The 114,105-nt window shown below is 66.2% G+C and carries 99 protein-coding genes (2 of these 99 only partly in view); 47 read left to right on the top strand and 52 right to left on the bottom strand.

All coding sequences use genetic code 11. The features are described from left to right. Positions 1–4, top strand: the final stretch of a protein-coding gene (locus AKG11_RS14375) for an ATP-binding protein (protein ID WP_050744334.1). Its footprint begins 2,099 nt before the window's first position; the window shows 4 of its 2,103 coding nt (coding positions 2,100–2,103); its start codon lies off the left edge, out of view; its stop codon occupies positions 2–4. A gap of 14 nt (positions 5–18) precedes the next feature. Here AKG11_RS14375 and AKG11_RS14370 read toward each other — a convergent pair whose 3' ends face one another. The 4 genes from AKG11_RS14370 to AKG11_RS14355 form a co-directional block, all read right to left on the bottom strand. Further along, positions 19–1,032: an acyltransferase family protein gene (locus AKG11_RS14370; RefSeq protein WP_050744423.1), complete on the bottom strand. Its 1,014-nt coding sequence runs from the start codon at positions 1,030–1,032 to the stop codon at positions 19–21. 17 nt (positions 1,033–1,049) lie between these two features. Further along, positions 1,050–2,327: an O-antigen ligase family protein gene (locus tag AKG11_RS14365; protein WP_050744333.1), complete on the bottom strand. Its 1,278-nt coding sequence runs from the start codon at positions 2,325–2,327 to the stop codon at positions 1,050–1,052. 7 nt (positions 2,328–2,334) lie between these two features. After that, the gene (locus tag AKG11_RS14360; RefSeq protein ID WP_037407048.1) at positions 2,335–3,558 is read right to left on the bottom strand and encodes a polysaccharide biosynthesis/export family protein; all 1,224 of its coding nucleotides are present in this window, start codon (positions 3,556–3,558) and stop codon (positions 2,335–2,337) included. Positions 3,559–3,661: 103 nt separating this feature from the next. After that, complete coding sequence (locus AKG11_RS14355; RefSeq protein WP_050744332.1) at positions 3,662–4,339, bottom strand: sugar transferase; 678 nt, start codon at positions 4,337–4,339, stop codon at positions 3,662–3,664. 679 nt (positions 4,340–5,018) lie between these two features. Here AKG11_RS14355 and AKG11_RS14350 point away from each other — a divergent pair. Both AKG11_RS14350 and AKG11_RS14345 read left to right on the top strand, forming a co-directional pair. Next, the gene (locus tag AKG11_RS14350; protein ID WP_024270521.1) at positions 5,019–5,345 is read left to right on the top strand and encodes an exopolysaccharide production repressor protein; all 327 of its coding nucleotides are present in this window, start codon (positions 5,019–5,021) and stop codon (positions 5,343–5,345) included. A 108-nt stretch (positions 5,346–5,453) separates the two neighbouring features. Then, positions 5,454–6,452 carry a glycosyltransferase family 2 protein gene (locus tag AKG11_RS14345; RefSeq protein WP_050744331.1) on the top strand — a complete coding sequence of 333 codons (999 nt, stop codon included), beginning with the start codon at positions 5,454–5,456 and terminating at the stop codon, positions 6,450–6,452. Positions 6,453–6,477: 25 nt separating this feature from the next. Here the strand turns inward: AKG11_RS14345 and AKG11_RS14340 are convergent, their stop codons facing one another. Further along, positions 6,478–7,425 carry a polysaccharide pyruvyl transferase family protein gene (locus AKG11_RS14340; protein WP_050744330.1) on the bottom strand — a complete coding sequence of 316 codons (948 nt, stop codon included), beginning with the start codon at positions 7,423–7,425 and terminating at the stop codon, positions 6,478–6,480. A 63-nt stretch (positions 7,426–7,488) separates the two neighbouring features. After that, positions 7,489–8,448, bottom strand: coding sequence for a glycosyltransferase family 2 protein (locus AKG11_RS14335; RefSeq protein WP_050744329.1), 960 nt, complete (start codon positions 8,446–8,448; stop codon positions 7,489–7,491). Between the two features lie 122 nt (positions 8,449–8,570). Here AKG11_RS14335 and AKG11_RS14330 point away from each other — a divergent pair, with 122 nt between their 5' ends. The 9 genes from AKG11_RS14330 (at position 8,571) to AKG11_RS14290 (ending at position 19,843) form a co-directional block, all read left to right on the top strand. After that, positions 8,571–10,043, top strand: coding sequence for a lipopolysaccharide biosynthesis protein (locus AKG11_RS14330; RefSeq protein WP_050744328.1), 1,473 nt, complete (start codon positions 8,571–8,573; stop codon positions 10,041–10,043). 404 nt (positions 10,044–10,447) lie between these two features. Next, positions 10,448–11,539 carry an acyltransferase family protein gene (locus AKG11_RS14325; protein WP_305809672.1) on the top strand — a complete coding sequence of 364 codons (1,092 nt, stop codon included), beginning with the start codon at positions 10,448–10,450 and terminating at the stop codon, positions 11,537–11,539. A 5-nt stretch (positions 11,540–11,544) separates the two neighbouring features. Next, a complete protein-coding gene (locus AKG11_RS14320; RefSeq protein ID WP_050744327.1) occupies positions 11,545–12,330 on the top strand; it encodes an endo-1,3-1,4-beta-glycanase ExoK in 786 nt (261 codons plus the stop codon). A 14-nt stretch (positions 12,331–12,344) separates the two neighbouring features. Then, positions 12,345–13,547 (top strand): glycosyltransferase family protein, encoded by a 1,203-nt coding sequence (locus tag AKG11_RS14315; protein ID WP_050744326.1) that lies wholly within the window; start codon positions 12,345–12,347, stop codon positions 13,545–13,547. Further along, positions 13,537–14,535: a glycosyltransferase family 2 protein gene (locus AKG11_RS14310; protein WP_050744325.1), complete on the top strand. Its 999-nt coding sequence runs from the start codon at positions 13,537–13,539 to the stop codon at positions 14,533–14,535. The genes AKG11_RS14315 and AKG11_RS14310 overlap by 11 nt, the downstream gene beginning before the upstream one ends. Continuing rightward, positions 14,532–15,461: a glycosyltransferase family 2 protein gene (locus tag AKG11_RS14305; RefSeq protein WP_050744324.1), complete on the top strand. Its 930-nt coding sequence runs from the start codon at positions 14,532–14,534 to the stop codon at positions 15,459–15,461. The genes AKG11_RS14310 and AKG11_RS14305 overlap by 4 nt, the downstream gene beginning before the upstream one ends. Next, positions 15,458–16,489: a glycosyltransferase family 2 protein gene (locus AKG11_RS14300; protein ID WP_050744323.1), complete on the top strand. Its 1,032-nt coding sequence runs from the start codon at positions 15,458–15,460 to the stop codon at positions 16,487–16,489. The genes AKG11_RS14305 and AKG11_RS14300 overlap by 4 nt, the downstream gene beginning before the upstream one ends. Positions 16,490–16,493: 4 nt before the next feature. Continuing rightward, complete coding sequence (locus tag AKG11_RS14295; protein WP_050744322.1) at positions 16,494–17,399, top strand: UTP--glucose-1-phosphate uridylyltransferase; 906 nt, start codon at positions 16,494–16,496, stop codon at positions 17,397–17,399. A 59-nt stretch (positions 17,400–17,458) separates the two neighbouring features. Further along, positions 17,459–19,843 carry a polysaccharide biosynthesis tyrosine autokinase gene (locus AKG11_RS14290; RefSeq protein WP_050744321.1) on the top strand — a complete coding sequence of 795 codons (2,385 nt, stop codon included), beginning with the start codon at positions 17,459–17,461 and terminating at the stop codon, positions 19,841–19,843. Between the two features lie 37 nt (positions 19,844–19,880). Here AKG11_RS14290 and AKG11_RS14285 read toward each other — a convergent pair whose 3' ends face one another. The 9 genes from AKG11_RS14285 to AKG11_RS14245 all read right to left on the bottom strand — a co-directional run bounded on the left by AKG11_RS14285 (position 19,881) and on the right by AKG11_RS14245 (position 31,764). After that, positions 19,881–21,422 carry a SpoVR family protein gene (locus tag AKG11_RS14285; protein ID WP_050744320.1) on the bottom strand — a complete coding sequence of 514 codons (1,542 nt, stop codon included), beginning with the start codon at positions 21,420–21,422 and terminating at the stop codon, positions 19,881–19,883. A gap of 13 nt (positions 21,423–21,435) precedes the next feature. Beyond that, a complete protein-coding gene (locus AKG11_RS14280) occupies positions 21,436–22,758 on the bottom strand; it encodes a YeaH/YhbH family protein (RefSeq protein WP_023513230.1) in 1,323 nt (440 codons plus the stop codon). 25 nt (positions 22,759–22,783) lie between these two features. Then, on the bottom strand, positions 22,784–24,733 hold the full coding sequence (locus AKG11_RS14275) for a PrkA family serine protein kinase (RefSeq protein WP_023513229.1): 1,950 nt from the start codon (positions 24,731–24,733) through the stop codon (positions 22,784–22,786). Positions 24,734–24,881: 148 nt separating this feature from the next. After that, complete coding sequence (locus AKG11_RS14270) at positions 24,882–26,513, bottom strand: AMP-binding protein (RefSeq protein WP_245290160.1); 1,632 nt, start codon at positions 26,511–26,513, stop codon at positions 24,882–24,884. A 2-nt stretch (positions 26,514–26,515) separates the two neighbouring features. Continuing rightward, complete coding sequence (locus AKG11_RS14265) at positions 26,516–27,265, bottom strand: enoyl-CoA hydratase/isomerase family protein (protein ID WP_050744318.1); 750 nt, start codon at positions 27,263–27,265, stop codon at positions 26,516–26,518. Positions 27,266–27,274: 9 nt separating this feature from the next. Then, entirely contained in the window at positions 27,275–28,975 is a 1,701-nt protein-coding gene (locus tag AKG11_RS14260; protein ID WP_050744317.1) for a methylmalonyl-CoA mutase family protein, read from the bottom strand. Further along, on the bottom strand, positions 28,972–29,964 hold the full coding sequence (gene meaB / locus AKG11_RS14255) for a methylmalonyl Co-A mutase-associated GTPase MeaB (RefSeq protein WP_050744316.1): 993 nt from the start codon (positions 29,962–29,964) through the stop codon (positions 28,972–28,974). The genes AKG11_RS14260 and meaB overlap by 4 nt, the downstream gene beginning before the upstream one ends. Then, positions 29,961–30,419 (bottom strand): cobalamin B12-binding domain-containing protein, encoded by a 459-nt coding sequence (locus tag AKG11_RS14250; RefSeq protein ID WP_023517487.1) that lies wholly within the window; start codon positions 30,417–30,419, stop codon positions 29,961–29,963. Before AKG11_RS14250 ends, meaB begins: the two co-directional genes overlap by 4 nt. Positions 30,420–30,432: 13 nt before the next feature. Beyond that, a complete protein-coding gene (locus tag AKG11_RS14245; RefSeq protein WP_050744315.1) occupies positions 30,433–31,764 on the bottom strand; it encodes an aspartate aminotransferase family protein in 1,332 nt (443 codons plus the stop codon). A 92-nt stretch (positions 31,765–31,856) separates the two neighbouring features. Here AKG11_RS14245 and AKG11_RS14240 point away from each other — a divergent pair, with 92 nt between their 5' ends. Then, a complete protein-coding gene (locus tag AKG11_RS14240) occupies positions 31,857–32,714 on the top strand; it encodes a LysR family transcriptional regulator (RefSeq protein ID WP_050744314.1) in 858 nt (285 codons plus the stop codon). A gap of 63 nt (positions 32,715–32,777) precedes the next feature. On the opposite strand, the gene AKG11_RS14235 is transcribed toward AKG11_RS14240, so the two are convergent. Then, positions 32,778–33,896: a branched-chain amino acid ABC transporter substrate-binding protein gene (locus AKG11_RS14235; RefSeq protein WP_050744313.1), complete on the bottom strand. Its 1,119-nt coding sequence runs from the start codon at positions 33,894–33,896 to the stop codon at positions 32,778–32,780. A 320-nt stretch (positions 33,897–34,216) separates the two neighbouring features. On the opposite strand from AKG11_RS14235, the gene AKG11_RS14230 reads away from it, so the two are divergent. Continuing rightward, on the top strand, positions 34,217–35,215 hold the full coding sequence (locus AKG11_RS14230; protein WP_024270074.1) for an AraC family transcriptional regulator: 999 nt from the start codon (positions 34,217–34,219) through the stop codon (positions 35,213–35,215). A gap of 12 nt (positions 35,216–35,227) precedes the next feature. Here the strand turns inward: AKG11_RS14230 and mce are convergent, their stop codons facing one another. The 5 genes from mce to AKG11_RS14205 are packed head-to-tail and all read right to left on the bottom strand — an operon-like array spanning position 35,228 to position 41,687. Beyond that, positions 35,228–35,629 (bottom strand): methylmalonyl-CoA epimerase, encoded by a 402-nt coding sequence (gene mce, locus AKG11_RS14225; protein ID WP_024270073.1) that lies wholly within the window; start codon positions 35,627–35,629, stop codon positions 35,228–35,230. 7 nt (positions 35,630–35,636) lie between these two features. Further along, on the bottom strand, positions 35,637–37,775 hold the full coding sequence (gene scpA / locus AKG11_RS14220) for a methylmalonyl-CoA mutase (protein WP_050744312.1): 2,139 nt from the start codon (positions 37,773–37,775) through the stop codon (positions 35,637–35,639). Between the two features lie 40 nt (positions 37,776–37,815). After that, positions 37,816–39,834, bottom strand: coding sequence for an acetyl-CoA carboxylase biotin carboxylase subunit (locus AKG11_RS14215; RefSeq protein ID WP_050744311.1), 2,019 nt, complete (start codon positions 39,832–39,834; stop codon positions 37,816–37,818). Between the two features lie 24 nt (positions 39,835–39,858). After that, positions 39,859–40,140, bottom strand: a complete 282-nt coding sequence (locus AKG11_RS14210; protein WP_245290161.1) for a hypothetical protein — start codon at positions 40,138–40,140, stop codon at positions 39,859–39,861. Between the two features lie 14 nt (positions 40,141–40,154). Further along, on the bottom strand, positions 40,155–41,687 hold the full coding sequence (locus AKG11_RS14205; protein WP_050744310.1) for an acyl-CoA carboxylase subunit beta: 1,533 nt from the start codon (positions 41,685–41,687) through the stop codon (positions 40,155–40,157). Between the two features lie 120 nt (positions 41,688–41,807). Here AKG11_RS14205 and AKG11_RS14200 point away from each other — a divergent pair, with 120 nt between their 5' ends. Then, complete coding sequence (locus AKG11_RS14200) at positions 41,808–43,217, top strand: helix-turn-helix domain-containing protein (RefSeq protein ID WP_050744309.1); 1,410 nt, start codon at positions 41,808–41,810, stop codon at positions 43,215–43,217. Positions 43,218–43,226: 9 nt separating this feature from the next. On the opposite strand, the gene AKG11_RS14195 is transcribed toward AKG11_RS14200, so the two are convergent. The 4 genes from AKG11_RS14195 to AKG11_RS14180 all read right to left on the bottom strand — a co-directional run bounded on the left by AKG11_RS14195 (position 43,227) and on the right by AKG11_RS14180 (position 48,316). Continuing rightward, entirely contained in the window at positions 43,227–43,598 is a 372-nt protein-coding gene (locus tag AKG11_RS14195) for a response regulator (protein ID WP_023517393.1), read from the bottom strand. Beyond that, complete coding sequence (locus tag AKG11_RS14190; RefSeq protein ID WP_050744308.1) at positions 43,595–46,342, bottom strand: hybrid sensor histidine kinase/response regulator; 2,748 nt, start codon at positions 46,340–46,342, stop codon at positions 43,595–43,597. The genes AKG11_RS14195 and AKG11_RS14190 overlap by 4 nt, the downstream gene beginning before the upstream one ends. Beyond that, positions 46,339–47,091, bottom strand: a complete 753-nt coding sequence (locus tag AKG11_RS14185; RefSeq protein ID WP_050744307.1) for a Tll0287-like domain-containing protein — start codon at positions 47,089–47,091, stop codon at positions 46,339–46,341. Before AKG11_RS14185 ends, AKG11_RS14190 begins: the two co-directional genes overlap by 4 nt. 301 nt (positions 47,092–47,392) lie before the next feature. Continuing rightward, positions 47,393–48,316 carry a PP2C family protein-serine/threonine phosphatase gene (locus AKG11_RS14180; RefSeq protein WP_023515361.1) on the bottom strand — a complete coding sequence of 308 codons (924 nt, stop codon included), beginning with the start codon at positions 48,314–48,316 and terminating at the stop codon, positions 47,393–47,395. Positions 48,317–48,527: 211 nt separating this feature from the next. Between AKG11_RS14180 and AKG11_RS14175 the strand changes: the two genes are divergently transcribed. The 5 genes from AKG11_RS14175 to AKG11_RS14155 are packed head-to-tail and all read left to right on the top strand — an operon-like array spanning position 48,528 to position 53,496. Further along, the gene (locus tag AKG11_RS14175; protein WP_023515362.1) at positions 48,528–49,046 is read left to right on the top strand and encodes a hypothetical protein; all 519 of its coding nucleotides are present in this window, start codon (positions 48,528–48,530) and stop codon (positions 49,044–49,046) included. Next, positions 49,043–50,221, top strand: coding sequence for a class I SAM-dependent methyltransferase (locus tag AKG11_RS14170; protein ID WP_023515363.1), 1,179 nt, complete (start codon positions 49,043–49,045; stop codon positions 50,219–50,221). The genes AKG11_RS14175 and AKG11_RS14170 overlap by 4 nt, the downstream gene beginning before the upstream one ends. After that, the gene (locus tag AKG11_RS14165; RefSeq protein ID WP_023515364.1) at positions 50,218–52,575 is read left to right on the top strand and encodes a SpoIIE family protein phosphatase; all 2,358 of its coding nucleotides are present in this window, start codon (positions 50,218–50,220) and stop codon (positions 52,573–52,575) included. The genes AKG11_RS14170 and AKG11_RS14165 overlap by 4 nt, the downstream gene beginning before the upstream one ends. Positions 52,576–52,579: 4 nt before the next feature. Then, positions 52,580–53,128: a slr1658 superfamily regulator gene (locus AKG11_RS14160; RefSeq protein WP_023515365.1), complete on the top strand. Its 549-nt coding sequence runs from the start codon at positions 52,580–52,582 to the stop codon at positions 53,126–53,128. 29 nt (positions 53,129–53,157) lie between these two features. Then, on the top strand, positions 53,158–53,496 hold the full coding sequence (locus AKG11_RS14155; RefSeq protein WP_023515366.1) for a slr1659 superfamily regulator: 339 nt from the start codon (positions 53,158–53,160) through the stop codon (positions 53,494–53,496). Between the two features lie 92 nt (positions 53,497–53,588). Here the strand turns inward: AKG11_RS14155 and AKG11_RS14150 are convergent, their stop codons facing one another. The 13 genes from AKG11_RS14150 to AKG11_RS14090 all read right to left on the bottom strand — a co-directional run bounded on the left by AKG11_RS14150 (position 53,589) and on the right by AKG11_RS14090 (position 71,041). Then, entirely contained in the window at positions 53,589–54,356 is a 768-nt protein-coding gene (locus tag AKG11_RS14150) for a protein kinase domain-containing protein (protein ID WP_050744305.1), read from the bottom strand. A gap of 4 nt (positions 54,357–54,360) precedes the next feature. Further along, the gene (locus AKG11_RS14145; RefSeq protein ID WP_050744304.1) at positions 54,361–55,899 is read right to left on the bottom strand and encodes a class I SAM-dependent methyltransferase; all 1,539 of its coding nucleotides are present in this window, start codon (positions 55,897–55,899) and stop codon (positions 54,361–54,363) included. Positions 55,900–56,017: 118 nt separating this feature from the next. After that, complete coding sequence (tssG, locus tag AKG11_RS14140; RefSeq protein WP_050744303.1) at positions 56,018–57,109, bottom strand: type VI secretion system baseplate subunit TssG; 1,092 nt, start codon at positions 57,107–57,109, stop codon at positions 56,018–56,020. After that, the gene (gene tssF, locus AKG11_RS14135) at positions 57,073–58,908 is read right to left on the bottom strand and encodes a type VI secretion system baseplate subunit TssF (RefSeq protein WP_050744420.1); all 1,836 of its coding nucleotides are present in this window, start codon (positions 58,906–58,908) and stop codon (positions 57,073–57,075) included. The genes tssG and tssF overlap by 37 nt, the downstream gene beginning before the upstream one ends. A gap of 96 nt (positions 58,909–59,004) precedes the next feature. Beyond that, on the bottom strand, positions 59,005–62,520 hold the full coding sequence (gene tssM, locus AKG11_RS14130) for a type VI secretion system membrane subunit TssM (RefSeq protein WP_157255823.1): 3,516 nt from the start codon (positions 62,518–62,520) through the stop codon (positions 59,005–59,007). Next, complete coding sequence (locus AKG11_RS14125; RefSeq protein ID WP_050744301.1) at positions 62,517–64,304, bottom strand: type VI secretion protein IcmF/TssM N-terminal domain-containing protein; 1,788 nt, start codon at positions 64,302–64,304, stop codon at positions 62,517–62,519. Before AKG11_RS14125 ends, tssM begins: the two co-directional genes overlap by 4 nt. Further along, the gene (gene icmH, locus AKG11_RS14120; RefSeq protein WP_023517466.1) at positions 64,301–65,743 is read right to left on the bottom strand and encodes a type IVB secretion system protein IcmH/DotU; all 1,443 of its coding nucleotides are present in this window, start codon (positions 65,741–65,743) and stop codon (positions 64,301–64,303) included. The genes AKG11_RS14125 and icmH overlap by 4 nt, the downstream gene beginning before the upstream one ends. A 10-nt stretch (positions 65,744–65,753) precedes the next feature. Continuing rightward, positions 65,754–67,085 (bottom strand): type VI secretion system baseplate subunit TssK, encoded by a 1,332-nt coding sequence (tssK, locus tag AKG11_RS14115; RefSeq protein WP_024270065.1) that lies wholly within the window; start codon positions 67,083–67,085, stop codon positions 65,754–65,756. A gap of 74 nt (positions 67,086–67,159) precedes the next feature. Beyond that, the gene (tssJ, locus tag AKG11_RS14110; protein WP_023517087.1) at positions 67,160–67,720 is read right to left on the bottom strand and encodes a type VI secretion system lipoprotein TssJ; all 561 of its coding nucleotides are present in this window, start codon (positions 67,718–67,720) and stop codon (positions 67,160–67,162) included. Next, positions 67,717–68,481 (bottom strand): FHA domain-containing protein, encoded by a 765-nt coding sequence (locus AKG11_RS14105; protein ID WP_157255824.1) that lies wholly within the window; start codon positions 68,479–68,481, stop codon positions 67,717–67,719. The genes tssJ and AKG11_RS14105 overlap by 4 nt, the downstream gene beginning before the upstream one ends. A gap of 73 nt (positions 68,482–68,554) precedes the next feature. Next, positions 68,555–69,634 carry a class I SAM-dependent methyltransferase gene (locus AKG11_RS14100; RefSeq protein WP_050744299.1) on the bottom strand — a complete coding sequence of 360 codons (1,080 nt, stop codon included), beginning with the start codon at positions 69,632–69,634 and terminating at the stop codon, positions 68,555–68,557. Between the two features lies 1 nt (position 69,635). Further along, positions 69,636–70,016, bottom strand: a complete 381-nt coding sequence (locus tag AKG11_RS14095) for a PAAR domain-containing protein (RefSeq protein ID WP_023517450.1) — start codon at positions 70,014–70,016, stop codon at positions 69,636–69,638. Next, positions 70,013–71,041 (bottom strand): ATP-binding protein, encoded by a 1,029-nt coding sequence (locus tag AKG11_RS14090; RefSeq protein ID WP_050744298.1) that lies wholly within the window; start codon positions 71,039–71,041, stop codon positions 70,013–70,015. Before AKG11_RS14090 ends, AKG11_RS14095 begins: the two co-directional genes overlap by 4 nt. A gap of 100 nt (positions 71,042–71,141) precedes the next feature. Between AKG11_RS14090 and AKG11_RS14085 the strand changes: the two genes are divergently transcribed. From AKG11_RS14085 to AKG11_RS14025, 13 genes are all read left to right on the top strand, one after another. Then, positions 71,142–71,504: an STAS domain-containing protein gene (locus tag AKG11_RS14085; RefSeq protein ID WP_245290162.1), complete on the top strand. Its 363-nt coding sequence runs from the start codon at positions 71,142–71,144 to the stop codon at positions 71,502–71,504. Between the two features lie 152 nt (positions 71,505–71,656). After that, positions 71,657–74,362 carry a type VI secretion system ATPase TssH gene (gene tssH / locus AKG11_RS14080; RefSeq protein ID WP_245290163.1) on the top strand — a complete coding sequence of 902 codons (2,706 nt, stop codon included), beginning with the start codon at positions 71,657–71,659 and terminating at the stop codon, positions 74,360–74,362. 74 nt (positions 74,363–74,436) lie between these two features. Next, on the top strand, positions 74,437–74,913 hold the full coding sequence (locus AKG11_RS14075; protein ID WP_023515568.1) for an Hcp family type VI secretion system effector: 477 nt from the start codon (positions 74,437–74,439) through the stop codon (positions 74,911–74,913). A gap of 149 nt (positions 74,914–75,062) precedes the next feature. Continuing rightward, positions 75,063–77,099 carry a type VI secretion system Vgr family protein gene (locus tag AKG11_RS14070; RefSeq protein ID WP_050744297.1) on the top strand — a complete coding sequence of 679 codons (2,037 nt, stop codon included), beginning with the start codon at positions 75,063–75,065 and terminating at the stop codon, positions 77,097–77,099. A gap of 62 nt (positions 77,100–77,161) precedes the next feature. Beyond that, positions 77,162–77,776, top strand: a complete 615-nt coding sequence (locus tag AKG11_RS14065; RefSeq protein ID WP_023515570.1) for a DUF6931 family protein — start codon at positions 77,162–77,164, stop codon at positions 77,774–77,776. Positions 77,777–77,985: 209 nt separating this feature from the next. Then, a complete protein-coding gene (gene tssA, locus AKG11_RS14060) occupies positions 77,986–79,125 on the top strand; it encodes a type VI secretion system protein TssA (protein WP_050744296.1) in 1,140 nt (379 codons plus the stop codon). A gap of 42 nt (positions 79,126–79,167) precedes the next feature. Beyond that, positions 79,168–79,671 (top strand): type VI secretion system contractile sheath small subunit, encoded by a 504-nt coding sequence (tssB, locus tag AKG11_RS14055; RefSeq protein ID WP_023515572.1) that lies wholly within the window; start codon positions 79,168–79,170, stop codon positions 79,669–79,671. Positions 79,672–79,675: 4 nt separating this feature from the next. Beyond that, entirely contained in the window at positions 79,676–81,169 is a 1,494-nt protein-coding gene (gene tssC, locus AKG11_RS14050; protein ID WP_023515573.1) for a type VI secretion system contractile sheath large subunit, read from the top strand. Between the two features lie 7 nt (positions 81,170–81,176). Next, positions 81,177–82,703, top strand: a complete 1,527-nt coding sequence (tssC, locus tag AKG11_RS14045; protein WP_050744295.1) for a type VI secretion system contractile sheath large subunit — start codon at positions 81,177–81,179, stop codon at positions 82,701–82,703. 15 nt (positions 82,704–82,718) lie between these two features. After that, positions 82,719–83,198, top strand: coding sequence for a type VI secretion system baseplate subunit TssE (gene tssE, locus AKG11_RS14040; protein ID WP_023515575.1), 480 nt, complete (start codon positions 82,719–82,721; stop codon positions 83,196–83,198). 110 nt (positions 83,199–83,308) lie between these two features. Continuing rightward, positions 83,309–84,475 (top strand): PP2C family protein-serine/threonine phosphatase, encoded by a 1,167-nt coding sequence (locus AKG11_RS14035; RefSeq protein WP_050744294.1) that lies wholly within the window; start codon positions 83,309–83,311, stop codon positions 84,473–84,475. A gap of 193 nt (positions 84,476–84,668) precedes the next feature. Beyond that, the gene (locus AKG11_RS14030; protein ID WP_050744293.1) at positions 84,669–85,472 is read left to right on the top strand and encodes a hypothetical protein; all 804 of its coding nucleotides are present in this window, start codon (positions 84,669–84,671) and stop codon (positions 85,470–85,472) included. A gap of 307 nt (positions 85,473–85,779) precedes the next feature. Further along, a complete protein-coding gene (locus AKG11_RS14025; protein WP_050744292.1) occupies positions 85,780–86,850 on the top strand; it encodes a threonine aldolase family protein in 1,071 nt (356 codons plus the stop codon). Here AKG11_RS14025 and AKG11_RS14020 read toward each other — a convergent pair. From AKG11_RS14020 to AKG11_RS13965, 12 genes are all read right to left on the bottom strand, one after another. Beyond that, positions 86,835–87,881: an AbrB family transcriptional regulator gene (locus AKG11_RS14020; RefSeq protein WP_050744291.1), complete on the bottom strand. Its 1,047-nt coding sequence runs from the start codon at positions 87,879–87,881 to the stop codon at positions 86,835–86,837. The genes AKG11_RS14025 and AKG11_RS14020 overlap by 16 nt on opposite strands. 10 nt (positions 87,882–87,891) lie before the next feature. Beyond that, positions 87,892–88,185 (bottom strand): antibiotic biosynthesis monooxygenase family protein, encoded by a 294-nt coding sequence (locus AKG11_RS14015; RefSeq protein ID WP_023515580.1) that lies wholly within the window; start codon positions 88,183–88,185, stop codon positions 87,892–87,894. Between the two features lie 11 nt (positions 88,186–88,196). Further along, a complete protein-coding gene (locus AKG11_RS14010) occupies positions 88,197–88,604 on the bottom strand; it encodes a cupin domain-containing protein (RefSeq protein WP_050744290.1) in 408 nt (135 codons plus the stop codon). 8 nt (positions 88,605–88,612) lie between these two features. Next, complete coding sequence (locus AKG11_RS14005; protein WP_050744289.1) at positions 88,613–89,989, bottom strand: NAD-dependent succinate-semialdehyde dehydrogenase; 1,377 nt, start codon at positions 89,987–89,989, stop codon at positions 88,613–88,615. Continuing rightward, on the bottom strand, positions 89,986–90,771 hold the full coding sequence (locus tag AKG11_RS14000) for a hydroxypyruvate isomerase family protein (RefSeq protein WP_050744288.1): 786 nt from the start codon (positions 90,769–90,771) through the stop codon (positions 89,986–89,988). The genes AKG11_RS14005 and AKG11_RS14000 overlap by 4 nt, the downstream gene beginning before the upstream one ends. Further along, positions 90,771–91,850 (bottom strand): Ldh family oxidoreductase, encoded by a 1,080-nt coding sequence (locus AKG11_RS13995; protein ID WP_050744287.1) that lies wholly within the window; start codon positions 91,848–91,850, stop codon positions 90,771–90,773. The genes AKG11_RS14000 and AKG11_RS13995 overlap by 1 nt, the downstream gene beginning before the upstream one ends. Before the next feature lie 82 nt (positions 91,851–91,932). Next, positions 91,933–93,450: a tripartite tricarboxylate transporter permease gene (locus AKG11_RS13990; RefSeq protein ID WP_023515585.1), complete on the bottom strand. Its 1,518-nt coding sequence runs from the start codon at positions 93,448–93,450 to the stop codon at positions 91,933–91,935. A 1-nt stretch (position 93,451) separates the two neighbouring features. Further along, positions 93,452–93,925 carry a tripartite tricarboxylate transporter TctB family protein gene (locus AKG11_RS13985; protein ID WP_023515586.1) on the bottom strand — a complete coding sequence of 158 codons (474 nt, stop codon included), beginning with the start codon at positions 93,923–93,925 and terminating at the stop codon, positions 93,452–93,454. Between the two features lie 30 nt (positions 93,926–93,955). Beyond that, positions 93,956–94,909 carry a tripartite tricarboxylate transporter substrate binding protein gene (locus AKG11_RS13980; protein ID WP_023515587.1) on the bottom strand — a complete coding sequence of 318 codons (954 nt, stop codon included), beginning with the start codon at positions 94,907–94,909 and terminating at the stop codon, positions 93,956–93,958. A 217-nt stretch (positions 94,910–95,126) separates the two neighbouring features. Beyond that, positions 95,127–95,429: a DUF4387 family protein gene (locus AKG11_RS13975; RefSeq protein WP_050744286.1), complete on the bottom strand. Its 303-nt coding sequence runs from the start codon at positions 95,427–95,429 to the stop codon at positions 95,127–95,129. Further along, a complete protein-coding gene (locus tag AKG11_RS13970; RefSeq protein WP_050744285.1) occupies positions 95,422–96,780 on the bottom strand; it encodes an acyclic terpene utilization AtuA family protein in 1,359 nt (452 codons plus the stop codon). The genes AKG11_RS13975 and AKG11_RS13970 overlap by 8 nt, the downstream gene beginning before the upstream one ends. Continuing rightward, complete coding sequence (locus tag AKG11_RS13965; RefSeq protein ID WP_050744284.1) at positions 96,777–97,697, bottom strand: GntR family transcriptional regulator; 921 nt, start codon at positions 97,695–97,697, stop codon at positions 96,777–96,779. The genes AKG11_RS13970 and AKG11_RS13965 overlap by 4 nt, the downstream gene beginning before the upstream one ends. Positions 97,698–97,911: 214 nt before the next feature. On the opposite strand from AKG11_RS13965, the gene AKG11_RS13960 reads away from it, so the two are divergent. Together AKG11_RS13960 and AKG11_RS13955 are read left to right on the top strand one after the other, a co-directional pair. After that, complete coding sequence (locus AKG11_RS13960; RefSeq protein ID WP_050744283.1) at positions 97,912–98,784, top strand: GntR family transcriptional regulator; 873 nt, start codon at positions 97,912–97,914, stop codon at positions 98,782–98,784. A 132-nt stretch (positions 98,785–98,916) separates the two neighbouring features. Beyond that, the gene (locus AKG11_RS13955; RefSeq protein WP_050744282.1) at positions 98,917–100,434 is read left to right on the top strand and encodes a malonate--CoA ligase; all 1,518 of its coding nucleotides are present in this window, start codon (positions 98,917–98,919) and stop codon (positions 100,432–100,434) included. 68 nt (positions 100,435–100,502) lie between these two features. On the opposite strand, the gene AKG11_RS13950 is transcribed toward AKG11_RS13955, so the two are convergent. Then, positions 100,503–101,270, bottom strand: a complete 768-nt coding sequence (locus AKG11_RS13950) for an SDR family NAD(P)-dependent oxidoreductase (protein WP_023515593.1) — start codon at positions 101,268–101,270, stop codon at positions 100,503–100,505. A 241-nt stretch (positions 101,271–101,511) separates the two neighbouring features. On the opposite strand from AKG11_RS13950, the gene AKG11_RS13945 reads away from it, so the two are divergent. From AKG11_RS13945 to AKG11_RS13900, 10 genes are all read left to right on the top strand, one after another. Continuing rightward, positions 101,512–103,851 (top strand): mechanosensitive ion channel family protein, encoded by a 2,340-nt coding sequence (locus tag AKG11_RS13945; protein WP_082342432.1) that lies wholly within the window; start codon positions 101,512–101,514, stop codon positions 103,849–103,851. Positions 103,852–103,998: 147 nt separating this feature from the next. Then, the gene (locus AKG11_RS13940; RefSeq protein WP_023517402.1) at positions 103,999–104,583 is read left to right on the top strand and encodes a tyrosine phosphatase family protein; all 585 of its coding nucleotides are present in this window, start codon (positions 103,999–104,001) and stop codon (positions 104,581–104,583) included. A gap of 214 nt (positions 104,584–104,797) precedes the next feature. Then, a complete protein-coding gene (locus tag AKG11_RS13935) occupies positions 104,798–106,183 on the top strand; it encodes a TrkH family potassium uptake protein (protein WP_371260087.1) in 1,386 nt (461 codons plus the stop codon). A gap of 246 nt (positions 106,184–106,429) precedes the next feature. Continuing rightward, positions 106,430–106,816: a hypothetical protein gene (locus AKG11_RS13930; protein WP_156031816.1), complete on the top strand. Its 387-nt coding sequence runs from the start codon at positions 106,430–106,432 to the stop codon at positions 106,814–106,816. An 88-nt stretch (positions 106,817–106,904) separates the two neighbouring features. Next, positions 106,905–107,123: a hypothetical protein gene (locus tag AKG11_RS13925; RefSeq protein ID WP_050744280.1), complete on the top strand. Its 219-nt coding sequence runs from the start codon at positions 106,905–106,907 to the stop codon at positions 107,121–107,123. After that, positions 107,123–108,583 (top strand): TolC family protein, encoded by a 1,461-nt coding sequence (locus tag AKG11_RS13920; RefSeq protein ID WP_050744418.1) that lies wholly within the window; start codon positions 107,123–107,125, stop codon positions 108,581–108,583. Before AKG11_RS13925 ends, AKG11_RS13920 begins: the two co-directional genes overlap by 1 nt. Before the next feature lie 14 nt (positions 108,584–108,597). Beyond that, positions 108,598–109,956: a multicopper oxidase family protein gene (locus tag AKG11_RS13915; protein ID WP_050744279.1), complete on the top strand. Its 1,359-nt coding sequence runs from the start codon at positions 108,598–108,600 to the stop codon at positions 109,954–109,956. A gap of 32 nt (positions 109,957–109,988) precedes the next feature. Beyond that, entirely contained in the window at positions 109,989–110,456 is a 468-nt protein-coding gene (locus tag AKG11_RS13910) for a cupredoxin domain-containing protein (protein ID WP_037405311.1), read from the top strand. A 17-nt stretch (positions 110,457–110,473) separates the two neighbouring features. Then, on the top strand, positions 110,474–110,758 hold the full coding sequence (locus AKG11_RS13905) for a copper-binding protein (RefSeq protein ID WP_023515005.1): 285 nt from the start codon (positions 110,474–110,476) through the stop codon (positions 110,756–110,758). Between the two features lie 200 nt (positions 110,759–110,958). Beyond that, complete coding sequence (locus AKG11_RS13900) at positions 110,959–111,393, top strand: GNAT family N-acetyltransferase (protein ID WP_050744278.1); 435 nt, start codon at positions 110,959–110,961, stop codon at positions 111,391–111,393. Between the two features lie 18 nt (positions 111,394–111,411). Here the strand turns inward: AKG11_RS13900 and AKG11_RS13895 are convergent, their stop codons facing one another. Further along, positions 111,412–111,759 (bottom strand): hypothetical protein, encoded by a 348-nt coding sequence (locus AKG11_RS13895; RefSeq protein WP_050744277.1) that lies wholly within the window; start codon positions 111,757–111,759, stop codon positions 111,412–111,414. Positions 111,760–112,006: 247 nt separating this feature from the next. Between AKG11_RS13895 and AKG11_RS13890 the strand changes: the two genes are divergently transcribed. Together AKG11_RS13890 and AKG11_RS13885 are read left to right on the top strand one after the other, a co-directional pair. Further along, positions 112,007–113,107 carry a TRAP transporter substrate-binding protein gene (locus AKG11_RS13890; protein WP_082342431.1) on the top strand — a complete coding sequence of 367 codons (1,101 nt, stop codon included), beginning with the start codon at positions 112,007–112,009 and terminating at the stop codon, positions 113,105–113,107. 31 nt (positions 113,108–113,138) lie between these two features. Continuing rightward, a protein-coding gene (locus AKG11_RS13885; protein WP_245290164.1) for a bifunctional diguanylate cyclase/phosphodiesterase crosses the window boundary here: on the top strand, positions 113,139–114,105 show its start. The gene runs 1,730 nt beyond the window's last position; 967 of the gene's 2,697 nt are visible here — the first part of the coding sequence; it begins with the start codon at positions 113,139–113,141; its stop codon lies beyond the right edge, outside the window.

Here is a 114,105-nt window from a genome sequence, read left to right as displayed (position 1 = left end):
CTGACGGGACACGAGAGCTTAGCCCTCGGCTGCAACCGCCCGCCGGGCAGCGTCCGTGCGGCGCTTTCCGGAAAACCCGCGCAGCAGCGGGCGCTCGATGAGCCGATAGCCGGCAAGGCCGGAAAGGACGCCGGCGAGGACCGCGGCGATGAAGATGAGCGCCGGCGCCAGGCCGAGCGTGACGCCCGCCTTCGCCACGACAGAGATGGCGAAGGTGTGCCAGAGATAGATCGAATAGGACGCATCGCCGAAAAGCGCCGGTAGTCTCAGACGCGGCACGCCGCCCTCCCGCTCCAGCGCCGCCGTGCCGTAGACCAGCATGGCCGCGAGCGGCCCACAGGTCCATTCGTCGAAGGGCAGCCGCAGGAGGCCGATCACGGCGAAGCCGGCGAGCGACAGCGTAACGAGCGCGAGGCCCAGCCCCCTGCCTCGCACGCGCCCGGTTAGCCACAGCCGGCCGATCAGCATGCCCGCGACGAATTCCAGGATGATCGGCCGCGTATAGGTGACGAAGAGCGGGTTGTCGCTTGTCACCGTGAGGCCGAGCGTGACAAGGCCGAGGAAGATCGCGGCAACGGCGGCAAGCCTCATGCGCGCCGGCAGCAACAGGCAGGCGGCGAAGACGGCATAGAAGAAGAGCTCGTAGTTGAGCGTCCAGCCCTGGACGAGCAGCGGCCAGATCTCGCCGCTGCTCGGCGAGGGCAAGGGCACGAAGAACAGCGAGGCGAGGAGGTGCTGTGCCGTCAGCGCGAGATTGGGGAAGAGGCCGAGCAGCGCGCCTGCCACCATGGCCCCGGTCGCGAGCCAATAGACGGGCACGATGCGGCGCAGGCGCTCGGCAAGGAAACGGCCGGGCGAGACCGGGCGCCGCGCGACGATCACCCACATGATGAAGCCGCTGATGACGAAGAAGACGTCGACCCCCGCCGCGCCGATCGCCAGCGCATGGCCGCTGCGCTCGCCGGCATGGAAGAAGACGACCGCGAGCGCGGCGAGCGCTCGCAAGTACTGGATGCCGTAGAGCGTTGTCACCGGCCGTGTTTCCTCCGTCATGGGCGGATGGCCCCTTCTGGGCGCAGTGGCAGCCTGACGCGATACACCGGCTGCAGCCTTCGGGCGCGGCGGGCATCGGCCAGCTTGCCGGCGGCGAAATAGAGTAGGAACGAGCCGACATGGTAGGGATTGAGGATGTCGATCTCGACGAAGGTGCGCACCGCCAAAAGCGCCGCCACGGTGAAGAGAACCAGCGCCTCCAGGTCGTGCGCGGCAGAGAGTAGCCGGTGGAGATGGCCGGCGAGTGCGACGAGCAGCACCATCGACAGGAGCAGGCAGCCGATCAGACCGGTCTCCACCGTCGCGGCGATGAAGGTGTTGTGGAAGTGGAAGCCCGAGCGGGTGCCGATGAAGAAGGCGGCCCACAGCCGCTCGGCCTCGGCAAAACCCTGCACCCAGAAGGCCTGGTAGCCGATGCCGACGAAGGGTGCGGTCGCGGCTGTCTCGATGCCCTGCTGCCAGAGATAGGTGCGCCCCGTCAGCGTCGCATCCTTGCCGAAGGCGCCGAGCACCAGCGCATAGCCCCCGCCATAGGCTCCGGCGAGGAGCACGAGCGCGGCGAAGACGGCGAGCACGAGAAACAGGATCTTGCGGTGTGCCGGCGCCAGCCATTCCAGCGCCTTCAGCCCGAGGCAGAGGCCCGCGACGGCGGCGGTCGTCAGCACGGAGGTCGCCGATTGCGAGGCTTTCAGGCAGTAGAGCGCGACCGCCACGCAGACAAGGGCGACGAGCTTCCACGCCCCGCGCTCACCCCCGAGAAAGAGCGCGGCGAAGGCGAAGAGCACGGCGAGCGAGGCATAAAAGCCAAGCTGGTTCTTGGAGGCGAAGGCGCCGACGAAGCTGTAGGTGCCGTCGAGCGGATCGAGATGGTAGACGCCGAAGACGAGCGAGTAACACAAGACGAGCGCCGTGCCGGCAAGGCCGCCGCGCACCAGCGTGCGCGTGTCGACGACGCGCATGGCGATCAGCGCGCAGACGACATGGGAGAGATATTGCACGCCCGCCCGGGTCGTGACGCCTGGCGCCTGCGACCAGAAGACGGAAAGGCAGGCGAAAATGGCGAAGGCGAAGATCCAGCCGTAGCGCGCATAGTTCCCGAGCACCCGCCGGTAGTCGACGACGACCAGTGGCAGCCACAGCGCGTAGTAGGCGAGGATCGACACCTGACCGAAGCGGAAGGAATAGGCGAAGACGAAGAAGGACAGCGCGACGGCCGTTGCGGCATAGGCCGTGTTGGCTCCCGGCTCGATCAGGCTTGCCTTGGCGATCCGCATGTCCGGCTCACTGCGTCTTCAGGCTCAGCCCCACCTTGACGATGTCGCCCGGCAGGACCGTCGTCGTCTCGGTGGCGCTGATCTCTTCGGCCTTGCCCTTCACCGTGCGCAGGATCGAATAGGCGATGTTGGCGGAGGAGAGCCCGTCCTTGAAGGCGGCCGCATCGGCCGATTGCATCAGCGCCTCCGACATCAGGCTACGGCTCGTGCCGAGTTTCAGGGCCAGCGTGTCGAGTTCCTGCTCGGTGTTCTGCAACTCCTGGGCAAGCTGCGCATCCCAGTCGTTCGTGAGGTTGGTCTCGTCCTGCGTGGCCTTGTTGATGTCCTGCTTGGCCTTCAGCGAGGCGGTGTCGATGTCGAGCAGGGCGGCTTGCAGGTCGGCCGTGCGCTGCTCCAGCGCCAGCCGCCGGGAGCTGATCGCCAGGCCCTTTTCGGCGAGTGTGTCGACCTTGTCGAGATCGGCCTGGACGAGCTCGAGCTGCCGCGTCTGGGTCTGCGATTTCTTGCCGAGCGCCTCGATCTCGGTGCTGAGCAGGGATTTTAGGTCGGCGAGCGCCGTCAATTGCAGGCGTTGGCGCTTCTCCCGCGAGACCATCAGCGCCGTCTCGCTTTCCATCAGGGCGCGCGCCTCCTCGGCCTCGCCGAGCTCCTTCGGCATGGCGATGCCCTTGGCGTTGTTCATTTCCGCCTGGATGCGGGCGCGGCGGACCAGCAGGCGGTTGCGTTCGGAAAGAAAGACGGCGGCCTCGCCTTCGGAGCGCAGGAAATCCCGCGTGAAGCGCTGGCTGGCATCGGCGCGGCGCAGGCCCCCGCCGAAGCTGACGGCCTTCAGCACCGTCAGCCCCGGTGCATAGGGATAGGCGCCGGGCGTCTGCACCTCGCCGGCGAGATAGACCGGCCGGTATTCGGCGATCTCCACCGAGGCGGACGGACGGTCGCGCAGGCCGAACAGCACCTGCATCTTCTGGCCGATCTCCTCGGCAAGCTCGCCGGTCGTGCGGCCGTCTGCCGGCAACGGGCCGATGAAGGGCACGGAAACCGCTCCGTCCGCTCCGATGCTGTAGTCGCCACTGACGGCGCTCCAGTCGCGGATCGCCCCTTCGGCGGTCTGCCATTCGGCAACGCGGATGCGCAGCTTGTCCATCACGCCGAGCCGGTATTCACCGGCCTGTGCACCCGCCGGACCGGCAAGGACGAGAAAAGCAAGGCACAGCGCCGTGCGTGCCTTCATGGGAAACGCGGCTGCGGCGAAAGCCGCGTTCGGTGTCTTCGTGTTCATGAGAACCCCTGTCTTCCGGCGCTCCGCAGCCGGGGCCGCGGGCGTTGCTGCCGGATCAATAGCTGCCGCGCGAAAGGCAGACGGCCGGGATGGTGCGGGCGACGATCATGAGATCGCTTACCAGTGACCAGTTGCACACATAGTGCGTATCGAAGGCGACGCGTGCCGCATAGGACACGTCGTTGCGCCCGCTGACCTGCCAGAGGCCCGTAAGGCCGGGGCGGGTCTGGAGATAGTAGATGGCGGAGGCCTCGTAGAGCTCCAGTTCGTCTTCCACCACCGGACGCGGCCCGACGAGGCTCATCTCGCCGCGCAGGATGTTGAAGAGCTGTGGCAGCTCGTCGAGGCTGAGCTTGCGCAGCACGGTGCCGACGACGGTCACGCGCGGATCGTGCTGCAGCTTGCGCGCGTTGCGCCACTCCTCATAGGCGGCCGGGTTGTCCTTCAGGTATTGCTGCATGATGGCGTCGCCATTTTCCGCCATCGTGCGGAACTTCAGGCAGCGGAAGGTCGTGCCGTTGTAGCCGATGCGGCGATGGCCGTAGAAGACACTGCCGCCGTCGGAAAACTTCACCAGCGCCATGATCATCAGGAAGATGGGGCTGATGAGGATGAAGGCGCCAAGCGCCACGAGGATGTCGAAGCTTCGTTTCGATATTCCTCCCACCGGCGGGGCGCCGGTTGCAAACGAACTGAAATACGGCGAACTGGCCGATCGTGTCGCGGACTTCATAGAGAGGGCTCCACTTGGATTTGCGATAGGGTCGGTCCCTTCGGACGCGCCTCGTCATCCAATGCGGACTGTGTGGTCACAGTTTGTTTTTTGAAACGTGAAGTCGGTGTTAGTTGCGGACGCTGTGAATTTAAGAAATACGTTATGTGCTAAATTGAAGTCCTTCCGCAGATGGTTCGGCCTGTTTTCGTGATGCGCCCGGATATTTCCGTTTTTTTCTGTCTCAGATATTCAGTAGGCTTCTTCACAATCACTTCTTTTGATAAAAATCATGCCAGATAAGTACGAAGCGATTCCGGTAATCGACTTTCACAGGTTGAAATTCTCTCAAAATATACACGCGGAGCGCCGTTTATTTTGCGATGCAATATTGCTTTTGCAACGCACAGTTTCCGATGAAAAGGCACTGAAACCGTAACAAAATTTGATCCATCGGCATGGCCTTCGCAACTCCGCGGATAGGCTGGAGGTGCGATAACCCGCATGCGGCGCGCAACCGGGCTTGATTGGGGCGAAAACAAGGCGGCGAATCGCAGGCGGTTTGGTTTAACGGAAGCGCAAGGTCGCCGGGCTAGGGTGGAACCGGTGCAGGCGCCTGCGGGTTCTGGCCTTTGATTGCACCTCTTGAAGCGGCACATTATAGTGCCGGGCAGCCTGCGAGGAGAAGGCGAATCCAACGATGAAACGCGTACCGGACAAAAAGTGGCGGGACAGCATGGCCTATGCGCCGCGCTTCTTCCTCAGCATGGCCATCGCGCTCGTCGCCTTCGCCGTGGTGAGCTATCTGTCCACCGGTTCGCTCGCCACAACCGCCTGGCAGACGTTCCTCTGCGCCATCCTCATCCAGATCGGCTACTTCCTCACCACGCTCTTTCTCGTCTGGCGGACGGCGCGGGAGCGCCGGCAGGGAACCGACCCCGGCACGCCGGATGCCGACAAATCCCGCGACGCGGCCAAGAGCAAGGTTCCCGTTTCGATGAACGAGCCCGGCCACTCCAAACCCTGACCCCCGCATGACCCCTGCGGGTCGTTTTTGTGCCCTTTTCCCCTTTCATGCTGCATTGCAGCGCGGGCAGGTACCGCGCCATGGTCCAACGCGTGACGGGGAGTGCTCATGGCCCGGGAAGAAACGGTCTGCGTCATCATTGCCGCGAAGAATGCAGAAAAGACGATCGGGAAGGCCGTTGGCTCGGCTCTTGCGCAGCCGGAAGTGGCCGAAGTCGTGGTGGTCGACGACGGCTCGGACGACCGCACCATGGCGGCGGCCGCCGCCGCGAACGATGCGAGCGGCCGGCTGGATATCCTGGGTTTCGTCCAAAACCGCGGACCCTCGGCGGCCCGCAACCGGGCGATTGCGGTGTCCCGCGCGCCGCTGATCGCCATTCTCGATGCGGACGACATCTTCTTTCCCGGCCGTTTCCGCCAGATGCTCGCCTGCCCGGACTGGGATTTCATCGCTGACAACATCGCCTTCATGGCCGAGACCGAGCCGCTCCGCCAGCCGGCGCAGTTCGCGCCCCGCCCGCGCCGGCTCGATCTCAAGGCCTTCGTGGAGGGCAACATCTCCCGCCGCGGCGCGCCGCGCGGAGAACTCGGTTTCCTGAAGCCGCTCATGCGCCGCGCCTTTCTCGATGCGCACGGGCTGCGCTACCGCGAAGAGATGCGGCTGGGCGAGGACTACGAGCTCTATGTGCGGGCGCTGGCAAACGGCGCGCGCTATACGGTGATCGAGAGCTGTGGCTACGGCGCGCTGGTGCGTGAGAACTCGCTCAGCGGCCGGCACCGCACGGAGGATCTGGCGGCGCTGCATGCAGCGGAGCGGTCGATCCTTGCGGCGGGCGGCGTTTCCCCGGAGGCGCTCGGCGTCATGCGCCGGCACTGCCGCCAGATCGGCGACCGTCATGCCCTGCGCCATTTCCTCGACAGCAGGCGGGAGCGGGGCGTCGGTGCGGCGCTCGCCTATGCCTTCGGCAATCCTGCCACCCTGCCGGCCATTGCCGGCGGCATCCTGCGCGACAAGGCGGAGACCGCCTACCGGCGTTTGCGTCCGCAGCCGCCGGCGCCGGCAGGCCCGCGCTACCTTTTGCCCGCCTCCCCCGCCGAGCCGGCCTGACAGGGCCGGCCCGGCATCGCCGGCTTTACAGGTAGTCGCGCCGCACGTCTTCCAGCACATCGTAGAGCTGTGCCTTGCGCGCTGCGAGGCGGGTGTCGGCGCTGAGTTGCGGCTCGGCGCGGCTCGCCTGCCAGAGCGCCAGTGTCGAGGGGGCGGCGAGCACCTGCTTGGCCGCAAGGCGAAGGCCCGCGCCGGATGCCGGCCTGGCGGCCTCGGCCACCGCGACATCCCCGGCCTGGCCGGGCGCGGGCCGCACGGCGCTGCGCCCCTCGTAATCGACGCCCCAGAAGCGGGCGCCCTTGACGATGGCCTCCGCGCGGCTGGAGATCGGCACGCGCCGCGGCCGGTGCTCGACCCCTACCGTTGCGGCCCAGTCGCGCCATTTGAAGCTGTTGATGCTGTCCGACGTGCTGACGGCCACCCAGGGCACGCGGAAGGCGTCGGCGAGGATCGCGCCATGCATGGATTCCGCGACGATCCGCTCTGACTGTGCGATTGCCCGGATCACCGCCTTCGCCTCGCCGCGCGGATCGATATAGGTGAGGCCGGCCGTGGTGCAGACGGTGGGCCACAGGCCCGCCACCGCCGATTCCCAATGGGGCACGAAGCTGCAGCCATGACGCTTCGGCAGGTTTGAAAACTCCGGCATGTCGGCCACCAGCACCGCCGGGTCGATGACGCCCAGCGCCTCCGGCACACCCACCTTTTGCGCCGTCAGCGGCCCGCGCACGCAGCGAATGTCCCAGACGCCTTCATCCCGCATGTCCGGCAGCGCGCCGTAGCCGAAGCCGCTGCCGATGACGAGCTTGCGCCCTGCCTCGGGCAGCAAGGCCCTGTTCAGCACGGTGCCGACGCCGACGAGCAGCACGTCCGGATGGACCGCGCGAAAGCCCGGCAGCAGGAAGTCCCAGAGCCAGAGATTGAGGTCGTCGCCGAAATTGCCGTGCTGCGATTTCCAGTAATAGGGCTTCATGTCCACCTCCTTGGAAAAGCGGGTCGCAAAAGGGCCGGGCGTGCTGCCCGGCGCGAAAAGGGATCAACGGGAGACCTTGCCGACGGCAAGCGCGAAGGCGCTTGTGATCAACCGCGGATCGCGCAGTGCCCAGCGGGCGAGCATGTCGAACTGGGGCAGCTTGCGCCGCTTGACGCGCCGCGCCTGCCCCCAGAGTGCCTGGCGCCGGGCTGTCTGCTTGTAGGCGCGCAGCGAGGCGACCTCCGCAGGCCGCTCGGTGAAGCGCGTCTCCAGCCGGTCGAGCGCCAGCCAGGTGTTGAACTGCTGGCGCAGGAATTGCGGGGAATCGTTGTCGACGCCGTGGAAGATGTTGATCCCCTCGCCGCGTACGGCCCCCGCCTCCGCGCCGAGCACGACGCGTCCGGCCGCCAGCACGCAATCGCAGAAGAACAGCACGTCTTCCGCAGCAAGCCGCAGCGCCGCATCGAAGCGCACCTGCTCGATCAGCGGCCGGCCGATGACCATCGAGGAGAGGTGCAGGAAGCTCCAGTTCTTCAGCATGACCTGCGTCAGGCCGGGGATTTCGAGGAGGAGCGGATCCTCCTCGAGCCGCACCACGGTCTCGCTTTCCGCAAGATCGGCGACGCCGAAATGATAGTAGAAGGCATCGCCCCCCGTGATGGAGGCGAAGTAGCAATCGGCCCCGTACCGGGTCATCGCCGCATGGGCGCGCGCGAGATGACCGGGGGCGAAGGTGTCGTCCGAATCAAGGAAGGCGACGAGCTCGGTTTCCGGGGAGACATGGTCGAGCCCGGTGTTGCGTGCCCCGCCCGGCCCGGCATTTTCCTGGCGCAGGATGCGCACGCGCGCCTGATCTTCCGGTAAAAGCGCAATGATGTCGCCATCGGCCGGATACGGCGATTCGTCGTCAACGACGATAACGTCGAAGTCGTTGAAATTCTGGGAAAAAACAGACCTGAGCGCACGCTCCAGGATGCCTGGTTCCTTCTGATAGAAGGGGATGATAACTGTCAGCTTCGCCATCTTTTCGTCCCTGTGGTTTCTCTAGAAAGAGTTTCGCATGGTCTCCTCCCACGGGGGCGCGGCCGTTTCCGGCGCAGGCATTTCGTCGTCGCCAGGGCTCCTTTTTCGAGCAGGTATCCGCCATGTCCCAGCAGGTGAACGCGAAGTCGGTGACGCGAAACGTCGGCTGGAGCGTCCTATCCAAGACAAGCACATTCGGGCTTAAATTTGTCACGGTGCCCATTCTCGCCCGGCTGCTTTCGCCCGAGGAGTTCGGCGCGGTGGCCGTCGCGCTCGCCCTCGTGCAGTTCCTGGCGATGATCGGCGGGGCGGGTCTCGCCTCGGCTCTCATCCTCGAGCCGCGGGAAGACGAGGAGACGATCCACTCGGTGTTCTGGGCCAATCTGGCATTCGCCTTCCTGATGGCGGCGGGGTTGTTTTTCTGGGCCGAGCCATTGGCCGGCTGGCTCGGTGCAGCCGATGCCGCCCCGCTCCTGCGCCTGATGAGCCTGCTCGTTCCGTTGCAGCTTGCCGGCGACGTCGCCTATGCCCTCGTCGCCCGGCGCATGCAGTTCAGCCAGGATGCGCTTTGGAGCATGGTGTCCGAATCGCTGGCGGCGATCGCCGCGGTCGTGCTGGCGCTCGCCGGCTTCGGCGTCGTCGCACTGGTCGTCCAGCTTTTCGTGGCGGGCGTTATCCGGCTTGCCGGCCTGTTCTTCGTCTCGCGCTACCTGCCGCGCCTCACCTTCCGTCTCGGCGAGGTGACGCGGCTCGCGCGCTTCAGCTTCGGGCTGATGGGCTCGGAGATCGCCAATTTCGTCACCTTCCAGTCGCCGATGGTCGTCATCTCGCGCTTCCTGGGACTGGCGGAAGCCGGGGCCTATTCCGCGGCGAACCGCTTTTCCAGCATTCCCAACCAGGTGGTGCTGTCGGCCGTCATGGGCGTGCTCTTTCCCGCCTTCAGCGCGATGATGCACGATCGCGAACGCCGTTCGCAGGCGCTGATGCTCAGCACGCAGGTGACGACCCTGCTGCTCGCGCCGATGATGTTCGGCCTGTGGGCGCTTGCCGAACCCGCCATGCTCCTGCTGTTCGGCCCGCAATGGGCAGCCGCCTGGCCGGTGCTCGGCCTGCTCGCGCTGTCAAAGGGCATCCTGACGCCTTGCAGCACGTTCATCCCCTATCTGAAAGGCGCCGGCCATGGCGGCGCGCTCTTCCGCTGGGCAGTCGGCCGGGCCGTCGTCACCACCGCCGCCGTCGCCTATGGCGCCTATGAGGGCACGTTGATCGCGGCGATGACGGCACTCTGCATCGTCAATGCGCTGGTGCTGGTCGGGTATTCCCGGCTGGTGTTCAGCGCCGATGGCACGCCGTTCCTCTCCGGCTTCTATCGCGCGGTGCGCCCGATGCTGATGGCTGCGCTGATGGCGCTTGCCGTGCGCTATGCCCTTGAGCACTACCTCGCCCAGCGGCTGCCGGCCACCCTGCAGCTTGTCGCCGGCATTGCGCTTGGCGGCGTGCTCTACGGCGGGCTGGTCCTCCTGACGGAGCGTCCCCTGCTGCGCAAGCTCATCGATCTCGCACGCCGCCCCAAGACATCGCCCGCTTTGCCCTGAGCCCGCCGCATTTCGGCCCCGGCCTGCCGCAATCGGCCTCCCGCCAGACCGATTGCGCATAGTCTTCGAAAAAAACTTCGCGAGCTCCTGCACCCCATAATTGCAGGAAGATCAGTATATTCGAATAGACTTCAAAGAATTGATGCCGCGGTGCTTGGTCTTGCCGGACGGCGGGTGGAATTCCCCTTCCGCACGCGGTGCCGAACCTGTCGCTATGTTGCAATGCAACCTTCTCATCACGCGAATTTGTTGCGCCGCCATATTTTTTTCCGTCCCGTCACCCAGACTCCGCTTCGTAGGCTCGAGTCTGCTCTTGTTTGAACGGCCGCTTGGGGGAGCGGCACACCAGAGGGGTGACGGACACCGTGGATATCGACGCGACCGTTTCACAGCGCATCAACCTGATGCGCATCGTGCTGATCAGCGGCATCATCTTCGTGCATGTGCCCTATGATCCCGCGACCAGCCCCTATGCCGGGCAGTTTGGCGGGATCGACTGGTTGCGCGTCTTCCTCGGTGACAGCCTGTTCCGGATCGGCGTCCCCTGCCTCAGCGCGATTTCCGGCTATCTGCTCTTCCAGCGCGGGTTTGCGGGTTTCGATTATCCAAGGACGTTGCGCAGCAAGGCCTCGACGATCCTTGTGCCGTTCCTCCTGTGGAACACGGCCTTCCTTCTCCTCGTGCTGGCGGCCCAGGCGCGCGGCATCGGCTTCGGCTACCTGCCGGACGTCCTGAGCGGCACGCCGCGCGAATGGATGAACCTTGCCTTCGCCATCGAGACCTGGCCGGTCAATGTCCCGCTCTATTTCCTGCGGGACCTGCTGCTCTGCCTTCTCCTCTCGCCGCTCATCGCGATCGCCGTGCTGCGTTATCCGCGTACCGTGCTGACGTTGATGCTGGCCTATGCGGTGCTGCCGCTGCCGAACGGCATCTTCCTGAAGAAATCCATCCTGTTCGGCTTCAGCTTCGGTGTCTGCGCCGCGCTGCACCGCTTCGACATCCGCCGCCTCGACCGCTTTGCCGTTCCGCTCGTCCTTGCCGTGCTCGCCATGGCCGTGGCGCTGTCGCTCGCCCTCTTTGCCTTCGGCCCGGTGTTCCCGGCCTGGCTGGACATGCTGCGCAGCCTGACGGCGATCGCCGGCATCTTCGGCGCCTGGGCACTTTCTGCGCTCCTGGTGCGCACGGCGCCGGGCGCGGCGCTGGCGAAGCTCGGCGGCCTCAGCTTCTGGATCTTCTGCGCGCACTATCCGCTGCTCATCCTGTTCTGGATGGTCTGGAACCGCTTCGGCAGCGTGGACGACTACCCGCTCTTCTACGCCGCAAGCCCCATCCTCGCGCTGGCCATCCTCGTTGTCAGCCATGCCGCGGCGCGGCGCTTTACACCATCGCTGCACGCCACCCTCACCGGCCGCCGGCTGGGCAGCCCACGGGCGTCCACGGGCCGGCGCCAACCCCCGCCGATGGAGCAGAACGGTTCCGTCGCTCAACGGAGGTAACCCGAATGACCGCTTCCTTGAACACCGTCCTTCGCACCGGCGCGTTCCTGACGGCACTCGCCGCAGCCGCCCCGCTCGCCGCCCAGGAGGGGGCCGGCGGACCCTCCTTCGTCGAGGAGTTCGATACGCTCGACACAGGCTTCTGGTACGTCTCCGACGGCTGGAACAACGGCGCGCACCAGAACTGCACCTGGTCGAAGGACCGGGTCGCGGTCCGGGACGGCAAGTTGCTGCTCTCCTTCGATGCGGCGCCGGCCGGCGAACGAAATTACGCCTGCGGCGAGGTGCAGACCCGCAAGCGCTACGGCTACGGCACCTATGAGGTGCGCATGAAGACGGCGACCGGCTCCGGCCTCAACTCGGCCTTCTTCACCTATATCGGCCCGGCCGACAAGAAACAGCACGACGAGATCGATTTCGAGGTGCTCGGCAAGGACACGTCGCGCGTGCAGCTCAACCAGTATGTCGCCGGCAAGGGCGGCAACGAGAAGCTGGTGCCACTCCCCGGCCCGGCGGATGCCGGCTTCAACGACTATGCCTTCGTCTGGCAGAAGGACCGGCTCCGCTACTATGTCAACGGCGCCCTCGTGCACGAGGTGACCGACCCGGCGGCGCTGCCGGAGAATGCCCAAAAGGTTTTCCTCTCGCTCTGGGGCAGCGACACGCTGACCGGCTGGATGGGCCGCTTCGCCTTCGCCGGCCCGACAAAGCTGGAGGTGGAGCGCGTCGCCTTCACCGCCGAGGGCGATGCCTGCCCCTTCGCCGGCTCCGTCGCCTGCCTGCTGAACTGACCGGGACACGGCCTATGCTTCGCGTGCTCTATCTCGTTCACGATCTTTCCGACCCTGCGGTGCGCCGCCGCGTGCTGATGCTGCAGGCGGGCGGGGCGGAGGTCGCGCTGGCCGGCTTCCGGCGTGGCGAGAATCGGCTGGCGGCGGTGGAGGGTGTCGTTCCCCTGGAGCTCGGCACGACCCGGGACGCCCGCTTCGCCCAGCGCCTTGCCGCCGTCGCCCGCGCCGGTGTCACGCTGCGCCGCCGGCTGGCTGGGCTGGCGCGGCCGGATGTCATCCTCGCGCGCAATCTCGAAATGCTGGCGCTGGCAGGCCGGGCGCAGGCGATCTTCGGCGGCGCTATGCCTGTCGCCTATGAATGCCTCGACATCCACCGATTGCTGACCGGCAAGGGCGTGGCGAGCCGCGGCCTGCGCGCGGCCGAGCGCCATTTCGGCCGCAAGGCGGGTCTCCTCGTCACCAGTTCCCCGGCCTTCGTGGAGCAGTATTTCCAGCCGCTTTCCGGCATCAGGGCGCCTGTCCATCTCGTTGAAAACCGCGTGCTGGAGCTGGACGGCCCGGCGGACGAGCTGTGCCTGCGGGCAGAAAGGCCGGCGGGAGAGCCCTGGCGCATCGGCTGGTTCGGCGCGATCCGCTGCCGCAAGTCGCTCGATCTGCTTGCCGCGTTCACCCGGCGCATGGAGGGCCGGTTCGAGGTGGTTCTGCGCGGCCGCCCCGCCCGGTCGGAGTTCGAGGATTTCGACGGCCTCGTGGCGCGCGAACCCTTCATCCGTTTCGAAGGCGCCTACCGCAATCCGGAGGACCTCGCCACCATCTATCGCGGGGTCGACCTTGCCTGGGCGATCGACTTCTTCGAGGAGGGGCTGAACTCCGCCTGGCTGCTGCCCAACCGGCTCTACGAAGGATGCCGCCATGGCGCCGTGCCCATCGTTCTGGGCGGAACGGAGACGGCGCGGCTTGCCGGCCGGCGCGGCATCGGCATTGCCCTGCGCGATGCGCGCCTCGAAACGCTGGTGACGCGTTTTTCCGCCTTCGACGATGACAGGTACCGGACGCTGCAGGCCGCGCTCGCCAGGCTCGGGCCGAAGCCCTGGATCCATGACCGGGCCGATTGCGCCGGGCTCGTCCAGCGCCTTGCCGCGCTTAAAGCGCCGACGGCGGAACCCACGCCTGTTCCTTCCCTTCTCGCAAGCAAGGTGGATTGCCATGACCATTGATCCCGTGACATCCGTGCGGTGCCTGATCGTGATCCCGTGCCTCAACGAGGCGCGTTACCTGGAGCCGCTGGTGCGGCAGCTCGAGCCGGCGCTCGCCGAGCTCAACGCCACGCTCGTCGTTGCCGACGGCGGCAGCACGGACGGCACGCGGGACATTGCCGCCCGGCTTGCGGCGAGCGTGCCGAACCTCACTCTCCTCGATAATCCCAAGCGTATCCAGAGCGCCGCCGTGAACCTTGCCGTCGAGACCTTCGGCATGGACCACGACTACCTGATCCGCATCGATGCGCACGGCACCTATCCCGCGGACTATTGCCGCGTGCTCCTCGAGGAAGCGCTTTCGACCGGAGCCGATTCCGTCGTGGTCGCCATGCAGACCGTCGGCTTCGGCACCTTCCAGAAAGCCACCGCCGTCGCGCAGAACTCGGTGCTCGGCAATGGCGGCGCCAAGCATCGCGCCGGTGCGGAAAGCCACTGGGCCGAGCACGGCCACCACGCGCTGATGCGCATTTCCGCCTTCCGCATGGTCGGCGGTTATGACGAGAGCTTCACCGCCAACGAGGATGCCGAATACGACTATCGCCTGCTGGCTGCCGGCTACCGGATCTGGATGACCGCACGCACCGCGATGGTCTACTATCCACGCGCCAGCGCCGGGCCGCTGTTCAGGCAATATTTCCGTTATGGCCGCGGGCGGGCACGCAATTTACTCAAGCACCGCGCCTGCCCGAGCCTGCGCCAGCTCTTGCCGCTGATGGTGGCGCCGGTGGCGGTCGGGGCGTTCCTGGCGGCCATCACCTGGATTGCTGCCGTGCCCTTCGCACTGTGGGCGGCGGCCTGCCTCGGTTATGGCGCCTGGATGGCGCTCGGCCAGCGCAACCCCTATGGTCCGCTCGCCGCCGTGTCGGCCATGATCATGCATTTCGCCTGGTCTGCCGGCTTCTGGCGCGAGCTTCTCGATTTCCGCCAGCACCGGGTGCCCGCATGACGGCCCCCGCTCCCCTCCGCGTCGATATCGCGGTCTGCACCTTCCGGCGGGCGAAAGCGCTCGGCGAGACGCTTGCCTCGCTCGTGGCGTTGACGGTGCCGTCGGGCGTTGCACTGCGTATCATCGTCGCCGACAATGATGTCGAGCCGAGCGCCCACGCACGCGTCGAGGCCGCGCGGGCAGGCTTGCCGATGGCGCTTTCCTATGTGCACTGCCCGGCCGGCAACATTTCGCTCGCCCGCAATGCCTGCCTGGACGAAGCCGATGCCGATTTCCTCGCCTTCGTCGACGATGACGAGACGGTGGAGCCGCAATGGCTTGAAAACCTGCTTGCCGCGGCGGCGACGGGCGCCGCGGATGTGGTCCTCGGCCCGGTCAGAGCGCAGTATGGGCCGGACGCCCCCGGCTGGATGCGGCGCGGCGATTTCCATTCCACTCGCCCTGTCTGGGTGAAGGGGGAGATCCGCACCGGCTATACCTGCAACGTGCTCTTGCGCCTTGCCGCCCCGGCCATCGCCGGCCGCCGGTTCGACCATGCGCTCGGCCGCAGTGGCGGCGAGGACACCGCCTTCTTCATGCAGGTGCATGCCGCCGGCGGGCGCATCGCCTTTGCCGATGAGGCCTGGGTCAACGAGCCGGTGCCGCCCGCGCGGGCGCGGTTTTCCTGGCTGGCGCAGCGCCGGCTGCGCATGGGCCAGACCCATGGCCGGCTTCTTGCCGGTCGCGGCGCGGGTCGGACCGCCGCCGCGGGGCTGGCCGCCGCGAAAGCCGCCATGTGCCTTGCGGCGGCAACGGCCTTCGTCCTCCTGCCGATACCACGCAACCGCTTCCTCCTGCGCGGCCTGCTGCATGCCGGCGTGGTCGGCGGCCTTTTTGGCGCCCGCGCCATCGAACCCTACGGGCAGCTGGAGGCCGCGGCGCGATGAACGGGACTCTTCTGTCTGATACCATCCCCGATGTCTCCGTCGTGATCGCCGCCTACAATGCGGCCGATACGATCGGCGATGCGATCGGCAGCGCCGCCGCGCAGGAGGGCGTGACGGTGGAGATCATCGTTGTCGACGATTGTTCGTCCGACGCGACCCGTGCGACCGTCGCCGCGCTCGGCACGTCGGGGCTCACACTCCTGCCGCTCGATCGCAACCGCGGTCCGGGTGGTGCGCGCAATGCGGGTTTTGCGGCCGCGCGAGGCCGCTGGATTGCGGTGCTCGACGCCGACGACACGCTGCAGCCGGATCGCCTTTGCCGCATGATCGCCATGGCCGAGGCGAAGGATGCGGCAGTCGTCGTGGACAATCTCGACGTGCTGCATGCCGATGGCCGCAGGGAGCGGATGTTCGCCCCGGCGCTGCTCGCCGCCATGCCGGCCCTGACGCTGCCCGTCTTCATCGACGCCAACCGGATTTTCCACGCCACGCACAATTTCGGCTACATGAAGCCGGTCTTCCGCCGCTCCTTCCTGGAGGACAAGGACTTGGCCTTCGACGAGGCGTTGCGCATCGGCGAGGATTATCTCCTGCTCGCCTCCGTGCTCGCCGCGGGCGGAACCTCTGCCGTCGTGCCCGAGGCGGGTTATGTCTACCGCATCCGCGAGGGTTCGATCTCGCGCGTGCTGCACCTTGACCATGTCGATGCGATGCTGGCCGGCGACCGGCGGTTTCTCGCCCGTTTCCCGCTTCGCGGCGCGGCCGCGGACGCCCAGCGCCGGCGCACGCGCAACCTCGAGGAGACCCGGTCCTTCCTCGCGCTGATCCAGCATCTGAAGAACCGTTCGCTCGGACCCGCCCTCAGGGTGGCGCTGGGCGATCCCGTCGCGCTCCGGCATCTTTCGATGCCGATCGCCGCCCGGTGGCGCCGCCTGATGGCGCCGTCGGCCCATCTGAGGACGGCCGCGCCCCGCGCGGACCTCTCCCCAACGACAGCGGAGGATCTGCCGCTTGAGAACAAAGGATAATGCCATGGAGCGAACCAAGACCGTCCGCAAGGCCGTCATCCCGGTTGCCGGCAACGGCACCCGTTTCCTGCCGGCCACCAAGGCCATGCCGAAGGAAATGCTGACCATCGTCGATCGCCCGGTCGTGCAATATGCGCTCGACGAGGCACGCGAGGCAGGCATCGAGCACGTCGTCTTCGTCACCAGCCGCAACAAGCAGGTCATCGAGGACCATTTCGACGACACGCCGGAGCTGATCTCCTCGCTGGAGCGCTCCGGCAAGGACGCCGCGGTCAGCGAACTCGGCCGGCTGCTGCCGGCGGCGGGTGCGGTGAGCTTCACCCGCCAGCAGGCCCCGCTCGGCCTTGGCCATGCGGTCTGGTGTGCGCGTGACCTCATCGGCGACGAACCCTTCGCGCTGCTCCTGCCGGACATGGTATCCTTCGGCCCGCGCGGCTGCCTTTCCGGCCTGATGGACCTTTATGGCGAGGTCGGCGGCAATGTGGTTGGCGTCGAACAATGCGCGCCCGAGGAGACCTCGCAATACGGCATCGTCGGCAGGGGCTTGGGCGTGCGCCATGGCTTTGCCGTCACCCACATGGTCGAGAAGCCGGCGCCGGGCACGGCACCGTCCAATCTCTTCCTTAACGGGCGTTACATCCTCCAGCCGGAAGTGTTCGGCCATCTCGCCCGCCAGCAGCGCGGCGCCGGCAACGAGATCCAGTTGACCGACAGCATGCTGAAGCTCTCCGCCACGCAGTCCTTCCATGCCCATCTCTACGAGGGGCGGACCTATGATTGCGGTTCGAAACAGGGCTTCATCGAGGCGAATGTCGCCTTCGCGCTGGCCCGGCCGGAGCTCGGTGGCGCGCTCGTCGCGCCCCTGCGTGATCTCGTCATGGCCCACGGCGGCGGCGTGCGCGCCGCCTGACGCGAGACCCCGGGCCGGGCTTGCCGGCCCGGGGTCCTCCCAGGGCAAAGCAGCGACCCATGAGCCGAAAGGCAGAACGGAGCCCCATGCACCACCGCACCGTGCCGTACGGCAGTCTTTTCCGCAGGGAGCCGGATACGTCCGACAGCTTCATCGATCTCAACCGCCTGATGACGATCCTCATGCGGCGGGCGCGGCTGATCGCGCTCTCCGTCGTCGTGGCGCTGGCGCTTGGCGTCCTGTATCTCGTTTTCGCGACGCCGCTCTATACGGCGATGACCCAGATCCTGCTCGACGAAGACCTGTCGCGGTATGCCGAGGAGGCCGAGACCACGCCGCAAAGCAGCCAGCAGGCGGACACGCGCCTTGCCAGCGCCATCGAGATTCTGAAATCGGGCCGGCTGGCGCTGCGCGTGGTCGATGATCTCGATCTTTCGCAGAACGAGACGATCCTCAACCCGCCGCAATCGCCTGTCTCGCTCGCCAAGGGCTGGGTCAAGTCACTTGCCTCCCTGGGCTCTGGTGGGGCCGCCCCCTCGGCAGAGGCGGAAGCAGAGGGCCGGCGGCAGAAGGCGGCAGCGATGCTGCAGCAGGGCCTCGGCGTCGAGCGTGTCGCGCGCAGCTCCGTCGTCGCGGTGTCCTTCCGCTCACCCGACCCGCAGCTTTCGGCGACCATTGCAAAAGCCTATGCCGAGGCCTTCTTTGCCGAGCAGCTCAGCGCCAATGTCCATGCCAGCGAACAGGCCAGTGCCTGGCTGCAGGAACGGCTTGCCGATATCCAGCAGCGCTCGCAGGCAGCCGCGCTGGAGGTCGAGCGCTACCGCAACGAGAACGGCCTGACCGCTGCGCGCGGAGAGCTCATGTCGGAGCAGCAGCTTGCCGACCTCAACAGCCAGCTCATCGTGGCGCAGGCGGATGCGGCAAGTGCTTCCGCCCGCTACAACCAGTTTCGCGCCATCGTCGAGCAGGGGCCGGAAAGGGCGGTCGCCAATGCGACCATCCCGGCGCGGCAGGGTGACAATTCCATCGTGCAGGACCTGCGCGGCCGCTACAACGCCGTCGTCAAGCGCGAGGGGGAGATCACCCGTTCCTTCGGCGCCGACCATCCCCAGGCGACGGCACTCCGGGCCGAGAAGGAAGATCTCGCCCGGCAGATCTACCAGGAACTACAGCAGCTGACGGCGAGCTACCGAAACGACTACGACGTCGCCCGCTCGCGGGAGATTTCGCTGCGCGAAAGCATCGAGAAGGTCGCTGGCAGCAATGCCGAAGCGAACCGTTCCTCCGTGCAGCTGCGCACACTGGAACAGAAGGCCACGGCGCTGAAGACGCTGTCGGACGCCTATCTTGCCCGCTACGAGCAGGCGACACAGCAGCAATCCTTCCCCATCGCCAAGGCACGGGTGATTTCCGACGCCGGCGTGCCGACGGCGGCCTCCAGTCCGAGCAGGACGCTGACGATAGGCCTGTCGCTGGTGCTCGGCCTGATGGGCGGCGGTGCGCTGACCTTCCTGCAGGAAATGCGCGAGCGCTCCTTCCGGGTCGGCAACGACATCCGCGCCGTGCTGGGACTGCGCCCGCTCGGATACCTGCCGCTGGTCGGCGCCCGCAAGGAGTGCGCGCAGCCCGCCCGGCCTGAGGACGGCGGTGCGGACGAAGGCGACGTCATTCCCTTCGAGCGCATGACGCGCATCGTGCTCGACGCGCCGGGCTCGGCTTTCGCCGAGACCCTGCGTCATGCCCGGCTCGCCAGCGACATGATGCTGCATGGACGGGAAAGCCGCGTGATCGGCATCGTCTCCGCCCTGCCGCAGGAGGGAAAGTCCACCGTCGCGATCAACTTCGCCGCGCTGCTCGCCGCCAGTGGCAAGCGCACGCTGCTGATCGACGCGGACCTGCGCCGGCCGAGCCTGACCGGCATGCTGAACCCTGCCCCGCAGGCGGGCCTCGTGGAGGTGCTGCTCGGGCAGGCCGCCTGGAACCAGGCCATCAAGGTCGACCGCCGCAGCAAGCTTGCCGTCCTGCCGGCCGGTGGCCGCATGCGCGGCGGCGAGGTCCACCACCCCAACGAGCTGATGGCCTCCGCCGGCATGAAGCGGCTCTTCGACGAGCTGCGCCAGACCTTCGACTACGTCATCGTCGATCTCGCGCCGCTCGCCCCTGTCGTCGACGTGAAGACCTTCGAGCCGCTGGCCGACGGCTTCCTCTTCGTGGTGGAATGGGGCAAGACCCCCTCGCCGCTGGTGCGCGACCTGCTTACCGCCGAAAGCCGCATCGAGGCCAAGATCGTCGGCGTCGTGCTCAACAAGACGGACATGACGGCGCTCTCCCGCTACAGCGATTTCGGCGCGGCGGAGAAATATCGCAGCCTCTACGATCAGTATTGCACCGATTCCGTCCCGCCGGTGCCCGCGCGGCAGAAGAGCGCGCCGACGCAAGGGTGACGCTGCGGGTCTGGCCTGACAGGTCGGGCCCGCACTGCTAGTCTCCCGTCGCCGAGCACTGGTAGAGGGAGGCCCCCGTCTGCGCATCCACACCGGACAGGCTGACATTGTAGCCCCACAGCCGGCGCACATGGGCGAGGGTCGCGTCACGGTCGGTCTCGTTAAGCAGGATGCCGCTCTTCACGCGGTGGCGCAGCCGAAGCTGCCGGTCGCCCAGGAGGTCGACATCGACCACCTGGATGTCCGGCCGGTTGACGCCGGGATCGTAGTTGCGGGCGAGTGCGGCGCGCACAGCGGAGTAGCCCCGCTCGTCGTGGATGGAGGCGACCTCGCAGAACCGTTCGTCGGCACGGTCGGTGAGGTGGAACAGGCGGAAGTGGCGCATCAGCGTCGGGCTGAGATATTGCAGGATGAAGGATTCGTCGCGGTGGTTTTCCCAGGCGTCGAGCAATGTCGCCCGCCAGTCGCCATTGCCGGCGATGGTGGGAAACCAGTCCCGGTCCTCATCGGTCGGCCGGGTGCAGATGCGTTCGATGTCCTGCATCATCGCAAAACCGAGTGCATAGGGATTGAGACCCGAAAAGCGCGGATCGTCGAAATCCGGCTGGAACACCACATTGGCGTGGCTCGCCAGCAGCTCCAGCATCGCGCCCTCGCTCATCCTGCCCTGGTCGAACAGCCGGTTGATGATGAAATAGTGCACGAAGGTGGCGCAGCCCTCGTTCATCACCTTGGTCTGGCCCTGCGGATAGAAATACTGGGCGATGACACGCACGATGCGCAGGATCTCACGCTGCCAGGGTTCGAGGATCAGGCTGTGTTTTTCCAGGAAGTAGAGCAGGTTCTCTTCCGGCAGGTTCAGCGCCTGCTTGCGCTCCAGCGCCTCCTGCTCGGCCGCCTCGATGCCGGCATGGCCGTTGGTGGTGGGCAGGGTGCGCCAGAGGTCGCTGTAGGTCTGTTCCTCGTATTCCAGCCGCTCACGCGCCCGCTCGGTCACCTTCTCCGAGGATAGCCGCGGCGGGCGGCGATAGTGGAAGACGCCCTGGTCCATCAGGGCATGCGCCGCGTCGAGAATCTCCTCCACTGCCGCCGTGCCGTGCCGCTCCTCGCATCTGGCGACGTATTTCTTGGCGAAATCCATGTAGCCGAGGATGGCGCTCGCATCCGTCCACTGGCGGAACAGGTAGTTGTTCTTGAAGAAATGGTTGTGGCCGAAGGAGGCATGGGCGGTGACGAGCGCCTGCATCGGCATGGTGTTCTCTTCCATGAGATAGGTGATGCAGGGATTGGAATTGATGACGAGTTCATAGGCGAGCCCGCGGTAGCCCTTGCGGTAGAGATGGCTTTCGAAGACGAAGCGCTTGCCGAAGGACCAGTGCTGATACATCAGCGGCATGCCGACCGAGGAATAGGCGTCCAGCATCTGCTCGGAGGAGATGACCTCGATCTGGTTCGGGTAGACGTCGAGCCCCATTTCGCCGAGGGCGATCGTCTCGATCGCGTCATAGGCCCGCGACAGGGTCGCGAAGTTCCATTCGGAACCGTTGAACAGCAGGGAAGAGGCCGGTCGCTTCGCCATCCCTATGCTCCCCTCAGACGCGCGCGGCGCGGGGTTGGTGCCGGGCGAAGAGCTTGCGGAAGACGGGGTAGATGTCGGCGGGCCGGGAAATGCGCGTCATCTGGAAGTTCGGTACCGCTCCGTCGACGGTGCGATAGGCGCGCCACAGCGACGTGCCGTTGTCGGTGGTGCCGAAGATCTCGCTTTCGCGCTCGTCGATGATCTCGACATAGGCATAATACTGGCAAAGCCGCATCAGCTCGTCGCGCAGCAGCGAGGCGCAACGCTCGGAATCGCCATTGGCATTGTCGCCGTCCGAGGCCTGTGCGGCGTAGATGTTCCAGATGTTGGAAGGATAGCGGTCCATGATGATGCGCTGCATCTCCTCCAGCGCGGTGGAGACGACCGTTCCCCCGCTCTGCTTGCTGAAGAAGAAGGTCTCCTCGTCCACCTCGTGTGCCTCGTCCGTGTGGCGGATGAAGACGATGTCGATCCGCTCGTAGCGGCGCTTGAGGAAGAGATGCAGCAGAACGAAGAAGCGTTTTGCCAGATCCTTCTCGCGTTCGCCCATCGAGGCGGAGACATCCATCAGGCAGAACATCACCGCGCTCGCATTGGGCTGCGGTTTGCGCTCGTAGCGATTGAACCGCACGTCGACCGGGTCGACATAGGCGATGCGTCGACGCCGGCGTTCCAGCACCTCCAGCTCCTGGCGCAGCTGCGTGAGCCGGTTGCGCTGCGGCAGCGACAACCGCTCCTCTGCTTCCAGTTCGGCGATCTCGTCGGCAAGCACCCGGCATTCCCGTTCGCTCGGGCGGCGCAGCGCCATGCGGCGCCCGAAGCTGTTGCGCATGGTGCGCCCGACATTGATGTTGGTGGGCGTGCCTGACGTCGTCAGCCCGGCGCGGTGCGGCTTGTAGGTGACGGTTTCCCGGAGGTTGAGCTTCACGAGGTCCGGAAGCTCCAGATCTTCGAAGAAGAGGTCCAGCACCTCTTCGCGGGACAGGATGAAGAGGAAGTCGTCCGCCGCCTCGCCGCGCCCCGGGCCGCGTCCGTTGCCCCCGCCGCCGGCGCCCGCCTCGGGCTTGCGGATCTTGTCACCCGGCGAGAAGGTCTGGTTGCCGGGCAGCACATGATGGCGTTCACCGCTGACGCCGGAGTGGCGGAAGCTCGGCTCGTCCGCGCCGCGCCGTGGGATCGGCACGCCATGGGCCGCGTCCACGTCGGCGATCTTGTCGGACTTCACCTGGTCGCGGATCGTGCGCTTCAGTTCGTCATGCACGCGCTTGAGGAAACGCTGCCGATTGCCGAGGCTCCGGTCCTTGGGATTGAGCCGGCGGTCGATGAAATGAGGCATACGCCAATCCCCCGCTTCGGCATGGTCAGCCGGCCTTGTTCACGCGCATGTACCAGTCGACGAGCCGGCGGACCTGGCGGCTCGTATAACCGCGCGCCGTCATGCGCTGGACGAATTCGGCGTGCTGCTTCTCGGTCGTGCTGTCCTTCTTCGAGCCGAAGCTGATGACGGGCAGGAGATCCTCGACCTGTCCGAACATGCGCTTCTCGATGACTTCCCGCAGTTTCTCGTAGCTCGTCCAGGCAGGGTTGCGCCCGTTGTTGCGGGCGCGGGCGCGCAAGGTGAACTTCACCACCTCGTTGCGGAAGTCCTTGGGATTGGCGATGCCGGCCGGCTTTTCGATCTGCGACAGCTCGCTGTCGAGGATCTCGCGGTTGAGGATCTGGCCCGTGTCGGGATCCTTGAAGTCCTGGTCTTCCAGCCAGGCATCGGCATAGGCGATGTAGCGGTCGAAGAGGTTCTGGCCGTATTCGCTGTAGGATTCCAGATAGGCCTTCTGGATCTCGTGGCCGATGAACTCGGCATAGCGGGCGGCAAGCTCGGAGCGGATGAAGTCGAGATAGTTTGCCTCGACCTCCTTGGGAAACTGCTCGCGCCGGATCGCCTGTTCGAGGATGTACATGAGGTGCACGGAATCGGCCGCCACCTCCTTGGTGTCGTAGTTGAAGGTTTCCGACAGCACCTTGAAGGCGAAACGCGTGCTGATGCCCGTCATGCCCTCGTCGATGCCGGCGGCATCGCGGTATTCCTGCAGCGATTTCGCCTTGGGGTCGGTGTCCTTCAGGTTCTCGCCGTCATAGACCCGCATCTTCGTGTAGGTCGGCGAGTTCTCGTGCGGGGAAAGGCGCGTGGCGACGGTGAATCGGCTGAGGTTTTCCAGCACTTCCGGCGCACAGGGGCTGTCGGCCAGCTCGCTCTCGCGCAGCAGTTTTTCGTAGATCAGCCGCTCCTCGGTAACGCGCAGGCAATAGGGTACTTTCACGACGAGGATGCGGTCGAGGAAGGCCTCGTTGTTCTTGTTGTGCTTGAACTGCAGCCATTCGGACTCGTTGGAATGGGCGAGCACGATGCCCTGATAGGGGAAGGCGCCGAAATTCTCCGTGCCGTTGTAGCTGCCCTCCTGTGTTGCGGTCAAAAGCGGATGCAGCACCTTGATCGGCGCCTTGAACATCTCGACGAATTCGAGCAGCCCCTGTGTCGTGCGGTTGAGGCCGCCGCTGTAGGAATAGGCGTCGGGATCGGCCTGGCTGAAATTCTCGAGCTGCCGGATATCCACCTTGCCGACGAGCGCGGACACGTCCTGGTTGGTCTCGTCGCCCGGCTCCGTCTTGGCGATGGCGATCTGCCGCAGCCGCGAGGGCATCAGCTTGACGACGCTGAACCTGGAGATGTCGCCGCCGATCTCGTCCAGCCGCTTGGTCGCCCAGGGCGAGATGAGGCCGGTAAGCCGGCGCTGGGCGATGCCGTATTTGTCTTCCAGCAGTTCGCCCATCCGCTCGCGGGAAAACAGGCCGAGCGGCGATTCGAAGACCGGGCTGATCTTGCCGTCGATGGCGAGCGTATAGATCGGCTGCTCTTCCATCAGCTTCTTGAGGCGCTCGGCGAGCGAGGACTTGCCGCCCCCGACCGGCCCCAGAAGGTAGAGGATCTGCTTGCGCTCCTCCAGTCCCTGGGCGGCATAGCGGAAATAGCCGACGATGCGTTCGATCGTGTCTTCCATGCCGAAGAAATCGGCAAAGGCGGGGTATATCTTGATGGTACGGTTGGCAAAAACCCGGCCGAAACGCTCGTCCGCACTGGTATCGACGAGGGTCGGCGCGCCGATCGCCGCCACCATGCGCTCCGGCGCTGTGGCGTAGAGGCTCTTGTCGTCGCGGCAGGCCAACAGGTATTCCTGAAGGCTCAATTCTTCTTGTGCTGTACTCGCGTATACCTTTGAAAACAGGTCGAAAACGTCGCTGCCAGTGGTTCCCATGGAACCCTCCCGCGGTCGTTAGCCGGGAGTGTCGAATCTCCCGCGTATAGTGTACGCCGGAACGCAATCGACTGCAATTTGTTCCCCGCATTCTTCAAGCGAATGTGTGAAATCTCCCTCTATCCGTGACCGGCCCCGTTCATGCCGCCTAGCGCGCGCCGCGGTCGAAGGTCGCCGGCCCGAGACCGCGCTGGCGCAGCACGCTGCGCGCCACTTTTTCCGTTGGCGTGCGGGGCAGCGGGGCATCGGTGATCTCGATATAGCGCGGCACCATGTGGCGTGGTGCGCTGGTCCTGAAATGCTCGAGCAGGCCGGCCGCATCGAGCATCGAGCCGGCACGGCGGAAGGCCACCACCATGATATCCTCCTCGGTGAATTCGGAAGCGATGCCGAAGGCGGCGCTTTCGACGATGTCGGGATGCTGCTCGGCCAGCATCTCCACCTCGTAGGCGGAGATGTTCTCGCCGCGGCGGCGGATCGCCTCGTTCAGCCGGTGCTTGAAGTAGAGCCAGCCGTCCGCGTCCATCACGCCGGCATCACCGGAATGATACCAGAGATTGCGCAGCGTCTCGACCGTCTTGGCCTCGGCGCGATAATAGCCGGAAAACATGCTCCAGCTCTTCTTGGGGCGTGAGACGATCTCGCCGATGCTGCCGGGCGGCAGCGGGCGGTCCTTGTCGTCGACGACGGCCACCTCCCAGTCGGGATGCGCCCGGCCGCAGGAACCGGGCCGCGTGTCGTCCACGGTGTCGAGCGTCACGAAGCTGGTCTCCGTCTGGCCGTAGCCCGTGACAAGGCGCATGCCGAAGCGGTCCTCGAACGCCGCCTGGTCCGGCACCATGGGAATGCACTGGCAGACCCGCACGGGGTTGTCGCCGTCGTGCCCTTCCTGCGGCGCGCGCATGAGGATGACGGCCATGGCGCCGAGAAGGTTCGTCGCCGTCGCACCGCTGTCGCGCACCTGCGCCCAGAAGCGCGAGGCGCTGAACCCGTCGGCGAGCGTTGTTCGCGTGCCGTAGATCAGCGGCAGATAGACGCCGAACATCTGCGCATCGGTGTGGAACAGCGGCAGGGCGGAAAAGTAGCTGTCATCCGTGTTGTAGCCCAGATTGGCGGCCATCGCCGCCGCCCAGGCGTAACAATGGTGGTGCGACATCAGCGCGCCCTTGGCCGGGCCCGTCGTACCCGACGTATAGAGGATCGCCATCGGATCGCTGTAGTGCACGGCCGAAAGGTCGAGGCCGGCGGGTGGCGCGAGGCATTCCTCGAAATGCAGGATGCGGTCGATCCGGATCCCCGCCGCGCGCGCTGCCGCGGGATCGGCGCCGACGAGGATGAGCGTGCGGAGCGCCGGCAGCCGGTCCTGCACGATGGCGAGTTCCGGCAGGACGCCCGCATCGGCGACCAGCACCTCCGCCCCGCAATTGTTGAGGTTGTGGCAGAGCAGGTCGCCCTTCAGCCCCGGATTGTTCGGCACCTCGATTGCGCCGAGGCTGGAGGCGGCGAACCAGGTGGCGACGAGTTCGAGGCAGTTCGGCAGCAGCATCGCCACCCGGTCGGCGCGGCCGACGCCCAGCCGGCGAAGACCGCCGGAAAGCCGGCAGGTGAGGGTCAGCATCTCCTCGAAGCTCGCCGTGCGGCCGCAGATATCGATGAAGGGACGGGAGCCGAAACGTTCGGCCTGCGCGACGAGGATCTTCGGCAGGACACGCTCTTCGATCGCATCGTCGTGAAGGCCCGGGATGGCCGAAAGGGAAGAGAAGGCGGGGAGGATGGACACGGTCAGAACCCTTTTGCCTTTGCCTGCGCCGCGGGAGAGAGAAAGCCGCGAACCGTGGCCGCCGTCTCCTGCGCCATCGCGTCTTCGAGGGAGGAATGAAAGCCGTCATTGATGGCGCGCTTGACATCCGCCACCGCACCCGCCGGACGGTCGGCGATCGCAAGAGCGAGGCGCCTGGCTTCGTCGAGCAGCGTATCGTCGGGCACGACCTTCCAGGCGATGCCGGTCTCCAGCGCCTTTTGCGCATCGTGGCGTTCGCCGAGGATGAGCAGTTCCTTGGTGACCTGCGGGCCGACCTGTTTCGTCAGGAGCGCGGTCACGCCGCCCGTCACGAACAGGCCGTAGCCGACTTCGGGGAAGAACCAGCGGGTGTTCTCGGCAAAGAGCCGGAAATCGCAGTTGATCGCCCATTCCAGCGCGCCGCCGACACACCAGCCATGCACGGCAGCGATCACGATCTTGCGCGAGCGCATGACATGGAGCGTGACGGCCTGGATGGCCTCCACCCAGTCCTCGGTCTCGGCCTTCGACGCGGTCTGTGCATCGAGGTCCTTGAGATCGTCGCCCGAGCAGAAGGCCCGGCCGGCGCCATTGAGGATGACCGCGCGGATATCGTCGTTCGCCTCGGCGGCGGAAAGCGCTGCGATCAGCCTGTCGACGAGCGGCCGGTTCATGGCGTTCAGCCGCTCCGGCCGGTTGAGCGTGATCCAGGCGATCGGCCCTTCGAGGGTGATGAGGACAGTGTCGTTCATCGCCCCGCCTCACACGATCATCGGTTCGGAATAGGCGCCCCAGACACCGCGCAGCGCGGTGCAGATCTCGCCGAGCGTCGCCTTCGCCTTGACCAGTTCGATGGTCTTCGGCAGCAGGTTCATGTCCTCCGACCGGGCCTGCTCGACGAGTTCCTGCATCAGGACCTTGATGCGCGCATCGTCCCGGTTGGCCCGGACGATCTTCAGGCGATCGACCTGAAGCTGCGTGCAATGATCGTCATAGGGGTGGATATGGACATCCGCCGTGCTGCTCGCCTCGTCGGCGAACTTGTTGACGCCGACGGAAATCTTCTCCCCGGAATCGATCTTCTTGAAGGTGGCATAGGCGGAATCGGCGAGCTTCTGCTGGAACCAGCCTTCTTCCACCAGTTTAACCGCGCCGCCACGCTCTTCCACCTCGTCGAGCATCTTCCAGATCTCGGTCTCCATGTCCTTGGTCAGCCGCTCGATGAAGTAGGAGCCGCCGAGCGGGTCGATCACCGAAGTGACGTTGATCTCCTCGCGGATGATCTGCTGGGTGCGGATGGCAAGTTTCATCGCCTCCTCGGTGGGGATGGCGAAGGCCTCGTCGAGGCCGTTGGTGTGCATGCTCTGGCAGCCGCCGAGCACCGCGCCAAGCGCCTGGATGGCGGTGCGCATCAGGTTGTTGTGGTGCTCGACCTTGGTGAGGCTCATCGCGGCCGTCTGCACATGGACGCGCAGGCGCATGGATTCCGGCTTCTGGGCCTTGAAACGCTCCGTCATGATCTTCGCATAGACGCGCCGCGCGGCGCGGAACTTGCAGATCTGCTCGAAGAAATCCTGGTGGCTGATGAAGAAGAACGACAGGCGCGGCGCGAAATCGTCGATATCCATGCCTGCCTTCGTCACCTCCTCGCAATAGGCGATGGTGAAAGCCATGGTGAAGGCGATCTCCTGCAGTGCATTGCCGCCGACATCGGAGAGATGGTAGCCGCTGAGGCTGACCGGATTGATCTTCGGCGTCGCCTTGGCGCTGTACATGATGAGGTCGCGCAGCAGCCGCACGGCGGGGCGGACGGGATAGATCCACTCCTTCTGGGCGACATATTCCTTCAGCGGATCGGCCTGCAGCGTGCCGGTCAGCTTGTGCAGGTCGCAGCCGCGCTGCTCCGCCACCGCGACGAACATGGCATAGACCACCCAGGCCGAGGGGTTGATCGTCAGCGAGACGGAGATCTTTTCTAGGTCGATGCCGTCGAACAGCCGGTCGATATCGTCCATCGTGTCGATGGCGACGCCGACGCGGCCGACCTCGCCGAAGGCCATCGGGTCGTCGGAATCAAGCCCCAGCAGCGTCGGCAGGTCGAAGTCGGTGGAGAGGCCGGTCTGGCCGGTCTGGATCATGTACTTGTAGCGCTGGTTCGTCGCCTCGGGATTGCCGAAGCCGGCGACCTGACGGATCGTCCAGGGGCGGCCGCGATACATCGTCGGATAGACGCCGCGGGTGAAGGGATAGGCGCCGGGAAAACCGAGCTCCTCGGCCGGAATGTCGGCAACGTCGGCGGCCGTATAGATGCGCTTCAGCGGGATGCCGCTTTCCGTCTCGTAGACGTCCTTTTCCTCCGGCCGGTTCTTCAGGAAGGCGGCAAGGGCGCCCTCCTCCCATTCCGCCTGGCTTTCGCGGACGGCGTCGATGGCGGGCGCGGAGAAGAGATGGGCGTTGTTCATGGGGTTTCCTCCCAACCCAGAAGGGCGCGGGCGACGACGGAAGGGTCCATCCGCCGTTCCGCCACCGCCCGGATCTGCCGTTCGAGCGTTTCGGGTGCTTGCTGGAATTTCTGCTGAAAGAGATGGCGGGCCGTGCCGAGGATGCGGGTGCGGCCCATGGCGCGCTGGCGCTCGGCCCGTTCGCCGCTCTCGTTGAGATGCGCCCAGTGCGCGTCGATGGCGTCCTTCAATTCGCCGACGCGTTCGCCGGAAATCGAGCTGATGGGCAGGACCGGCGATGTCCAACGGGAATCGTGGTGGTCCCCGCCGAGCGCCAGCATGCCGCGCAGCGCCGAGACCGTCGCGGCCGCCTCCGGCTTGTCGCATTTGCTGACGGCATGGATGTCGGCGATCTCGAGAATGCCGGCCTTGATCGCCTGGATGTCGTCGCCGAGGCCCGGGGCGGAGAGTACGACGACGGTATGCGCGGCCGTGACCACCTCCACCTCGTCCTGCCCGACGCCCACGGTCTCGATGATGACGGGGTCGTAGCCCGCCGCATCCAGCACGTCGACCGCCTGGAGCGTCGCGCGCGTCAGCCCGCCGAGATGGCCGCGGGTCGCCATGCTGCGCACGAAGGCGCCGCCGGCCGCCGCCGTCTCGCTCATGCGCACGCGGTCGCCGAGGATCGCCCCGCCGGAATAGGGGCTGCTCGGATCGACGGCGATGACGCCGACCTTGTGGCCTTCGGCGGCATAGGCCTTGATCAGCGCCGAAACGAGGGTCGACTTGCCCGCCCCCGGAACGCCGGTAATGCCGATGATATGGGCGTTGCCGCCAAGCCGGTAGAGTTCCGCGAGCGCCGCGGCGGCTTCGGGATAGCCCTCCTCCGCGCGCGAAATCATCCGGGCGATGGCGATGGCCCGGCCCGCCAGCACGTCCTTCACCAGGTCGGCTGACGGGACATAGGTCGCCCGCCGCGGTTTTGCGGAATGGGTGACGACCGTCATATCCGGCCACGTGCCGTGACGAGATCGGTGATCGTCGTGACGATCAGGTCAGAACGGGCCTCCTGGGGAACGATGGCATCGACGCCGCCCTCCAGCAGAGCGGGATAGTCCTGCTCGGGAATGACCCCGCCGGCGACGACGAGGATGTGCCCGGCCCCCTCCTCGCGCAGGCAGCGGCCGAGTTCCCGGAACAGCGGGACATGCGAGCCGGAGAGCAGGCTGACGCCGATGACGTCGACATCCTCCTGGATCGCCGCCTGCACGACGTCCTTCGGTGTCTTGTAGAGGCCGGTGTAAACGACCTCCATGCCCGCATCGCGCAGGATGCGCGCCACCACCTTGGCACCCCGGTCATGGCCGTCGAGGCCGAGCTTGGCGACGAGGACGCGGATGGTGTCGGGGGTCTCGTCCGGCCCGGTGGAAAGGCTTTCGCCGGCAAGGGTCGCGTCGCGCATCCGTTCTTTCTCCCTACTCGGCCGCGATGCCCGGCGCGCGGGCACCGGAAACGGAAGCGGCCTCGATAGACTGGGCGATGATGCGCAGGCCGATGTCGATCTCCTCCTCGGAAATCGTCAGCGGCGGCGCGATGCGGAACACGCCGCCCATGCCGGGCAGCTTGACGATGTTCATGCTGAGCCCGCGCCGGAAGGCTTCCGCGGCGATGCGACTGCCGAGCTCGTGGTCGGCGCTGCGGTCCGGATTGACGATCTCGACGCCGAGCATCAGACCGCGGCCGCGCACGTCGCCGACACAGTCGAAGCGCTGCTTGAGCTGCGACAGGCCCTCGAAGAGCCGCGCGCCAAGCCGGCCGGCGCGCGCGACGAGCCCTTCCTCCTCCACGATGTCGAGCACGGCGAGGCCCACGGCTGCCGGCAGCGGATCGGAGACATGGGTCGTGTAGAAGAGGTAGCCCTTCTCATGGGCGATGTCCTCGATCTCCGCCGTCGTCATGACGGCCGCCAAAGGCAGGCCGGCACCGATCGTCTTGGAGAGCGTCAGGATATCGGGCGTCACGCCGTCGCGCTGGAAGGCGAACATGGTGCCCGTGCGGCCGATGCCGGTCTGGGCCTCGTCGAGGATGAGCAGCATGCCGCGCTCGCGGCACTTTTCCTTCAGCGCGGCCAGATAGCCGAGCGGCAGTTCCAGCAAGCCGCCGCTCGACAGGATCGGCTCGGCGATGAAGGCGGCAAGGCAGCCGACCGACTGGCTGTCGATCAGCCCGAAAGCGTCGTCGAGTTCGGTCTTCCAGTCGAGGCTGCCATCCGCATGGCGGAAGCGCGGGCGGAAGGTATTCGGCGCGGGAATGGTGAGCGAGCCCACCATGGCGGGGCCGTAACCCTTGCGGCCGGCGCTGTAGGTGGCCGAGCTCGCGGCGCCCGTCATGCCGTGCCAGCTCTTGGAGAAGGCGACGATCTCGTGCCTGCCGGTGACCAGCTTGGCCATGCGGATGGCCGCTTCGTTGGATTCCGCGCCGGTCGACAGCAGCATGACCCGGTCGAGCCCCGGCGCCAGTGCCGCCAGCCGCTCGGCAAGGTTCACGACGGGCCGCGACAGCATGCCGCTGAAGAGATGCGCCACGGCACCCATCTGGCGCTGGACAGTGGCGACGATGTGCGGATGGGAATGACCGACGAGCGCGCTCATCTGGCCGGAGGTGAAATCGAGAATGGGGCGCTCGTCCGCATCGAAGACGAAGCAACCCTCGGCCCGCTCGATGATGGCGGGGTCGAAGCTGCCGCCGTAGCGGATGAGGTGCTTGCGTGCGGCCGCCCAGAAGGCGGGGTCCTGGTTGCGTGACATGTGAGCCTCCGATGCCGTTTCAAAAGCGATACCGGCTGGCAGGGTCTCTGTAAAATTGATAGTATTTGGATTCCGATATAAGGAAAACTGATATGCTGGGGCCGCTGGATCTTCGCCTGCTCATCACCTTCGTCAACGCCGCCCATTCCGGTTCGCTGAGCGCCACGGCCGTGCAGGTCGGCCGCACGCAATCGGCCGTGACGATGCAGATGCAGCGGCTGGAAGAGATGCTGGGGCAGAGCCTCCTGCACCGCAGCGGCAGCGGCGTCCGGCTGACGGGAAGCGGCGAGCGCTTCCTTGCCTATGCCGAGCGTATCCTGAAAATGCATGACGAGGCCGTGTCCGCCTTTTCCCAAAAGGGCCTGCACGGCTCCATCGTCTTCGGCAGCCCGGAAGACTACCTCCTGTCGTTCTTTCCCATGCTCCTGAAAAGCTTCGGCACGCGTTATCCGGATGTCGAGATCAAGGTGCTCTCCGCCCCGACCGCCGAGCTGCGCGCCCTTCTGCCGTCGCGCAAGGTCGACCTGGCGCTGGTCTCGACGCCCAATCTTGCCGATGTGGACAATATCGTGCGGACCGAGCCGCTGGTCTGGGTCGGCAGCAAACCGACGCTGGAGGCGCATGATTTCGGCGATACGGTGCCGCTGGCGCTGCCGGCCTCCAATGCGATGGACCACCGCGCGGCCTGCGAGGCGATGGCGCGGGCGGGGCTTCGCTACAAGATCTCCTATGCCAGCAACAGCCTTGCCGGTCTTATCGGCCTTGCCCGCTCCGGCCTTGCCATCTGCGTCATGACGCAGGAGGCCGTGCCGCCCGACCTCCATATCCTCAACGCGCCGCTGCCGCATCTGCCGCATCTCGGCATGCTGATCGCCTTTGCCGACAGCGACCCGTCGCCCGCGACGAGCGCCTTTGCCGACCATATCCGCGCGGTGTTGCCGACGCTGTGACGCGAACGGCCGCGGCAGGTCTCCCCGCCGCGGCCGCCCTGTTCCCAAGCGATGGCCTGCGACCTATTTCTCGAAATAGGTCGGTTTGCCGTCCTCGCCCTTGCGCCATTCGTAGATGACATAGTCCGGGCGGTTGATGTCGCCCTTGGCGTCGTAGCCGATCTCGCCCAGCGCCGTCGCCCAGGGTCCGCCGGACTTGATGGTCTCGGCGACCTTCTGCGCATCCTCGGCCGAGCCCGTCTTCTCGATGGCGGACGCGATGATCTGCACGGCGATGTAGGAGTAGAGCGTATAGGCTTCCGGTTCGAAGCCGGCGGTGCGGAAGGCCTCGACCACGTCCTTGGCCGCCGGGTTGCGGCGCGGGTCGGGGGCAAAGGTGTTCAGCGTGCCGACGACGGCGTCGCCCGCGATCTGCGCCAGTTCGCTGGAGACCATGCCGTCGCCGGAGAACAGCGTCGCCTTCAGCCCCTGGTCGGCCGATTGGCGCATGATCAGGCCGGCCTCGGTGTGCAGGCCGCCGAAATAGATCAGCGTGACGCCGGCCGCCTTCATTTTGGCGATCAGCGCGGAGAAATCCTTCTCGCCGCCGGTGATGCCTTCATAGAGGACCTCGGTGATGCCCGCGCCGTTCAGCTCCTGCTTTGCGACGTCGACGAGGCCCTGGCCGTAGGGTGTCTTGTCATGGACGATCGCGATCTTCGCGTCCTTGAAATTGGCCGCGATATAGGCCGCCGCCACCCTGCCCTGCTGGTCGTCGCGCCCGCAGGTGCGGAAGGTGTTCCACAGGCTGCGCTCGGTGAATTGCGGGTTGGTCGAGGCAGGCGTGATCTGCAGCACGCCGTTTTCCGCATAGACCTCCGAGGCCGGGATCGAGACGCCGGAGTTGAAATGGCCGACGACATAGTGGACGCCGTCGGCGACGAACTTGTTGGCAACCGAGATGCCCTGCTTCGGATCCGAGACGTCGTCGCCGATGACTATCTTCACCTGTTCGCCGAGCACACCGCCAGCGGCGTTGATGTTGGCGGCCGCCTGCTCGGCGCCCTTGACGAACTGCGCGCCGAAGGCGGCGTTCGGGCCGGTGATGGGGCCGGCGACGCCGATGACGATGTCGGCGAAGGCACTGCCGCCGGACAGGACCAGAGACGTCAGGACCACCGACGACAAGAAGAATTTTTTCATGGATGCGCTCCCAGTTTGGCTGCGGGCGATGGTTGAGGCTTTGCTGCGCTGCCCACGATCGGCGCAGAACGCCATCCGGCGCGTGAAGACACCCGCCAGGCATTCGGTCTTGATGATGTCGGACTGTGTCCGGCGGGTGGTTCGGGCTCCCTGCCCCGCCGGCCGCCCTGTCAGGCGGCGAAGACGCGGCGCCTCGGCCTCATGCCATCCGGCTCCCCTTCTTATGAGAGGGGATGATGCGGCGGAGAAATATGGTATGCAATGACCGAAGGTTTCAGATTTCGTGATCGCTTTTGCCATAGGGATGGAGGGCAGGCCGCATGGAACGCCGCATGATCGCGCCCTGTTTCATGGACGACACGCTCGAATGCCTGCGGCGGCAGGGGGTGGAGGCCGCGCCGCTTCTCGCCGAAGCGGGCCTTCCGCCGGTCATCACCGGCCCCATTCCGGCTGAGCGATACGGTGCCTTCTGGCACGCGGTGGCCCGCACCATGGACGACGAGTTCTTCGGCGAAGGCGCGCGGCCCATGCGTGCCGGCTCCTTCGCGCTGCTCTGTCAGGCCATCCTCTCGACGGCGACGCTGGAACATGCACTACGGCGGGCCCTGCGGTTCCTCAAGGTCGTGCTCGACGACCCCCGCGGCACGCTGGTCGTCGAGGAGGGGCTGGCGCAGATCGTGCTGAGGGATGCGGGCGGGCCGCGCTCGGCCTTCGCCTACCGTACCTTCTGGATCATCGTGCACGGGGTCAATTGCTGGCTGATCGGACGGCGGCTGCCGATCCGCTGGGTCGATTTCCGCTGCAGCGCGCCGCCGGCCGGCACCGACTACCGCCTGTTCTTCGGCGCGCCGGTGCGCTTCGACCAGCCGGAGACGCGGCTGGTCTTCGATGCGGAGTTCCTGAACCTGCCGACCATCCGCGACGAGCGCGCGCTGAGGGAATTTCTCCGCCACGCGCCGGGCAATCTCCTCGTTCGCTACCGACATGACATGGGCCTGTCGGCCGCCATCCGCCAGCGTCTCGGCGGCCTCGCGCCGCAGGCCTGGCCGGGTTTCGAGGAGCTGGCCGGACGCATGCGCATTCCCGCGCCGAGCCTGCGGCGGCGGCTGAAGCTGGAGGGGCAGACCTATCGGGAGATCAAGGATGACCTGCGCCGCGCGCTCGCCATGGAGGCGCTTGCGGACGGCCATGCCAATGTCACGCAGCTTGCCGCCGACCTCGGCTTTTCCGAGCCGAGCGCCTTCTACCGCGCCTTCCGCAAGTGGACCGGGAAATCCCCGGCCGTCTTCCGGCGCAGCGCGGGCGAGATGGAGGCGTAGGGTGGCCTCCCGTCAGTTCTCCTCGAACTCGACGAGCGTGCCCTGGAAATCCTTGGGATGGGCGAAGACGACGGGATTGCCGTGTGCGCCGATCTTCGGCTCACCGCCGCCGAGCAGACGGATGCCGTTCGCCGTCGCCGTGCCGATGGCCGCCGAAATGTCGTCCACGTCGAAGCAGACATGGTGGATGCCGCCCGCCGGCTGGCGCTCCAGAAAGGCGGCGATGGGCGAATTCGGCCCCAGCGGCTCCAGAAGCTCGATCTTGGTGTTCTCGAACTCCACGAAGACGATGCGCACGCCGTGTTCCGGCAGCTCCTGCGGCTCGGTCGTGGTGACGCCGAGATCGCGGTAGCGGCTGGCCGCCGCTGCCAGATCCGGGACGGCGATGGCGATATGGTTGACGCGCTTCAGCATGCTGACCTCACTGGTTCCTGCGGCGGCCTTCGATCAGGTCGAGCACCGTCCGGGCGGCATCGAGCACGTTGGTGCCCGGGCCGAAGACGGCGGCCACGCCGTTGTCCATCAGATAGGAGTAGTCCTGCCGCGGGATGACCCCGCCGCAGACGACGATGATGTCCTCGCCGCCCGTCGTCTTCAGGGCCTCGGCAAGCTGCGGCATCAATGTCTTGTGGCCGGCGGCGAGCGAGGAGACGCCGATGACGTCGACCTCCTTCGCGGCGGCCATGGCGGCCGCCTCCTCCGGTGTCTGGAACAACGGCCCCGCCAGAACATCGAAGCCGAGGTCGCCGAAGGCCGAGGCGATCACCTTGGCGCCGCGGTCGTGGCCGTCCTGCCCGAGTTTTGCGACCATGACGCGCGGCTTGCGCCCGAGCTTGGTGGCGACGCCGTCGAGACGTTCGGTCAGGACCGACAGTTCCGGCTCGCCCTCATAGGCCTTGCCATAGATGTTGCGCACGACCTTGGGCTCGGCGACATGGTTGCCGAAGACCGCACGCATGGCATCGGAGATCTCGCCCACGGTGGCTCTGGCGCGGGCACAGTCGACGGCCGCGTCCAGAATGTTGCCCTCGCCGGTGCGGGCGACCTCCTCAAGGCGCGCGAGCGCGGCCGTGACGGCAGCGGAATCCCGCCGGCGCCGGATCGCTTCGAGCCGCTTGATCTGCGACGAGCGGACGGCGGTGTTGTCGATCTCCAGCGTGTCGATCGGCGCCTCGTCCTCCAGGCGGAACCTGTTGACGCCGACGATCACCTCTTCGCCCTTGTCGACCGCTGCCTGCCGGCGCGTCGCCGCCTCCTCGATCAGCCGCTTCGGCAGGCCGGCATCGACGGCCTTCGTCATGCCGCCCATCGCCTCGACGTCCTCGATCAGCGCCCAGGCCTTTTCCGCCAGTTCGTTGGTGAGGCTCTCGACATAATAGGAGCCGGCGAGCGGATCGACGACCTTCGTCACGCCCGTCTCGTTCTGCAGGATGAGCTGGGTGTTGCGGGCGATGCGGGCGGAAAACTCCGTCGGCAGCGCGATCGCCTCGTCGAGCGCATTGGTGTGCAGCGACTGGGTGCCGCCGAGCGCGGCCGACAGCGCCTCATAGGCGGTGCGGATGACGTTGTTGTAGGGGTCCTGCTCCTGCAGCGAGACGCCGGAGGTCTGGCAATGGGTGCGCAGCATCAGCGAGGACGGCTTCTTTGGCTCGAATTCCTGCATGATGCGCGTCCACAGGAGACGCGCCGCGCGCAGCTTGGCAGCCTCCATGAAGAAGTTCATGCCGATGGCGAAGAAGAAGGAGAGGCGCCCGGCGAAATCGTCGACGTCGAGCCCCTTGGCAAGCGCGGCACGGACATATTCGCGCCCGTCCGCCAGCGTGAAGGCCAGTTCCTGTACCAGCGTCGCCCCGGCCTCCTGCATGTGGTAGCCGGAGATCGAGATGGAGTTGAACTTCGGCATCTGCCGCGCGGTATATTCGATGATGTCGGCGATGATCCGCATGGAGGGAGCCGGCGGGTAGATGTAGGTGTTGCGGACCATGAACTCCTTGAGGATGTCGTTCTGGATAGTCCCCGACAGCTTTTCGCGCGGGACGCCCTGCTCCTCGCCCGCCACGATGAAGCTGGCGAGGATGGGGATGACGGCGCCGTTCATCGTCATCGACACGGAGATCTTTTCCAGCGGGATACCGTCGAACAGGATCTTCATGTCCTCGACGCTGTCGATGGCGACGCCCGCCTTGCCGACATCGCCGACGACGCGCGGATGGTCGCTGTCATAGCCGCGATGGGTGGCGAGGTCGAAAGCGACCGACACGCCCTGCTGCCCGGCGGCCAGATTCTTCCGGTAGAAGGCGTTCGAGGCCTCGGCGGTGGAGAAGCCGGCATATTGCCGGATGGTCCACGGCCGCCCCGCATACATGGTCGCGCGCGGCCCGCGCACGAAGGGCGCAAAGCCGGGCAGCGAGGCGAGGTGCTCGATGCCCTCGATGTCGGCGGCGGTATAGAGCGGTTTTACGGCAATGCCCTCGGGCGTCTGCCAGGTCAGCGTTTCCGGCGAGGCCTTCAGCTCCTTCTCGGCCAGCGCCTCCCAGTCGGCGATCGTCTTTTCACTCATCGGGCGCCCTCCTGCCGGCTGCGGTCAAGCTCGTCTGCCATCATTCGAACTCCATGATCAGCTCGTCGACCGCAAGGCTCGCGCCGGGCTCGACGGCAACGCGCTTGACGATCGCGCGTTTTTCCGCGCGCAGGATGTTTTCCATCTTCATCGCCTCGACGACGGCGAGCGCCTGGCCCGCCTCGACGGTATCGCCCGCCTTGGCGCTCACGGACGTGATGACGCCCGGCATCGGGCAGAGCAGCATCTTCGAGGTGTCCGGCGGCTGCTTCTTCGGCATCAGCCGTGCCAGCGCCGCGACCCGGCCCGAGCGGACATGCGCCTTGATATCGATGCCGCGCCAGCGCAGGCGGATGGCCGGGCCGACGAGATCGACCTTCATGCCGACCGTCTCTCCGGCGATGGTGAAGGTGGCGTGCGTGGAACCCGGCACGAAGCTGCCGGCAACGGGAAGCACGGTGCCGTCGGCAAAGCGCACGCTGGCGCCCTCCACGCCGGTTTCCAGCGTCAGGGCAAGCTCGGTCTCGCCGAAGCGCACTACCCAGTCCTTGCCGAGAACGCGGCGGTGGTTGCCGATCGTGCCGGAAATCTGCACGGCGCGCGCCTGCATCACCTGGTTGACGCAGGCGGCGACGGCGGCAAGCACCCGTGCGGCCTCGCCGTCCGGCTCGACGCCGTGGAAGCCGTCCGGGAATTCCTCCGCGATATAGGCGGTCGTCAGCCGCCCCTCGCGGAACCGCGGCTGCTGCATGACGGCCGACAGGAACGGCAGATTGTGACCGACGCCCTCCACCTCGAAACCGTCGAGCGCGCGGGCCATGGCGTCCACCGCCGCAAGCCGGGCCTCGGCTCCTTCCCCTGGCGCCCAGGCGCAGAGCTTGGCGACCATCGGGTCGTAATACATCGAGATCTCGCCGCCCTCGTAGACGCCGGTATCGTTGCGCACGACGGTGCCGTCGGCCGCCTTGCCCTCGGCCGGCGGGCGGTAGCGCGTGAGGCGGCCGATCGACGGCAGGAAGTTGCGGTAAGGGTCCTCGGCATAAAGGCGGCTTTCGATCGCCCAGCCGTTCAGCTTTACGTCGTCCTGGCCGAAAGTGAGCTTTTCGCCGGCGGCGACGCGGATCATCTGCTCGACGAGGTCGATGCCGGTGATGAGCTCCGTCACGGGATGCTCGACCTGCAGGCGCGTGTTCATTTCGAGGAAGTAGAAATTGCGGTTCCCGTCGACGATGAACTCCACCGTACCCGCCGAGTGATAGCCGACGGCCTTTGCCAGCGCCACGGCTTGCTCGCCCATGGCCTTGCGCGTTGCCGCGTCGAGGAAGGGCGACGGCGCCTCCTCGATGACCTTCTGGTTGCGTCTCTGGATCGAGCATTCGCGCTCGCCGAGATAGAGTGTGCTGCCGTGTTTGTCGCCCAGCACCTGGATCTCGATATGGCGCGGCTGGGTGACGAACTTCTCGATGAAGATGCGGTCGTCGCCGAACGAGCTTTTCGCCTCGTTCCGGGAGGACTGGAAGCCCTCGCGCGCCTCCGCGTCGTTCCAGGCGATGCGCATGCCCTTGCCGCCGCCGCCGGCAGACGCCTTGATCATCACGGGGTAGCCGATGCGGGACGCGATCGTCACCGCCTCGTCGGCATCCTCGATCAGGCCCATATGGCCGGGCACCGTGCTGACGCCGGCCTCCGCCGCCAGCTTCTTCGAGGTGATCTTGTCGCCCATCGCCTGGATGGCACCGACCGGCGGGCCGATGAAGGCGACGCCCTCCTTCTCCAAGGCTTCGGCAAAGGCGGCGTTTTCTGACAGGAAGCCGTAGCCGGGATGCACGGCGTCCGCGCCGGTCTTGCGGATGGCGTCGAGGATGCGGTCAATGACGATGTAGGACTGCGCCGACGGCGACGGCCCGATATGCACGGCCTCGTCGGCCATCGTCACATGCAGCGCGTTGCGGTCGGCATCGGAATAGACCGCGACGGTGGGAATACCGAGCCTGCGGGCGGTCTTGATGACGCGGCAGGCGATTTCACCGCGATTGGCAATCAGGATTTTCTTGAACATCAGGTGTCTTCCGGTCCCGGTCTCTTAATCTTTGTATTTCTTCTCATAGGGCATCAGCAGGATGGCCGAGGCCGTCGCGGCCCCGCCGAACAGCGAGGCGAAGGGCACGACAAGCAGGAGGACCGGCATCACCGGGTCCGCCGCGCGGGCGATGCGCGTGCCGATGCCGCCGATGTCGAGGAGAATGACGGCGGCGGCCGTCGCCGCGCCGATCAGGCCGCCGACGAGCGCATGCAGCATCATGAAGCGCAGCATGTGCCAGTGATCCTTGCGCGCCTCCTCCGGCGTCAGTTCCGGCCGTTCCATCCTCTCCGTCCTCGTCAAAGGGGTATCGTGTCGTGCTTCTTCCAGCGCGTCTCCACCTGCTTGTTCTTCAGCGATGCGAAGGCCCGGGCGATGCGCCGGCGCGAGGAATGCGGCATGATCACCTCGTCGATGAAGCCGCGCTCGGCGGCGACGAAGGGATTGGCGAAGCGCTCCTCGTATTCCTTCGTGCGGGCGGCGATCTTTTCCGCATCGCCGAGTTCCGAGCGATAGAGGATTTCAGTTGCGCCCTTGGCGCCCATGACGGCGATCTCGGCGGTGGGCCAGGCATAATTGACGTCGGCGCCGATATGCTTGGAGGCCATGACGTCATAGGCCCCGCCATAGGCCTTGCGGGTGATCAGCGTCACCATCGGGACGGTCGCCTGACTGTAGGCGAAGAGCAGCTTGGCGCCGTGCTTGATGATGCCGTTATATTCCTGTGCGGTGCCGGGCAGGAAGCCGGGCACGTCGACAAGGGTCAGGAGCGGGATCGAGAAGGCATCGCAGAAGCGCACGAATTTCGCGGCCTTGCGGGCGGAATCGATGTCGAGGCAACCGGCCAGCACCATCGGCTGGTTGGCGACGACGCCGACCGTCTGGCCTTCCAGCCGGATGAAGCCGGTGATGATGTTGCGGGCGAAGGCCTCCTGCAATTCGAAGAAGTCGCCCTCGTCGGCCAGCGCCAGGATCAGCTCCTTCATGTCGTAAGGCTTGGTCGAGCTTTCGGGCACGAGGCTGTCGAGGCGCATCTCGAGGCGTGCGGGATCGTCGTGGAACGGACGGACCGGCGGCTTTTCCCGGTTGTTGAGCGGCAGGAAATCGAAGAGCAGCCGGACATTTTCCAGCGTCTCGATGTCGTTCTCATAGGCCGCGTCGGCGACCGAGGATTTCTTCGTATGGGTGCCGGCGCCGCCGAGTTCCTCGGCGGTGACGATCTCGTTCGTCACGGTCTTCACCACGTCCGGGCCGGTCACGAACATGTAGGACGTGTCGCGCACCATGAAGATGAAATCGGTCATGGCCGGCGAATAGACGGCCCCGCCCGCGCAGGGGCCCATGATGACGGAAATCTGCGGGATGACGCCGGAAGCCTCCGCATTGCGGCGGAAGACCTCGGCATAGCCGGCGAGCGAGGCGACGCCTTCCTGGATGCGCGCGCCGCCGCTGTCGTTGAGGCCGATGACCGGGGCGCCGTTGCGCACCGCCATATCCATGATCTTGCAGATCTTCTGGGCATGGGTTTCCGACAGCGAACCGCCGAGGACTGTGAAATCCTGGCTGAAGACATAGACCTGGCGGCCGTTGATCGTGCCCCAGCCGGTGACGACGCCGTCGCCCGCGAAGGTCTGTCCCGCCATGCCGAAATCGACGGCCCGGTGGGTGACGTACATGTCGTATTCCTCGAAGGAGCCCTCGTCGAGCAGCACCTCGATGCGCTCGCGCGCCGTCAGCTTGCCCTTGCCGTGTTGGGCGTCGATGCGCTTCTGGCCGCCGCCGAGCCTTGCCTCGCTGCGGCGTTGTTCGAGTTGTTCAAGGATGTCGCGCATGAAGGCTCCCACTGGTGTCGTATCGATACTCATACCGGTTTGCATGGATTTGCTGAACCCTTGATCGGGTGCAAATGTGGAATTATAAATCTGCAAACTGAAACTTGCGAAATTGCGAACATGGCGCTCGGAAAACTCTTCATCGGCCTGAAGGTGCGCGAGCTGCGCGTGGCGAGCCAGCAGACGCAGAGCCAGTTCGCCAAGCGCATCGGCATTTCTACCAGCTACCTCAACCAGATCGAGAACAACCAGCGCTCCGTCTCGGCCGCCGTGCTGCTGCAGCTCGCCGACAAGTTCAACCTTGACATCAGCGAACTGTCACGCGGGGAGACGGACCGGCTGCTCTCGGCGCTCAGCGAGGCGCTCGCCGATCCGATCTTCGAGAGTTTCAGCCCTTCCCTCCAGGAACTCAAGCTGATTTCGCAGAACGCGCCGGCGCTGGCCCATGCGCTCGTGCTCGCCCACCAGGCCTATCGCCGCAAGAGCGAACAGCTGGCGAGCCTCGACCACGACCGCGAGAACGCCCCCGGCCTCGGCGCCACACCCTATGAGGAGGTGCGCGACTTCTTCCATTTCGTCGACAACTACGTGCACACGCTCGACATTCTCGCCGAAACGCTGGCGGCCGGCCTTTACGGTGTGGGCTTCGACCGCAGGTCCGCCCTCGTGCGCCATCTTGCGGAGCAGTTCGGCGTCTCGGTCGTTTTCGCGGAGACCAATGACAGCCCGCTGCGCCACTATGACCGCGACCGGAAGACCCTGACCCTCAACCGGCTCTCGGCGAACCCGACGCAGGTCTTCCAGCTTGCCCACCAGATCTCCCAGCTCCATGCGGCGCGGGAGATCGAGGAGATCGTCCAACGGGCGAATTTTCGCACGGACGAAGCAAGGGACATCTGTCGCATCGGGCTGCACAACTATTTCGCCGGCGCCCTCGTCATGCCCTACAGCGATTTCCTTGCCGCCGCCCAGGCGCTGCGCCACGATATCGAATTGTTGTCTGCCCGTTTCGAGGCCTCGCTGGAGCAGGTCTGCCACCGGCTCTCGACACTGCAGCGGCCGGGCAACAAGGGCGTGCCGATCTTCTTCGCGAGGATCGACCGTGCCGGCAACATCACCAAGCGGCACAGCGCGACGAAGCTGCAATTCGCCCGCTTCGGCGCGGCCTGTCCGCTGTGGAACGCCCACCGGGCCTTCGAGGTGCCGCAGGGCATCATCCGCCAGCTTGCCGAGACGCCCGACGGGGTGCGCTATCTCTGTCTTGCAACGCAGACCTTCAAGGGCACCGGCGGTTTTGCCGCCACGCGCACGGGCTATGTGCTCGCCTTCGGCTGCGAGGTCTCCTATGCCGACCAGTTCGTCTATGCGGACGACCTTGATATCGGCGAGCGCTCCCGCTTCGAGCCGATCGGCATTTCCTGCCGGCTGTGCGAACGTGGCAACTGTCCGAGCCGGGCGGTCCCGCCGATCCGCGGCCGCCTGCAGGTCGATCCCGATATCCGCGAGACGATCCCCTATCGCCTCGCCTGAGCAAAAGCCCTACCCGTGTCCGGACAGCAGCCGCTCCATCTTGCCGAGCAGGCGTGGCAGGTCCACCGGCTTGGTGTCGAAGTCGTCGCAGCCGGCTTCGCGCGCCCGCGCCTCATCGACGCTCATGGCATGGGCGGTGAGCGCAATGATGGGCAGGCCCGTACCGGCCGGGCCGCTGCGGATGCGGCGCGTCGCCTCGCAGCCGTCGATGCCGGGCAGGCCGATATCCATCAGCACGAGGTCCGGCGCATCCGTTCCCGCCCGCACCACGGCCTGTTCGCCATCTTCGGCGAGGATCACCTCGTAGCCTTTCCGCTCCAGCCGGCGGGAGAGCATATCGCGGTTCATCTCGTTGTCTTCGACCAGCAGGATCTTGGTCATGGCGTCAATTCCCGATCGGTTTTTCGCGTGCGTGTGACGATGACCTCGCGCAGCGCCTGCGTGAGTTCGACATGCGCACCCTTGCCCTTGCCGATGATCTGCGTCGCCCGGGCGCTGAGCAGGTCCCGTTCGGCATTGCTGAGATGCTTGGCGGTGACGACGAGGACCGGCACCGTATCCCATTCCTCCCGCTCGCGCAGGGCGGCGAGGAATTCGAAGCCGTTCATTTCCGGCATCTGCAAATCGAGGAGGATGGCGACCGGCGGCGGGTTGGCGGCCAGCCACGCCATGCCCTGACGCCCGTTCTCCGTCAGCGCCACGCTGCGTCCGAGCCGTTCGACGGTGCGCTGCATGAGCAGACGCGTCGCCGGGTCGTCTTCCACCACCAGCACCGTGCCGCCCTGGCTGCCGCCGGTCAGACGCGCGATGAAATCGCTGAGCTCGCCGCGATCGACGGGCTTTGCCAGCATGGCGGCGGCGCCGAGCGTGAAGCCGAGTGCCTTCTCGTTGCTGATGGAGACGATGACGACGGGGATGGCGGCCAGTTCCGGATCGGATTTCAGCGCGACGAGCACGGACCAGCCATCCATCTGCGGCATCAGGATGTCGAGCGTGATGGCGGCGGGACGGTGCTTGCGCGCCATGTCCAGCGCCTGCTCGCCCGTGCCGGCGTAGAGCACCCGGTAGCCGTCGCGCTTGAGATGCGAGCCGATGATGTTCATCGACGCCTCGTCGTCGTCGACGACGAGTACGGCGGGCCGCTCTGCCTGCTCCGGCCTTGCGGCAAGGCCCGCCTCCTCGCCGAGGAGGCCTTCGCCGTCTTCCGCATCGTCCGCCGTGTTCTCCTGAGGATCGGGCAGGATGAAGGTGAAGCGCGAGCCTTCGCCCGGCCGGCTTTCCACCGTGAGGTCGCCGCCGAGCATCTGGGCGAAGCTTCGGCTGATGGCAAGGCCGAGGCCGGTGCCGCCGAACTTGCGCGAGGTCGAGCTGTCGGCCTGGGAAAACGCCTGGAAGAGGCGGCTCAGCTGTTCCTCGTTCATGCCGATGCCGGTGTCGCGGACGGTCAGCGACAGGAGCCGGCCGGCACCCTTGCCCTGCCGCGCGACAGTGAGCGTGACGGTGCCCTTTTCGGTGAATTTGCAGGCGTTGCTGAGAAGGTTGAGCAGGGTCTGCTTGACCTTGGTGACGTCGGTCTCGATCGTGCCGATATCGGCCGGGCACTCCACGGCAAAGGTATTGTCGTTCTTGGCGGCCAGCGGCCGGATCAGCGCCGCGACGTCCTGCGTCAGGGCGCCGATATCGAAGCGCTCGCGATAGACCTCCATGCGTCCCGCCTCGATCTTCGACAGGTCAAGGATGCCGTTGATGAGGCCGAGCAGGTGGTTGCCGGCACTCTCGATCTTCTTGAGGTCGGGCAGGAAATCGGTCTGGCCGGTATCCTCCGCGTCCTCCTGCAGGATCTGCGCATAGCCGATGATGGCATTCAGCGGCGTGCGCAGCTCGTGGCTCATGTTGGCGAGGAATTCGGACTTCACCTGCGTGGCGCGCTGTGCCTCGTCGCGGGCCAGCTCCAGCTCCTGCTGGCGCTGGCGCAGCTCGGTGATGTCGACATAGACGATGGTGAAGCCGCCCTCGTGGGTGCGGCGCTCGCTGATCTGCATCCAGCGCCCGTCCCGGAAGGGGGTGACGCGGGTGGCGCTGTGGTCGTGCGAGGCGAGCCGGGTGGCAAACCATTCGTCGAACGGTTTGTCGAGTTCGACGACGTGGCGCCCGCCCGCCTCGATGACATCGCGGAAGGTCGAGGTGCCGGCCACCATGGCGTCGTGCACGGGATGCATGTCGCGAAAGCGCTGGTTGACGATCAGCAGCCGCTCGTCGGGTCCATAAAGGGTGAAACCTTCCGCGATGCTCTCGATGGCATCGACGAGTGTCCGGCGTTGATGCTCGGCCTCCTGCGTCAGTCGCGCCCGCTCCGCCTGCCCTTCCTTCAGAAGCTGCAGGGCCGCGCTCACCTTGCCGAGTTCGTCGGCGGCCGCCGCAGGCACGGCGACATCCGCATCGCCCGCCGTCAGGCCGCGCACGGCTGCAACGATTTCGCCGAGCGGTTTGAGGATCGAGCCGAGGATGACGATGGTCAGCACCGCGCCGATGACGACGGCGGCGATCGAGAGCAGAGAGGCGACATTGGCTGCCCGCTCGAACTGCCGCAGGATGTTCGCCCGCGCTGCCGTGGCCTGGCGTGAAAGCACGCCCTGGAGGGCCGTCAGCTGCTCGTCCACGCTGATGCCGTAGCGCCGCGCCTCGGCGAAGTGGGTGTTGCCGATGACGCGCTGGTCGTCGGTATAGGCATCGACGGCCTGGGTTGCGAGATCGTCGAAGCGGGCGACCTCCTGACGGATCGCCTCGGCCTCGGCCGGCCGGTGTTCCGCAAGCCGGTCGAGCCGTTCGCCAAGGCGCGTGCGGGCCTCGCCGGCACGGGTCTCGGCCAGCGTCAGCAGGCTGACGGAAAGGTCGGCCTGCCAGTAGCGCAGGCTGTTGAAGGCGGCGCGCACGTCGTCCGACAGGACGATGATCTCGGCGATGCGATTGGCTTCCTCGCCCGATTCGAGGGCTTCGGAGAGTTCGCTGCGGGTAAAGAGGCTGCTGCCGATGGTCGCAAACAGCAGCACCGCCGCCAGGAGGACAAGCCGCACCCGAATCGACAGGCGCCGCAGCGAGAGGAACGACGCGGGCGAACGGCTCATTGCGGGATGAGCCCGATGCTGATCACCCCGCCGAGATCGCCCTCATGGGCGCCCTCCTTCGGATAGCCGGTCACGTCCAGTTCGCCGGCCGGATCGCCGTGACAGGTCAGACAGGAGGGCACGTAGTACTCTGGCACCATGACGCGAGCCCTCTCCTGCCCCTCCTCGAAAACCATGGCCGAATAGATCTGGCCCTTCGGCCAGTCGGCCTTTTCGAGATAGTCGCGGATCGCCGCGGCCTCGAAGGCGTCCGGCCGGGCCTTGCGGTTGCGGATCAGCACGGGGGGCGCGGTGAATTTCATGCTTGCCTCCTTGCCGGCACGCGCCTCGAAGGCCTCGTTGACGAGACGCGTGAAGGTGGCGGGTATGAACCCCTTGAAGCCCTTGCCCTTGGCGTTGATCGTCTCCTGGTTGGAGTCCATCACCTCGACCACCGCGTCCATCTGCGCCCGGATGAGCCGTCCTTCATAGGAGGCGGGATCGATGGTGTTCGGATCCCGGCCGGTGGCCTGGCGGTAGTTGGCGATGGCCTTTTCCAGTACGGCCGCGCCCGAAAGACCCTTGTCGCCCAGCGCGGGGTCGTTGATGCGCTCCTGGTTGGTGGAAATGACCGCACGCGCCGATTGCAGCATGGTGGCAAGGCTTTGGGCGATGGCAAGGTCTGCCGGGCCGGCCTCGGCAGCGAAAGCACCGCCAGCAAGGGCCGACATCAACAGCGCGGCAAGGCCGCCTTTCACGAACGCACGCATCGCCGTCCTCCCCTGCGCCCGCCGAACCGGCGTTACGATGATGGAAAGATAGCGGAATTCCGCTGACCGGCAATCGGCAAATCATGGAGCGAAGTGCGGGCGTCGCCCTCTGCCATGGCCCCTCACCCTAACCCTCTCCCCGCAAGCGGGGAGAGGGGACCTGTCCTGTGCTGGGTTGTGAATCCCGGGAAACCGGATCTGCCCATTCCCGTCGCCCCGCTTGCGGGGAGAAGGTGCCGGCAGGTAGATGAGGGGCGATCTGCGACCTTGTCGCGAACACGATCGCGTGATGGCAAGCCGCCTAGAAGCGAATCTCCAGCAGGGAGAAATCGTCCGGCAGCGGCCCGGTGCCATTGAAGGATTTCACCCAGGCGAGGATGTCCTTCGGACCGCTGGCATGGGCCTCGGCGTGTTCGGCGAGCGCCTCGACGCTCAGCATCTCCTCGTCGGGCCCATCCACCTCAAATGTTCCATCGCTGATGACGAGCAGCCTGTCGCCCGGGAAGATTTGGGTGACGTCGCTGTCATAGTCCATGTCGGGCAGCGCGCCGATCGCCACGCCGCCAACGGTGATGAGCAGTTCGCGGGAGGGTGTGCCCGCGGGGCGGCCCGGCCCGCGCAGGAGGATCGATGGCGGGTGGCCGCCGGTCGCATAGCGCAGTTCGCCGGTGCTCGCCTTGTAGACGCCGTACCAGATGGTGAAGAACATATTGTTCTGTTTTTCCATCGGAAACGTGTTGTTGAGTGCCTTAAGCACCGTTGACGGATCACGAAAATCCGCGCCCGTCAGTGCGGAAGCGCGCAGCACGTTGATGACGGTGACGGAGAGCAGCGCCGCGCCGACGCCGTGGCCGCAGACATCCAGCAGGTAGATGGCGAAATGATCGTCGTCGATGCGGTGGTAGCCGAAGGAATCGCCGCCGAGCTCGGTGGAGGGCACCAGCAGCCAGTCGGTCGCGGGCGCTTCGGTGCGCTTGTCGGGCAGGATGGAGAAGACGTAGCGGCCGGCATCGTTCAGCTCTTCGTCGAGCCGCGCCTGCGTGCGCTCCAGGAGCAGGTTCTGCTCGGCCAGTTGGTCCTCGACGGCCTCGCCATGTTCGATCATGGCCTCGTAGAGCAGCTTCAGATCGTCGTATTCTGCCTCCAGTTGTGCGAAATCGAGGCGCAGCCGGGCGAGTTCCGCAGCGTCGCCATCCGTGAAAGGTACTGAAGAAGCGGCAGACAAGTTTGACGAATCCTTCATGATTGTATGGAAAGCTCCTCACACGTTCGGAGGGGGCGGCGCAACTACCGATATCATATCGCGCGTGCCGGTCTCCGCTGGCAGCCCCCGCGCATCGCCCGCACTTCGGACATTACATAGTCTAGGAATTTCCCGAAAGATAGGTAAGCGCGCGGCCGCCGCTCCCGCTTACGACATCATGAGGCTGGGGCGAATGGATCTTCGAGCAGTGCAGACGGGAGCGGACGATCATGTCCTGCTTCTGGAGTTTGACATGGACATGGGTGGCTTTGCGTCCAACTGGGCCTATTGCGACCGGCTGTCGACCTATTTCGCCCGCATGATCAGCCACAATCGAAGCGACTCGCTGCTCTATTCCAACCTGTTCTCTTCGGCCCTCAACGAGCTTCTGGAAACGGTCTATCGCCTGCACGCGCCGACCGGCAGCTTCGTCTGCGCGGTTTCCCGCAAGGGCGCCAGCGACCGCATCATCCTGACCATCCCTGCCGATGCGCAAACGGCCGGTTTCTATCGGCAGGCCGTCGATGTCCTGAACGAAGGCGACGTCGCCGCGCGGTATCACAGTGCCCTCTTCACAGAAGGCCCCCTGCAGCCGAATATCGGCCTCCTGGAGCTGGCCGTCGACTATGCCGCCCGCTTTTCCATCGAACCCGCCGACGGAGATGCCATCCGTCTCATTGCCGAACTCACGCTGGAGGCAACTGTCGCATGATCGCCGATTCGCTTGTCCAGACCTACAAGGTCTCCTTTGACGAAAACAATCAGGAGTTCGCGCTGTCCGGCTCGATGCGCCCCGAGCGCGCTGCCGAGATGGAGGCATGCGTCCGCCTCATCGAAAAATCGATCGCGTCGATCCGCGGCACCTTCTACGTCAACGTCAAGCGCCTCGTGCGCCTCAACAACGTGGCGTTCCACGCGCTGGCCGGCGCGCTGCTGAAGGCGGCCGAGGAGCGGCCGGAGCTCAAGATCTCCATCGTCACGTCGAGCGTCATCGGCTGGTCGACGAAGAAGTTCGGCGCGCTGACGGCCAAGAACCCGCGCATCCTCGTCGAGGAATATGACAGCGAATTCTACCCGGGCCAGGCCTTCCTGGAAGAGGGCGGCTTCGTGCCGGTGCTGCGCACGCAAACCAAGCTGACCTGGAAACACGAGCGCTCCATCCTGCCGCGTCACGGCCTTGCCCCGGGCATGACCATGGCGGACATCTGCTGCGGCATCGGCGATTTCGCCGTGCTGGTCGCCAAGGAATTCTCCCCGTCGCGCATCGTGGCGCTCGACCATTCGAAGTCGAGCCTTGCCTATGCGCGCCAGGTCGCCAGCGAATTCGATATCGGCGGCATCGAATACATCTATGGCGATGCGGCCGAAATGCTGCTGGAGGACGGCCAGTTCGACTTCGTCTCCTGCCGCCATGCGCTGCAGATCTTCAACAAACCCGAGATGATCGTCGAGGAGCTGGTGCGCATCTGCAAGCCCGGCGGGCGCGTCTATGTCACCAACGAGAAGATCTCCCAGTGCCTCGGCGAACCGCGCGGCCCGTCGATCCAGTGGACCTATGACCAGCTGTCGAAGCTCTTTGCCGATTTCGACATGGATCTCGAATTCGGCCCGAAGAGCTACCAGGCCCTGCAGCGCGCCGGCCTCGAGGACATCCGCATCGAAAGCTTCATGGTGACCAACCGGGACGGTGACTCGCAGGCCTTCGCCGACATGGTCATGGCCTGGGAGGAAATGTTCGCCGGAGGCATGTGCGAGAAGCGCGGTGACGACGCGGCCTTCGTGGAGAAGTTCCGCCGTGGTTTCGAGGATCATATCGCTGCCGCCCTTCACCCCGGCGGGTATGCCGGCTGGCCCGTCTGGGTTGCGTCGGGACGCAAGCCGCAATGAGCGATTTTGCCGAAACGCCGCCCTCGCGCTGGGGCTTCTCGCTGACCTCGTTCCGCGCGAAATTCGTGCTCGTCGTCGGCGGCGCCGTGCTGGTGGACCTCCTGGTCGCCGGCGGCATTGCGCTGTGGAACGTCAACCGCCTTTCCACCAACGCCATGGACGAGGTCGGTCGCGGTCTCGAAAAGGCGAATATCGAATACCTGCAGAACTATATCGCGACGACCGTCGAGCGCACGGACCTGCTGCTCGACCGCTACCATTCCGAGGTGAGCGGCCTTGCGGGATCGATGCAGACGTTCATCGACAATCCCGCGCTTTCCGACAAGCTCGGCCAGCAGCTGCAAACCGACGGCGTGACCACCCCGCTCGCCTATAACGAGACCGGCAACTGGTGGCAGAACCAGCCGGGCGAGGCTTCCGCCGTCACCGTCTGGGGCTATCTGCTCGACGAGAACAAGCAGCCGACGCCGGATGCGATGAAGACCGTGCGCGAAAGCGCCGCCTTCAACCTCGTCGGCCCGAGCTTCCTGTCCGCCGGCCCGCCGAAGCTGCAGATGTACTATATCGGCCCGCGCGCCAACCCGATCCTGCGGTCGACGCCCTACAACGACCAGGGCTCCGTCTTCGACAAGGTCTATCCCGGCCACAACGAGACGAACTGGTGGGATTTCTATTTCCCCGGCCTCTACGAGACCTGGGAAACCTGGCTGGCGAAACCGTCGGAGCGCCCGGTCGACAGTCCCATCACCATGCTGTCTCCCTATCTCGACGGCATTACCGGAAAGATCATCGTCAGCTTCTTCCAGCCGCTGACGACGCCCGACCGCAAGGACCTCAACGGCATCGTCGGCGTCGACCTGACGCTCGACCAGCTCGCCGACATCGTCAAGAGCGTGAAGATCGCCGAGACGGGCTTCGCCTTCCTCTCGATGTCGAACGGCAACGTGCTTGCCGTCACCGAGGACGGCGAGAAGACGCTGGGTGTCAAGATCAACAACGAGAGCGGCTTCGACCGGCGGCTTGCGCACAGCAGCCAGGCGGCCATTGCCGGGCTCGCCATGCCATCCAGCCCGGAGACCGTGCTTACCACGCTGACGCTGAAGGAAAACGGCGAGGACGTGCCCTATGTCGTGCTCCTCAAGCAGCTCAACGCGGAAAACCTCTATACCGGCAAGGTGCCCGTCACCCGCGAGGTCATGTCGCTCGGCTTCATGGTGCCCGAGCGGGAGATCTATGCCTCGCTGATCGCGGCCAAGGACGGCATTTCGGCCGAGACGCGCCAGGTCGTGACCTGGCAGGTCGGGACCGTCATCCTGTCGCTGCTCGTCGTTCTCAGCGCCGTCTTCGCGATTTCCGGCCGCATTACCGCCGGTCTGCGGGCGCTGGCGGATGCCGCCCAGCGCCTCCAGAACAAGGACTATTCCGTGCGTGTCGCCATTCCCGCGCGCGACGAGGTGGCCGCCGTGGGCGTTGCCTTCAACCGCATGGCGGAGGAGATCAGCTACCACACGGAAAACCTTGAAAACCTCGTTGCCGAACGCACCAAGGCGCTCGAAACGGCCAATGGCGAGATCAACGCGCTGAACGCCAAGCTGAAGAGCGAGAACCTGCGCCTCGGCGCCGAGCTCGATGTCGCCCGGCACATCCAGATGATGGTGCTGCCGAAACGCGACGAGCTGGACGAGATCAAGGGCATCGACGTCTCCGGCTACATGGAGCCGGCCGACGAGGTGGGCGGCGACTATTTCGACGTGCTGCACGATCAGGGCCGCATGAAGGTCGGCATCGGCGACGTGACGGGCCACGGCCTCGAAAGCGGCGTGCTCATGCTGATGGTACAGTCGGTTGCGCGCGCCCTGCAGGAGCAGGGCGACGAGGATCCGCGCGAATTCCTTGAAGTGCTGAACCGCGCCGTCTTCAAGAACATCCAGCGCACCAAGACCGACAAGCACCTCTCGCTTGCCTTCCTCGACTACGAGGATCGCAAGATCACGCTGTCCGGCCAGCACGAGGAGGTGCTGGTCCTGCGCGACAACGATGAGGTCGAGCGCATCGACACGGTCGATCTCGGTTTCCCGATCGGCCTGGAAAGCGACATCGGACCCTTCGTCGACACGCATGAATTCCCGTTCGATTCCGGCGACGTCATCGTGTTGCACACGGACGGCGTGACCGAGGCGGAAAGCCCGGCGGGCGAACTCTTCGGCTTCGATCGGCTGTGCGAGAGCGCCAAGCGCCATCGCCGCAAGGACGCCGACGCGATCAAGGACGGCATCATTGCCGACCTCATGGCACATATCGGCACCCAGAAGATCCACGACGACATCACGCTCGTCGTCATGAAACACAGGTAACGTCATGGAAGCCACATTCGGACAGGTGGAATTCACCAACGGCGCCGGGGCGCTGAAGAACCGCATCCGTCTTGCCGACGGGCCGCTCGACCTTGCCTGGCAGCATTGCGGCGTTACGTCGGAATTCCTCGGCGACTTCTTCGCCCTGCGGCGGCGGGACGAGGGCGGCGATTATAACGAGGCGCGCCACAGCATCGGCTATCTCGCCAACGAACTGCTCGAGAATGCGGTGAAGTTCCGCCATGGCGACGGCATCACGCTGGAGGCCTCGCTCGACGGCAGCTGCTTCGAGATCCGCATCAGCAATCTCGTCACCCAGGAGACGGCCGGCAGGTTCCAGGCGCTCCTTGCCGAACTGACGACCCGTGACCCGGGTGAACTCCTCATCGAACGCATCGAAGAAAATGCGGAGAACATGAATTCGAGCGGCTCGGGACTTGGCCTGCTCACCCTAATGAGCGACTATGGCGCGCGTCTCGGCTGGCGTTTCCAACCAGCGGCAGTACCGGACGCGATGCGCCTCGACACCTACGCCGCCCTCGACATCGTTTGAGCAGACATACCGGGAGTTTATTGTACAAAATGGAAATCAAGACGAACGAATACCGTGTCTGGAGCGAGGGTTCTGCGATCCATTACGAGGGCACGATGCGCCTTTCCGGCACGGAGGCCTATGCCCCGATCCTGGAACTGATGCAGCAGGTGCTGACCGAGAAGCCGGAAACCATCACGCTCGATCTGTCGGGGCTGGAATTCCTCAACAGCTCCGGCATCAACCTGCTCGCCAAATTCACCATCGACGTGCGCAAGCAGCCGGGCATCGGCCTCATGGTCAAGGGCAGCACGCAGATCCCGTGGCAGTCCAAGTCCCTGCCGAACCTGAAGAAGCTGCATCCGGCAGTCAATCTGGTCATCGCCTGAGGATGGAGGGGCGAAGGGAAGATGCCGCCACCGTTTTTCCCGCTCACGACGATTTGTAGGGCAAGTCCCCTCTTCCGCTTGCCGGGAGAGGGTCAGGGTGAGGGGCAGGTGCCCTCTAGTATCCGCAGGAACTCCGCCGCCGTCGGCCGGTCCGCCGCACCGATCCCCGCCATCAGCAAGCCGAACAGAGCGGGGTCCTCCCGCTCCAGGGCCGCGGAGACGACGAAAGCCGGCGGCTCGCCCGCCCGCCGGCGGCGCAGCACCGCCTCCGCCTCGCCTTCATAGGGCTTTTCCCCCGTCAGCAGGAACAGGCCGAGCGCCGCGAGCGGCCAGATGTCGGCCGCCGGGCCGGCCGGTTCGCCGGCAAGCTGTTCCGGCGCCATCCAGGCGGGCGAACCGGACAGTTCCGCTCGCTGCAGGTCATCGCCGGGCGTACCGGCAATGCCGAAATCGATGAGCACCGGCGTTCCGCCGTCGAAGAGCACGTGCGCCGGCTTCACGTCGCGGTGGACGACGCCGCGCGCATGGGCGAAAGCGAGCGCAGCGGCAAGCCTGGCGAGCAGCAGGCGGAGGGCAGCCGGATCCGCGTAGCGCGCCGCCACATCGGGTTCGCAAAGCGCCTTCCCCAGCATCTTGAGGGCAATCCAGTCCTCGCCCTCCGCCACGAGCTGCGGCAGCGAGGGATGTACCAGCAGCCGGGCGATCCGCCGCTCGCGCTCGAAACGCCGGAGCGCCACGGCATCCCCGTCCCCGACGAGACGCTTGACGATGACGGGCGCCGCCCTGATCTGCGCGCGGTAGACCCGCACGGGACCCTGCCCGCGCAGGACGGCTTCGCTGACCGGGGGCGGTGCGCCCATCGGCCTAGATCGCGCCGATGCGTCGCCACATCGGCAGGGCGACGGTCAGGATCAGGTCGACATTTTCCCGGATGACACGCAGCGCCTCCCCCTCGTCCTCGATCGGGACGCCCTCGTTGCGCAGCCGGTCGCCGCGCGCCGCCAGCAGGGCGTGGATGGCCGCCGTCACCGCGCCGGCCTCCGCCTCGACGCCGTCGAGCAGCACTTCGTAGGCCAGCATTTCGAACAGGCGCACCGTGATGCCGGAGCCGATCCCCGCCGCCGCGAGCGCGCAGACGGCGCGGCCCTCGTCGGAGCAGATCCTGAGATGGGCGCGGTTGTAGCGCCGCACCGCTGCGACGCTCTCCTCCGTCACCGCATTCGGCAGGGCCATCGCCTGGCGGGAGCCGATCAGCATGCCCAGTACCTCACGCTCCGTGGCGGACGAGCCGTCCGCCTCCGGCAGGCTCCTGAGTCCGCCGATCGTCATGGGGCCTTCGGCGAGGGCGGCAAAGGCCGGGCCGTAGAAGCTCTCGTTCAGCGTTGCCTCGCCGACCGGCACCTTCACGGAAAGCTTGATCGCGGAGGGTGGCACGACGAGGGCGAGCCTGCGGGCTGCCAGCCGCTTTTCCAGCCGCCGGGCGGCGATCGGCCGGGGCCCGCGCATATAGATGTCGCGCCGGAAGCTGCGGGCAAGGAAGAAGTCCCGCGCGGTTTCCACATGGGCGGCGGGGAAGCCCTCGATGAGACGCCGCTGGGCGTCGGTCGTGCAGAGGTCCGGATAGTTCTCGAAGAGATTGGCTGCGGCGACGAAGGACAGCTTGGCCGCCGCCAGATCCTGCGCCACGTCGATCTGGTAGCAGGGCGACCAGTGTGCATTGAGATATTCGTGGCTGAGATAGGCGGTTCCCTCCGCCCGCTCCTTGTCCAGCCGGTCGAGCATTTCCGCGGGGATCAGGTCGGCGCCGGCCTCGGAGAAGGCGCGAGCCATGTCCAGCGCCCGCAGCACGCGCCGGTCGCTGCGCTCGCTGTCATGCGCGGCGGCGAGGCTGACGAGGCGCTGCATCGGCATGGAAGCGGTCCAGCGCGGCAGAGCATTGTAGGTGACATAGAGGAGCCCGCCGGGCTTCAGATGACGGGCGGCGAAATCGACGATATGGCGGCGGTTCTCCGCGCTGACCCAGCTCCAGACGCCATGCAGCGTGATATAGTCGAACATCGGCAGGCCCGGTTGCCGGCCATGGGCCAGATCCTCGAAGGAGGCCTCCTCCAGGCGGATATTGCCGACGGAACCGGCCGCGGCGAGCGAGCGCCCGCGTGCGATATGCGCCGGATTGAAATCGAAACCCCAGACGTCGGCCTGCGGGTTGGCCGCGGCGATCGTCAGCGCCGTTTCGCCGACCCCGCATCCCAGTTCGCAATAGGCGAAGGGCGCTCCCTCCTCCACGGGCGGTTCGATGCCGCGCAGGAGGCAGGCCACGTCCAGATGCGCCGGCGTCTGCTCGATATAGAAGCCGGGGAGATATTCGATGTCGGAAACGTAGCCGTGGGTCCAGTCATTCATGATGAAATCCTATGCTCGAGCAATATCAATAGGGATGCGCGGGCGGCGCGGGAACGACAGGTGCGCCAGTCTTCTGTTTTTCCGCAAAACCGCTGCGCAGCTCTGCCGGGAACGTCTTTCAGCGCAGATGCGGCGGCGGGCGGAACTGGACGGCGGCCGGCTGCTTGCGCGGGCACGCCGGCTGGAGCCAGGTGTTCCAGCCGAGCCTGCTCGCTTTGGCGTCCTCGCGCTGCCCGCCGAGCCGCAGCGCCGGCACGTGGTCGGGTTTCAGCTCCAGGCGGATGTTGAACATCTTGTCGGCGCCGAGCGCGCTGGCGGCAAGGTCGGTGAGAAGCCGTGCCCGGCTGCCGTCCGGCAGCAGTGAACGGAAGGCCGGATAGTCCAGCCCCTCCACGCGCAGCGTGACCGTGGACTGGATGTCGAAGGTCTTCGTACCGATCACCGCATCGTCGCCGAGGCGCGCGAAGGCGCCGCGCGGCCGGGTGCGGTCGGGCAGTTGCGTGCGGTCGGACGGGGCGATCGGATACCATTCGCCGGCGAACTGCTCGACGCGCAGCGTGTGCCCGAGCGCGCCGGCGAGCGCCTGCTCGATTGCCACTGCCGAGCGGCCCTGCCGGGCAAGAAGCCCGCCGAAGAAGACGAAGGTGTGGTCGCCCACCCGGGTGCGGTCGGTCATCGCCGGCAGGCCGAGGCCGACAAGGGATTTCAGCGCGTGGTCGATGGGGGCGGCGGTCGAAAGCTGCGCCGCCCGCTCGCGCTCGATCGCCGGGCGATACTTGGCCCAAGCATTGTAGAGCAGGCCAGAAAGCCGGTTGTTGAAGACGTCGAAGAATTCGCGCAGGGCAAAATTGCGTTCGCGCACGCTCATCTGCACGAGCTCGCTCATGGCATGCGGCAGCACGCCCGAGGGGCCGGTCAGGCCGACCAGCGTCTGCGTCATCTCGACAGGTCCGCCGCTGCGCGGCCGGCGCACGGAAAGCACCTCCGCCGAGGCGAAGCCGAGCGGCACCGACGAACGGATCTTCACGGCCGCCCGCTCGGGGTCCACCCCCTGCCCGACCGGATCGACCGGCCGGTGCGCGGTGTCGTGCCCCTCCTCCGCGCCAAGCGCTTCCAGGATGCGGATCATCTGGAAGAGTTCGAACGCCTGCGGCCCGTCGAAGGCGCGGGCGACTAGAGAAGAATTCGATCGCCTGCCCGTGCCGGCCATGTCTTCAGCTTTCCGCTTCGCCCCCGAACGAGGGCGGTGAGCCGTGAGAATGAATTGACGCTCGCATAGAGGCCGAGGAAACGCTCGATGATGCTCGCCATGAGGAATACGCCGTTACCGGAAAAATTGCCCTCCTCGAAGGTCATCGTCACGTCGACGCCGCGGCAGAAGGCGCTCTGGCCGAAGCTGCGCACCCGCGCCGTGCCGCTTTGCGAGGAGAGCGCCGTGATGCCGTCGATCAATGCCCGCGTTTCGGCCGAGTTGCGGAAATCGTAGAGCAGCAGGATTTCCTTCAGTGCTTCCACCCCGCCATCGGAAACGAGCGAAAGATGGTTGAGCGCCAGATGCGAGATGAGCCGCCAGCGCCCGCCCTGGCCGTAATGCGGGCGGATCGTCGCGGTCGGCACCGTCAGCAGCCGCATGCCCTTTACCATCGGCACCGGCTCGACCATCCGCAATTGCGGCTGGCCGCCGCCGAAGGGCAGCCGCTCCGGCCGGTTGCGGTTGAGGCAGAGCGTTTCCACCGACAGAACGTCGTCGGCAAGGCTCTTCGGGTTGAATTCGGGATCGGAGAGCGACAGGAAGACCTCGCTGCCCGGGTTCTCCTCCTCGGCCGGCCGGCGGTGCGAGAGCCACCAGGCTGCCGCCTTCTCCTCGCCGCGGATCTCGTCGGCATCGACGCCGTGGCGGATGCCGTAGAACGGCGACAGCGTCCTCGCGTCCCCCTCGGCATTCACGGTGGCAACGGCCTCGATGCTGTAGACCTCCAGCGCATTCAGCCGCCGGCTGTCCGGCACGACGCGGTATTCGGTGACCGTCCTGTCGAGCTTGACCGGCTCGGCGGTCTGGGGGAACAGGTTGACGATCGGCGTGCAGCCGAGCGCGAAGGCGGCCGCCGTCAACGAGCGCTCCAGGCTGGGCGCGGCACGGTTGAGATAGAGGAAGACGTCGAGCGTACGCCCCTTGCCGGCAAGGCGCCCGGCCTCCGGGAATTCGAGATCGACGAACAGGAATTTTTCGGGGAAGGCGAAATACTCGGTCAGAAGCCGGTAGGCCGGATGCGAGGCCTGCGGATAGGGCAGCATGCTCTCGTGCGGGCCGAAGCCGCCCGGTGAAAGAGCGTCGGCATCCAGCATTGCCGGGCTGCGGTCGTTGGCGCCTTCGGCAAAGGCGATCGCGACCACGTCGTTGAGCAGGAGTTCGTAGAGCGGATAGACGAGCTGCGGCTGGCCCCGCAGGAAGAAGCGCAGGCGTCCGGGATTGTAGGTCGAAAAACTCTGGTCCTCACCCGCCATTTCCAGCGTCAGGCGCAGGCAGCCCGCCGCATTGTGCGCCTGCGGCGTTTCCGGCGCGGTGATCGGGCGGCCGGTGAGCGTGGCCGCACGCACGACGATCGGATGCAGCGTGACATCCGAGCAGGTGCTGAACCGGCAGCGCTCGCCATCGACCGGCTCGGTGTCGAGCAGCGTGCCCGACGGGACGGGATAGGGCTCTGCCAGCTCCGCCTTCGGATCGAGCTGGAGGATCGACATGGACGGGATCGGCCGGTCGAAATGCGGATAGAGGATGCCGAGCATGGCATTGGTCAGCTCAGGGAAATCGTCGTCCATCTTCTGCCGCACGCGGGCGGTGAGATAGGCGAAAGCCTCGATGAGCCGGCCGACATGCGGATCCTCGATCGCGTCCTCGGACAGGCGCAGCCGGCCCGCGATGCGCGGGTTTTCGGCCGCAAAGGCCGCCGCAGCCCGGCGGATGCTCAGCAGTTCGCGGTTGTAGTGGACAAGCAGATCATCCGACATGGAGGCCCCTTGGCGATTGGAAACGGGCATATCGCGATGGTTGTGCGGACATTGGCGCACTCCGTTTCATGCTGTCAAGGAAAGGCGGACGGTGTCTCATAGCGTCGGGCACGCGAACGGGGAGAGGACGTCGCGCGCGAAGGGGTTGCGCGTGGCGGGGGCGGTGAGGCGCATCAGGACGGCGCGGCTGCCGAGGCGGAACTGGTAGGTGACGACGTCCGTCGGGTTCTTCTCGATCTTGCGGCCCTGGTCGAAAAGGCGGAAGAGCGCCCAGGCGCCCTGTTCCGTCAGGATGTTTCGCTGGCCGGCAACCTCGGGCGTCATGGACATGGATGCGCCCGCCACCAGGTTCTCCGGCGGCCAGAGATATTGCGTGCCTGCCGGCGGTCCGTGCGTGTAGCTCGCCACCTTGCCGCCGATATCGATGAGGAAGGCGCGGGCCGTCATGTCCAGCTTGCCGACTTCCACGGTGAAGTCGACATTTGGCTTCTCCTGCCCGGCAAAGAAGACGGTTGTGATATCGTCGGCCTTTTCGAAGGCGGCGAGGACCTCATCGGGGAAACCGAGGCCGAATTGCTGGCCGCTTTTCCAGCGCCAGGGCTTCGTCGTCCGGTCGATATAGGGCTTCAGATAGGTGTCGCGGAAACCGGCGATCGCGCCTTGCGGACCGAGCAGCCGGGAAAAGTCGTCGAGCGAGGCGTCGTTGATGCTCTCCCGGTCGAAGGGGTAGCGGCCGACAGTCGTGGCGGTGCACAGCGGCAGGATGGTCGAGGTCCAGATCTCCTTCAGCCGCTCACGCGAACTGCCGCCCGTCACCGCGCCCACCTGGGTGAGGATGCGGGCGAAGAAGGGCTGCAGGTTTGCCGGGAGCTTGCCGTTGCGGTCGGTGAGCTGGCTGAGGATCGTCTGCGGTTCGGCGCCGAGCTCCAGCACGTCGCCGCCGGCTGCCACGTGGTTCAGCTGGCGATAGAGCGGTTCGAGCGCGGCGAGCATGTCGTCGACTTGCGACTGCTGTCCCTCCGCCGCCGGCACGACCGCGAGACGGAAGGCCCTGAAATGATCGCTGACCGATTGCGGCACGTTGACGACGCGGCGCGGCGCCCGCACGGTCTTCGTCACCTGCGAAAGCCGCTCGGCCGCCAGTGCCTCGACGGCGCTTGCCGCCGTCGTCGACAGGTCCTGGAGATCCACCTCCGTGGCGATGGCGACGAAAAGCTCCTTGGCCGGCGAAGGGTTGCCGGCGACGATGGCCACCGCATCGGCAAGACGGCGTGCGTCGGTCTCGCCGGAAATGCCGAGGTCGGCGATCAGGCTGTCCCAGCGGCTCATGTAGGTGACACGGTAGAGATCGGCGAGGCCGTCACGGATGCGGCCGGTCTCGCGCTCGCGGTCGAGCGCGGTATCGGGCCGGCCCATCACCCAGAGATCGTCGGCAAGCGTGCTCGCGGCCTCTGCCGAAGCGCGCATCATCACGCCGAGGCCGTTCTTCGTGTAGATGCCCTCGATACCGTCGAAGAAGCTTGCCCCGCTCACCCGCGCCAGCGCCTCGGGACCGGAAAGCCCCATATGGTCGACCGGCCGCCACATGGCCATCGCCGCAACGTCGGGCAGCGTCAGCGCCTGGTCGTAGGCAAGCCGGGCGAGGCTGTAATTGGTGATGTCCGCCCTCGCCTTCTCGATCAGCGCGACATCGGCCGCCGGCGCCGGGATCGCAACGGACGCGAGTTCGGAGAAATGCTCGGCAATGCGCCGGTCCACCGCGTCGCTGCGGTCGTAGAGCATCCAGTTGGCGGCAAAGTCCGGGCCGAGCAGTGCTGCTGTCTCGCGGCCCGGCGGACGCTCGCCGGTCAGCATCAGGTAGAACTTCAGCTGGGTGAAGCGCAGTGCCGCGGGTGTGGCGGGGTTCTCGAGGCCCTGACGCAGATATTGCCAGACGAAGGGAAAGAACAGGTTGGCAAGCGCCTTGTCATAGGCCTTGCGCGCCTCGCCCTGCACAGGATCGGGGCTGTAGAGGCCGAAGGTCGCGCCGCGCGGTTCGGCCTCGCTGAGCGCGGCAAGCCGGTCGAGCACCGCCAGGACCGGCTCGAAGCGCATGGAGAGCGTGCCGCCCGGCACGGCCTCGGCGATCTCGCCGCGGGCCGCGGTGGTCTGGCCGGTGACGCCGGCGACATAGGCGCGCCCGTCGGAAAAGCCGAACCACCAGAAGGCGAGCGCGGCGAAGGCGGCAAGGCAGAGGACGGCGTTGATCGCCAGATCCTTGAACCGCGCCGCCGCGAGCGCCGGCCGCGTCAGCCCGCCAAGATCGGCCTCCGGCAAGATGGCCTTGCGGAAGAGCCCGTAGAGGAAGAAGGGCCGCACGCGCCGCATGCCCGGATCGGGTGCCAGCGACAGCGCCGCCGCGCTGCGCCCGAAGACCGGCGCGAGCGAGCCGGCCAGCGCATCGACATTGTCGCCGTCCTGCCGGCAGGAGACGAAGAAGACGCCGCGCATGTTCGTGGCGGTGCCGAAGCGGTGCTGGGTGGCAAGCTGCTGCACGAACGGCTGGATGCGCTCACGCAGCAGCGCGAACTGTGCGGGAAACTCGAAGGCCCGGTGGCGGCGCATCTCGTCGGGCTCTTCCTGCAGGCAGACGAACTGGCGCTGCATGATCCGCTCGACGAGGCCGGCAAACCCCTTGTCGAGGGCTTCTGCCGGTCCGCGCGCATCGCCGCCGAGATCCGGCGCGATCGGCAGGCCAAAGGCGGCCGCACGCTCTTCGGTCGTCAGGTCCTCGAAAAGCTCCTCGAAGCCGACGATCCGGTCGAGCTTCGTCACGACGATGTAGACCGGCGCGTTGGCGCGCAGGCGCTGCACCGCCTCGTCGAGCCGCTGGCGAATGGCCGTGGCATAGGCGACCGCCTCTTCCGGCAGCATGGCCAGCAGCTCGTCGACACTGATCGCAACGAGGATGCCGTTGACCGGCTGGCGCGACCGCAGGCTGCGGATGTGCTGCAGCGCCTTGAGCCAGAGCTGGCGTGCCTGCGGCTCCTCGCTGCCGGTGAGCCGGCCGGAAAACTCCACCAGCAGTGCCTGGTCGCTGATGTGGAAACGGGCGGAAGGGGTCTCCACCGTGCCGTCGCCCTCGAACGGCAGCGTCAGGCCGCTGGCGCGCACCAGCGACGTCTTGCCCGCGCCGTCGGCGCCGAGCACCATGTACCAGGGCAGTGCGTAGCGCGCGCTGACGAAGAGATCGCCATGGCCCCGCCTGAGCAGGCCCATCGCCCGGCCGGCCGCGTCGCGGAACGCGGATATCTCGGCTTCGGCCTCTGCCGTGGCCCTGTCGGATTTTGCGGTCGCTTCCTCTTCCTGCTTGCGCAGGGCCGCAAGCAGCGCGGCCTCTTCGCTGGACCGCTTGGTGCGCATCAGGAAACCGACGCCGCCCCAGACGAGCGCCAGCAGGAGGAGCATGGCAAGACGGGCGCTGGACGATCCCAGCGGGCGCATGTCGCCAAAAGCGATGAGCGGGCCGATGAACCAGACGACGAGTGCTAGAAACAGCACGACGAGCGTCAGGATGACGCCCGGGCGGCGCAGCACCCGCAAACGCTTCCTGAGTCGCGCACCCACGCTCACGTCAGGCTTTCCCGGTAGGCGATGCGTCGGCGTGCGGCCTCGACATAGGCGCGGTCGACGGCAAGGCCGCCGGCCTGGCGGATCGCCTCCAGCGCCTCGGCGACGAATTTTTCGGGATGACCGCCGGCAACCGCCGGGGCGCGGTTCTCGAGCCATGCGCGCAATGCCGGCGAGGCCGGATCGCCGGCCGTTTCAGCCAGGGCGATCAGCGCATTGAGTGCTGCCGTGTCGTTCCCGTCTTCGACGAGGTCGGCCTCGAGCCAGGCGGCGACCTGCGGCGCGAGCGCATTGACGTGCAGCGCCCGCTTCGCCTCTGCAAGGCCGTCCTTCAGCATGCCGCGCTTGTCGAGCCAGAAGGCGTAGCGCGGCACGGGCTTCTGCGCGGCCAGCACGAGGCTCACCGCATCGAGCCGCTCCAGCGCGGCAAGCGTGCGCGGCAGGTCCTCCCGGCGCGTGGGTCCGGTGAGCGGCGCGGCATCGCCGATCGCCTCCTGCACCTGGCGCCGCAGGCCGATCTCGTGGTCGAAGGTCGAGAACAGGGCGTAGCCGCCGGCCGCACAGACGAGGAGGGCAAGGGCGAGCGGCAGCCAGTAGAGGGCGGGCGCGGCCGCGCGCTGGCGCTCCTTCAGCACGAGGCCGGCTTCCGGGAGGATGGCCTTCTTCACGGCGCCGCTGATGAAATAGCCGTGGTTCAGTTCCTCGTCGCCGCCGAGATCGGGCGGCAGCATGCCGCTGCGGGGCATGGCGAAGCGGCGCGACAGTTCCGGCAGCAGGGCGTCGATGGACAGCATCTCCTGGCGCGCGCTGGTCATGAAGATGCCGCGCAGGAGAACGCCCCGCCAGGCGCCGTTGCCCATCGGCATCATCGCATCGACAACAGGCATGACGATGCGCTGGATCGCCGCGATCTGCGCGGAAAAACCGTGGATATGCACGCAGCGGATCGCATCGGCCTCCTTCGACAGGAGTTCGATATGGCGGCGGCGCATGGTCTCGACGATGTCGCCGAAGCCGGCGTCGATCTCCGCGTGCAGCGCCTCGACGGTTTTCGTCTCTTTTCTGTCATGCGCCAGGGCAAAGCCCCAGGGCTGTGCCCGGTCGGCCGGCTCGATGCGCTCGAAAATCTCCTGGAAGCCGGGCACGAGATCGGTGCGTGACAGGAGCACATAGGCCGGAAGCGTCTGGTCGAGCGTCTCGTCGGCCTGGCGGAACCAGGTGGCGATGGTTTCGGCGGTCATGCGCTGCTCGATCTGGTCGGCCAGGACAAGATCCGCCGGACTGACGACGAGGAGGATGCCGTTGACGGGCAGCTTCGGCCGCACGGCGCGCAGCAGGCGGAACAGTTCGCCGGCATCCTCGGAAACCTGCGCCTCGACGAACACGGCCTCCGGGCCGACCCACCAGTTGGCCGGGCCGATCGTCTTCGGCATGCCGAGACGCATCTCGGTGCTTTCGAGCAGGCAGGTCTTGCCGCTGCCCGCCGGGCCGACGACGAGGAAGAACGGCACCGAGTAGCGCCCGCGCGCACCCTTGAGGCCGCGATCGGCGAGGAAGGCGGAAACCTGCCGGCGCAGGTCGCGCAGCGCCGGCGTCTCGGGCGTGCCGCGCTTTAGGAAGAGGCGGGAGAAGACCACCGGCAGCAACGCCCAGACCACGACGGGCAGCAGCGGCAGCAGGAGCTTCAGGTCGGGATTGTCGACGGGCGGCTGCTTGGCCAGAAACCAGCCTGCGGCAAGCGCCGCCGCAAGTCCGAGAAACCAGGTGATGAGCAGCCATGGCCTCATGGCGTCTTTTCCGCCGGGATCTGGAATTCGACGCGCCGGTTGCGCGCGCGGTTCTCCCGCGTCGTGTTCGGCAGGATCGGGTCGTTGGCGCCGCGGCCCTCGAAGGTGACACGCGCAGCGTCATCGACATGGCGTTGCAGCATCTGCGCCGCCGAGCGCGCCCGGGCGAGCGAAACCGCCATGTTGTCGCCGAGCGGGCTTCCCGCGCCGACGGGCACGTTGTCGGTATGGCCGACGACGACGATGGCGCCGCTCTCGCCATCCAGCGCGTCGCCGATCTTGGTGATCAGCGGTTCCTCGGCCAGTGACAGGTCGGTGCCGCCGGAGGGGAAGGAGGCCTTCAGCATGCGGATCGCGACCTTGTCGCCGATGCTCGCCACCTCGATCCGGCCATCGGCGATCTCGGCGGCAAGCGCCTCCGACAGGCGCTCGATCTGCGTCTTGCGCACCGGCGGCACGGGATCCGGGATGGTCGGGATGCCGGCGCGCTCGACGAGAAGCGGAATGGCGGGAACGAGCGCGCTGATCTGCGTCGCGGTCTCCTCCATGCTGGAGCGCAGGCTGATGGACGAGAAGGCCCAGACGACGGCGAGCAGCGCCAGCAGCACGAGCGCCGCCGCCCAGGGCGCGGCCATGCTGCGCGGTGCGCGGTGCGGCGCGGCGGCACTTTGCCAGACCTGGGAGAGATTGCGCTCATAGGGGCCGCGTACCCGGCGGATGACGCGGTAGAGATCCTGCCTGAGCCGCGCGAACTGCCCCTGCCCGCCGTCCATGACGCGGTACTTGCCGCTGAAGCCGATGGACAGGCAGATCGCCATCAGCTCCAGCACGTCGATGTTCTGCTCGGGCTGCTGCAGGAGCTGCTGGAGCAGGTCGTAGAAGCGCTCGCCGCCCCAGGTCTCGTTGTAGAGGATGGAGACGAGGCTCTGGCTCGCCCAGCCGGTCGTCGCGCCCCAGCGGGTGTTGAGGATGATGTCGTCGATGACGGCGCACAGCGCATAGCGCGAGACGCGCACCAGCCGGTCGGGCGTGTCGCGCGCCATGGCGGCCGTCTCGAAATTGCGGATCTCCTCCAGCACGCGGCGGCGGAACTCGGCGATGTCGTCGGGCGCGGCGCTTTCGTTGAGCCGGCCGGCAAGCCAGAGCAGCGGTGAGGCGGCGCCGACCAGCGGGTTCACCGCGGCAAGGTCGAAGGCCTTTTCGATGGCGGGGTCGCCGCGATGGCGCGCGCGCTCGACCGGCAGGGCATCCAGCCCGAAATCGAGATCGTCCTTCTGGCCAGCGACGGGACGGGCGGCGAAGAAGCCGCCATCGCCGGAAAAACCGCCGCGCGGCAGGCTCTCCTGGCCGAAGCCGGACACCGGGCGTGCCTGAACGCCGCCCAGCGGCCTGCGGATCGTGTCGTCGGCGTTCGGGAAATCGGCAAATGGATCGTTCACGCCCGCCTCCTCAGTCCTTCACGGCCCAAAGGTCGAGCTCGAGCGCCGGGAAATCGCCGGCGACGTGGATGGCAAGCCCGGTGCCGGCCGCGATCTGCTTCCAGTTGGGGCTGGAGCGGTCGAGCTCGAAATAGGCTTTCCCCGTGTGGTAGGGGATCTGGCGCGGGGCGACCGGCAGGGCGCGCAGCATGACGCCCGGAAGCGCCGCATTGACGAGTTCGGTGATCTGCTCGGCTGCGCCGATCTTGATCTGGCCGACGAGGCGGCGCACCAGCGCATCGGCCGGCATGTCGGCCTTGGCGGCCAGGATGAAGGAATACTTGCCGTAGATCGAGCGGTCCGGCACATCCGCGACGCGGATGCCGTAGCGATGCTCGATGAGCGGGATGGTGATGGCGCTGCGCTCCAGAACGGCGTTGAGCGCCTGGCGCACCGCCGCCGCGACGGGCGCGAAGGAGAGCTGCAGGCGCTCGTGATCGTAGACCGGGAAGGGGCGCGGCCGGTGGCCGGCGGCGGTGAAGGTGGCAAGCTCGCCGGCGAGCCCGATCATCGCCACGAACAGCCGCTCGGGATGCACGAAGGCCGCCGAGGCCATATGGGTGAAGACGGGCTGCCAGCGGTTGATCGTCTGCAGCATCATCAGGTCGGTGATTTCGGCGGCCGTTCCCACATTGGTGCCGGCAAGGCGCGAGGCGATCGCCTCGCCGCGATGGTTGGTGAGGCCGACGATTTCCGTCAAAAGGCCGGAGAGGATCGGCGAGACGGAGCAGTCCATCGCCGGCGGCACGTAGCTTTCGTCGAGCACCACGGAATTGTCGCTGCGCACCTCGACGATGCGCGCGAGCCCGATGCCGACGAGGCCGCTGCGGTCGCTCGTCTCCAGCCCGTAGCGCAGGCGCAGCTTGCCGACATTGATCGGCGCGGCGGAGAGATCGGAGCTGTTGGCATCGGCCACATCGACCTCGGCGAGCGTGTAGCGCGTGGTCAGCTCGGCATCGGCGTCCGCCACCTCGCGTCCGCCCGGCTCCGTCAGCGGCAGGGTGAGGTAGATCACGGCGTTGCGGACGCTCTCGCCGAGCATAAGCGGCGGCAGGCGTACGCCGCCGTCGGGCAGGGAGAATGGCGTGCCGTCGGGAAACACGCCGGCCGCGCGCTCGACGGCGAACTGGCCGATCGACAGGAGTTCGCGGTTGAGGCGCAGCTCGGTCAAGCCCCAGCCATAGGGAACGAGCGCTTTGGTCCGGGCTCTCAGCTGGCGCTCGACATGGCGCGCTTCCTGCTGGAAGTGCTGGGCACGGATAAACATCCCCTCCGACCAGATCACCTTGTCATCGAACGACATCCACACCCTTCCTTACGCCGGCGGCGCGGGCTCTGCCCGCGTCGCACCGGCCTTGCCGCTACGCCACGACTTGCTCAGTCCTGCGGCCCCAGTTCGATGGACAACGTCTTCAGCTCCGCCTTGAGCTTGAACTTCTTGTCCCCCTGGAGCCCGACCATGGCCCGCCACTTGGCCTCCTCGAAATTGCGAAACCCGACCACCACGGCAATAATCGTGGTTCCCTCGATCAGGTTCGCCTTGACCCGCTGCACCTCACCGGGTGCGAAATAAAGTTCCGTCTTGCCCAGCATGGTGGGCCCCAGCGTTTCGGCATCCGCTTCCCAGAGCTGGCGGAAGCTGGCATTGGCGAATGCCGTCTCGCCGTTCAGCTGGTAGAGCCGCATCACCACCGGTTGCGGCAGCCCGTCCGGCCCCGGATTGACGAGGGGTGAGGCGACCGCGATGACGTCGAGGCTGGCATCGACCGGCGCCGGCTTGATCTCGATCTCCGTCGGCGGCGGCTTCTTCGCGCCGAAGGCACCACAGCCGGCGAGGGAAAAGGCCACCAGACCCAGGCACAGGAAGGCGAAAGGGCGCGCGAGCACCGCGCGCAACCCGGCCAGCCACCACCGCACCGGATAGAGTCCAGTCGTCAACCTGCCTTCTCCTTGCGAAGAAGATCCCGCAACCGCCCCTCAAACCTACGCTTTTCGTCCACAGACAAGACCGACATCGCCGCTTCAACAGCCCTCGCGAACGCCGCCGCATCCAGCCCTACGGCTGCCGCAACGAGATTCGCTTCCGCATCGGACGAGGCTACCGTCTCGCCCGCCGCATTGGTATTTGCATTCGAGGCATTGCCCATGCCCCCGGAGATATCCACAGGATTTGGCTCGCCATGCCGGCTTGCCGCATCGGGAATCCACCAATCCTGTAGGACCGCAACCTTGTCTCTAGCATTCTCCGGCGTCGCATCCGGCAAGATGGCGGACTCCACGGCCTGCTCGGCAAGGTCGTCGAAACCGAAGGGGCCTTCGGCGAAGGGATCGTCGGCGCCGGCGGAGGGAACGGCCTGGCCGGCATTGGCCGCGACGAGCGGCGCTTCCGTCTCGATCGCAATCGCGATGACGGCATCGCCGAGCGTCAGCACATCCCTGTCGACCAGCATGCGGGAGGCTTCGCGCCCCAGCGGCACGCCGTTGACCAGGACGCCGTTGGTGGACATGTCGGTGAGAAGAAAGCCGCCGGCCTGCCGTTCGATGCGGCAATGACGCTTGGAAACGATGCGTTCGGGATCGGCAAGCACCCAGTCGGCCTCGGCCGAGCGCCCGATGACGACGGCACCCGTCTCGACGGTCTTCTCCCGCAGACCGGCCATCAGCCGCTCCGGCCCCTTGAGTACGAGTCGCAATCGCATTGTCCATCCCCGCTGACGATCCGAATCTTCCGTCTGACCGAAAGAATCACGGAATCGCTGGCACGCGGGGATGTTACCCCACCGTCTTGCGCGCGACCACCAGATAAGCGGAATAATACATGCAGGAGCGATCGTGCAACCGGACGTGCCAAGGCACTTCGGCAGGGGCCCTGGTGCGTCGGAGCGTACCGGCGGCAAGCGGCCCGTCGGACAGGAGGAGGTCCAGAATGGCCTCCGGGCTGCCGGCATGGCCGGAGCGCTGCGAGTGGCCGCCCAGCCAGGCTTCCACCGGCGTCACCTGACCCGCCCAGTCGAAGGGCACGGACAGCACCGCGCTGCCGTGGTCGGCAAGCACGCGGCTGATTTCGATGAGCCCCGCCCGCGGATCGCGCATACAATCGACGACGTTCATGCCGATGGCAAGCGCGAAGGTGCCGGCGGAAAACGGCAGCGCGAGCGCATCGCAGAGCCACACGTCACCGCGCCCTTCGGCCCGGTGGCGGAGGGCGTAGGACCGCCGGTCATACACGAGGCCGACGCGGCGCAGGCCGTAGTCGATGCGGCCGCCGACCACCGCCTGTCGGCCGCAGCGCGCCAGCGGCACGGAGAGGTCGATGCCGAGCACGTCGCGGCCGAGCCGCTCCGCCGCGTCCGTCACGGTGCGGCCGGCCGCGCAGCCGATGTCGAGCACGGGGCCCTCCGGCAGGTCCCCGTCCAGCATGTCGAGGGCCTGGGCGAGGTTGCGCGACACCGCGCCGGGCACGCCGCCGCCCGGCACCGGGGTGAAGGCGGCGGGATCGTGATCTCCCCAATGGTCCCAGGCGTAGGAGGAGACGTGCTGGCGGATCGATTCGAGACCGCTGCCAGGCCCCGCGGCGTCGCCCAGCAGGCTTTCGACGGCGGGCGTCAGGTCGGTGCGGGCCATGAGGTAGAAGAGGTTGTCCTGCACGAAGCGGCGTACCTCCGGCACGATGACCGGCATGCCGTCGAGGATGGGGAATTCCGAGCCGCACAGCGCGCAGGAGAGGATGCCGCTCTGAACGTCCTCCCCGGTCTCGGCCTCGATCGTGGTGAGCTTCAGCCGGCCTTCCAGCCCGTTCAGCCGGCAAACCGGACAGACCGGCCGCAACGTCTCGAAATGGGTAATCCGCACGTCAGCCGCCGATCATCACGGTCGGGCAACCGGGCGGCAGGATCTTTCCGACGGGACTGGGGATCGGCGCGACGCAGACGGCGTGCAGCGTCAGGTCGTTGACCCTTGCGGCCGGCAGGCCGCCGATCAGAACGGTGGAGGAGCCCTTGGAGATCATGCCCGGTCCACCGGGCACGCAGCTGGGCAGCGAGCAGAGGATCGTCATGTCCGTCATCCTTGCGGCGGGCATGTTGCCGATCATCACGGTCGGCAGGCCGCCGATGATGGCAAGCGGCAGGGCGGGATGGGGCACCGGCGTCGGTACAAGCGCGGCCGGGTGGATCGGCGCATGGCAATGCGGCGCATCCTGCTTGACCATGTCTCCCATGCGTGCCGCGTTCACGATGCCTTCTCCGCCTCTGCGACGAGGTGTTTTTCCAGTTTCAACACGTTCCAGCCATTACGGCGGCTGTAGGAAACCCTGTCAAGCAGCGTGCGCACGAAATGCATGCCGAGGCCGCCGATCTGTCGGCTTTCCAGGTCCGCCTCCAGGTCGGGCTCGGGAATGCCGAGCGGATCGAAAGGGCGCCCGTCGTCCTGCACCTCGATCGTCAGCAGGTTCGACGCGATCGACAGGGCGAGGACGATTTCGTGGGCTCCGCCGTCCTCGAAGCCGTAGTTCACGACGTTGGTAAGGATCTCGTCGAGTGCCACGTCGATGCCGGTGACATCGGCCTCGCCGGCGCCGTGCGTCTCCAGGAAGCGCCGCACCTTCTCCGCCGCGACCTGGATGTCGCCATGGGTGTTGCCGAGGGAGAAGGCCGCTTCCTGCGCAAGGCGGCCGCGTGCCTTGACGAGCAGCGCACAGGCCGCGCCGGAGCGGCCTCGGCCGATCCGCTCGTGCACCAGCGCGGCGATGCCGTCCAGCGGTGTGGCGACCGCGGCCGGAGGAGCGGCGACGTCGCCGGCCGTCAGCCACGCGATGTCGCCAGCCTGCAGAACCGCCGTACCGGCCCGCTCAGACCGGGCGAGAACCGCCGATGCCTTGCCGCAGGCCGCCCCCGATGCCGTGCCGGTGACGACGTCGAGGACGAGGAGGCCGATATCGAGGCCGGCCGTGTCGATCCGCTCCGCCAGGGCCGTCAGGGCCTCCTGCGCACTCGTCGTGGTGGCGACAAGGGCGCGCAAAAGCTGCCGGATGCCTGCCGCGCGCAGCGCCGCGGCGATGTCGCCACCCGCTACCCGCACGGCGCTGGCGGCGAGCAGCGACGGCGCCGGCCAATGATGGTCGTAAAAGGAGACGGCATCGCCCGCATCGCCCGCACCGCCTTCCAGCTCGGCCTCGCGGCGCACCGGAAACCGTTGCGGCAAGAGGGACGCGCGCAGATGCGCGATCAGCGCGGCATCGGAGACAGGGCCTTCCCGCATCACGCCGGCACACCGAAAAGTGTCAAAAAACGTTCTGGCAAGTCGCGCAACTTTCTGAAATCATCGCCCGCATCCGACGCCGTCCCGGCGAAGCGCCAGAGTGATCAACAGGAAGCCCGAGGTCAATATCATCATGAACATCGCCGAGGCCCGGCAGGGAGGCAAGCTCGTCGTTTCTCCCAGCGGCAGGATCGACAGCCAGACCTCTCCCGTCTTCGACAGGCATCTTTCCGCGGTCATCGACCGGGGCGACGTCAACCTCGTCATCGACCTGACAAATCTCGACTATATCAGCAGCACCGGGCTTTCCGCCTTCCTCTCCGCGGCCAAGAAGATCCGCGCGGCAGGCGGCGGCATGGCGCTGGCCGGCCTCAACAGCCGCATCCGCCTGGTCTTCGAAATGAGTGGTTTCTTAAGGTTGTTTCCAATCTACCCGAATGTGGACGCCGCACTCTCCGGGTGAGAAACAAACGACGGTAGACTTTTACGCGTACTAGGTTTTAGAGTTGGTAATCGTTTTGCCTTACGAGAATTGATTCTAATCATCCTTTTACGCTGAAGCACGGTTATACCGGGTTTTGGCGTGGCAAAAGCTGGGGGGCTGCTTTGCTGAACGTGGATCTGCAATCGCTGGTAGGGCGACTGAATGCACATTGCCGCTCGTCGCTCGAAGGTGCTGTCGGGCTGACGCTGTCCAGAACCCACTACAATGTCGAGATCGAGCACTGGCTGACGAAGCTGGTGGAGGCGACGGACAACGACGTCGCGGCCATCCTGCGCCATTTCGAGATCGACACGGGCCGGCTCGCGGCCGATCTCACCAAGGTGCTCGACCGGCTGAAGACCGGCAACAGCCGCTCGCCGGCCCTCACCCCCAATGTGGTCAAATGGGTGCGCGAGGCTTGGATCTACGGCTCCTTGCAATATGGCGACAGCTCCATCCGCAGCGGCTATCTCATCGTCAGCCTGCTCGGCGACGACGCCCTCTCCGCACTGGCGCGCGATGCCTCTCCGCTCTTTGCGCGGATCAATGCGGAAACGCTGAAGACCAGTCTTCTGAAGATCGTCTCGGGCAGCAGCGAGGCCGGCCAGTCGGCCGCCGCCAGCGGCAAGACGGCAGCCTCCGGCGAGGCCTCCGCCTCGTCCCCGGCCGGCCCGGCCGGCGGTTCGGCGCTCGACCAGTACACGATCAACCTCACCGCGCGGGCGCGCGAAGGCAAGATCGATCCCGTGCTCGGCCGCGATTCCGAGACGCGCCAGATCGTCGACATCCTCACCCGCCGCCGCCAGAACAACCCGATCCTGACCGGTGAGGCCGGCGTCGGCAAGACGGCGGTCGTGGAAGGTTTTGCGCTGAAGATCGCCGCCGGCGAGGTGCCGTCTGCCCTCAAGGATGTCGAACTCCTGTCGCTCGATCTCGGCCTGTTGCAGGCGGGGGCGGGTATGAAGGGCGAGTTCGAGAACCGGCTGAAGAAGGTGATCGAGGAGGTCAAGGCTTCTGCCAAGCCGATCATCATGTTCATCGACGAGGCCCATACGCTGATCGGCGCCGGTGGCGCTGCCGGCCAGAACGATGCGGCAAACCTCCTGAAGCCGGCACTCGCCCGCGGCGAGATGCGCACCATCGCCGCCACGACCTGGGCGGAGTACAAGAAGTATTTCGAGCGTGATCCCGCGCTGACCCGCCGCTTCCAGGTGGTCAAGGTGGAGGAGCCGGATGACGTTGCGGCCATCGCCATGATGCGCGGCCTCATTCCGACGCTGGAACGCCATCACGGCGTGCGCGTCCTTGCCGAGGCCGTGGAGGATGCCGTCCGGCTGTCGCGCCGCTACATTCCGAGCCGCCAGCTGCCCGACAAGGCGGTGAGCCTGCTCGACACGGCCTGTGGCCGCGTCGCCATCGCCAGCAATGCCGTGCCCGCCGCCGTCGAGGACCGCCGCCGCCGGCTGGACATGATCGACGTCGATCTCGGCGTACTGGCGCGTGAAACGAAGATCGGCGCGGACCATGCCGGGCGCATCGCGGACCTCGAAGAGGAGCGCGTGCGCGTTGCCGAGGAACTGGAAAAGCTGGAAGACCAGTGGAAGCGTGAGCAGGACCTCGTCTCGCGCATCCGCGCGCTGCACGACGCGCTGACGGCGCCGGACGAAGCAGAGCCGGGCGAGAAGACCCCCGAGGAGATGAAGGCGGAGCTTTCCGTCCTCACCGGGGAGCTGGAAGCGCTGCAGGGCGAGACGCCGCTGATGCGGGTGACGGTCGATAGCCAGGCGATCGCCGAAGTTGTCGGCAACTGGACCGGCATTCCGGTCGGGCGTATGGTCTCCAACGAGATCAAGACGATCCTCGGCCTCAACGACAAGCTGCGCGAGCGCGTCATCGGCCAGTCCCATGCGCTGGAGGCGATTGCCGAAACCATCCGCACGTCGCGCGCAAAGCTGCTCGATCCGAGAAAGCCGATCGGCGTGTTCCTGATGGTCGGCACCTCGGGCGTCGGCAAGACCGAGACGGCGCTGGCGCTTGCCGACCTGCTCTATGGCGGCGAGCAGAACCTCACCGTCATCAACATGTCGGAATTCAAGGAAGAGCATAAGGTTTCCATGCTCGTCGGCTCGCCTCCCGGTTATGTCGGCTACGGCGAAGGCGGCGTGCTGACGGAGGCCGTGCGCCGGCGGCCCTATTCGGTCATCCTCTTCGATGAGATGGAAAAGGCCCATCCCGGCGTGCAGGACGTCTTCTACCAGGTGTTCGACAAGGGCATGCTGCGCGACGGCGAAGGCCGCGACATCGACTTCAAGAACACGGTCATCATCATGACCTCGAACGCCGGCACCGACCTCATCCACAAGCTCTATGCGGACCCCGCCAAGCGGCCGGACCTGACCGAGCTGACGGAGGCGATCCGCCCGGAATTGCTGAAGAGCTTCAAGCCGGCCTTCCTCGGCCGCTGCTCCGTGGTTCCCTATTTTCCGCTCGCCGACGACGTCATCCGCCAGATCGTCACCCTGCAGCTCGGCCGTATCCGCAAGCGTTTCGCGGAAAACTACAACGCGGTCCTGAGCTGGGACGACACGCTCGTCGAGGAAATCGCCAGCCGCTGCACGGAAGTGGAAAGCGGCGCCCGAAACATCGAGTACATTCTTTCGCGTGGGCTCCTGCCGAGGCTGTCGTCCCATGTTCTCGCCGTCATGGCGGAGGGCGGACAGATCGGCGGACTGAAGGCCGTGCTCGATGAAAACGGCCAGTTCGAATTCCACGCGCAACCTTCGGGCGATACGGTCGCGCAGCCGGAACAGCCGACGGAATTCGTGGCAGCGCAATGAAGCCAATGCGGGGCGGGCCGTGATCGTCCCGATCCATCGACGACATCTCCATCAGGATACCAAGGGAGCAAACTATGGCAATCTACCTTAAATACGAAGGCATCGAAGGGGAAGCGACGCACGACACCCACAAGAAGTGGATCGACGTGTCGTCCCTGCAGTTCGGCGTCGGCCGCGGCATTTCCACGCCGGCGGGCGCAAGCACGAACCGCGAAGCCAGCGAGCCGAGCATCAGTGAAGTCGTCGTCACCAAGACGCTCGACGGCGCCTCGCCGAAGCTGTTCACCGAATCGGTGACGGGCACCACCGGCAAGAAGGTGGAAATCCACCTGGTCAGCACGGGCAACCCGGGCAACACCTATGTCGAATACACGCTGACCAACGCGCTCATCTCGGGCTACAGCGTCTCCTCGGGCGGTGACCGTCCGACGGAATCGCTCTCGATCAACTTCACCAAGATCGAATTCAAGTTCGTGCCCTACGACGACAAGAACAAGGGCGGCACTCCGGTCACGGTCAACTACGACCTGTCCACGACCAAGAGCGGCTGACGCCAGCCACAGGCCTTCGCGGCGCGGCTTACCGCAAGGGGCGGGGTCGCGCCGCGAGCTTCGACGGAGCGTCCGGCCCTGCCGCCTCCGACCCATGACACAAGACGGCGATGCGTGCCTCGCGCGCATCTTTCGGGCAGCAAGACCCCATGGCGACGACCCTAGTTCAAGAGGACCGCTGGATCACCCTGGAGACACCTCTCGGGAAAGACGTCTTCGTCGCCACGGAAGCGCGCGGCACGGAAGGCATCTCCAGCCTCTTCGAATTCACCGTCAGCGCCCTTTCCACGCGCGCCTCGATCGATCCGAAGGATCTGCTCGGCAAGAGCGTGACCCTCTCCATGGCGCGTCCCGGCGGCAAGCGCCGCTATGTCAACGGCATCGTCACCGCCTTCTCGGCCGGTGCCTTCACGCGCAACGAATACCGGCTCTATACGCTTGTCGTCTCGCCCAGCCTGTGGCTGCTCAAGCGCACCTCCGATCACAAGGTCTTCCAGGAGAAGACCGCAGTCGCCATCATCGAGCAGTTGCTCGGCGACAGCGACGTGCCCTTCGAGAAGAAGCTGAGCGCCAGCTACGAGACCTGTGAATACCGGGTCCAGTTCGGCGAGACGGACTTCGACTTCTTCCAGCGCCTCCTTTCCGAGGAGGGCATCTTCTATTTCTTCAAGCACAAGGACGGCGAGCACAAGCTGGTGCTGGCAGACAACGCGTCCGCCTATGCCGATTGCCTGCAGGACACCGTCGAATACCGCCAGGCGCAGGAAGAGGCGGTCGACAGCATCCACACCTTCGACACGGGCGCGAGCCTCACGGACGCCGAATGGCATATCGAGGACTACGACTTCGAGAAGCCCGCCGACAACATCGAGGGCGAACGCAAGACGAACCAGCAGCCCGCCTCGAGCAAGAAATGGGAGCATTTTCGCTTCCCCGGCACGTCTGTGAAAGCCGACACGTTGAAGCGGTATGCCGCCGCCGCCATCGACGCGGCCGAGGCTGGTTTCGAGACGGCGAGCGGTGGCGGCACTTGCGCCAGCTTCACGAGCGGCCATGCCTTCACGCTGAAGGGGCATCCCGTCTCTGCGGAAAACCGCCGCCTCGTCTTGACGGAAGTGCATCACGAGGCCCTTGATCGCGCGCATTTCACCATGCGGCCCGGCACCGAGGTCAAACCCTACTACCGCAACCGTTTCTCCTCCATGCCGGCGACGCGCATCGCGCGCAATCCGCTGCCGACGCCGAAGCCCGTGGTTCAGGGGCCGCAGACCGCCCTTGTCGTCGGCCCGTCCGGCGATGAGATCCACACCGACAAATACGGCCGCATCCGCGTGCAGTTCCATTGGGACCGCTACGGCAAGAAGAACGAGAAGAGCTCCTGCTTCGTGCGCGTGGCGCAGTCGCTCGCCGGCAGCAACTGGGGCTCCGTCTTCGTGCCGCGCATCGGCATGGAGGTGGTGGTGCAGTTTCTCGACGGCGATCCGGACCGGCCGCTGGTGACGGGCGCTGTCTACAATGCCGACAACATGCCGCCCTGGGCGCTGCCCGCCAACATGACGAAGAGCGGGCTTCTGACCCGCAGCAGCAAGTCCGGCCAGACGGCGAATGCCAACGAGCTCTCCTTCGAGGACAAGAAGGGCGAAGAAAAGATCACCTTCCATGCGGAGAAGGATTTCCTGCGGGAAGTCGAGAACGACGACACGCTGGATGTCGGGCACGACCAGAAGCGCACGATCAAGAACGACCGCACCACCGAGATCACCGAGGGCAACGAGACCCTGACGATCAAGAAGGGCAACCGGACGGAAAAGATCGAGACGGGCAACGAGATACTCGACATCGACAAGGGCAACCGCACCGTCACGCTGTCCACCGGCAATGACGACCTGACCCTCAAGAAGGGTGGCCGTACCGTGGCGCTCACCATGGGCGATGACAGCCTGACGCTGTCTAAGGGCAACCAGACGACGAAGGCCAGTGCCGGCAAGATCACGCTCGAGGCGATGCAGGGCATCACGCTGAAATGCGGCGCCAGCACGGTGGAGATCACGCAGGCCGGCATCACCATCAAGGGCGTCACCCTTTCCATCGAGGGTTCCGCCAAGACGGATGTCAAGGGACCGGTCGTCAACGTCGCGGGCGATGGCATGGCCATCCTCAAGGGCGGCATCGTGAAGATCAACTAGGCCGGCTCCGGCGGGGAGCAGGCGCTCCGCCATCCGGAACCGGCAAGAACGAAGGGCAGACGGTGAAGATCCAGACGGAAGCGTTCCGCAAGGTGACGGCCCAGACGGCGCAGGAGATCTGCAGCCGGGCGGACCTGTCTGCCGAGGCTCGCCCCTTCCTTTTGCCCGACCTGTCACCGCAAGGCTTCCTCGCGCTGCTCGTCGAGGCGGAAAACATTGGGGACGCCGTGCGGTTCGTCGCCTTTGCATTGCCCATCCGCGAGGCGATCTGGTGGGCGCATGTAGTGGCCAGAACCAACATTCCGGTGCCGACCGAGCTGGAAATGCTGTGCCTCGACCGCACGGCGGCCTGGGTCTACGAGCCGAGCGACGCCCGTCGCCGCTCTTGCATGGAATGCGCCGAATCGGCGAAGTTCACGGGAGCGGCGGCCTATGCCGCGCTCTCGGTGTTCTGGTCCGGCGGCAGCCTTGCGCCGGAGGGCATGCCGGATGCGGAGGCCGATCCGCGCCTGGGGCCGATCGGCGCGGGGGCGTCCATCCTCTTGTCGATCACCAATGGCGATGCGGCGACGCTCGTCGATCGCTTCGAGACGGCGATCGTCCGGGCGGTCAGCATTGCCAATGGCGGCAACGGCTGGTTGCCGGGCGAGCGGCCGGTAGGAACGAATGGATCGTGAGCCAGGCTTCACAAAAACGTGTGACGTTTGTGGAACAACAGGCTCGGGGCGAAGCTCCAGAATCGGGAGATTCGCTTCAAGATCAATTAAGTATTTGGGGCTAAGCATTCTCTGCCAGCCCCGCGTGTAGCGGTATCCAATTGAAGTGCGGCGGAAGCGGCATGCGCCGGCTATTCCGCAATCAGCCCGCGAGGGGAGGATCTAGACCCATGGCTCTGCCGCAGGTTATCGATGTCGATGCTCTGCTCCAGCCGATCTCGGAAGAGGCGCCTGCCGGGACCGATCCGCGTTCCGACAGCTCCCCCACCTCGCTCTACTATCGCACCAAGGACGCCCGTAACGCCGCCCGCTCGGCCGAGCGGGCCGCTGTCGAACTCGGCGGCGCACCGCCCGAGGAATGGGATACGGTCGCCGAAACGGCGGCGGAGATCCTCGGCACCCATGGCAAGGATCTCGAAATCGCCGCATGGCTGATCGAAGCCCTGTTGCGGCAGGACGGTTTCATGGGCCTGCGCGATGGCCTGAAGGTGATGACCGGCCTCGTCGCGGGTTTCTGGGAGACGTGTTTTCCCGAGCTTGACGAAGACGGCGTGGAAGGAAAAGTATCCGCCGTCGCCGGCCTCAACGGCTCCGGCGCGGTCGGCACGCTCATCCAGCCGATCCGCCTCGTGTCCATCACCCGCGGTTCGCAGGGCAGCTATTCGCTGTGGAACTACGAGCAGGCGACGGACCTTGCCAAGGTCACCGATTCCAACCGCCGGCAGGAGCGGATCGACAACGGCGCGGTGACCATGGAGCAATTCATGGAGAGCGTGGCCGATACGCCCGCCTCCTTCTTCGCCGAAACCCAGACCGGGATCGCGGAGGCGCTTGCCGCCCTTGCCGAGATGTCGGCGGCCTTCGACGCGGTGGCCGGCGTCGATGCCCCGCCCGTTTCGGCGCTGCGCGAGCTTCTGGAGGAGATCTCCCGCTCGATCGCCCATTTCGCCGCTGACAAGCTGGCAGTTGCAAACTACTCTTCCGGCAGCGAGGACATCGCCGCCGACGGTCCGGCAGACGAGGGCGAGGCCGGCGTGCGCGCGGCGGGGGAAACCACCGTCGTCGTGCGGAAGATCGAAGGCTATCAGTCTCGTGAGGAGGCGCTGGCGGAACTGTCCCGCATCGCCGCCTATTTCCGCAAGACGGAGCCCCATTCGCCCATGTCGTACACGCTCGATGACGCCGTCAGGCGTGCGCGCATGAGCCTGCCCGAACTGCTGCTGGAGCTGGTCGAGGACCCGTCCCATCTGCAGCGCATCTTGCTGGCGGCGGGCATCAAGCCGCCGGAGCCGGCCGAACAGGGTTATTGATAACGAGTCGCAGAAAATCCACCGCTTGAAGAGGGGGCCGTCATGGCAGAAAGCGTTCAACAGAAACTGAAGAGAGTGCGTGCACCGCGCGTTCACATCACCTATGACGTGGAGACGGAAGGCGCGCAGGTTCGCAAGGAACTGCCGTTCGTCGTCGGCGTGATCGGCGACTTTTCGGGCAAGCCCTACGAGCCGCAGAAGCCGCTGCGTGACCGCAAGTTCATCCAGATCGACCGCGACAATTTCGACGACGTCATGCAGCGCATGACGCCCGGCGCGGAATTCAAGGTGGAGAACACGCTGGCGGGTGACGATTCCCTGCTGCCGGTCGCGCTGAAGTTCAAGTCGATCGACGATTTCGAGCCCGGCGCCATCGTCGACCAGGTCGAGCCGCTGCGCAAGCTGCTGGCCGTGCGCAACAAGCTGCGCGACCTGATGTCGAAGGTCGATCGCTCGGAAGAGCTGGAAAGCCTCCTGGAAGAAGTCCTGCAGAACACCGACAAGCTGACGGCCCTGGCGGGCGAGCTTGGCGCAGAAAAGGAGTAAGGGCATGAGCGCCGAGACCCAAGCAGCCGGCAGCGCCGCTGTCGCCGAAGAGACCGGCTCCCTGAGCCTTCTCGACCAGGCCATCCAGGTCACCAAGACCGCCGAGCCCGACGAGATCCAGGACCTCCTGCGCACGCTGACCTCCGAAGCCCTTTCCGGCACGGTGACGTTCAGCAAGAACCTGACGCAGACCTTCAACAAGGCGATCGCGGCCATCGACGAGAAGCTTTCCAAGCAGCTCACCGCGATCATGCACAATGACGAGTTCCAGAAGCTGGAAGGCACCTGGCGCGGTCTGAACTATCTCGTCAAGAACTCGGAAACCAGCGCGACGCTGAAAATCCGCATGCTCAACATGACGAAGAAGGAGCTGCACAAGGACCTCACCAAGGCCGTCGAATTCGACCAGAGCCAGATCTTCAAGAAGCTCTATGAAAACGAATTCGGCACGCCCGGCGGCGAACCCTACGGCGCGCTGATCGGCGACTTCGAATTCGGCAGCGGCACGGAAGACCTTGAAGTGCTGCAGGGCATGTCGAATGTTGCCGCTGCGTCCTTCGCGCCCTTCATCTCGGCCGCCAGCCCGAAGATGTTCGGCCTCGAAAGCTTCACCGAGCTTTCCAAGCCGCGCGACCTCGAAAAGATCTTCGACAGCTCGGAATACATCAAGTGGCGCAGCTTCCGTGACAGCGACGACAGCCGCTTCGTCACACTCACCATGCCGCGCGTGCTCGCCCGCGTGCCCTACGGTTCGCAGGGCAAGCAGATCGAGGAGTTCAAGTTCGAGGAAGCCCCGATCGATGCCAACGGCGTCGTCACCAAGATGCAGTCGCAAGACTTCACCTGGATGAATGCATCCTACGCGCTGGGTGAACGCCTGACCTCGGCCTTCGCCAAGTACGGCTGGTGCGTGGCCATCCGCGGTGCGGAAGGCGGCGGCAAGGTGGAGAACCTTCCGACCTTCACCTTCACCAGCGACGACGGCGATGCCGACCAGCAGTGCCCGACGGAAATCGGTATCACCGACCGCCGCGAAGCCGAACTTTCCAAGCTCGGCTTCCTGCCGCTCTGCCACTATAAGAGCACCGACTATGCCGTGTTCTTCGGTGCACAGACGACCCAGCGCCCGAAGAAGTACGACAAGCCGGATGCGACGGCCAATGCCGCCATCTCCGCCCGCCTGCCCTACATCATGGCGACGTCGCGCTTCTCGCACTATCTCAAGGTCATGGGCCGCGACAAGATCGGCTCCTTCCTTGAGGTCAGCGATTGCGAGACCTGGCTCAACAACTGGATCCGCAACTTCGTCAACGGCAATCCGGATGCGAGCGCCGAGATGAAGGCGCAGTATCCGCTGGCCGAAGCCCAGGTCACGGTGAAGGAAATCCCGGGTTCGCCGGGCGCCTACAACGCCGTCGCGTACCTGCGTCCGTGGTTGCAGATGGAAGAGCTGACCGCCTCCATGCGCCTCGTCGCCCGCATTCCGCAGATGGGCTGACGCCCGGATGCACGAAGACGACGCCATCGCTGCGGGACACGCCTCCGGCGGCGATGGTGCGACGGGCGAAGCCGGCCTGCGGCTTCGGATCGTCGATGCTGTCCTGGGCCGTGGCGGGGATGCTCCTGCCGCGGCGCTCGACCGGTTCCTCGACTGCGAGGACCCTGACGAATGCCTCCGTCTCTGGTTCGGCCCGCGCAAGGGCGGCGACCGCTGGCGCGCGGTGCTGACCCGCGATATCGCGGCGATCGATCCGCTCCTCGGCGACCAGATCGACGCCATCATCCACACTCCCGATTTCAAGGCGCTGGAAGCCTCCTGGCGCGGTGTCGATCTCCTGCTTTCGGAAACCGGCAACGACGACAAGGTCCGCGTCAAGCTCTTCAACGCGACCTGGGCGGAGCTGTCGCGGGACTTCGACCGTGCCATCGAGTTCGACCAGAGCACGCTGTTCGCCAAGGTCTACAGCGAAGAATACGGCATGCCGGGCGGCGTGCCCTACGGTCTGCTTCTGTGCGATCACGCGGTGCGCCACCGTGCCCCCGGCGGGCAGGACGATGTCGGCACGCTCACCGGGCTTGCGCAGGTCGCCGCTGCGGCCTTCTCTCCCTGCATCCTTGGTGCCGCGCCGGAGCTCTTCGGCGTCACCACCTTCGCCGACCTTTCCTATGCACAACGTCTCGATGCCGGCTTCCAGCTCGGCGAATACCATCGCTGGCGCCGGCTGCGCGACCTCGAGGACAGCCGTTTCCTCGGCATCGCAATGCCGCGTGTCCTGCTGCGCGACCGGTACCGCGACAGCGCCTCCCGCCAGGACGGCTTCCGCTACAGCGAGGGTGGCGCGGGGGTCGATTCCTGGCTCTGGGGCAATGCCGCCTTCGCCTTCGGCGTCATCGCCATTCGCGCCTTCCGCGACTGGGGCTGGTTTGCCGACATGTGCGGTACGCGCGGTCCGGAGGGCGATCTCGGTGGTGTGGTCGACCATCTGCCGGCGGCAAATTTTTCCACCGGCGAGGCCATCGCCTACCGGCGGCCGCTGGAGGTGGAGCTTACCGACAAGAAGCAGAAGATTCTCGAAGGGCTCGGCTTCATCGCGCTTACCCCGCGCAATTTCGATCGGTCCGTCGTCTTCCTCGGCGCGCAATCGCTCTATGCCGCCCCGAATGACGGCGACCTGCCCATGCAGGTCAATGGCCGGCTGTCCTCCATGCTGCACTATGTCATGTGCATGAGCCGCTTCGCCCATTATGTGAAGATCATGGCGCGCGACCGGGTCGGCGCCTATACGACGCCGCAGGACCTCGAACGGTATCTCGAAGACTGGTTGCGCAACTACACGATCGGCAACACCGATGCCGGCCCCGAGCTGAAGGCGCGCTATCCGCTGGCCGGGGCGCGGCTGGAGATGAGCGAGGTGAGCGGGCGCCCGGGCGTCATGAACTGCGTGCTGCATCTCCAGCCGCATTTCCAGTTCGACCAGGTCGTCTCGGGGTTCCGGATGCGCACTGAAGTCCAGGCGATGCGGTCGCGGTAAGGCAAAGGAGAACGCATGGCCCGGCTTCCCAACAAGGCCCCTCCCCGGCTTCCGCTCTTCGACCGGCTGCTGCAGGGCGACAGCATCGAGACCGATCGCAGCGCCGACCGCGCCATGCAGGAACTGCACGAATCGGTCCGGCGCGACCTGGAAATCCTGTTCAACACCCGGCCGGGCCGCCTGCCGGAGGACGCGCGGCTGACGGAGCTGCGCCAGTCGATCCTGACCTACGGCCTGCCGGAAGTGCAAAGCCAGCACCTCGCCTCGCCCGCCCAGCAGGAACAGTTCCGCAAGGGACTGGAGGATGTCATCCGCCGGTTCGAGCCACGCTTCCGCGAGCTTTCCGTCGTGCTGGTCGTGCCGGAAAACCAGGTCGAGCGGGTGCTGCGCTTCCAGATCAACGCGCTTCTGGAAACCGATTCCTCCAGCGAGGCGGTGATCTTCAACACGGCGATCGATCCCGTGACGGGCATGCTCTCGATCAACGGGCGGTAAGGCCGGGCACGGTATGGCAATTCCATCCGCCGCCTTGAAACGCCGCGCGATTGGCGTAACCTGACGCCCCGGCGCCGCCCTTCATCCGCATCGCAGCCACGAGGCCCTCTTTGGATTTCTCCCAGGCAAGAATCCTCATCGTCGACGATATCGAGGACAATAGGGACGTGCTGGCGCGCCGGCTGCGGCGGCAGGGTCTCGTCGATGTGCACCAGGCGGCCGACGGCCTCGAGGCGCTCGACAGGATCCGCAGCGAGCCCTTCGATCTCGTGCTGCTCGACGTGATGATGCCGCGCATGAACGGTGTCGATGCGCTGCAGGCCATGCGTGACGAAGGCTGGCTTCAGAAGACGCCCGTCGTGATGATCTCCGCCGCATCGGAGATCGAGACGGTGGTGCGTTGCGTCGAGCTGGGCGCCGAGGACTATCTGCCGAAGCCTTTCAATCCCGCGCTGCTTGCTGCCCGCGTCAGGGCCGTGCTGGAACGCAAGTTCCTGCGCGACATCAACCAGCGCCAGCTCGACCGGCTGGAGCGCGAACTGGCGGAAGCCTGGCTGTGCCAGCAATCCATGCTGCCCACCGAATTTCCCGTCGATCCGGCAAGGCTCGACATCTTTGCGAGCGTCGATCCTGCCCTTGAAATCGGCGGCGATCTCTACGACGTGTTCGAGGTCGCGCCGGGCCTCGTCGCGCTGGCGATCGGCGATGTGGCGGGCAAGGGTGCTTCGGCCGCGCTCTTCATGGCGCGCACGCGCAGTCTCCTGCGGGCGGGGACGCTGCAGTTCCACGCCATAGCCGGCCGGGTGCCGCAGCCTTCCGAGATCGTCGCCCTCGTCAACGACGAGCTTTGCAAGAACAATCCGAATTCCCGCTTCGTTACGCTGTTCTTCGCCCTGCTGGAGGTTGCGACCGGTCGCCTCGCCTATTGCAATGCCGGGCATGTCTATCCCATCCTGACAGGCGCGGCGGCCGTGTCGGAGGTCTCCACGCCGCCCGATCCGGCGCTCGGGGTCATCGAGGCGCTGACCTTTGCCGATCATGAGCTGACCCTTGCTGCGGGCGACTGCCTGTTCCTCACCTCCGATGGTCTTTCGGACATGCAGAACGCGGATCAGGCCCAGTTCGGTACGGAGGCCATCCTTGCCGAGATCGCCGGCAATCGCGGCGCTTCCTCGGCCGATCTTGCCGGTGCCGTTCTGGCGAAGGCGCGTGCCTTTGCCGGCGGCGCGGCACAGTTCGACGACATCACGGTGCTGGTCGTCCGGCGGTGTGCCTGAACGCGAAAAGTGCGGTTGGGCCGTGACTTGCCACTGTCAATTGTGCGGAGTTTGCAGTAGCGTCTGCGTCGGCATTTTAGTGATGGCGTAAGCAAGCGACGCCGCGTAACGTAGTGGGGACAAGGGGTAGAACGGCACGGCGAGCAAGGGCTGCACACGGGCCGGTCTCTGGTTTTTCAAAGGGGGACAGGTCGTGCCGGGTGGTATCAATTTTGGCGCGCTCGACAAGGGCGACGCGGAAGACGTGTGCTGGTGTGTCGTGGAATCGATCGCGGATATGGACGACACCGCATCGAGCATCGTGGCGGTCGTGCATTTCCTGCGCGAGGTCTACGGCGCGGAGGATGCGGATGAGAGGGTCATCCCGAACCCGGCCTTCCTGGCCAACGGACATGACGGCATGTCGCCGAAGACGCGCAAGTATTTCACCGGGCGCACCTTCAAGGGGCTCGGCGGCAGCGCGGTCAGTCTCGCCGGGGGCCTTGCCTCGGGCGTGACGGCGGTCGATGTCGGCAGCATCCTGAAGGAGGGCAGCGCCGTCGGCACCACGGCTGCGCATCTCATCGGCATCAAGGCCGCCGGCAAGGGCTTCAAGAAGAGCGAGACGGTGACGCGCTGGGTCGATGCCATGCTCAAGGCGAAGGTCGCCAAGATCGGCGTGCGCGGCGTCGGTCTTGCCGGTGCCGCCATCCCGATCCCGGCGGTCGGCCTTGCCACCAGCGTGGCCACCACCGTCGCCAAGCTCGGCATCAAGGTGACGCTGAGCAAGCTCGTCGCGCGCACCGCGATGGAGGTTCACTGGCGCGCCTATCAGGAAACCGTGATCGCCGGTGCCTTCGGCGGCCGCGGCGGGCCCGTCGGCCCGGCCTCGGCGATGTTCTACGAGATCTTCACCAAACGCAGCTTCACCCGCATCTTCGGCAAGCACGACACCGCCGCCCTGATCAAGGAGCCCGGCGGCTGGATGGCGCTGAATGACAAGCTGATGCTGATGTAATCGGAGCGCCCTGGGGCGGTCGCGGCAGATCCTGCGCCGGACCGGACCCTTTTTCTGAACGGAAAGGCAAGCTTCTTGCCTTTCCGCGTCTCAGCGCGATTGCCGCCAGCCCTACCCTTGTGGGCAGGCGGAGCCGGGATCTCCGTTCCTGCGGTGCCGTTGTGCTGCCCTTTCAGGGCGTGGAGGCAGGAAATGGCCTCCTCATCGGGTGCGGTGGCGTGTTGTGGCAACCGTCTCCTTCCGGATAGGATCGCTCCGGTGCGCCGTCGGCGCGCCGGTTGCCGCCTCGCATTCAAGGATAGCGTTCATGTCCCCCCCTTCCCCCCTCATCGATCTTGCCGCCGACACCGCCACGCGCCCCGGCGAAGGCATGCGCCAGGCCATTGCGGCGGCGGTCGTGGGGGATGAGCAGCGGGGCGAGGACCCGACGACGCTGGCGCTGGAGGCACGGGTGGCCGAGCTGCTGGGGCAAGAGAAGGCGCTGTTCCTGCCTTCAGGAACGATGGCGAACCAGATCGCCTTCCTCGTCCATTGCCGGGCGGGGGACGAGATCGTCTGTGCGGAAAACGCCCATGTCTTCGGTTCGGAAGGGGCGGGCGCAGCGGCGCTTTCCGGGGCGCAGTTCCGCCCGATCGAGACGGCGACAGGCCTCTTTTCCGTGGAGGACGTCGCACGCCGGTTGCGGGCGCCGCGCCACCGTTCGCCGCGCAGCCGGGTCATCGCCATCGAGCAGACCACCAATCGCGGCGGCGGGCGCATCTGGCCGGAGGCGACGATCCTTGCCCTGAAGGCACTGGCGCAGGAAAAAGGGCTCGCGCTGCACATGGACGGTGCGCGGCTGCTCAACGCCGCCGTCGCCACCGGCCTTCCGGCGGCCCGCTTCGCCGCGCCGTGCGACAGCGTCTGGATCGATCTTTCCAAGGGTTTGGGATGCCCGGTCGGTGCGGTTCTGGCGGGGCCGGAAGGCTTCATCGAAGAGGCGCTGATCTGGAAGCACCGGCTCGGTGGCGCCATGCGGCAATCCGGCATTCTCGCCGCCGCGGGGCTCTATGCGCTCGATCACAATGTCGCGCGCATGGCGGAGGATCACGCCAATGCCCGCCGGCTTGCCACGTTGCTTGGCGGCGTGCCCGGCCTTGGCCTGCAGCCCGAGGGCGATGTCACCAACATCCTGTTTCTCGACCTTTCGGGGACAGGCGTTCCCGCGCGCACCTTGGCCGAGGCACTGTTCGGTGCGGGGATCCGCGTCAATGTCGAGGGCGAGAGCCGCGTCCGCATGGTCACCCATATCGACATTTCCGCCGAGGACGTGGAGGTCGCCGGGCGGGCGATCGTTGCGGCGCTGGCACGGCTGCGGTCGCCTCAGCCGGGCGGCTGAGCCCGGCGCATGAGGCGGAACAGGATCGGCGCGCCGAGGATGACCACCAGGATGCGCGTGAGGTGGTGCACGACGACGAAGCTCAGGTCCGCGCCGGAGACCAGCGCCAGCATCGACATTTCCGCCTGCCCGCCGGGAATGAAGGCAAGGAAGCCTTCGACGGGCGGGGCAAGGCCGGTCAGCGTCACGAGTTCCGTCACCGCGCCGGCGAGCGCGGCGAGGATCAGCACGAAGGCAGCCCCGCCGGTGACGGTGTTGCGCAGTTCGCGCAGCGTCACGCCGACATAGCTGACGCCGATGCCCATGCCGATGAGGAATTGTGCGGCCAGAAGCGCCTCGCGCGGCGGACGCAGATGCAGGATGCCGGCGAGCGACAGGACGGCGGAGACGAGGAGCGGCCCGAGGATCGCCGCGCCGAAAAGGCCGATCCGCTCGCCACCCTTCCAGCCGACGAGAGCGGCGACCGCCATGATCAGCATTTCCGGAACCGGCAGGTCGGAGGCCGGCGGGCCGACCGGATGCGTGAGGCCGACGCCGTAGATGTTGACGAGGATGATGGGCGCAACGACCATGATGACCATCAGCCGCGTGACGTGAACCAGCGACAATTGCCGGACATTCGCCCCGGCCTCCTGTCCGAAGATCGTCATATCCGCCGCCCCGCCGGGCATGGCGGCATAGAAGGCCGTTACCGGATCGAAGCCGCAGGCGCGCCGGAAGAAGGGCACGCCGATCAGCCCGATCACGACGATATAGGCCGGCACCAGTGCCAGGGACGCGACCATCGAGGGCAGTTCGGCGATCAGCGCCGGGGTGACGGAGGTTCCGATGGCAATGCCGAGCACGGAGCGCGCGGCAATCGACACCTGCCCTAGCCCTGCCAGCGGCGCGCCGAACAGCGCCGCCACCAGCGAGGCGGCCATCGGCCCGAACAGGAACGGCAGGGGCAGATGCAGGGCGAGGAAGACTGCTACGCCAGCTGCCGCGATCAGCACGGTCATCCCGCGCCGGAAAAGGAGGGTGTGCGCCATGCCCCGACCGTCAGAGAGCCACGGCCGCCGAATGGGTGACGACCGGCGGCGCTGCGAAATAGGGCGAAGCGAGTGCCCGCCATCTCTGGAAACCGTCGGAAGCGCGGAACGTGACCATATGGTCCTCGATGCTGCGCCATGTCACGAGCAGCCGGTAGGTCTCCGGCGTCTCGACGACGCGGTGCAAGGCGAGATCGAGACAACCTTCGGCAGCGAGAAAAAAGGGCCGCGCCGCCGCAACGGCGGCCTCGAAGCCGGCGGGATCGGTGACCCTGATCTCCGCCACCTCAACGACGGGGGACATGGGGTTCTCCTTCATTTCGCGGCGTGGCCGTGTTCGGCGTCGATCGACCGGCTCTCGCCGGACGCGACCATGGTGCGGGTGGCATCGACCGTGGCGTAGGTCCAGAAGATACGCATCGGCTTGTCGGAGGCGTTGATGAAGCGGTGCGGCACGTTGGCGGGGATCCAGGTCGTGTCGTTGGTGGAAAGATGGTGCTGCACACCATCGATCTCGGCGATCGCCTCGCCCTCGATCACCATGACGCTTTCCTCGCAATTGTGGAAATGCAGGCCTATGGCGGCGCCGGGATCGAAGGCCGTGATGCCGTTGATCATGCTGGTGGAGCCGCAGCGACGGGTGACGAGCGGCGTGGTGCGCGCGCCGCCGCCGCGGTCGTTGGTCTTCAGCTCGTGCGGGCGCAGGATAGCGGGTTTGGACATTGGGGACCTCACTTGGAAGGACCGATCCAGACGGTCTTGATGTTGACGAATTCGCGGATGCCGTAGACGCCGAGTTCACGCCCGTAGCCGGAGCGCTTGATGCCGCCGAAGGGGTAGCGCGGGTCGGAGGCGGTCATGCCGTTGACGAAGACGGCGCCGGCATCGATGCGGGCGGCGAGTTCTCGTCCGCGGGCAGCATCGCCCGTCCAGAGTGCAGCGCCGAGGCCGTATTCGCTGTCATTGGCCATGGCGACGGCCTCGTCCGCGTCCTTCGCGCGGATGATGGCGGCAACCGGGCCAAACGTTTCCTCGCGGAAGGCCGTCATGCCTGGCCTGACGTGGTCGAGCACGGTCGGTGGATAGTAGAAGCCATCGCCTTCGAGCGGCTCGCCGCCGAGTTTCAGCACGGCCCCCTCGGCAAGCGAGCGCTTGACCTGATCGTGCAGACCGGTGCGCAGGTTTTCGCGCGCCATCGGGCCGATTTTCGTGTCGCGCTCCATCGGATCGCCGATCTTCAACGCGGCGGCCTTTTCGACGAAGAGCGCGGTGAAGCGATCAGCGACGGCCTCCTCCACGATGAAGCGCTTGGCGTTGACGCAGGACTGGCCGACATTGATGTAGCGTGCCTTGACGGCAGTCTCGGCGGCTGCCTCCAGATCGGCATCGGCGAGCACGATGAACGGGTCGGAGCCGCCGAGTTCCAGCACCTGCTTCTTCAGCGCCTTGCCGGCCTGCGAAGCCACGATGGCGCCGACCTCGGTCGAGCCCGTCAGCGTCACGGCGGCGATGCGCGGGTCGGCAATGAGGCCGGCGACCTTGGACGTGTCGACGAGCAGTGTCGCCGTCAGCCCGGCCGGGGTGCCGGCGGCGTCCATCACCTCCTGCACGGCAAGCGCGCATTCCGGCACGTTGTTGGCGTGCTTGAGGATCGCGCCATTGCCGGCGGCAAGCGCCGGGGCGACGAAGCGGAAATACTGCCAGAACGGATAGTTCCACGGCATGATCGCCAGCACCACGCCGAGCGGTTCGAAGGCGACGACGCTCTCGCTGGCATTGGAGGCAACGGGCTCGTCGGCAAGATAGGCCGGCGCATGTTCGGCGTAGAAATCGCAGTTGTAGGCGCATTTCTCGATTTCGGCCTCGGCCTCGGCGATGGGCTTGCCCATTTCGCGCACGATCATCTCGGCGTACCGCGCCTTGCCGGCGCGCAGCGCCGCGGCCATGCGGGTGAGCAGCGCCACGCGCTCGCCGACCGGGACGCGCCGCCAGGCGCGCTGTGCGCGGGCTGCTGCCTCCAGCGCAGCGTCCACGGCGGCATCGTCCTGCAGGTCGAAGCTGCGGATGGGCTTTCCGGTGGCGGGATTGACGGAGGTGATCGCGGTCATGGGGAAACCTTTTCGGAAAGGAGCCGCTTCCAGCCGGGAAGGAAGGACGTGCTGGCGGATGTCGCGGCGGAGGGGATGTATTCGAAGCCGATGGCACCGGCGTAACCGGCTGCCGTGAGGGCGGCGAGCATGGGCTCGAAGGCGAGCGTGCCGGTTCCCGGCTCGTGGCGGCCGGGGTGGTCGGCGATATGGACATGGCCGATGCGGTCGGCATTCTGTGCGATCCAGAGGTGTGGGTTCTCACCCAGGACGGCAGCATGGTAGGTGTCGAACAAGAGGGCGAAACGGCCGTGGAACTGGTCCTGCAACTCTGCCGCAAGGGCAAGGCTGCCCATATGGTAGCCGGGAATGGTGATCGCCTCGACGAGCACCCGCACGCCGCTGCCCTCCACCTGGTTAAGCGCCCAGGAGAGGTTGAGCCTGTAGGTCTCGGCTGCATCCAGAACGCCGCCCTTCGGCACGCCTGCCATGGGATGGACGAAGGGGCAGCCGATCTCCAGCGCATAGGCAAGCGCCCGGTCGAAGCCGGCGCGGAACGCCGCCTCGCGGCCGGCAAGCGCGGCAAGGCCCTTTTCGCCCGCGGCCGCATCGCCCATGCCTGATGTCACCTGCGAGAAAGTCAGGCCGAGATCGGCAAGGCGGGCGCGCATCTCCTTCGCCGGGATGGCCCACGGCTCGGGATGCTCGACGGCGGTGAAGCCGTCGCGCGCCGCCGCCGCCGGCCGTTCGGCAAGCGGCAGATCGCCATAGAGGTAGCCGATGTGGGCGGAGAGGCGGTTCATCAGGCTGCCTCGAAAGGGGCCGCGCTGCCTTCCGGGAAGGCGACGCCGGGGCTTTCACCCTCGGCGATGAGATCCGCGACGACATTGCCGGTGACGGGGATGCCGGTGCGGCGGCGTTCGTCCTCGCGGCGCTGCTCGGGCTCGCCCGGCATCATGATCTCGTCGACGCCGGCCGCGCGCGGCAGCACCTTGATGCGCTCGTAGAACTCGTCCATTCGCGCGCCAAAATCATCGAGCGACAGGAAGAGGTCCGGCTTGATGGCGAAGAAAAGGTGGCCGACATTCTGCGGCTCGGAATGGTCGAAATAGAGGCTCTTCACGTCGCCGCCGAAATTCGCGCCGGTGAGGACACCGGACATCAGGTCCATCAGCGTCGCCAGCACCGAACCCTTGACGCCGCCGAAGGGCAGGCAGACGCCCTCGAAGGCCTTGGCGGCGTCCGTGGTGGGGTTGCCGTCGACATCGAGCGCCAGGCCCTCGGCGATGGGGTCGCCCTTCATGGCCGCGAGCCGGATCTTTCCGCGCGCGATGACCGTCATCGCCATATCCATGACATAGGGCGGGTGCTTGCCGCCCGGAATGCCGGCGGCGATGGGGCTTGCGCCGAGGAAGGTGGTGCGCCCGCCCCACATCGGAATGGCGGGCGAGGAATTGGTGAAGATCATCGAGATGAAACCGCGCTCGATGGCGCGCAGCGCATAACACGCTCCCATGCCGAAATGCGTCGAGCGGTTCACGCCGGCAAGGCCGATGCCCATCTCGCCGGCAATGTCGCAGGCGGCGTTCATGGCGATGTTGGAGGCGACGAAGCCCATGCCGTTGTCGCCGTCGACCGCGGTGACGGCGCCGGCCACCTTCGTCACCTTCACGTCGGGGCGCGGATTGACGAGGCCGCGCTTCAGCCGCTCCAGATACATCGGGATGCGGCTGACGCCATGGCTGTCGACGCCGCGCAGGTTCGCCTTGACGAGGTCGCCCGCGATCAGCGCCGCATCGGCCTTGCTCATGCCGACGGAGAGGAACATCTCGGTGGCGTAGCGGGTCAGGTCTTCGGCTCGGAAGTAAAGCGTTTCAGCCATGGTGGGCTCCCTGAGGGTTGCGTTTTCCCATCCGGCCGCAGGGGTGCGGCCGGTCGGGCATTGGCATCGGTGGTGGGCGGCGTCAGGCGCCGGCGGTTTTGTCGGGCATGTCGATCTTGCGGGTGCGCCGCCAGTGCAGCATTGCCGGCACGATGAGGATCAGGGCGGAGATGGCGACGAGCACGGCCGAGAGCGGGGTGGAGACGAAGACCATCGGATCCCCCTGCCCCACGGCGAGCGCCCGGCGCATCTGCACCTCCGCCATCGGCCCCAGAATGAGACCGATCAGCACCGGCGCGATCGGGAAGTCATAGACACGCATCGTGTAGCCGAGCAGGCCGACGCCGAACATCATGGCAAGGTCCACCCAGGAGTTGGATACGCCCCAGATGCCGACCAGCGAGAAGATGAGGATGCCGGCATAGAGATAGGGACGCGGGATGAAGAGCAGCCGTACCCAGAGCCCCGCCAGCGGCAGGTTGAGGATCAGCAGCATCAGGTTGCCGACATAGAGCGAAGCGATGAGGCCCCAGACGAGATCGGCGGAGTTGATGAACAGCATCGGTCCCGGCTGCAGCCCGTAGTTCTGGAAGGCGGCGAGCAGGATCGCCGCGGTGGCCGACGTCGGCAGCCCGAGCGTCAGGAGCGGCACCAGCACGCCCGCAGCGGCGGCGTTGTTCGCAGCCTCCGGACCCGCCACGCCCTCGATGGCGCCGTTGCCGAACTCTTCCGGATGCTTGGTCAGCTTGCGCTCGACCGTATACGAGAGGAAGGTCGGGATTTCTGCGCCGCCGGCCGGCAGCGCGCCGATGGGAAAGCCGAAGAAAGTGCCGCGCAGCCACGGCTTCCAGGAGCGCTTCCAGTCGTCCTTCGTCATCCAGATGCCGCCGGCGAGCGGATTGAGGTTGGGCTTCTGCAGGCCGAAGCGGCTGGCGACATAGAGCGTCTCGCCGATGGCGAAGAGCGAGACGAGCACGACCGTCATCTCGACGCCGTCCATGAGGTCGGGCACGCCGAAGGTCAGCCTCTGCAGGCCGGTCTGCTTGTCGATGCCGACGACGCCGAGCGACAGGCCGAGCAGGAGCGCGATGAAGCCGCGCACCTTGGACGTTCCCATCACGACCGAGACGGAGAGGAACGCGAGCAGCATCAGGGCGAAATAGTCCTGCGGCTTGAAGATGAAGGCGAGCTCGGCGATGGGCGGCGCCAGGAAGGTGATGCCCAGTGTGCCGATGGTGCCGGCGACGAAGGAGCCGATCGCGGCCGTGCAGAGCGCCGCCGCGCCGCGACCCTGGCGGGCCATTTTGTTGCCCTCGAGCGCGGTCATCATCGCGCCGCTCTCGCCGGGCGTGTTGAGCAGGATCGAGGTGGTGGAGCCGCCATACATGGCGCCGTAGAAGATGCCGGCGAACATGATGAAGGCCGCGGTCGGTTCGATATAGACGGTGACGGGCAACAGCAGCGCGATGGTCAGCGCCGGGCCGATGCCGGGCAGGACACCGATGGCGGTGCCCATGAAGGTGCCGACGAAGGCCCACATCAGGTTCTGTGGCTGAAGGGCGACGGAAAAACCGTTCATCAAGCCGGTGATCGCGTCCATCCTACACCCCCATCATCGGAAGAAGACCGCCAAGCTGGACACCCAGCTTGCGGAAGAGCCACCAGCACAACAGCGAGAAGCCGAGGCCGAGCACCAGGTCGAGATGCCAGCGGCGCGACTTGAAGGCCGCGGCCACCAGCACGAAACAGCCGGTGCAGGTGATGACGAAGCCGAGCGGCTTCATCGTCAGCATCGGCAGGGCGCAGGCCGCCGCGGCAAGGCAGAGCGCGGTGTAGTTGACCGCGTGGTCCTCGCTGACGTCCTCGGCATCCTGTTCCTCGAACGGAACGCCCCGGTAGATCTGCAGTGTCAGCAGCAGGCCCATGAGGACCAGGCCGATCCCGATGGCCGAGGGCATGAAGCCCGGGCCGACATGGGCGTACTGGTCGAACTGGGGCAGTTCCGCGGCCTTCCAGAAAACGATGGCTCCCCAGCCGACCGTTCCCGCCGCAAGCCAATAGGGGCGTTCCGTCATGTCAGACATCCTTTCGAAAAGCGCCGCGGCTTACTTGACGAGGCCGGCTTCCTTCAGGATGGCGCCGATGCGGGTCTTTTCGTCGTTGAGAAACGCGACGAAATCGTCTCCGGCGAGGTAGGCGTCTTCCCAGCCCTGCTTGGCGAGAATGTCCTTCCAGGCAGCGCTTTCATGCATCTTGGCAAAGCGGTCGAGCCACATCTTGCGGCCGTCCGCAGACATGTCGGGCGCACCGACGATGCCGCGCCAGTTGCCGACGACCACGTTGAGGCCGGCTTCCTTCAGGCTCGGCGCATCGATGCCGTTGACGCGGCCTTCGGAGGTGACCGCGATGATGCGGATGCGGCCGGCATCGGCCATCGGCTTGAACTCCGAGACGCCCGAGACGGCGACCGTCACGGCACCGCCGCCGAGTGCGGTCACGGCTTCCGCACCGCTGTCATAGGGGATGTAGTTCAGCTTGGCCGGCTCCAGGCCGCTTTCCTTGGCGATCAGCGCCATCACGATGTGGTCGACGCCGCCGGCCGAGCCGCCGCCGATCGACACGGCGCCGAGGTTTTCCTTCATCGCCTTGACGAGATCGTCCACCGTCTTGATCGGGGAATCGGTCGCGACGGCGACGACACCCGTATCGTTGGTGAGGCGCACCAGCGGCGTCACGTCGTCGAGCGTGACGGGCGAGGAGTTGAGCAGGATGCCCCCGACCATGATGACGCCCATCGACATGACGGCATTGTCGTTGCCGCGGTTCGCGCCGACAAATTCGGCAAGACCGATCGTGCCGCCGGCACCGCCCTTGTTGGTGAAGGTCGCGCCGTCGGCGAAGATGCCTTCCTTCGACATCGCGTCGAACGGCAGGCGCGCCATGGCGTCATACCCGCCACCGGCACCGCCCGGCGCCATCACCACGGCCGGATCGGCAAAGGCCGGCGCTGCGGCCGAAAGCGAAAACGCCACTGCGGCGGCAAAAACTGCTTTGATCATAATTTCCTCCCAATAAGTCCGGGCTGAAAGCCCTGGTGCTGCCGAGCCGGCAACACAGACATCGGCCTCCTTGCCGTTGTCGTATTAATACACTTACGACAATCTGGCCGCTTGTCAACATTGTTTTGCCGGGGGGACGGGGAGAAGGCGTCGCGGTGGCCGGCATGTCCCCCGCCGATGGCGAGGGACGGGATCGGGAAGGTGCGTTCGGGACCGATCAGTCGACCTGCAGTTCCTCCAGGAGGCAGGCCCAGCCGGCGCCGTGCATGTCGCGGTCGGCGCGCGTGCCCTGGACGACGGGGCGCGGCACGGAGAATTTCACGACGTTGAGCGCGGGAATGTCGAAACGCTTGAGCAACTGCTGCTCGACGCCGAAGAGCCGCGCCACGGTGGCATCCTTCAGCCCGTCACGCACCCGGGCATAGGTCGCCGGATCGTCGCAGAAGACGTCGATCGTCAACCAGAACGGCCCGGCATTCTTGGAGCGTACCTTGCTGACGAGGCTTCCCAGTTCAGGCATGTCCCACCTCATGGGTTTCGAGCACGAAGGCGGCGAGCGGGTCGTCCAGCTCCATCACATGGTTGAGGCAGAACTCGTAGAGCGCGCCGCGCTGCATTTCGGCGGGCGAGAAGGGAAAGGCGAAGGTCGGCATCGGCTCGTCCTCGGTCAGGGGATGATGCAGGAGATAGGGGTTGAGGATCTTGCCGGCCTCGGCCGCCTGTTCGGCGGTCGGGCAGGTGAGAATGCCGAGAATGCCGACCTCGACGGGAATGTCGTGACGGTTCTCCAGCGCGCCGAGCGTCGCATCCATGCCGATCAGCCGGATCTCGACGCTGAAGGTATCGGGGGCGAGACCCATGCGGGCGACGATCTTGTCACGCACCTTGGCCTCGATATCCGCCGCCCATTCGCGCACATGCTGGACATAACGGCGCTCGCGCACCACGGCGAGGCCGACGGTCTGGTAGCCGACGATGCGGGCGCCCTCCAGCTTGACCGTGTAGCGCCCCGGCACCCATTTCGAGCCCTCGACACGCACCCGGCGCCCGTCGAGCGCCTCGTATTCGGACCGCGTGACGTCGAGATGGCCGCCCGGCTCGTGCAGGATGAACGGATCGGAATTCTCGTAGAGCATATGGGCGGAGACGGTATAGGGCGTCGCGGCGGCGTCTGCCGCCATCGGCTCGATGGTGAAGCCGGAGGCGTCGAAGTCGATCTGGATCACGCCGGAATTCGGCTGCGTGGTGGCGAGCGCCCCGCATTCGCCGACCTTGGCGCCGTGCCATGCGGCGCCGGCATGGTCGCCGCGAACGACCGGCAGCGCCGCGATGATGGCGGTGTCCGTGGTGCGCCCGGCAATGACGATATCCGCCCCGGTGGCGAGCGCCGCCGCGACCTGCTCGACGCCGGCGAGGGCGACGATGTTGGTGCAGTCGTCGACGATGGCCTCGTTGACATCGGGTGCGGCCGGCAGCGCGTGCAGACGGCCGTCGCCGAGCGCGGCCTTCACCCGCTCCTTCGGCTGGCCGGATTTCAGCGTGGCGACCTTGACCTGCATGCCCTCCTCCAGGGCGATCTCGCGGGTGATGTCGAAGAGCCAGTCCACCGCATCATCCGCGCCGCAGGTGCCGGCGGTGCCGATGACGAGCGGAACGCCGGCCTTCGCCCGCGCCTGCATCAACTCGCGCCATTCCACCTTGGTCGAGGCGCGCGAATATTTCGAGACGCCGCGCCCGAGATAGGACGGGCCGCTGTCCGTCGAGCCGCCGTCGATGGCGATGATGTCGGGCTGGTTGGCGACGCCGCGCTCCAGCGCCGCGCGATCATAACCCAGACCCAGCGCGCCTGCGGGTATAAGTACGCGTGTCATGTGTCATCTCCCTTGTCCGGCCCGCCAGCGGGGCCACCGGAAAACATTTCGGCGCGGGCCTTGCGCAGCTTGGCCTTGCCGAGGTGGTCGTGCATCAGATCCGCCGCCTTCGCGGTGTCGCCGACATCAAGCGCATCGAGGATCGCAAGATGCTCGGCATTCTGGCCACGCACCTGCTCGGCGTTCAGCGTCTGGCGGTATTCGATCAGGCGGCGAAGCTGGTTGAGCTTCTGCACCGTGTTGATCAGGAAACGATTGCCGGAGAGCGCGGCGAGGCCTTCGTGAAACGACGAATTCGCCTCGAACAGCTCCATCTGGCTCAGCCGCTGCCAGCCGCCGTCGGCGACGATCTCCTGCCGGCGGCGCAGGTCCGCGAGGATGACGGGATCGGCGCGGAACTCGGGTGAGCGGATGCCGTGCACCTCGATCACCTGACGCAGGTCGTAACATTCCCGGTAGGCCTCGACGGAATCGATCAGCACCGCGAAGGTCCAGCCCCGGCCCTCGTTGCGCTCGATCCAGCCCTCGCCGGAGATGCGCGTCAGGATGCGTCGCAGCCCCAGCCGCGACACGCCGTAGCGCCGCATCAGGTCGGTCTCGCTCACCCGGTCCGGCAGGCGGCGCGACAGGCGGTCATCGGCAATGCGCAGATAGGTCGCCTCGTCCGACGTATCGTTGGCGGCGGGCAGCGGGTCGGCGGCGATGCGGTCGGGATCGCGCAGATAGAAGCCCTTGTTGGGCACCTGCTCGACAATGCCCTGGTCCGCCAGAATGCCGAGCGCCGAGCGGATCGGCTGGCGCGACGTGCCGAACAGGGACTGGAAGCTGGCTTCTGTCAGGTGCTGTCCCCGTTCCATGGCCGATGTCCTGATATGGCGGACGATCTTGTCCGCCAGCGAGCGATGAAGTTCGTTCATGATCGACCCCTGGATGGTATTAAGCGCGTATATACGACAATCCGTAGGCAATCAATCAATCTGGCCGCGCCGTTTCCGCCGCCCGCCGCCTCGTGGTATTTCGAAATGACAAAAGTCCAATAGTCTGAATCATGGTACTATGCAAGCGCAAAGGACCAGCGCTTGGCGAAGGCTGTGGAACGTGCGACAAGACCCGGGCCATCCAGGAGCGTCCATGACCCAGATATCCAGCCCCCTCGCCCGTGAGATCGCCCGGCTCGTGCATGCCGAACGGTTGGCGCCGGGCGAGCCGCTGACCGAGCGCAGCCTTGCGGAGCGCTTCCTGGTCTCGCGCTCGCCGATCCGCACCGCATTGCGCGAACTGCAGCAGGCCGGCGTTTTGGCTGCGGCCGAGCGCGGCGGCTACAAGGTGGCCGATCCCTCCGCCGCAAGGGCCCTTGCCGCCAGCGAGCCGGCGCCCGACGGCGGAGAGGAGGTCTATCTCGCCATCGCGCGCGACCGGCTGGCCGGCGAAATTCCCGACCGGGCGAGTGAAAACGAGCTCCTGCGCCGCTACGGCATCACGCGCCCGCGCCTGCAGGCCCTGCTCCGGCGCATGTCGGAGGAGGGCTGGGCGGAGCGGCTGCCGGGGCACGGCTGGCGTTTCCTGCCGGTGTTGACCTCGATGGAAACCTACCGGCAGAGCTACAGCTTTCGTCAGGCGATCGAGCCGGCCGCATTGCTGGAGCCGGGTTTTGTGCTCAATCGCCCGGTGCTGGAGCGGCATCTCGAACAGCAGCGGCGCTTCGTGGCGGGGGAGATCCTGGAAATCTCGGCGGTTCGCCTGTTCGAGACGAACAGCGAGATGCACGAGGCGATCGCCGAATGCAGCCGCAACGCCTTCTTCATCGAAAGCCTGAGGCGTGTCGACCGGCTGCGCCGGCTCATCGAATACCAGCAGCGGGTGGACCGCGAACAGGCCCGCCAGCGCTGTGCCGAACATGTGCACATCCTCGAACTGGTGCTGGACGGAAGGAACGGCGAGGCCGCCGAGGCGATGCGCAAGCATCTGAGCGCCCTCGGGCCGCTGAAGGCGCCTTCGCCCTGAACCGGCCTGCAGGGAATTCGAGTTGTCGCGCGGAGTTCCACAAGGCTAGTGTACCCGCGCGGCCTGCACGGTGAGGGGAACCCCGGCGCGGGCAGCGCGGGACAGTATCGGCACTACGAGGGAAACGAGCCCATGAGCAACCACCTCTTCGACGCGATCCGGGCGGAGGCACGGCCGGAGGCGGCCTTCATCGAGACCGGCGACGGGCGTCGATGGACCTATGGCGACATGATTGCCCTTTCGGGGCAGCTGGCGGGTGCTCTTGCCACGCGCGGCGTCCGGCCGGGGGATCGGGTCGCCGTGCAGGTGGAAAAGAGCGCCGAGGCGCTGATGCTCTATCTCGCCTGCGTCAGGGCCGGTGCCGTCTACCTGCCGCTCAACACCGCCTACACATTGGCGGAACTCGACTATTTCATCGGCGATGCCGAGCCGAGACTGGTCGTCGTCTCGCCGGGCGCCCGCGACGGCGTGAGCCCCGTCGCCGGCAAGTACGGCGCGGCCGTCGAAACGCTGGATGACAAGGGCGGCGGCTCGCTGCTGGAGCTTGCCCGCACGGAGACGCCCGAATTCGCCGATATCGGGCGCGGTGCGGATGACCTTGCGGCGATCCTCTATACGTCGGGCACGACCGGCCGCTCCAAGGGCGCGATGCTGACGCATGACAATCTCCTGTCCAACGCGCTCGCCCTTCGCGACCACTGGCGCTTCACCAGCGCCGACCGGCTGATCCATGCCCTGCCGATCTTTCACACGCATGGCCTGTTCGTCGCCTCGAACGTCACGCTGCTGTCAGGCGCGTCGATGTATCTCCTGCCGAAGTTCGATGCCGACGAGGCGCTGCGTCTGATGGCGGACGCCACTGTGATGATGGGCGTGCCGACCTTCTATGTGCGCCTCGTGCAGCATGCCGGCCTGACGCCGGCGGCGACGGCCGGCATGCGGCTCTTCGTGTCCGGCTCGGCGCCCCTTCTTGCCGAGACGCATCGCAGTTTTTCGGAAAAGACCGGCCACGCCATCCTCGAGCGCTACGGCATGACCGAGACCAACATGAACACCTCCAACCCCTATGATGGCGAGCGCATTGCCGGCACGGTGGGCTTCCCGCTGCCGGGCGTTTCGCTGCGCGTCACCGAGCCGGAAACCGGCACACCGCTGCCGGATGGCGAGACCGGCATGATCGAGGTGAAGGGACCGAACGTCTTCAAGGGCTACTGGCGCATGCCGGAGAAGACCGCGGCAGAGTTCCGCACGGACGGGTTCTTCATCACCGGCGATCTCGGCCTGATCGATGCGCGGGGTTATGTGCACATCGTCGGGCGCGGCAAGGACCTCGTCATTTCCGGCGGCTACAACATCTATCCCAAGGAAGTGGAAACCGAGATCGACGGCATGCCCGGCGTCGTCGAAAGCGCGGTCATCGGCGTGCCCCACCCCGATTTCGGCGAGGGCGTGACGGCCGTCGTGGTACGCCAGAAGGGCGCGACCATCGACGAACAGGCGGTGCTCGACGGGCTGAAGGACCGGCTGGCGCGCTACAAGCAGCCCAAGCGCGTGCTCTTCGTCGACGACCTGCCCCGCAACACGATGGGCAAGGTGCAGAAGAACGTGCTGCGCCGGACCTATGCGGACCTCTATTCCGGCAAGCCATAGGCACGGTACCGGTTTTCGGATCGACCAAAGAGCGGGAGCAGGTCCCGCCCCTTCGCCGACCTTATCCTTCAGACGGCAGTAAAGCCGTTGTCCACGAAGAGATGAGTGCCCGTGATGAAGCGGGACTCGTCGCTGGCGAGGTAGAGCGCGGCGCGCGCGACGTCCTCCGGCTCGCCGATGCGCCCCTGCTGCGCGGCAAGGGCCGCATCGGAAACATCGACGCCCAGCGCCTGCAGGTCCTCGATCTCGCGCAGGCCGTGCGGCGTGCGGATGAAGCCCGGGCAGACGGCGTTGCACCGGATGTTGCGGTCGCGGAACTCCACGGCGATCGCCCGTGCGAACTGGTGCACCGCTCCCTTGGTCGTGTCGTACAGCACCTCCATCGGTGTTGCTGCGACGGCCGAGATCGAGGAGGTGCAGACGATGGCGCCCTCGCCTGTCGAGATCATGCCGGGAAGGACGGCGCGGGTCATCAGGAACATCGAGCGGACATTGACCGCATGCAGCCACTCCCACTCCGCCAGCGTCGTTTCGAGGAACGGCTTGATGACGATCGTGCCGGCATGGTTGAAGAGAACATTGGCCGGACCATAGGTCGCCTCGACACCCCTGACCGCCGCGTTGACGGCGTCCTCGTCGGAAACATCCGCCGTCCAGAAGGCGGCTTCGCCGCCTGCGGCGCGAATGGCCGCGACCGTAGCCTCCGCCGCCTCCGCATTGCGGTCGATGATCGCCACGCGCGCCCCTTCGGCGGCAAAGAGTTTCGAGGAGGCGCCGCCCATGCCCGTCGCGCCGCCTGAAATGATCGCGGTCTTGTTCTTCAGTCTGTCTGCCATTTTGAAATCTACCCGTCCCTCTGGATTTTCCGTTGCCCTCCCGAGCGGGAGGGCGGCCCCAAGCTAGACCATTTTCCGCGGCGATGTGCAGCGGTTTTGCAGCCTGCTGTTCGGTGGCAAAAGTGTGGCCGAGAATTGAAACCGGCGATGGCCGTTCTGCGCGGCATGTACTAATATTCCTTTGGACACTCGAAGGGTGCCGGCGGCTCCAGGCAGTGGCGCCGTCCATCAAGGGGAGATCATGACATCTATGGTGACTGCAATCCGCGATCTCTTGCCCTGCAGGATGCTCTTCGGGGCGATGATCCTCCTTCTCGCCGGCCTTGCCCAGCCTGCGCTGGCGCAAGATGCCGACACGGCGCCGCAGGACAAGCTGCGCGAGATATCGCGCCTGCTTGCCGATCCCGATGTTGCCGCTTGGCTGGAAGCGACCCGCAAGGACGAGACCAAGGCGGACGAAGCGCCGGCCGGCGGCATGGGGTCGATGATGCAGTCAGGCTATGTCGCCGACAGGCTCGACGTGGTCCAGCGCCGCATCGACACCATCATGCGGGGCAGCATGGAGCTTGGCGGCGGCGCCAGCACCGCCCTGTCGCGGCTGCGCGCCGAAGTCACCCAGATCGGCGCCCTGCGCCTCCTCACGCTGCTGATGCTTGTGCCCCTGCTCGCCATTGGCTTCGAGCGGCTGTTCAACCACCTGTCCGGCCGGCACTGGCGCCGCGCGGAGGCGGGGCCACGGCCCGATCCGGTGGGCGTGGTGCCGATGGGGCTGCATGTCGGCGGGCAGGCCATCAGCTTCGCCGTCGGCGCGCTGCTGCCGCTCGCCATGGTCGCCTGGCCGCCGCTCCTCCAGCGCACCGCGCTCATCCTCGCCATTGCCGCCATCCTTGCCCGCTTCGGCAGCCTCATCGGCGCCTATGTCGTCTGGCTGCTCGAACAACCCGCCCGCCGTCCGGCGCCTGTCGTCGAAACGGTGCCGGCCGAGGGCGAGATACCGGCCGTGCCGGGTGAAGCGGCCCTCATTGCCGAAACGCCGGCGGTCACGCTGCCGGAAGGCGACGGCGCGGCCGCTTTCGCCATGCCGGCCGCCACCGAAACCATGCCGGATGCCGACGCTGTCGTTGTGTCGGCCGAGGAGCCCTCTCCTGTACGTCGCATCACGCCGGAGCAGGCGCACTACTGGTTCACGCGGCTGCAGCGCGCGCTGCGCTTCTTCGCCGTCGGCTGGGTCGTGCTGGAATCGATGCGGGTGTTCGGCTTCTCCCAGGGCTCGATGCTGCTCGTCATGTTCGCCTTCGACCTCGGTCTCTTCACCATCGCCATCGAGGCGGTCTGGTCGCGCCCGCGCCGGGCCGATCAGACGGACACCACCCGCAAGATCTGGTCCTGGCTGGCGACGGTGGCAGTCATCCTGCTGCTTGTCGTCTGGACGGCCGGGCTGCATCTTCTGTTTTGGGCCGGCATCGTGGCGTTCGTATTGCCCCCGCTCCTGCGTCTGACGACGGCGATCGTCGCGCGCCTGCATGGTGGCGATGAGGTGGATCGCCCGACAGGTATGTACTTCGTCATCGGCGAACGCGGTGCGCGCGGCGTCGTCATCATCCTGTGCGCATGGCTGGTGGCCGCCGCCGCCGGTGTCGATGCCGCCGGCATGATGGGCGCCGGGGAAACGCTGGTCAGCCGCGTCGCCCACGCCATCACCCAGGCGATCGCCGTGCTGCTGGTCGCCGATATCGCCTGGCAGTTCCTCAAGGCGGAGATCGCCGTGCGCATGGCCGATGGCCCGCTCGACCGCCGCGTTTCCGACGAGGAGCGCGGCCGCAACGCCCGCATCCGCACGCTGCTGCCGATCCTGCGCAACATCCTCGCCGTGACGCTCGCCGCCGTCGCCGTGATGATGGTGCTGACCAGCCTCGGCGTCGATATCGGCCCGCTGATCGCCGGCGCGGGCGTTGCGGGCGTCGCCATCGGCTTTGGCGCCCAGACCATCGTCAAGGACCTGATCTCGGGCATCTTCTATCTCTGGGACGACGCCTTCCGCATCGGCGAATATATCGAGACCGGAAAGTACAAGGGTGTCGTCGAGAGCTTCTCGCTGCGCTCGGTCAAGCTGCGCCACCACCGCGGTCCGCTCACCACCGTCCCCTTCGGCGAGCTCGGCGCGGTGCAGAACATGAGCCGCGACTGGTCGGTCATCAAGTTCAACCTCTCCGTCACCTACGACACGGATCTCGAAAAGCTGCGCAAGGTCATCAAGCGCATCGGCGCGGAGATCGCCGAAAAGCCGGAATACAAGGATATCCTGCTCGAACCGCTGAAGATGAAGGGTGTTTCCGATTTCGGCGAATATGCCATCGTCGTGCGTGTCGGCTTCACCACCAAGCCGGGCGAGCAGTTCATGATCCGCCGCGAGATCATGAATCGCATCAAGCTCGACTTCAAGCAGAACGGCATCCAGTTCGCCTCCCCCACCGTGCAGGTCGGTGGCCACAGCGGCGAGGGCCAGGCCGAGGCTGCGGCGATCGAGGCCCATCGCCGACGCCAGGAGACACTTGCCGCCGCAAACGGGGCAGGCGCCTGATTCTCAGCGCGAGGCCCCCGGATTTGGCCCTATCGGCGCCCGCCTGCCTGTCGTAGAAGCAGGCGGCGCGCGACATGCTTTCGCCCTCGTTTGGCGCCAGCGTTGACGTGGCGATGGGCCGAAGCAGCAGGATTGGAAGGATAGACCATGGATGTGATTTTTACCCCGGAACTGACGGTTTGCGGGATCGATGAACTGCCGGCTCAGCGTGAGCGCAAGGTGACCCACGTCCTGTCCATCGTCGATCCCGATCTGCCCGAGCTCGAGGCCTTTGCGACCTATGCCCGGCATCACCGCACGACGCTGCGTTTCCATGACATCATCGCCGCCCTGCCGGACCAGGTGATGCCCCGGCCGGACCATGTCGAGGCGATCCTGCAGTTCGGCGCGGATTTCCAGGCACGGCAGGACAGCCAGGGACCGAGCCACCTCCTCGTCCATTGCCATATGGGCGTGTCGCGCTCGACGGCCGCCATGCTGACCCTGATGGCGCAGGCCAACCCCGGCGAGGCTGCCGAGGATCTTTTCACCCGCCTCGTCGCCATTCGCCCGCAGGCCTGGCCGAACTCGCAGATGATCGGCTTTGCCGATGCCCAGCTCGGCCGCAAGGGCGAACTCAACGCTGCGCTCGGCCGCCACTACGGCCGCCAGATCAAGAACCGCCCGCAATATACCGAATGGATGACGCAGCTCGGCCGTGAGGCCGAACTGCGCATGGCCGTACTCGACTGAGCCCAGTCCGCTGCCGCGACTGCCGCCCATCCGCCGGAAGGCGCTTCCGGGCGGCGGTCTTCCGGTGTAGGGAGAGGAACCTGAAAGCCTGCGGCAGCCGCCGGAGGGCGCGGTCGGCCCATGCCTTGATGAGGGACCATCTTCCTTGAACGCCACGATCTACCGGTCCGCCATCAACATTTCGGCGATCTGCGGGCTGTATCTTGCCGCCGCCATGCTCGTACCCGCCATGGTCGACATTTATTACGGCCATCGGGACTGGCAGGTCTTCGTGCTGTCGGCGGTGCTCGTCGGCGGCGTTTCTCTGCTTGCGGCCGCGGCGACCCGCTCCGGCCCGCCGCCCTTCAACAAGAAGATGGGCTTTCTGCTCGTCAACCTGCTCTGGCTGGTCTTCTCGCTCGTGGGCGCGGTGCCCTTCATGTTGTCCTCGCTCGACATGGACTTCGCCAAGGCGCTGTTCGAATCGGTCTCGGCGATCACCACGACCGGCTCGACCGTCATTGCCGGGCTGGACCACGCTCCGCCGGGCATCCTGATGTGGCGCTCGCTGCTGCACTGGCTGGGCGGCATCGGCATCGTCGCGCTCGGCCTTTTCGTCATGCCCTATCTCAGGGTCGGCGGCATCTCCTTCTTCAAGATGGAATCCTCCGACACGAACGACAAGCCGTTCGCCCGCATCGCCAGCTTCACCCGCGCCTTCGTGCTCGTCTACGTGCTGATCACGCTCGCCTGCACGCTCACCTATGCCGTGCTCGGCATGAGCCGCTTCGATGCGCTCAACCATGCCATGGCGACGGTGGCGACCGGCGGGTTCTCCACCCATGACGCTTCCTTCGGCTATTTCAACAGCCTCCCGCTGCTGTGGGCCGGCACGTTCTTCATGACGGTGTGCAGCCTCCCGTTCTCGATCCTGATCGTCTTCATGGTGCGCGGCCGGCTCGACGCGCTGCGCGACCCGCAGATCGGCGTCTTCCTCGCCTATCTCGTCGCCTTCTCGGTGGCGATCGCCGTCTATCACCGACTGAACAGCGGCGTGCCCTTCCACGCCGCGCTCGCCCATTCCTTCTTCACGGTCTCGACGATCCTCTCGACGACGGGCTTTGCCAGCGAGGACTATACGCTCTGGGGGCCCTTCGTCGTCGCCATGGCGTTCTTCATGACCTTCATGGGCGGCTGCTCAGGCTCGACGGCGGGCGGCATCAAGGCCTACCGCTTCATCATCCTCTTCAACATGATCCGCACCGGCCTCTACAAGCTGATCTATCCGAACGGCATCCATGCCGTGCGCTACGGCAGGATGACGGTGGATCCCGAACTGCAGCGCGCCGTCGTCCTGTTCTTCACCACCTATCTGATGCTCTGGGCCGCCGGCAGCCTCGCGATGTCGGCCTTCGGCTACGACGTGCTGACCTCGACGTCGGCCGTCATCACCGCGCTCTCGAATGTCGGCCCGGGCATCGGCGCCATCATCGGCCCGGCCGGCAATTTCTCGACCATCTCCGACCCCGCCCTCTACCTGCTCTCGGTGATGATGCTGCTCGGTCGCCTCGAGGTGCTGACGGTGCTCGTGGTGCTGACGCCGCTTTTCTGGAAGAGCTGATACCCGCCGCCGCTCCCTTACAAATTTGTAAGGTTTGCGAGAGGTGAGGGAAAAATCGTCGCCCTAGCCTTCCCGTGCTGCATGTCGCAGCCGTGAACGAGGACCTGGACGATGCTCAAACGAACCGCCTTCCTCCTGGCCGCCCCGCGTGCTGCCCGTCTGTCTTTCGACGGGAGGCGTGCAGTTTGAGAGCGGGGCCGGTTGACAATCTTCAAGGCTCCGGTGATTTACGGGATCATGAGCGGCATGCTTCGATTCGCCTCTGCAGCGGCAACGCTGATTTTTCGACTGGTGATCGTCGTGTCGCTGGCGGGCTACAGCCTGTCCTCGGCAAATGCCGCCATGCATCCGCAGACGCCGGCCGCAGCTTCCCAGATCGAAGCCGATCATACCGCCTCCCATGGCACCGACCACGCCGCCGTCGCGGACGAGGATCACCATGGCGGCGGTGAGCGGCAGGCGGGCGCGAAGGACACCAAGCCGGACTGCTGCCAGGATTATTGCGGCGTCGCGGCCATCGACTGCGACAGCGCCGCGCTGGCCCATCCGCGTCTCGACCCCGTGCTTGCGTTCATCGACGACAACGATCTCGTCGGCCTTGCACCCCGTCTGCACCTGCCGCCCAATATCTGAGATTCCGCAGACCCCTTGAGGGTGTTGCAGTGCCCGTGCGCGGCAACGCGCGCCGGCGCCTTCGTCATCTATTTCTCGGATTTTCACCATGAAACTCATGTTCTTGGTGGCTGCCATTCCGCTTGTCGCGAGCGGATGCGCATCCACGCTGCCCGAAGTCGTCGCTTCGTCCCATGATCCCGACACCACCGTAGCGGCTCCCCTCGCCTATCAGAGCCCCGTCGGCGCCTATTCCCATCGCATGCCCGTCGATCCCAAGCCGTGGCGTGGCCTCAACGACGATCAGGCACCGAAGGGCGGTGCATGATGGTATCGCTGAAGATGAAGCTGGTCGCCTCGCTTGTGCTTCCCCTGTTCGCCACCGGCTGCGTCAGCACCGGCTATTCGGCGAAGACGGCGGGCTTTTCCGACGCTTCGGCCAAAAGCGCGGAAGCCACGGGCAAGCAGACCGTCTGGGTGCAGAACCGCCAGCAGGCCGAAGAGACCCGTCAACGCGTGAAGGCGCTGATGGCCAGGAAGTCGATCGACGTCGAGACCGCCGTCCAGGTCGCGCTCCTCAACAACAAGGGCCTGCAGGCGGCCTATGCCGATCTTGGCGACAGCGCCGCCGACGCCTGGCAGACCCAGCTTTCCGTGCTGCCGACGGTCTCCGTCGGGCTCTCCGGCATCGGCACGCCGGGGCTTGAGGCCTACCGGGTCCTGGAGGGGGCCATCGCGGCGAACATCCTTGCGCTCGCCACCTACGACCGGGACATCAAGCTGGCCGAAACGCGCTTCCGGCAGGCGCAGCTGAACGCTGCGGTCGAGACGGTCTCGCTGGCGGCGGAAACCCGCCGTGCCTGGATCAATGCCGTCTCCGCCTGGGAGAACGTCACCTATCTCAACCAGGCCAAGGTGGCCGCCGACGCGGCTTCCGAACTCGCCACGAAGATCGGCGAGGCCGGGTCGATGCCCAAGGCAGACCAGGCCCGCGAGCACGTCTTCTACGCCGAGCTGACGGGAGAGACCGCCAAGGCGCGGCTCGCCGCGAAGCTCGCCAAGGAAGAGCTGGTCCGGCTGATGGGCCTGTCGGGCTCGGACATCGAGTTCCAGATCCCCAATCGCCTGCCGTCGCTTCCCAAGGCGCTGGCCAAGCGGGACGATATCGAGGCCGAGGCCATCCACAAGCGCATGGACCTGCAGGTCGCCCGGCTGGAGCTTTCGGCGACGGCCCAGTCCTACAAGCTCACCGACGCCACCCGCCTCGTTACGGATATCGAGCTGGTCGGCACGCTGGAACAGGAGCGTGAGCGCGAGGACGGCAAGATCCGCCGGAGCATTTCCAAGACGGCGGGGCTGGAATTCACCATCCCGATCTTCGATTCCGGCCAGGCCCGTATGCGCAAGGGCGAACTCGCCTATATGCGGGCGGCCAACCAGCTCGCGGAAAAGGCGGTCAACGTCCGTTCCGAGGCGCGCTCGGCCTATGTGGCCTACCGGTCGACCTACGACATCGCCCGACACTACCGCAACAGCGTCCTGCCGCTGCGCACGGCCATCGAGGAGCAATCCATGATGACTTACAACGGCATGATCACCAGCACCTTCGAGCTGATCGCGGACAGCCGCGAGAAGATCGACTCCACCCTCCTTGCCGTCAACGCCAAGCGCGACTTCTGGCTCGCCGAAGCGAACCTTGCCCCCGTGCTTTACGGCGGCAGCACCGGTTCGGCGGCGGCGGAAGGCGGCGCGGCACCGGCTGAAGAAGCCGAAAGCGCCGGCCATTGAGAAAGGAAACGACGATGTTCAACAGAAGACAGTTTCTCGGGGCCGGCGCTGCAGGCGCGGCGCTCGTCTCGTCCACCGCCTGGGCCCAGACCTCCAATATGGGCCTGCCCGAGGCGGCGGTCATGGATAGCGCGGCCACCCAGTTCCCGGTGCGTCCCACCACCGGCCCGGACTACACGCCTGTCGTCACGCTTAACGGCTGGACGCTCCCCTACCGCATGAACAATGGCGTCAAGGAATTCCACCTGATCGCCGAGCCTGTCGAGCGCGAGATGGCGGAGGGCATGACGGCCTATCTCTGGGGCTATAACGGCCAGTCGCCGGGCCCGACCATCGAGGCGGTCGAGGGCGACCGGGTGCGCATCTTCGTGACGAACAAGCTGCCGGAGCACACGACGATCCACTGGCACGGCATGATCCTGCCCTCGGGCATGGACGGCGTCGGCGGGCTCTCGCAGCCGCATATCCCGGTCGGAAAGACCTTTGTCTACGAGTTCGACCTCATCAAGTCCGGCACCTTCATGTACCACCCGCATTCGGACGAGATGGTCCAGATGGCGATGGGCATGATGGGCTTCTTCGTCGTGCATCCGAAGGACCCGGCCTTCATGCCCGTCGACCGGGATTTTGTGTTCCTCCTGAACGCCTTCGACATCGAGCCCGGCGCCTATGTCCCGCGCATCATGGAGATGACCGACTTCAACCTGTGGGCCTGGAACAGCCGTGTCTTCCCGGGGATCGACCCCCTGGTGGTCTCCAAGAACGACAAGGTCCGCGTGCGTGTCGGCAACCTGACGATGACGAACCACCCGGTGCACATGCACGGCTACGACTTCGAGGTGACGTGCACGGACGGCGGCTGGGTCCGACCGGAAGCGCGCTGGCCGGAGGTCAGCATCGACATCCCCGTCGGGGCGATGCGGGCCTACGAGTTCGACGCGAAATATGTCGGCGACTGGGCGATCCATTGCCACAAGTCGCACCACACCATGAACGCCATGGGGCACGACGTCCCGACATTCATCGGCGTCGACAAGAAGGAGGTCGCCAAGAAAATCAGACAGTTCCGTCCCGAATACATGCCCATGGGCACCGCCGGCATGGCCGATATGGGCGCAATGTCGATGGAGATACCGGAGAACACGATCCCCATGATGAACGGCTGGGGCCCGCATGGCCCGATCGAAATGGGCGGCATGTTCTCGGTCGTGAAGGTCCGCGAGGGCATCTCGGCGGGCGATTACAGCGATCCGGGCTGGTACGAAAACCCGCCCGGCACGCAGGCCTGGGAGTGGACGGGCGCCTTGCCCGAAACGACCAAGGCCAAGGACGCGAAGACCACGATTACCCCCGGCCACGCCAGGCACGGCTGAGCCAACCCCCTCGAAACGAAGGATATGAAATGATGAAGACCGCACTGACCGCGCTGCTGCTCGCAGCGGGCTTTTCGACGAGCGCCCTTGCCGATGCCGGCCACGGCGCCATGGCTGTCGGCGAACCCGGCAAGAAGGCCGAGGCCACCCAGACCATCCGCGTGACGATGAAGGAGACCGACGACGGCAAGATGATCTTCACGCCGAGCACCTTCAAGGTCCGCAAGGGCCAGACGATCGTCTTCGCGATCAAGAACTCCGGCGAGCTCGACCATGAATTCGTGCTCGACGAGGAGAAGGAGGTCATGAAGCACAAGGCGGTCATGGAAAAGTTCCCGGAAATGGAACACGAGGATCCCAATGCCATCCGCCTTGCCCCCGGCAAGGCCGGCGAGGTCGTCTGGAAGTTCACCAATGACGGCGTCTTCAAGATCGCCTGCCTCGTGCCAGGGCACTACGACGCCGGCATGCACGGCGACATCACCGTCGCCAAGAAGTGAGAAGAAAGGAGAACGTCATGAAATTCATCGCAAAAATCGCTCTTTCCGCAGCGCTCGTCCTTGCCGCCGCCTCCGGCGCCTTCGCGCAGGAATTCACGAACGGCACGGTCAAGAAGGTGGACGAGAAGGCCAAGAAGGTCACGCTCGTCCACGAGGAGCTGAAGAACCTCGAAATGCCCGCCATGACCATGGTCTTCCAGGTCGCCGACGCGGCGCTCATGGAGAAGCTCAAGGCCGGCGCAAAGGTCGAGTTCGTCGCCGAGCGGGTCAATGGCAAGCTGACGGTCACGCAGGTGAAGTAAGGCCGGGAGGCCGCGCTCTCGAAAGGGACGCGGCATTTCCCCGCCGGGGGCGATCGCGTGGGGTCTGCGGAGATGGCCGGCCGGGCAGAGGGGGGCCGCGCACTCCGTCCGACACCGGCGATCGCCCTCACCCGGCCCCATGGAATTTCCGGTCCGGCGTTCCCATCTTCGGGGCATCGGTCAGGGAGCACAGGACGCGCATGCAGTTGAGACGGATCACCCCGCAGGATTGGTCTTGGATCCAGCGCTGGTTCGAGGACGAACGCCTCAACGAGGAACTCGGTCCGCTCGACGAGGCATGGCTCGATCACGTCCTGCACGCAACGGACGGCGTCCAGATCGTCGGTGTCGAGGACGGTGCGCCCGCTGCGCTCGTCGGTTGTGTCTGGAGCCCCGAACCGGGCGGGCTCCACGGGATAACGGATATCGCGGTGCGCCCCGCCGCGCGTGGCACGGGCCTGGGCCGCCGGGCGCTTGCCGCGGTCGTCGGCTGGGACGGCCATCCGCCGGCCGCCGGCTGGATGGCCTTCGTCGATCACGAGAACGACGCGGCCCACGCCTTCTTCACGGCATTGGCATGGACCTATCGCGGCCTCGACGACGAGATGCACCGCTTCGAGCTTATGGCCCCCTGATCTCGGCGGGGGATCCGGTCAGCCTTCGGCGTCGTCGGACGCCGGCCTGTCCTTGGCCCAGTAGTGGTCGCGGATGTTCTGGCCATTGCGGATGACGAAGGTGGCGATGTCTGGATCGCCGCCCTCGAAGGTCTCGGGGTCCGCGCCGCACAGGTGCAGGAACAGCTGCTGCTGGGCGTGGGCGACAAAATAGTCGTAGGCCGGCGGCGGCTCGTCGAGGTCGACGGCCTTCAATTCCTCGGCAGCCTGTTCGCTCGCGGTCTTCAGCGCTGCGTGGATTGCGACCATCATTGCCTTCTCCACCCGCTCCTGTATCTCGACATAGTGTTTCTCTGCGGGCGTGAGAACGGGGCAGGTCGTGTTCAAGCGTCAGTCTCCTTGCGGTCCGAGCGCCTATCTGGCGTCCGGAAGCGGCCGGTTCAAGAGGGGCCGGATATCGATCCCGCCCTATTCGACGAAATCGCAGCGGGCAAGCCAGACTGCGGAGCATCCCGGAAAACGCGGGCGTATCGATGCAACTCAAGATGTCATATTTCGCAGTTCGGACACAGGGTCCGTTAACTTCTATGACGGAAGATTTCACGCTGGGAGAAGAGTAAGCCGGGGGTAACGAATGAGCGGACGAGGGTGCGGGCGTGCAGCGGCAGGCCGCTTTACCGGCGCATGGCTGGCTTGCACCCTGTTTGCTGCGCTGCTTGGCTGTGCCGGCGGTGCCTCCGCCCAGCAATCTTCAGGCGATCAGGTCCGGTTGCAGGTCATCGGCGGTCTTGCAGGCGTCACGCAGTTCACCAAGATCGAGCAGCCGTTCTGGGAAACGGAAATCGGGCCGCTGTCGCAGGGCCGGATCAGCGCGGCGATCCGCCCGCTGGATGCCGGCGGGCTGCGTGCCCAGGAAATGCTTCAGCTCTTGCGGCTTGGCGTCGTCTCCTTCGGGACCGTGCTGCTGAGCGCCACCGCCGGGGACGAGCCGGAACTGAGCGCGATCGACCTGCCGACGCTGAACCCCAACGTGGCGATGCTGCGCCGCACGGTCGGCGCCTACCGGCCGCACCTGGAAATGGTGCTGGACCAGCGCTACGATATCCGGCTTCTCGGCGTCTACGCCTATCCCGCGCAGGTGCTGTTCTGCGTTGACGCGTTCACCGGTCTCGACGATCTCGCCGGCCGGCGGATCCGGACGTCCTCCGTCGCGCAATCGGAACTGGTGACGGCGCTCGGTGCCGTGCCGGTGAGCATACCCTTTGCCGATATCGTGCCGAGCCTTCGCGATGACCTCGTCGACTGCGCGATCACCGGCACGCTGAGCGGCTACGAGATCGGGCTGCCGGAGGTCACATCCTATGTGCATGCCATGGCGCTGAGCTGGGGCGTATCGATCTTCGGCGTCAACCGGCCCTATTGGGACACCCTGCCCGTCGATGTGCGCAGCACGGTCGCGCAGGGCGTGCGCCAGCTCGAACAGCGGATCTGGGCCCAGGCCGAGGCGGACACGGCGCGCGGGCTCGCTTGCAATGCCGGCGCGCCGGACTGTTCCGGCGAAACCCAGGCGGCGATGACCATCGTGCCGACATCGCCGGAGGACGAAGTGCGGCGGCAGCGCCTGCTGCTCGACGTCGTACTGCCGCGCTGGTTCAAGCGATGCGGAAAGAGCTGCGAGCAGACCTGGAACACCTATCTCAAACCCGTCCTTGCAAACGAGCCCCAAAGCCCATGACCAACCAGAAATGCCGGGGTATCCTGCCGTGATGAAACGCCTTCAGCTCGTGGTCTGCGCCGGCACGGCCGCCATCCTGACGATCATCGCGCTTGGCACCGTGCATGTCGTGGAAAAGGCGGAACGGGCTGCCTGGCAGGCCGCGCGGCAATCGCTGGAAGGGTCCGCCAAGGCGGTGGAGAACGCGCTCGAGCGGCAGTTGCTTCAGGTCGACGGCGCGCTGGCGAGCCTCCCGGCTTTGTTCAAGGCGGCGAAGATCGCCCCGGGCCAGGCCGGGCCGGCCGGCCAGCTGCTGAGCGGCATCAGCTTTCAGACAATGGCCTTTCGCGATCTCCTGCTGGTTGCGCCGGATGGCAGCGTGGTGGCGTCCGGGCAATCGATGACGGTGCGTCATCCGCTGCCGACCGATGTCGCGCTGGTGGGCCGTAATCCGACAACCCTGATCGGCCCGGTGCACAATCCCGTCACCGGCGACTGGTCGCTCTATGTCGCGCGTCCGATTCCCGGATGGATCGGCATCGTTCCGGTCGCCGAAGTGCCGTTGCAGACCCTGATGAAGCTGGTGTCGGAGACCAATCTGGGACGCGGTACGCGGATCTTCCTGGAGCGCGCCGATGGCAGGGTTATCGCCTCGCAGCCGCATGACGAGCTGCTGATCGGCAAATCCCATGGCGCTGCCCATCAGCAGGGGGCGGTGAACGGCGTGGCCTTCCCGGCCACCGAGACCGGTGCGGACGATGGCGTGCTGACGGTCGCCCGGCAGTCGCTCTATGGTGACATCAGGGTGGTGCTCAGCGCACAGAACGCGGTTCTGCTCTCCGACTGGCGCAGCGCGCGCGACGGCATCGTTCTCGGCGCCGGGATCGTCGCGCTGTTCGTGCTCGCCTTCGCGGCGGCGATCCTGGTCGCCATCCGCCAGAGGGAAAAGGTCGGCGCGGAGCGTGAGCGCGCCTCTGCCGTCCTCGACAATGCGATCGCGGCGATGTCCGATGGCTTCG

It is taken from the genome of Shinella sp. SUS2, assembly GCF_001262505.1.
Classification (GTDB): domain Bacteria; phylum Pseudomonadota; class Alphaproteobacteria; order Rhizobiales; family Rhizobiaceae; genus Shinella.
Note: the sequence above shows the minus strand (reverse complement) of the source record. Positions and strands in the feature narration are given on the sequence as shown.

What these genes read in the sequence shown, in the direction of transcription:
- AKG11_RS14170 (WP_023515363.1), top strand. Translation starts at nt 49,043, where the DNA reads ATGATCGCCGATTCGCTTGTCCAGACCTACAAGGTCTCCTTTGACGAA.
- AKG11_RS14025 (WP_050744292.1), top strand. Translation starts at nt 85,780, where the DNA reads ATGTCCCCCCCTTCCCCCCTCATCGATCTTGCCGCCGACACCGCCACG.
- AKG11_RS14145 (WP_050744304.1), bottom strand. Translation starts at nt 55,899, where the DNA reads ATGAATGACTGGACCCACGGCTACGTTTCCGACATCGAATATCTCCCC.
- AKG11_RS14235 (WP_050744313.1), bottom strand. Translation starts at nt 33,896, where the DNA reads ATGAAAAAATTCTTCTTGTCGTCGGTGGTCCTGACGTCTCTGGTCCTG.
- AKG11_RS14070 (WP_050744297.1), top strand. Translation starts at nt 75,063, where the DNA reads ATGGCGACGACCCTAGTTCAAGAGGACCGCTGGATCACCCTGGAGACA.
- AKG11_RS14190 (WP_050744308.1), bottom strand. Translation starts at nt 46,342, where the DNA reads ATGAGCCGTTCGCCCGCGTCGTTCCTCTCGCTGCGGCGCCTGTCGATT.
- AKG11_RS14355 (WP_050744332.1), bottom strand. Translation starts at nt 4,339, where the DNA reads ATGAAGTCCGCGACACGATCGGCCAGTTCGCCGTATTTCAGTTCGTTT.
- AKG11_RS14300 (WP_050744323.1), top strand. Translation starts at nt 15,458, where the DNA reads ATGAACGGGACTCTTCTGTCTGATACCATCCCCGATGTCTCCGTCGTG.
- tssE (WP_023515575.1), top strand. Translation starts at nt 82,719, where the DNA reads ATGGCCCGGCTTCCCAACAAGGCCCCTCCCCGGCTTCCGCTCTTCGAC.
- AKG11_RS13910 (WP_037405311.1), top strand. Translation starts at nt 109,989, where the DNA reads ATGAAGACCGCACTGACCGCGCTGCTGCTCGCAGCGGGCTTTTCGACG.
- AKG11_RS14105 (WP_157255824.1), bottom strand. Translation starts at nt 68,481, where the DNA reads ATGCGATTGCGACTCGTACTCAAGGGGCCGGAGCGGCTGATGGCCGGT.
- AKG11_RS14310 (WP_050744325.1), top strand. Translation starts at nt 13,537, where the DNA reads ATGACCATTGATCCCGTGACATCCGTGCGGTGCCTGATCGTGATCCCG.
- AKG11_RS14290 (WP_050744321.1), top strand. Translation starts at nt 17,459, where the DNA reads ATGAGCCGAAAGGCAGAACGGAGCCCCATGCACCACCGCACCGTGCCG.
- AKG11_RS14245 (WP_050744315.1), bottom strand. Translation starts at nt 31,764, where the DNA reads ATGTCACGCAACCAGGACCCCGCCTTCTGGGCGGCCGCACGCAAGCAC.
- AKG11_RS14295 (WP_050744322.1), top strand. Translation starts at nt 16,494, where the DNA reads ATGGAGCGAACCAAGACCGTCCGCAAGGCCGTCATCCCGGTTGCCGGC.
- AKG11_RS14340 (WP_050744330.1), bottom strand. Translation starts at nt 7,425, where the DNA reads ATGAAGCCCTATTACTGGAAATCGCAGCACGGCAATTTCGGCGACGAC.
- AKG11_RS13950 (WP_023515593.1), bottom strand. Translation starts at nt 101,270, where the DNA reads ATGGCAGACAGACTGAAGAACAAGACCGCGATCATTTCAGGCGGCGCG.
- mce (WP_024270073.1), bottom strand. Translation starts at nt 35,629, where the DNA reads ATGCTGAAGCGCGTCAACCATATCGCCATCGCCGTCCCGGATCTGGCA.
- tssC (WP_023515573.1), top strand. Translation starts at nt 79,676, where the DNA reads ATGAGCGCCGAGACCCAAGCAGCCGGCAGCGCCGCTGTCGCCGAAGAG.
- AKG11_RS13965 (WP_050744284.1), bottom strand. Translation starts at nt 97,697, where the DNA reads ATGAACGAACTTCATCGCTCGCTGGCGGACAAGATCGTCCGCCATATC.
- AKG11_RS13930 (WP_156031816.1), top strand. Translation starts at nt 106,430, where the DNA reads ATGCTTCGATTCGCCTCTGCAGCGGCAACGCTGATTTTTCGACTGGTG.
- AKG11_RS14285 (WP_050744320.1), bottom strand. Translation starts at nt 21,422, where the DNA reads ATGGCGAAGCGACCGGCCTCTTCCCTGCTGTTCAACGGTTCCGAATGG.
- tssF (WP_050744420.1), bottom strand. Translation starts at nt 58,908, where the DNA reads ATGTCGGATGATCTGCTTGTCCACTACAACCGCGAACTGCTGAGCATC.
- AKG11_RS14250 (WP_023517487.1), bottom strand. Translation starts at nt 30,419, where the DNA reads ATGCGCGACGCGACCCTTGCCGGCGAAAGCCTTTCCACCGGGCCGGAC.
- scpA (WP_050744312.1), bottom strand. Translation starts at nt 37,775, where the DNA reads ATGAGTGAAAAGACGATCGCCGACTGGGAGGCGCTGGCCGAGAAGGAG.
- AKG11_RS13925 (WP_050744280.1), top strand. Translation starts at nt 106,905, where the DNA reads ATGAAACTCATGTTCTTGGTGGCTGCCATTCCGCTTGTCGCGAGCGGA.
- AKG11_RS14000 (WP_050744288.1), bottom strand. Translation starts at nt 90,771, where the DNA reads ATGAACCGCCTCTCCGCCCACATCGGCTACCTCTATGGCGATCTGCCG.
- AKG11_RS14325 (WP_305809672.1), top strand. Translation starts at nt 10,448, where the DNA reads ATGCGCATCGTGCTGATCAGCGGCATCATCTTCGTGCATGTGCCCTAT.
- AKG11_RS13980 (WP_023515587.1), bottom strand. Translation starts at nt 94,909, where the DNA reads ATGATCAAAGCAGTTTTTGCCGCCGCAGTGGCGTTTTCGCTTTCGGCC.
- AKG11_RS14350 (WP_024270521.1), top strand. Translation starts at nt 5,019, where the DNA reads ATGAAACGCGTACCGGACAAAAAGTGGCGGGACAGCATGGCCTATGCG.
- AKG11_RS14090 (WP_050744298.1), bottom strand. Translation starts at nt 71,041, where the DNA reads ATGCGGGAAGGCCCTGTCTCCGATGCCGCGCTGATCGCGCATCTGCGC.
- tssC (WP_050744295.1), top strand. Translation starts at nt 81,177, where the DNA reads ATGCACGAAGACGACGCCATCGCTGCGGGACACGCCTCCGGCGGCGAT.
- AKG11_RS14205 (WP_050744310.1), bottom strand. Translation starts at nt 41,687, where the DNA reads ATGCGCGACATCCTTGAACAACTCGAACAACGCCGCAGCGAGGCAAGG.
- AKG11_RS14335 (WP_050744329.1), bottom strand. Translation starts at nt 8,448, where the DNA reads ATGGCGAAGCTGACAGTTATCATCCCCTTCTATCAGAAGGAACCAGGC.
- AKG11_RS13920 (WP_050744418.1), top strand. Translation starts at nt 107,123, where the DNA reads ATGGTATCGCTGAAGATGAAGCTGGTCGCCTCGCTTGTGCTTCCCCTG.
- AKG11_RS13935 (WP_371260087.1), top strand. Translation starts at nt 104,798, where the DNA reads ATGCTCGTACCCGCCATGGTCGACATTTATTACGGCCATCGGGACTGG.
- AKG11_RS14280 (WP_023513230.1), bottom strand. Translation starts at nt 22,758, where the DNA reads ATGCCTCATTTCATCGACCGCCGGCTCAATCCCAAGGACCGGAGCCTC.
- AKG11_RS14260 (WP_050744317.1), bottom strand. Translation starts at nt 28,975, where the DNA reads ATGAACAACGCCCATCTCTTCTCCGCGCCCGCCATCGACGCCGTCCGC.
- AKG11_RS14010 (WP_050744290.1), bottom strand. Translation starts at nt 88,604, where the DNA reads ATGTCCAAACCCGCTATCCTGCGCCCGCACGAGCTGAAGACCAACGAC.
- AKG11_RS14210 (WP_245290161.1), bottom strand. Translation starts at nt 40,140, where the DNA reads ATGGAACGGCCGGAACTGACGCCGGAGGAGGCGCGCAAGGATCACTGG.
- tssG (WP_050744303.1), bottom strand. Translation starts at nt 57,109, where the DNA reads ATGGCCGGCACGGGCAGGCGATCGAATTCTTCTCTAGTCGCCCGCGCC.
- AKG11_RS14015 (WP_023515580.1), bottom strand. Translation starts at nt 88,185, where the DNA reads ATGTCCCCCGTCGTTGAGGTGGCGGAGATCAGGGTCACCGATCCCGCC.
- AKG11_RS14005 (WP_050744289.1), bottom strand. Translation starts at nt 89,989, where the DNA reads ATGACCGCGATCACCTCCGTCAATCCCGCCACCGGAAAGCCCATCCGC.
- AKG11_RS14330 (WP_050744328.1), top strand. Translation starts at nt 8,571, where the DNA reads ATGTCCCAGCAGGTGAACGCGAAGTCGGTGACGCGAAACGTCGGCTGG.
- tssK (WP_024270065.1), bottom strand. Translation starts at nt 67,085, where the DNA reads ATGTCGTTCGATGACAAGGTGATCTGGTCGGAGGGGATGTTTATCCGT.
- AKG11_RS14315 (WP_050744326.1), top strand. Translation starts at nt 12,345, where the DNA reads ATGCTTCGCGTGCTCTATCTCGTTCACGATCTTTCCGACCCTGCGGTG.
- AKG11_RS14155 (WP_023515366.1), top strand. Translation starts at nt 53,158, where the DNA reads ATGGAAATCAAGACGAACGAATACCGTGTCTGGAGCGAGGGTTCTGCG.
- AKG11_RS14305 (WP_050744324.1), top strand. Translation starts at nt 14,532, where the DNA reads ATGACGGCCCCCGCTCCCCTCCGCGTCGATATCGCGGTCTGCACCTTC.
- AKG11_RS13995 (WP_050744287.1), bottom strand. Translation starts at nt 91,850, where the DNA reads ATGGCTGAAACGCTTTACTTCCGAGCCGAAGACCTGACCCGCTACGCC.
- AKG11_RS13975 (WP_050744286.1), bottom strand. Translation starts at nt 95,429, where the DNA reads ATGCCTGAACTGGGAAGCCTCGTCAGCAAGGTACGCTCCAAGAATGCC.
- AKG11_RS13890 (WP_082342431.1), top strand. Translation starts at nt 112,007, where the DNA reads ATGAGCGGACGAGGGTGCGGGCGTGCAGCGGCAGGCCGCTTTACCGGC.
- AKG11_RS14175 (WP_023515362.1), top strand. Translation starts at nt 48,528, where the DNA reads ATGGATCTTCGAGCAGTGCAGACGGGAGCGGACGATCATGTCCTGCTT.
- AKG11_RS13960 (WP_050744283.1), top strand. Translation starts at nt 97,912, where the DNA reads ATGACCCAGATATCCAGCCCCCTCGCCCGTGAGATCGCCCGGCTCGTG.
- AKG11_RS14360 (WP_037407048.1), bottom strand. Translation starts at nt 3,558, where the DNA reads ATGAAGGCACGCACGGCGCTGTGCCTTGCTTTTCTCGTCCTTGCCGGT.
- AKG11_RS14275 (WP_023513229.1), bottom strand. Translation starts at nt 24,733, where the DNA reads ATGGGAACCACTGGCAGCGACGTTTTCGACCTGTTTTCAAAGGTATAC.
- meaB (WP_050744316.1), bottom strand. Translation starts at nt 29,964, where the DNA reads ATGACGGTCGTCACCCATTCCGCAAAACCGCGGCGGGCGACCTATGTC.
- AKG11_RS13955 (WP_050744282.1), top strand. Translation starts at nt 98,917, where the DNA reads ATGAGCAACCACCTCTTCGACGCGATCCGGGCGGAGGCACGGCCGGAG.
- AKG11_RS14200 (WP_050744309.1), top strand. Translation starts at nt 41,808, where the DNA reads ATGGCGCTCGGAAAACTCTTCATCGGCCTGAAGGTGCGCGAGCTGCGC.
- AKG11_RS14160 (WP_023515365.1), top strand. Translation starts at nt 52,580, where the DNA reads ATGGAAGCCACATTCGGACAGGTGGAATTCACCAACGGCGCCGGGGCG.
- AKG11_RS14240 (WP_050744314.1), top strand. Translation starts at nt 31,857, where the DNA reads ATGCTGGGGCCGCTGGATCTTCGCCTGCTCATCACCTTCGTCAACGCC.
- AKG11_RS14265 (WP_050744318.1), bottom strand. Translation starts at nt 27,265, where the DNA reads ATGAACGACACTGTCCTCATCACCCTCGAAGGGCCGATCGCCTGGATC.
- AKG11_RS14320 (WP_050744327.1), top strand. Translation starts at nt 11,545, where the DNA reads ATGACCGCTTCCTTGAACACCGTCCTTCGCACCGGCGCGTTCCTGACG.
- AKG11_RS13915 (WP_050744279.1), top strand. Translation starts at nt 108,598, where the DNA reads ATGTTCAACAGAAGACAGTTTCTCGGGGCCGGCGCTGCAGGCGCGGCG.
- AKG11_RS13900 (WP_050744278.1), top strand. Translation starts at nt 110,959, where the DNA reads ATGCAGTTGAGACGGATCACCCCGCAGGATTGGTCTTGGATCCAGCGC.
- AKG11_RS14075 (WP_023515568.1), top strand. Translation starts at nt 74,437, where the DNA reads ATGGCAATCTACCTTAAATACGAAGGCATCGAAGGGGAAGCGACGCAC.
- AKG11_RS14125 (WP_050744301.1), bottom strand. Translation starts at nt 64,304, where the DNA reads ATGAGGCCATGGCTGCTCATCACCTGGTTTCTCGGACTTGCGGCGGCG.
- AKG11_RS14345 (WP_050744331.1), top strand. Translation starts at nt 5,454, where the DNA reads ATGGCCCGGGAAGAAACGGTCTGCGTCATCATTGCCGCGAAGAATGCA.
- tssA (WP_050744296.1), top strand. Translation starts at nt 77,986, where the DNA reads ATGGCTCTGCCGCAGGTTATCGATGTCGATGCTCTGCTCCAGCCGATC.
- AKG11_RS14020 (WP_050744291.1), bottom strand. Translation starts at nt 87,881, where the DNA reads ATGGCGCACACCCTCCTTTTCCGGCGCGGGATGACCGTGCTGATCGCG.
- AKG11_RS14230 (WP_024270074.1), top strand. Translation starts at nt 34,217, where the DNA reads ATGGAACGCCGCATGATCGCGCCCTGTTTCATGGACGACACGCTCGAA.
- AKG11_RS13990 (WP_023515585.1), bottom strand. Translation starts at nt 93,450, where the DNA reads ATGGACGCGATCACCGGCTTGATGAACGGTTTTTCCGTCGCCCTTCAG.
- AKG11_RS14365 (WP_050744333.1), bottom strand. Translation starts at nt 2,327, where the DNA reads ATGCGGATCGCCAAGGCAAGCCTGATCGAGCCGGGAGCCAACACGGCC.
- AKG11_RS14165 (WP_023515364.1), top strand. Translation starts at nt 50,218, where the DNA reads ATGAGCGATTTTGCCGAAACGCCGCCCTCGCGCTGGGGCTTCTCGCTG.
- AKG11_RS13940 (WP_023517402.1), top strand. Translation starts at nt 103,999, where the DNA reads ATGGATGTGATTTTTACCCCGGAACTGACGGTTTGCGGGATCGATGAA.
- AKG11_RS13985 (WP_023515586.1), bottom strand. Translation starts at nt 93,925, where the DNA reads ATGACGGAACGCCCCTATTGGCTTGCGGCGGGAACGGTCGGCTGGGGA.
- AKG11_RS14185 (WP_050744307.1), bottom strand. Translation starts at nt 47,091, where the DNA reads ATGCGTGCGTTCGTGAAAGGCGGCCTTGCCGCGCTGTTGATGTCGGCC.
- AKG11_RS13970 (WP_050744285.1), bottom strand. Translation starts at nt 96,780, where the DNA reads ATGACACGCGTACTTATACCCGCAGGCGCGCTGGGTCTGGGTTATGAT.
- AKG11_RS14215 (WP_050744311.1), bottom strand. Translation starts at nt 39,834, where the DNA reads ATGTTCAAGAAAATCCTGATTGCCAATCGCGGTGAAATCGCCTGCCGC.
- AKG11_RS14195 (WP_023517393.1), bottom strand. Translation starts at nt 43,598, where the DNA reads ATGACCAAGATCCTGCTGGTCGAAGACAACGAGATGAACCGCGATATG.
- AKG11_RS13945 (WP_082342432.1), top strand. Translation starts at nt 101,512, where the DNA reads ATGACATCTATGGTGACTGCAATCCGCGATCTCTTGCCCTGCAGGATG.
- AKG11_RS14150 (WP_050744305.1), bottom strand. Translation starts at nt 54,356, where the DNA reads ATGGGCGCACCGCCCCCGGTCAGCGAAGCCGTCCTGCGCGGGCAGGGT.
- AKG11_RS13905 (WP_023515005.1), top strand. Translation starts at nt 110,474, where the DNA reads ATGAAATTCATCGCAAAAATCGCTCTTTCCGCAGCGCTCGTCCTTGCC.
- tssB (WP_023515572.1), top strand. Translation starts at nt 79,168, where the DNA reads ATGGCAGAAAGCGTTCAACAGAAACTGAAGAGAGTGCGTGCACCGCGC.